The 82379-nt window shown below is 65.3% G+C and carries 76 protein-coding genes and 2 pseudogenes; 44 read left to right on the forward strand and 34 right to left on the reverse strand.

Translation table 11 applies throughout. The annotated features are described in order from the left end of the window. Positions 1 to 19: 19 nt before the first annotated feature. Both E8F12_RS15580 and E8F12_RS15585 read right to left on the reverse strand, forming a co-directional pair. Positions 20 to 847 carry a BON domain-containing protein gene (locus E8F12_RS15580; RefSeq protein ID WP_280326152.1) on the reverse strand — a complete coding sequence of 276 codons (828 nt, stop codon included), beginning with the start codon at positions 845 to 847 and terminating at the stop codon, positions 20 to 22. A 116-nt stretch (positions 848 to 963) separates the two neighbouring features. Then, positions 964 to 1176, reverse strand: coding sequence for a CsbD family protein (locus E8F12_RS15585; RefSeq protein WP_280326153.1), 213 nt, complete (start codon positions 1174 to 1176; stop codon positions 964 to 966). Positions 1177 to 1619: 443 nt separating this feature from the next. On the opposite strand from E8F12_RS15585, the gene E8F12_RS15590 reads away from it, so the two are divergent. Both E8F12_RS15590 and E8F12_RS15595 read left to right on the forward strand, forming a co-directional pair. Then, a complete protein-coding gene (locus tag E8F12_RS15590) occupies positions 1620 to 1874 on the forward strand; it encodes a hypothetical protein (RefSeq protein WP_280326154.1) in 255 nt (84 codons plus the stop codon). A gap of 125 nt (positions 1875 to 1999) precedes the next feature. Further along, positions 2000 to 2413 carry a PRC-barrel domain-containing protein gene (locus E8F12_RS15595; RefSeq protein WP_280326155.1) on the forward strand — a complete coding sequence of 138 codons (414 nt, stop codon included), beginning with the start codon at positions 2000 to 2002 and terminating at the stop codon, positions 2411 to 2413. A gap of 51 nt (positions 2414 to 2464) precedes the next feature. Here the strand turns inward: E8F12_RS15595 and E8F12_RS15600 are convergent, their stop codons facing one another. Next, entirely contained in the window at positions 2465 to 2611 is a 147-nt protein-coding gene (locus E8F12_RS15600; protein ID WP_280326156.1) for a lmo0937 family membrane protein, read from the reverse strand. Between the two features lie 275 nt (positions 2612 to 2886). On the opposite strand from E8F12_RS15600, the gene E8F12_RS15605 reads away from it, so the two are divergent. Next, positions 2887 to 3597 carry a Crp/Fnr family transcriptional regulator gene (locus E8F12_RS15605; RefSeq protein ID WP_280326157.1) on the forward strand — a complete coding sequence of 237 codons (711 nt, stop codon included), beginning with the start codon at positions 2887 to 2889 and terminating at the stop codon, positions 3595 to 3597. Between the two features lie 147 nt (positions 3598 to 3744). Here E8F12_RS15605 and E8F12_RS15610 read toward each other — a convergent pair whose 3' ends face one another. Next, the gene (locus E8F12_RS15610) at positions 3745 to 4590 is read right to left on the reverse strand and encodes a nitrilase family protein (RefSeq protein ID WP_280326158.1); all 846 of its coding nucleotides are present in this window, start codon (positions 4588 to 4590) and stop codon (positions 3745 to 3747) included. 25 nt (positions 4591 to 4615) lie between these two features. Continuing rightward, entirely contained in the window at positions 4616 to 6115 is a 1500-nt protein-coding gene (locus tag E8F12_RS15615) for a cytosine permease (RefSeq protein WP_280326159.1), read from the reverse strand. Positions 6116 to 6415: 300 nt separating this feature from the next. On the opposite strand from E8F12_RS15615, the gene E8F12_RS15620 reads away from it, so the two are divergent. Both E8F12_RS15620 and E8F12_RS15625 read left to right on the forward strand, forming a co-directional pair. Then, positions 6416 to 7318 (forward strand): LysR family transcriptional regulator, encoded by a 903-nt coding sequence (locus E8F12_RS15620; RefSeq protein WP_280326160.1) that lies wholly within the window; start codon positions 6416 to 6418, stop codon positions 7316 to 7318. A gap of 91 nt (positions 7319 to 7409) precedes the next feature. Then, on the forward strand, positions 7410 to 7892 hold the full coding sequence (locus E8F12_RS15625) for an HIT family protein (RefSeq protein ID WP_280326212.1): 483 nt from the start codon (positions 7410 to 7412) through the stop codon (positions 7890 to 7892). Between the two features lie 53 nt (positions 7893 to 7945). Here the strand turns inward: E8F12_RS15625 and E8F12_RS29935 are convergent. The 5 genes and pseudogenes from E8F12_RS29935 to E8F12_RS15645 all read right to left on the reverse strand — a co-directional run. Continuing rightward, positions 7946 to 8041 (reverse strand): annotated as a pseudogene (locus E8F12_RS29935) (EamA/RhaT family transporter); the annotation flags it as partial. Positions 8042 to 8241: 200 nt separating this feature from the next. Further along, positions 8242 to 9585 (reverse strand): TolC family outer membrane protein, encoded by a 1344-nt coding sequence (locus E8F12_RS15630; RefSeq protein ID WP_280326161.1) that lies wholly within the window; start codon positions 9583 to 9585, stop codon positions 8242 to 8244. 1 nt (position 9586) lies between these two features. Further along, positions 9587 to 10930: an HlyD family type I secretion periplasmic adaptor subunit gene (locus tag E8F12_RS15635; RefSeq protein ID WP_280326162.1), complete on the reverse strand. Its 1344-nt coding sequence runs from the start codon at positions 10928 to 10930 to the stop codon at positions 9587 to 9589. Positions 10931 to 10936: 6 nt separating this feature from the next. Further along, complete coding sequence (locus E8F12_RS15640; protein ID WP_280326163.1) at positions 10937 to 12673, reverse strand: type I secretion system permease/ATPase; 1737 nt, start codon at positions 12671 to 12673, stop codon at positions 10937 to 10939. Positions 12674 to 13103: 430 nt separating this feature from the next. Continuing rightward, positions 13104 to 13745, reverse strand: a complete 642-nt coding sequence (locus E8F12_RS15645) for a TetR family transcriptional regulator (RefSeq protein WP_280326164.1) — start codon at positions 13743 to 13745, stop codon at positions 13104 to 13106. 201 nt (positions 13746 to 13946) lie between these two features. Between E8F12_RS15645 and E8F12_RS15650 the strand changes: the two genes are divergently transcribed. The 5 genes and pseudogenes from E8F12_RS15650 to E8F12_RS15670 all read left to right on the forward strand — a co-directional run. Then, positions 13947 to 15089 (forward strand): efflux RND transporter periplasmic adaptor subunit, encoded by a 1143-nt coding sequence (locus E8F12_RS15650; protein ID WP_280326165.1) that lies wholly within the window; start codon positions 13947 to 13949, stop codon positions 15087 to 15089. Between the two features lie 14 nt (positions 15090 to 15103). Continuing rightward, positions 15104 to 18241, forward strand: a complete 3138-nt coding sequence (locus tag E8F12_RS15655; protein WP_280326166.1) for an efflux RND transporter permease subunit — start codon at positions 15104 to 15106, stop codon at positions 18239 to 18241. Continuing rightward, positions 18238 to 19671, forward strand: a complete 1434-nt coding sequence (adeC, locus tag E8F12_RS15660) for an AdeC/AdeK/OprM family multidrug efflux complex outer membrane factor (protein ID WP_280326167.1) — start codon at positions 18238 to 18240, stop codon at positions 19669 to 19671. The genes E8F12_RS15655 and adeC overlap by 4 nt, the downstream gene beginning before the upstream one ends. A 299-nt stretch (positions 19672 to 19970) precedes the next feature. Next, a complete protein-coding gene (locus tag E8F12_RS15665) occupies positions 19971 to 21008 on the forward strand; it encodes a metal-dependent hydrolase (protein ID WP_280326168.1) in 1038 nt (345 codons plus the stop codon). A 58-nt stretch (positions 21009 to 21066) separates the two neighbouring features. Then, a pseudogene (locus tag E8F12_RS15670) lies at positions 21067 to 21135 on the forward strand (methyl-accepting chemotaxis protein); the annotation flags it as partial. Between the two features lie 108 nt (positions 21136 to 21243). On the opposite strand, the gene E8F12_RS15675 reads toward E8F12_RS15670, so the two are convergent. Both E8F12_RS15675 and maiA read right to left on the reverse strand, forming a co-directional pair. Then, positions 21244 to 22653: an amino acid permease gene (locus E8F12_RS15675; protein WP_280326169.1), complete on the reverse strand. Its 1410-nt coding sequence runs from the start codon at positions 22651 to 22653 to the stop codon at positions 21244 to 21246. Positions 22654 to 22740: 87 nt separating this feature from the next. Then, on the reverse strand, positions 22741 to 23406 hold the full coding sequence (maiA, locus tag E8F12_RS15680) for a maleylacetoacetate isomerase (protein WP_280326170.1): 666 nt from the start codon (positions 23404 to 23406) through the stop codon (positions 22741 to 22743). Between the two features lie 295 nt (positions 23407 to 23701). Between maiA and E8F12_RS15685 the strand changes: the two genes are divergently transcribed. Together E8F12_RS15685 and E8F12_RS15690 are read left to right on the forward strand one after the other, a co-directional pair. Further along, complete coding sequence (locus E8F12_RS15685) at positions 23702 to 24799, forward strand: helix-turn-helix transcriptional regulator (protein WP_280326171.1); 1098 nt, start codon at positions 23702 to 23704, stop codon at positions 24797 to 24799. Positions 24800 to 24950: 151 nt separating this feature from the next. After that, complete coding sequence (locus E8F12_RS15690; RefSeq protein ID WP_280326172.1) at positions 24951 to 25847, forward strand: class I SAM-dependent methyltransferase; 897 nt, start codon at positions 24951 to 24953, stop codon at positions 25845 to 25847. A gap of 131 nt (positions 25848 to 25978) precedes the next feature. On the opposite strand, the gene E8F12_RS15695 is transcribed toward E8F12_RS15690, so the two are convergent. The 5 genes from E8F12_RS15695 to E8F12_RS15715 all read right to left on the reverse strand — a co-directional run bounded on the left by E8F12_RS15695 (position 25979) and on the right by E8F12_RS15715 (position 30293). Then, positions 25979 to 27760 (reverse strand): ABC transporter ATP-binding protein, encoded by a 1782-nt coding sequence (locus E8F12_RS15695; protein WP_280326173.1) that lies wholly within the window; start codon positions 27758 to 27760, stop codon positions 25979 to 25981. After that, positions 27753 to 28355, reverse strand: coding sequence for a DsbA family protein (locus tag E8F12_RS15700; RefSeq protein WP_280326213.1), 603 nt, complete (start codon positions 28353 to 28355; stop codon positions 27753 to 27755). Before E8F12_RS15700 ends, E8F12_RS15695 begins: the two co-directional genes overlap by 8 nt. Positions 28356 to 28393: 38 nt before the next feature. Next, entirely contained in the window at positions 28394 to 29329 is a 936-nt protein-coding gene (locus E8F12_RS15705; protein WP_280326174.1) for a rhodanese-related sulfurtransferase, read from the reverse strand. Positions 29330 to 29464: 135 nt separating this feature from the next. Beyond that, positions 29465 to 29770 carry a BolA family protein gene (locus E8F12_RS15710; RefSeq protein WP_280326175.1) on the reverse strand — a complete coding sequence of 102 codons (306 nt, stop codon included), beginning with the start codon at positions 29768 to 29770 and terminating at the stop codon, positions 29465 to 29467. A 13-nt stretch (positions 29771 to 29783) separates the two neighbouring features. Then, positions 29784 to 30293: a DUF2059 domain-containing protein gene (locus tag E8F12_RS15715; RefSeq protein ID WP_280326176.1), complete on the reverse strand. Its 510-nt coding sequence runs from the start codon at positions 30291 to 30293 to the stop codon at positions 29784 to 29786. A 290-nt stretch (positions 30294 to 30583) separates the two neighbouring features. Here E8F12_RS15715 and E8F12_RS15720 point away from each other — a divergent pair, with 290 nt between their 5' ends. The 3 genes from E8F12_RS15720 to E8F12_RS15730 all read left to right on the forward strand — a co-directional run bounded on the left by E8F12_RS15720 (position 30584) and on the right by E8F12_RS15730 (position 33674). Further along, positions 30584 to 31594 (forward strand): DUF2804 domain-containing protein, encoded by a 1011-nt coding sequence (locus tag E8F12_RS15720; RefSeq protein ID WP_280326177.1) that lies wholly within the window; start codon positions 30584 to 30586, stop codon positions 31592 to 31594. A gap of 72 nt (positions 31595 to 31666) precedes the next feature. Further along, positions 31667 to 33061, forward strand: coding sequence for a class II fumarate hydratase (locus E8F12_RS15725; protein WP_280326178.1), 1395 nt, complete (start codon positions 31667 to 31669; stop codon positions 33059 to 33061). Continuing rightward, on the forward strand, positions 33054 to 33674 hold the full coding sequence (locus E8F12_RS15730) for an NAD(P)H-dependent oxidoreductase (protein WP_280292409.1): 621 nt from the start codon (positions 33054 to 33056) through the stop codon (positions 33672 to 33674). The genes E8F12_RS15725 and E8F12_RS15730 overlap by 8 nt, the downstream gene beginning before the upstream one ends. A 413-nt stretch (positions 33675 to 34087) precedes the next feature. Here E8F12_RS15730 and E8F12_RS15735 read toward each other — a convergent pair whose 3' ends face one another. After that, on the reverse strand, positions 34088 to 35053 hold the full coding sequence (locus E8F12_RS15735) for a DMT family transporter (RefSeq protein ID WP_280326179.1): 966 nt from the start codon (positions 35051 to 35053) through the stop codon (positions 34088 to 34090). A gap of 208 nt (positions 35054 to 35261) precedes the next feature. Here E8F12_RS15735 and E8F12_RS15740 point away from each other — a divergent pair, with 208 nt between their 5' ends. Beyond that, positions 35262 to 35471 (forward strand): DUF6316 family protein, encoded by a 210-nt coding sequence (locus E8F12_RS15740; RefSeq protein WP_280292411.1) that lies wholly within the window; start codon positions 35262 to 35264, stop codon positions 35469 to 35471. A 177-nt stretch (positions 35472 to 35648) separates the two neighbouring features. On the opposite strand, the gene E8F12_RS15745 is transcribed toward E8F12_RS15740, so the two are convergent. Together E8F12_RS15745 and pap are read right to left on the reverse strand one after the other, a co-directional pair. Beyond that, positions 35649 to 36833 (reverse strand): thiolase family protein, encoded by a 1185-nt coding sequence (locus tag E8F12_RS15745; protein WP_280326180.1) that lies wholly within the window; start codon positions 36831 to 36833, stop codon positions 35649 to 35651. Between the two features lie 102 nt (positions 36834 to 36935). Next, complete coding sequence (gene pap / locus E8F12_RS15750; protein ID WP_280326181.1) at positions 36936 to 38423, reverse strand: polyphosphate:AMP phosphotransferase; 1488 nt, start codon at positions 38421 to 38423, stop codon at positions 36936 to 36938. 149 nt (positions 38424 to 38572) lie between these two features. On the opposite strand from pap, the gene mnmC reads away from it, so the two are divergent. The 7 genes from mnmC (at position 38573) to E8F12_RS15785 (ending at position 49383) form a co-directional block, all read left to right on the forward strand. Beyond that, positions 38573 to 40540: a bifunctional tRNA (5-methylaminomethyl-2-thiouridine)(34)-methyltransferase MnmD/FAD-dependent 5-carboxymethylaminomethyl-2-thiouridine(34) oxidoreductase MnmC gene (gene mnmC / locus E8F12_RS15755; RefSeq protein ID WP_280326182.1), complete on the forward strand. Its 1968-nt coding sequence runs from the start codon at positions 38573 to 38575 to the stop codon at positions 40538 to 40540. Positions 40541 to 40542: 2 nt separating this feature from the next. After that, entirely contained in the window at positions 40543 to 41292 is a 750-nt protein-coding gene (locus E8F12_RS15760) for a sulfite exporter TauE/SafE family protein (RefSeq protein ID WP_280326183.1), read from the forward strand. A gap of 124 nt (positions 41293 to 41416) precedes the next feature. Continuing rightward, positions 41417 to 43186, forward strand: coding sequence for an N-acetylglutaminylglutamine amidotransferase (locus E8F12_RS15765; protein ID WP_280326184.1), 1770 nt, complete (start codon positions 41417 to 41419; stop codon positions 43184 to 43186). A gap of 4 nt (positions 43187 to 43190) precedes the next feature. Then, positions 43191 to 44930, forward strand: a complete 1740-nt coding sequence (ngg, locus tag E8F12_RS15770; protein WP_280326185.1) for an N-acetylglutaminylglutamine synthetase — start codon at positions 43191 to 43193, stop codon at positions 44928 to 44930. Between the two features lie 139 nt (positions 44931 to 45069). Beyond that, positions 45070 to 46263, forward strand: a complete 1194-nt coding sequence (locus E8F12_RS15775) for an osmoprotectant NAGGN system M42 family peptidase (RefSeq protein ID WP_280326186.1) — start codon at positions 45070 to 45072, stop codon at positions 46261 to 46263. A 147-nt stretch (positions 46264 to 46410) separates the two neighbouring features. Further along, positions 46411 to 49104, forward strand: coding sequence for a hybrid sensor histidine kinase/response regulator (locus E8F12_RS15780; RefSeq protein ID WP_280326214.1), 2694 nt, complete (start codon positions 46411 to 46413; stop codon positions 49102 to 49104). A gap of 48 nt (positions 49105 to 49152) precedes the next feature. Beyond that, positions 49153 to 49383 carry a YheU family protein gene (locus E8F12_RS15785; RefSeq protein WP_280326187.1) on the forward strand — a complete coding sequence of 77 codons (231 nt, stop codon included), beginning with the start codon at positions 49153 to 49155 and terminating at the stop codon, positions 49381 to 49383. Positions 49384 to 49591: 208 nt separating this feature from the next. Here E8F12_RS15785 and E8F12_RS15790 read toward each other — a convergent pair whose 3' ends face one another. Continuing rightward, the gene (locus E8F12_RS15790; protein WP_280326188.1) at positions 49592 to 50992 is read right to left on the reverse strand and encodes a multiheme c-type cytochrome; all 1401 of its coding nucleotides are present in this window, start codon (positions 50990 to 50992) and stop codon (positions 49592 to 49594) included. Positions 50993 to 51944: 952 nt separating this feature from the next. On the opposite strand from E8F12_RS15790, the gene E8F12_RS15795 reads away from it, so the two are divergent. Further along, positions 51945 to 52241: a hypothetical protein gene (locus tag E8F12_RS15795; protein ID WP_280326189.1), complete on the forward strand. Its 297-nt coding sequence runs from the start codon at positions 51945 to 51947 to the stop codon at positions 52239 to 52241. Positions 52242 to 52407: 166 nt separating this feature from the next. Beyond that, the gene (locus E8F12_RS15800) at positions 52408 to 53577 is read left to right on the forward strand and encodes a carboxylate-amine ligase (protein ID WP_280326190.1); all 1170 of its coding nucleotides are present in this window, start codon (positions 52408 to 52410) and stop codon (positions 53575 to 53577) included. Here the strand turns inward: E8F12_RS15800 and cls are convergent. The 6 genes from cls to E8F12_RS15830 all read right to left on the reverse strand — a co-directional run bounded on the left by cls (position 53574) and on the right by E8F12_RS15830 (position 58617). Continuing rightward, positions 53574 to 54968 carry a cardiolipin synthase gene (gene cls / locus E8F12_RS15805; RefSeq protein ID WP_280326191.1) on the reverse strand — a complete coding sequence of 465 codons (1395 nt, stop codon included), beginning with the start codon at positions 54966 to 54968 and terminating at the stop codon, positions 53574 to 53576. The two genes, E8F12_RS15800 and cls, sit on opposite strands and share 4 nt — an antisense overlap. A 154-nt stretch (positions 54969 to 55122) precedes the next feature. After that, entirely contained in the window at positions 55123 to 55455 is a 333-nt protein-coding gene (locus E8F12_RS15810) for a YnfA family protein (RefSeq protein ID WP_280292423.1), read from the reverse strand. Between the two features lie 106 nt (positions 55456 to 55561). Then, positions 55562 to 55990 (reverse strand): hypothetical protein, encoded by a 429-nt coding sequence (locus E8F12_RS15815; RefSeq protein ID WP_280292424.1) that lies wholly within the window; start codon positions 55988 to 55990, stop codon positions 55562 to 55564. 75 nt (positions 55991 to 56065) lie between these two features. Continuing rightward, a complete protein-coding gene (locus E8F12_RS15820) occupies positions 56066 to 57220 on the reverse strand; it encodes an MFS transporter (RefSeq protein ID WP_280326192.1) in 1155 nt (384 codons plus the stop codon). A gap of 109 nt (positions 57221 to 57329) precedes the next feature. Then, positions 57330 to 58142 (reverse strand): SDR family oxidoreductase, encoded by an 813-nt coding sequence (locus E8F12_RS15825; protein WP_280326193.1) that lies wholly within the window; start codon positions 58140 to 58142, stop codon positions 57330 to 57332. Positions 58143 to 58248: 106 nt separating this feature from the next. After that, positions 58249 to 58617, reverse strand: a complete 369-nt coding sequence (locus tag E8F12_RS15830) for a DUF2784 domain-containing protein (RefSeq protein ID WP_280292427.1) — start codon at positions 58615 to 58617, stop codon at positions 58249 to 58251. Positions 58618 to 58753: 136 nt separating this feature from the next. Between E8F12_RS15830 and E8F12_RS15835 the strand changes: the two genes are divergently transcribed. After that, entirely contained in the window at positions 58754 to 58909 is a 156-nt protein-coding gene (locus E8F12_RS15835) for a DUF3309 family protein (protein WP_280292428.1), read from the forward strand. A gap of 163 nt (positions 58910 to 59072) precedes the next feature. On the opposite strand, the gene E8F12_RS15840 is transcribed toward E8F12_RS15835, so the two are convergent. Both E8F12_RS15840 and E8F12_RS15845 read right to left on the reverse strand, forming a co-directional pair. Beyond that, positions 59073 to 60731, reverse strand: coding sequence for a cation acetate symporter (locus E8F12_RS15840; protein ID WP_280326194.1), 1659 nt, complete (start codon positions 60729 to 60731; stop codon positions 59073 to 59075). Beyond that, positions 60731 to 61039 carry a DUF485 domain-containing protein gene (locus E8F12_RS15845; protein ID WP_280326195.1) on the reverse strand — a complete coding sequence of 103 codons (309 nt, stop codon included), beginning with the start codon at positions 61037 to 61039 and terminating at the stop codon, positions 60731 to 60733. The genes E8F12_RS15840 and E8F12_RS15845 overlap by 1 nt, the downstream gene beginning before the upstream one ends. Positions 61040 to 61264: 225 nt before the next feature. On the opposite strand from E8F12_RS15845, the gene E8F12_RS15850 reads away from it, so the two are divergent. Together E8F12_RS15850 and E8F12_RS15855 are read left to right on the forward strand one after the other, a co-directional pair. After that, positions 61265 to 61489, forward strand: a complete 225-nt coding sequence (locus tag E8F12_RS15850; protein ID WP_280292433.1) for a DUF2061 domain-containing protein — start codon at positions 61265 to 61267, stop codon at positions 61487 to 61489. Between the two features lie 114 nt (positions 61490 to 61603). After that, positions 61604 to 63154 (forward strand): glycosyl hydrolase family 17 protein, encoded by a 1551-nt coding sequence (locus tag E8F12_RS15855; protein WP_280326196.1) that lies wholly within the window; start codon positions 61604 to 61606, stop codon positions 63152 to 63154. 130 nt (positions 63155 to 63284) lie between these two features. Here the strand turns inward: E8F12_RS15855 and E8F12_RS15860 are convergent, their stop codons facing one another. Beyond that, the gene (locus E8F12_RS15860) at positions 63285 to 63671 is read right to left on the reverse strand and encodes a hypothetical protein (protein WP_280326197.1); all 387 of its coding nucleotides are present in this window, start codon (positions 63669 to 63671) and stop codon (positions 63285 to 63287) included. 259 nt (positions 63672 to 63930) lie between these two features. Between E8F12_RS15860 and E8F12_RS15865 the strand changes: the two genes are divergently transcribed. The 3 genes from E8F12_RS15865 to E8F12_RS15875 all read left to right on the forward strand — a co-directional run bounded on the left by E8F12_RS15865 (position 63931) and on the right by E8F12_RS15875 (position 67058). Beyond that, positions 63931 to 65226 (forward strand): alpha/beta fold hydrolase, encoded by a 1296-nt coding sequence (locus tag E8F12_RS15865; RefSeq protein WP_280326198.1) that lies wholly within the window; start codon positions 63931 to 63933, stop codon positions 65224 to 65226. Positions 65227 to 65245: 19 nt separating this feature from the next. Beyond that, positions 65246 to 65983 (forward strand): VacJ family lipoprotein, encoded by a 738-nt coding sequence (locus E8F12_RS15870; protein WP_280326215.1) that lies wholly within the window; start codon positions 65246 to 65248, stop codon positions 65981 to 65983. A gap of 229 nt (positions 65984 to 66212) precedes the next feature. Beyond that, positions 66213 to 67058 (forward strand): pirin family protein, encoded by an 846-nt coding sequence (locus tag E8F12_RS15875; RefSeq protein ID WP_280326199.1) that lies wholly within the window; start codon positions 66213 to 66215, stop codon positions 67056 to 67058. 7 nt (positions 67059 to 67065) lie between these two features. On the opposite strand, the gene E8F12_RS15880 is transcribed toward E8F12_RS15875, so the two are convergent. Further along, on the reverse strand, positions 67066 to 68268 hold the full coding sequence (locus E8F12_RS15880; protein ID WP_280326200.1) for a patatin-like phospholipase family protein: 1203 nt from the start codon (positions 68266 to 68268) through the stop codon (positions 67066 to 67068). A gap of 37 nt (positions 68269 to 68305) precedes the next feature. Beyond that, entirely contained in the window at positions 68306 to 69226 is a 921-nt protein-coding gene (locus E8F12_RS15885; RefSeq protein WP_280326201.1) for a lipid A biosynthesis lauroyl acyltransferase, read from the reverse strand. Between the two features lie 120 nt (positions 69227 to 69346). Between E8F12_RS15885 and minC the strand changes: the two genes are divergently transcribed. From minC to lpcA, 7 genes are all read left to right on the forward strand, one after another. Next, positions 69347 to 70090 (forward strand): septum site-determining protein MinC, encoded by a 744-nt coding sequence (minC, locus tag E8F12_RS15890; RefSeq protein WP_280326202.1) that lies wholly within the window; start codon positions 69347 to 69349, stop codon positions 70088 to 70090. A 99-nt stretch (positions 70091 to 70189) separates the two neighbouring features. After that, positions 70190 to 71005, forward strand: coding sequence for a septum site-determining protein MinD (gene minD / locus E8F12_RS15895; RefSeq protein ID WP_280292441.1), 816 nt, complete (start codon positions 70190 to 70192; stop codon positions 71003 to 71005). Beyond that, positions 71002 to 71256, forward strand: coding sequence for a cell division topological specificity factor MinE (gene minE, locus E8F12_RS15900; RefSeq protein ID WP_280292442.1), 255 nt, complete (start codon positions 71002 to 71004; stop codon positions 71254 to 71256). Before minD ends, minE begins: the two co-directional genes overlap by 4 nt. Before the next feature lie 58 nt (positions 71257 to 71314). Then, positions 71315 to 71950, forward strand: coding sequence for an RluA family pseudouridine synthase (locus E8F12_RS15905; RefSeq protein ID WP_280292443.1), 636 nt, complete (start codon positions 71315 to 71317; stop codon positions 71948 to 71950). Positions 71951 to 71994: 44 nt separating this feature from the next. Further along, positions 71995 to 72573, forward strand: a complete 579-nt coding sequence (locus E8F12_RS15910; protein WP_280326203.1) for a class I SAM-dependent methyltransferase — start codon at positions 71995 to 71997, stop codon at positions 72571 to 72573. Positions 72574 to 72754: 181 nt separating this feature from the next. Next, positions 72755 to 74044 (forward strand): M18 family aminopeptidase, encoded by a 1290-nt coding sequence (locus tag E8F12_RS15915; protein ID WP_280326204.1) that lies wholly within the window; start codon positions 72755 to 72757, stop codon positions 74042 to 74044. A 28-nt stretch (positions 74045 to 74072) separates the two neighbouring features. After that, positions 74073 to 74660, forward strand: a complete 588-nt coding sequence (lpcA, locus tag E8F12_RS15920) for a D-sedoheptulose 7-phosphate isomerase (protein ID WP_280326205.1) — start codon at positions 74073 to 74075, stop codon at positions 74658 to 74660. A gap of 140 nt (positions 74661 to 74800) precedes the next feature. Here the strand turns inward: lpcA and E8F12_RS15925 are convergent, their stop codons facing one another. Then, a complete protein-coding gene (locus tag E8F12_RS15925; RefSeq protein WP_280326206.1) occupies positions 74801 to 75517 on the reverse strand; it encodes a UTRA domain-containing protein in 717 nt (238 codons plus the stop codon). Positions 75518 to 75818: 301 nt separating this feature from the next. Here E8F12_RS15925 and E8F12_RS15930 point away from each other — a divergent pair, with 301 nt between their 5' ends. The 6 genes from E8F12_RS15930 to E8F12_RS15955 are packed head-to-tail and all read left to right on the forward strand — an operon-like array spanning position 75819 to position 80945. After that, positions 75819 to 76877, forward strand: a complete 1059-nt coding sequence (locus E8F12_RS15930) for an ABC transporter substrate-binding protein (RefSeq protein ID WP_280326207.1) — start codon at positions 75819 to 75821, stop codon at positions 76875 to 76877. Then, complete coding sequence (locus E8F12_RS15935) at positions 76877 to 77683, forward strand: alkaline phosphatase family protein (protein ID WP_280326216.1); 807 nt, start codon at positions 76877 to 76879, stop codon at positions 77681 to 77683. The genes E8F12_RS15930 and E8F12_RS15935 overlap by 1 nt, the downstream gene beginning before the upstream one ends. After that, positions 77680 to 78522, forward strand: coding sequence for an ABC transporter permease subunit (locus E8F12_RS15940; RefSeq protein WP_280326208.1), 843 nt, complete (start codon positions 77680 to 77682; stop codon positions 78520 to 78522). Before E8F12_RS15935 ends, E8F12_RS15940 begins: the two co-directional genes overlap by 4 nt. Then, positions 78509 to 79306, forward strand: coding sequence for an ABC transporter permease (locus E8F12_RS15945; protein WP_280326209.1), 798 nt, complete (start codon positions 78509 to 78511; stop codon positions 79304 to 79306). The genes E8F12_RS15940 and E8F12_RS15945 overlap by 14 nt, the downstream gene beginning before the upstream one ends. Continuing rightward, entirely contained in the window at positions 79303 to 80292 is a 990-nt protein-coding gene (locus E8F12_RS15950) for an ABC transporter ATP-binding protein (RefSeq protein WP_280326210.1), read from the forward strand. The genes E8F12_RS15945 and E8F12_RS15950 overlap by 4 nt, the downstream gene beginning before the upstream one ends. Further along, positions 80292 to 80945, forward strand: coding sequence for an HAD-IB family hydrolase (locus E8F12_RS15955; RefSeq protein ID WP_280326211.1), 654 nt, complete (start codon positions 80292 to 80294; stop codon positions 80943 to 80945). The genes E8F12_RS15950 and E8F12_RS15955 overlap by 1 nt, the downstream gene beginning before the upstream one ends. A gap of 171 nt (positions 80946 to 81116) precedes the next feature. Here the strand turns inward: E8F12_RS15955 and E8F12_RS15960 are convergent. Then, positions 81117 to 82379: OprD family porin (locus tag E8F12_RS15960; protein ID WP_280324171.1), on the reverse strand; the 1263-nt coding region annotated here is incomplete at its 5' end.

Below are 82379 nucleotides of genomic sequence, written 5' to 3' on the forward strand. Positions count from 1 at the left end.
GTGGCGGGGGCCCGCCGCATCAATAGCGGAGTTCCGTCGAGCGAACGCTCTTCACGCCTCGGACGTTCTGCGCAAGCTCGATCGCCAGGTCACGCTCGGCCCCACTGTCGACGAGGCCGCTCAGGGTAACGATGCCGCCGTTGGTGCTCACCGAGATATCGGAACCGCTGACGTTGCTCGAATACATCAAGATGGACTTCACCTTGGTCGTAATCCAGCTATCGGCGACGTCACCCTCAGCTTCCTTCTCAGTGCTCTTGGCGCTCTTGACCGGCGTCGGCTTCAAGGCGTCGACCACCAGCTGGTTGTCCACCGACACTACGCCAGTGGTGCTTGTAGCCAGGCGGCCGGCAAGGTCCTTGTCCGCCTGGCTATCGGAATTGCCAGTCAGTGTCACCTTGCCCGAGCGGGTCGCAACGTGGATCGTCATGCCATCGGTCTGTTTGCTCCACAAGAGCTTCGACTTGACCGCGGCGGTGGTCGTGGCGTCATCGACCATGACCCCATAGCTCTGGCCCGGACCCGACTTCGGCGGGACGTAGTCGGGCTTGACCACGATCTGGTTGTCCACTGACTTGATTCCGCTGACACCCAGGGCAATATCTTTGGCCAGGTCCTTGTTGACGCCTTCCGCGACGTTGCCGGTCAGGGTGGCCTTGCTGTTTCTTACCGACACCCGGAGATCATTGGCCCGCAGCTGCGGACTCAACGCAAAAGTCGTCCATATCTGGGTTTCCTGGCGGACATCGGTGAAGCTCTGAGACTCAGCGGAAGCCATGCCGCTCATGGTCCCCAGCACCATCGCAATGCTGACGACGAGGATCAGCTTGCGGGATTGCGTGTGCATCTGGTTTCACCATTCAGGAAAGGGATTGATCCGAACCGGGAACGCTTGCACGACTGGTCCGCTGGTTTGGGCCGCCTGACGCGCCGCGTGGCGGTTCGCCAGGGGTCTTGTCTGGCTCAGAACCTGCATTTCTCAAGGAAACGCTTGACCTGCTTTTCCGCCTCGTCACGGGTGATGCCGTAGCGTTCCTGCACCAGGCCGGATAGCCGCTGCTGATGCCCTTCGGAATTCAGCAACTCATTCTCGCCCAGCTTGCCCCAAGCGATCTTGGCGGTACCGACATGTTGGTTCCATTTGCCCTTGAGTTCGTCCGTGCTTGGCAGGCTCATGACTTTCTGGGCGCCTGGCTCATGAGGTCGTCGTCGCCCTCGGCAGCGCGCAGTGGCTCTTTCGCAGCGGGCTTGGCGGGAGCCCTGTCCGTATCCTTGGGCATAACTCTTTTGAGCTCTTCGCGAAATGGAGCCTTGGGATCAGCCGTGCGTTCGGGCTTGGTGAAGAAGGGTGACCTGGTGGTCTGGCCCGAATTCCGAGCTGTGTTGGCGGCAGGTGCCGCGCCGCTGTTCGGGATAGGTTTGCTGTGCTTGCTCATATTGACCTCTGAGGTCGGTGTGGGGCCTGCACTGTGGCAGTGAACACGCAATCCGTCGGTGCGTTGGCGCGCTTACCTGCCTATGAACGCTGTGCCACGCACCTGCGCCCGGTAACGCATCGCCGGCCCTGGGCTGCCACAGGGTGCGATAGCGTACATACCGGGGCACGCAGACGGCAGAGAATGAAACAAAAGGCAGAGCAGCACCGGCTGCAGCAGGCACAGACAATGAACGGGATGTACGACTCGAGCTTGTTCCAGCGCATCGATGCGCAGTGCCAACCGCTGCTGCGCTACCTGCACAAGCTCACGGGCATCCGCTATACGGCGGTTGCCGTGGCGGGTGGCACTTATGAACTCAGCCCGATCCATGGCGAGCGTGTACACGCCAGCCATGAACAGCTGGCCAATGCCGAGGTTTGGCAAAAGCTGGTCTGAGCAACGGGTATCTGGCTGAGCGACCAGCATCGGTTTGCCAACGCACAGACATGCCCACGGGTTGGCGACACGGTCATTCCTCCGCTCGCCGCGCCCCGCCAACCTTGCGGCCATTGGAGGTGACCATGAACCATCAGGAAAAGAAAGCCAGCAACGAAGACCATGAAGCCGGACCGACCACCAGAAGAGGGGCGGGACCTGAACTGATGGGAGCGGACACACTTATCGGGAATGATGTCTACAACCTCGAGGGAGATGACCTCGGGAACATCAAGGAAATCATGTTGGATATGCGCAGCGGCCGGATCATCTATGCGGTGTTGTCCTTCAAGCCTTTCCTAGGCCTGGGTGACAAGCTCTTTGCCGTGCCCTGGAGGGCATTGACGCTGGATACCGGGCACAAGCGTTTCACCCTCGACGTTGACAAGAATCGGTTGAAGGACGCCCCTGGATTCGACAACAGCCATTGGCCCGACATGGCTGACCAGCACTGGCAAAGCGAGATCAGCCGTTTTTACGGCAGCAAGGGTTGGGAGTGAAAGCCATGGGCCTTCGCGGAGAGGGCCTTGCTTGGCGCGGACTGCTACGGGTCAAAGACGCCGCCCCTGCCTCTGCCGGAACACGACCAGCGCGATCGCAAGGAACAGGAGAACGTGGATCAGTCCACCCATGTAAAAGGACGTGAGCACTCCCAGCGCCCACAGAACCAACAATCCGATCACGACAGTTTCGAACATTTCCGTTCTCCTGCTGCGGCACGGCAAAGGCCTGCCTGCTTGCAGGTTGCATCCACGGCAAGGGCCGGTCTGTACGGCAACGCACCCAAGGCAAACTATTCGCCAGCATCAATGAACGAGCACTGGCCACTTGCCTGCTGCGCCCGACCCGGCGGTGCCCTCGACTGCGATCAATCGGGCTTGCGTGCATTAGCGAACAGACCACGCCGCCACTGAGTGCAAGAGTGAAGCATGAGAAAACGCGGCACCCTTCTCATGCCACCCAGGATTCCCGTGTGCTGCAGGGCAAAGGGGCGACCACAGTGATCAACCATCTTCTCAATGGCATCCCGGGCAGAGAGCGCGACAGGCTCCTCAACCATTGCGAATCGGTAGAGCTGGTCTTCGGCAGCATTCTTTGCGAGGCAGACCAGCCGTACAGCCATGCCTACTTCCCGCTTACCGGCTTCATTTCCCTGGTGGCGAAACTGGATGCTCATCGGCCCCTGGAGATGGGACTGATCGGCCGCGAAGGCATGCTGGGCGTGACGCTCATGCTGGGCGTTCGCAAGGCGCCAACCCGCGCAGTGGTGCAAGGCGCCGGAAACGCCTTGCGGATTGCTGCCCCGCACCTTGGACGCGAGCTGTGCGAGTGCCCCACTCTGCAACGCCGTATGAATCGCTATCTCTTCGTATTGATGGCGCAACTGGCGCAAACGGCCGCCTGCACCCATTTTCACGAGATCCAGCCCCGACTGGCTCGCTGGTTGCTAATGACACACGACCGGGCGCAGGCCGACCATTTCCATCTCACCCATGAGCTTCTCGCTGACATGCTCGGCGTGCGTCGCAGCGGCATCACCGTCGCTGCGGGGGCGTTGCAGCAGAAACGCCTCATCCACTACACCCGCGGTGAGATCACCATCCTCGATCGTGCCGGACTCGAGGCAGCTGCCTGCGAATGCTACGGCGCGGTGACCGACTGCTACAGCAAAATGCTTGGCTGATGCCTCGACGCGCAGACTACGCCCAACCCTCAGGCTCGACTGCAGATGCTTTCCGGTTTTCACAGCGGGCCGCGGGCCGACCTTCCGTCGTCCCCGGGCCTGCGTTGGCGGATGCCAGGGCAAAGCCTTGCAGCCCTGCCCCAGCCGTTATTCCAGTAGCCCGCCCGTGCCATAGAGCTCGGGACGGCGATCCTTATGCAGGTTGTTGTGCTGGCTGATGCGTTTGTTGCGGGCTTCATTCAGGTTCAGCCTGGCCATCAGGAGCTGCTCGCCGCCCATATCGGCCGGCCCCGCCAGGGGGTAGCCATCGGGGTCGACGATCACCGAACCCTGCACCCAGTTCACCCCGCGCTCCAGCCCGTGCCGATCACAGGCGGCGATGAACATGCGGTTGACTGCAGCGTTGGCCTGGACCCTCACGACTTCGGCCGGACGCTCGAATGGCGGGCGCGGGCCGTCCGGCCAGTTCACCGGCGCGCAGAGCAGCTCGGCGCCGGCCAGCGCCGGCAGGCGCACCCACTCGGGGAACTCCAGGTCGTAGCAGACTATCACCGCGATCCGGCCGAAGGCCGTATCCACCACTGGCGGCGGCTCCGTGCCGGCGGTGAAGAGGGCGTTCTCGCCGTCCCAGAGGTGCACCTTGCGATAGATCGCGCGCAGGCCGTCGCGGTCCACCAGCGCCGCGCTGTTGGCGACACGCTGCTCATCGAGGCGCTCGCAGAAGCCGCCGACGACGACGATATCCAGCTCGCGGGCCAGCGCCTGCCACAGTCGCAAGGTCGGGCCATCCGTCGATTCGGACGACGCCAGCGCCTCGCCCAGGTCATGGAACAGATAGCCGCTCTGCACCAGCTCCGGCAGCACCACGACCCGGGCGCCCTGCAATGCCGCAGCGCGAACCGCCCGCTCGACCAGCCGACGGTTGTGGGCGAGGTCGCCGATCTTCGGCGCCAGCTGACAGCAGGCGACCTGGATATTTCTGCAAGCGTTCAACGGGCTTCACTCCCTGGCATTGCGTTCACTGTTGCGAACCCGTGTCATGCCGGGTCATGGCGAGGATGTCGCGCTCGGTGATGGCGTCGATGACGCGGCGTTCGCTGTCGAGATCGAGGGATCGGCTGAGGATGAAATAGGTCAGGCCGGACACCAGCAACCCCACCAGCCAGGCGATGTCCACGCCGCCCAGGAGGCGCGCCATGGGCCCGACGAACACTTCCTTGCCGGCCGCGGCATCGAAGATGAAGAAGAACGGAATCATGCAGATGAACCCCACCACGTAGGCCAGGATCCCGCGCACCTGCCAGGCGCCGTAGAGGCCCTTGGGCGTGAAGAAGTGGGGTATCGCATAGCGGCCCTTGCGGACGAAGAAGTAGTCCACCAGGTTCACTGCGGTCCAGGGCACCAGGAAGTACAGCATCAGCACCAGGAAGGTATTGAGGATGGAGATGCCATTGCCCCGGATCGACAGGACGCAAGCCAGCAGCACCAGGGTGATGGCGACGATCGCCAGGACGCGGGCGCGGGGTGTCGGCGAAATCTTGCGGAAGGAATCGACCCCGGTCAGCAGCGTCAGCATGGCGCTGTAGGTATTGAGGGCGATGACCGGAAGGAAGCCCGCCACCGACACCAGCACCAGGACATGACCGAGGCCCGGCATCAGGGAGGTGCCCACCCGATCCAGCGCCACCAGGGCATCGGACACCTGCAGCTGCTGCGCCAGCCAGGCGCCGAGGCCGATCATCCAGCCGCCCGACAGGGAAGCACCGATGAACACCGCCGCAATCAGTTTGGTTCGGCTGGTGTCCTTCGGCAGGTAGCGCGAATAGTCGGACACATAAGGGGCATAGGAGATGTTGTAGCTGGCGGCGATGGCGAACTGGGTGGCGAAAGCGACCCAACTGAAGCCGAGGCTGCTCTGCGGTGCGGTCTCCCCCTGCCCAGCGCCGAACATCAGGGCGATGGTCACCAGCGCATAGAGCGGCAAGGTCACCAGCAGGGCCCATTTGAACGCCTTGTGCATCAGATCGTGGCCGTAGATCGACAGCAGCGCCCCGACCGCGATCACGGCGCAGGCAACGGCCACCGGGTCCAACCCGAAGACACTCTCGAGGCCGCCGATGATCAGCGAGACGTTCACCACGTTGAAGCCAACGAACACGAACAGGGTCGCCATCAGCGCCAGCACCACGCCGCGATAGCCGAACTGGGCGCGGGACTGGATCATCTGCGGCAGGCCCATTTCCGGCCCCTGGGAACCGTGGAAGGCCATGAAGAGGGTGCCGAACATGATGCCCAGCGCGCCGGCCAGGGTGGTCCACAGGGCCGACAGCCCGAGGCTCGGCCCTACGAACCCGATGGAAATGGTGAAGAAGTGGAAGTTGCCGAGGAACCAGAACGGCCCCTGGCTACTGAGCCTGGCGTGCCGCTCGGACTCCGGGATGTAGTCGATCGAGTGGCCTTCGATGGCCAGGCCGCCACTGGTTTCAACGACGCTGGCGGGTGTGTTGGACCCTGACATGGGATGCTCCTGCGCTCCGAATCGAGCGTGATCTTGTTCTTGTGGTGGTGCCGCAGGCATGGCCCTTGGCAAACATCGATTCCATCCATGTATGGCGAGTGACGCTGCCTTTACCTCATGGCCAGCGCACCCGGACCCGACCTATCATCGCCAGCCAGAAACGGAGCGCCTTTGCGCGTCCCTGGGGCTCGCATGAATGCGGGTCAGGCTGCACTCTAGGGGGCGGCGCAGGGCCGTAAAATAGCGCGGGCCAACTGTTCACATAGAAAGTCATCTATGTAACGAGTTATCGGAGGCAGCATGCTGGGGAACGTATCCGAGCTGGATATCCGCTTGATCAGGGTCTTTCTCGCCGTCGTCGAGGCGGGAGGCGTCTCGGCCGCGCAGACGGCGCTCAACACCACACAGCCGACCATCAGTGCGCAACTTTCCTCGCTGGAGACCCGCCTGGGGTTTCGCCTCTGCCATCGCGGCCGTGCCGGCTTCGCCCTTACGCAGAAGGGCAGCCAGTTCCTCGATGCCGCGCGAAGGCTGCTGGCCGCCGCCGAGGGGTTCCGCCTCGAGGTCCAGCACATCAATCGCACCCTGTCAGGCACCCTCAACATCGGCCTGCTCGGCCAGATCGACCCCGTGGCCAACAAGAATATCGCCCTGGCCATCGCCCGCCTGCGCGCCCGCCACGAGGGGCTGTACTTCCAGTTCACCGAACTGTCGTCGTCCTTCCTCGAAGAAAAGATCATCAACGGCCACCTCGACCTCGCCATCGGCTACTTCTGGCGCCGGCTCGACACGCTCGACTACTTTTCGCTGTTCCGGGAAACGCAGATTGCCTATTGCGGCTCCTCGCACCCGCTGTTCGACCAGGCCGGGACGCTCAGCCGCGAGGACGTGGCCGAACACCAATGGGTCTGGCCCAGCCACCCTCTGCCGGAGATGCCGGCGCCCACCTCCATCGAGCGCCTGACCGCCCTCACTGACAGCATGGACGGCGCCGCCCTGCTGATCCTCTCCGGCCAGCATCTGGGCTTCCTGCCGCAGCACTATGCCGCCCGGCACGTGGACCTGGGGCAGTTGCACGCGCTCAACCCGGAGCAGCTGCGCTACGAGGTCTGCTTCCACGCGGCGGTGCGCCGTTCCACTCGCCAGAGCGATCTGGTGAGCGCGTTCCTGACTGAGTTGATGGATGTGTTCGGAGTGGGTTGAGCCCGAGAGCCGAAGTCCAGTGTCGACCAGGTGCGGCCGAGTGTTTTGCCCCTATTACCTTATTGCCCGCAAGCTCGAGGAGTCCTTGCCTTTGGAAATAGCCCCAGGCTTCATCGTCCATGAAACCGACCATTGGATAATCAACCATCACATGGCATCGGCATTGCCCGGATACCTGATGCTGGGCTCGAGGAAGAAGGTCAGCTCGCTTTCCGAGCTGCCTGGCGCGGCATTGGCGGAGTTGGGCGGCCTGCTCGCGCGAACGCAGCAGGTCGTGGAAACACAGCTGAGGCCCAAGTGGCTCTATATCAGTCGCTTCGGTCACGTGCCAGGACACCCCATCCACTTCCACGTCATCCCGATTTACGACTGGGTCGAAGCGTTGTTCTGGAAGGACGAGCGCTACAGGCAGCTGGAGAACTTCGCCACGCCGGACAATGCCGAGTCCCTTACGGATGGTGCCGAGTTGACGCTCTTCATCTGGCGGGAGTTCGGCGAGCGGCACGATCCACCGCCCATCCAGGGCCTATCGATCAGCCAGGCCATCGAGCGTTTGCGCGCTGCCTTTGAATAGGCTTGTGCAGGGTGTCTGCCACTCGATGATCACGACACCGCCCTGAACAGCTGTCAGGTCGGCTCAGGTAAAGACTGCGTTTTCTCCGGCGGTTTGACCGAACCGATGTACACCGCAAGGATGGTCAGCAGCGCGCCGCAAATCTGCAGCTACCGCTTGCGGGGCGAAGCGTTACGCCTTTGGAGGCGTCGCCTCCTGTGCCGATGAGCGACTGAGCGCGAAGCGATCAGGCTGGGGCGCCGGGCAGGGGGAGCGGGAAACGTACTGTTGCACGGAGCCAGGCGAGGACGCTCACACAAACTTGCCAATCCAGTGCAAATCCCGCCTGTTATCCGTGCATAACCAAACCTCACGGCTGCAACGGAATAGACGGCCCCAGGTAGTCGTTGGCCTGCTGGATATCGTCCTGGCCAAGCGCTCCCACCGAGGCCGACAGGCGCAACCGTGACAGCAGGTAACGCAGCTTGGCCTCCAGCAGGTCGCGGCGGGCGATGAAGGCCTGCTCCTCGGCATTGAGGATATCCAGGTTGGTGCTGGTGCCGGCCAGGAAGCCCTTGCGCGCCGAGTCCTGGGCTCGCTCGCTGGACACCACCGCCTTCTCCAGCGCGCGCACCCGCTGCTCGCCACTCTGTACCCCACGGAACTCGCGGGTAGTGCCAGACAGCACCTCCTCGCGGCTCGAGTTCAGCTGGTCATTGGCCAGCTCGCGGTTGGCCGCGGCCTGGCGCACCTGGGCGCTGGTCGCGCCGCCGGCGAAAATTGGCATGCGGAACTCGACCCCCACCGAGCCATAGCGGTTTGTCTGATTCTGGGTCGAGACCGAATCGCTTTCCAAATCGTTGTAGGCGGCGACGAAATCCAGGGTCGGCCAATGCCCGGCCTTGGCCCGCTTCACTTCCTCGTCGGCAACATCCAGGCTGCGGCTACGGGCGATGATGGCGGGGTTGTTGGCCCGCGCGTCGTTGATCCAGTCCTGCAGGGCCGGCGGCTCCAGAGGCGGTGTGGGGAATTCAGTGCGCAGAGTGGACATATCCTCCGGCAGCACGCCGAGCAGCTCCTGCAGCAGGCGACGCGCCACCAACAGGTTGTCCTCGGCCTCGATCAGCTCGGCCTGGGCGAGGTCGCGCCGGGCTGAAGCCTGGTCGATATCGATCACGGTGCCGTCGCCCAGTTGGAAACGCCGCTTGGCCGCCAGCACCTGTTCGTCCAGGGCCTTGAGCTTGACCTTGGCCAACTCGATGGTCTCCAGCGACAGCAGCACCGAGAAGTAGCGGGCAGCCAGACTCACCGCCGACTCCTGGGTCTTGGCGTCGAACACCGCATCACTGAGCAGCGTGCGCTGTTTGCCTTGGCGGTACTCGGCCATGCGCTGCTTGTTGAACAACGGCTGGCGCAATTCCACCACCGCGCCCTTGGAGTCGTACTCCAGATCGTTTTCCACGCTGCGACCGAGGACATTGTCCTGCTCGGTGGTGCCGTCCACACGCCTCCAGAACGCGGTGCTGTTGATGTTCGGCAGCAAGCCAGACTTGCCCAGTTCCTTGTACTCCTGGCCAGCCTGGCGCTCATGCACCGACGCCAGGTAGGTGGGGCCCTGGTTCTGATAGGTGTTCCAGGCTTCGTTGAGGTCCATTGCGGACACAGGCAGGGCTACGGCTCCGAGGAAACCGGCTACAGCCATCCGGGCTCTCATATCACTGCTCCTTGAATGCGCTTTCGACACGACCCATCAGAGGTTTCATCAGGTAGCTCATAAGGCTGCGTTCCCCGGTCTTGATGGTGACGGTGGCCGGCATGCCTGCGCGAATATTGTTCGGCCCGAGCAGCTTCATGCCTTCTTCAGTCACTTCTACCTGGGTCAAGTAATAGGGCTGTTTGCTGTCCTCGTCCACCAGGCGGTCGGCGGCGACTGTCATTACCCGGCCGGGGATGTTCGGCGTCTGGGCGTGGTTGAAGGCCGGGAAGGTGATGTCCACCGACAGTCCCGGCACCATCTTGTCGATAGCCTGCACCGGCACCTGGGCATCCACCTGCAGGGGCTCCTTGTCCGGCACCACGTCCATGATCCGCGCACCGGGCTGGATGACCCCTCCGACGGTGGCGATGTTCATGCCCAGGACGATGCCGTCGATCGGCGAACGGATGACGGTGTTCTCCACCTGGTAGTCGATGGAGCGCAGGCGTTCGGCCAGGGAGGTCGCTTCCTTCTGCACGTCGGTCAGCTGCGACTCCACCTCCTTCTGGAAGTCCTGCTCGCGCTGGAGGATGCGTAGCTTGAGCTCAGCGATCTGGTTGCGGGTACGGCCGATGTCAGCGATGTTCTGCGCCATGGAGCCGTTCAGCTCGGAGGCGTTGCGCTCCAGTTCGAGCATGCGGTTGCGCGGTATATAGCCTTCGGAGGCCAGGCTGCGCACCCCTTCCAGCTCCTGGCCCAGCAGGCTCGACTGGCTGGCGCGGGTCGCCTGGACCTGGCGCAGGCCCTTGAGCTGCTCTTCGGCGCCGTTGAGGTTTTCGTGCAGGATGCTGATCTCGCCCAACAGAGCCTTGCGCCGGGTGTGGAACAACCGCTGTTGCAGGGCGATGGCTTCCTGCAGGCGCGGGTCGCCGCCGAAGCGCTCCAGCAGAGCGGGAGTGAAGGTCACCGAATCGGCGCCATCGCGCTCGGCGGAAAGCCGGTCCTCCACCGTCTTGGCCACTATGTACTGGGAACTCAGGGCGCCCTGCTCGGCGATCGCCTGGGTCGGATCCAGCAGCACCAGCTCCTGTCCGGCGCGAACTTTATCGCCCTCGCGCACCAGGATGGCGTCCACCGTGCCGCCGGTGAGATGCTGGACCGTCTTGCGGGCGTTGGTGACGTTGACCGTGGCGTTGGCGACCACGCCGGCATCCAGCGGGGCGAACACCGCCCAGACCAGGAAACCGCCGAAGCCAGCCAGTACCAGCCAGATGCCCCAGCGCGCCGGGCGGATATCGTCCATGTCCACCTGGGCCGGTTGCTCAACCCGAACCAGTGCCTTGCTTTCGCTTGCCTGTTGCATGATCGGTTACTCCTTCGCCCGCATCGACGCCAGGTTGGGGGTGCCTACCGAAGGCATGACACTGGCCTGGCGCAGGGCCGCGAACACTTCGTCGCGGGGACCGAACGCCTGCATGCTGCCATCGCGCAGCAGCAGGACCTTGTCCACCGTGCTGAGCACGCTGGGCCGGTGGGATATCAGGATCAACGTCTTGCCGCGCTTCTTCAGGTCGATGATGGCCTCCACCAGTGCCGCCTCGCCCACGTCGTCGAGGTTGGCATTGGGCTCGTCGAGCACGATCATCGACGGGTCGCCATAGATGGCCCGGGCCAGGGCGACGCGCTGTTTCTGTCCACCGGAGAGTGGGCTGCCGTCCACGCCCAGCGGCGTGTCGTAGCCCTTCTCGAAACGCAGGATCATTTCGTGCACCCCGGCGCGCTTGGCGGCCAGTATCACTTCCTCACTGTCCAGTTCGCCGAAACGGGCGATATTGTCGGCGATGGTGCCTTCGAACAGCTCCACGTCCTGGGGCAGGTAGCCGATCCAGGGGCCGAGTTCCTCCTTGTTCCACTGGTAGATGTCGGCACCATCCAGGCGCACCTTGCCCGATTGCGCCGGCCAGACGCCCACCAGCAGCCGCGCCAGGGTTGACTTGCCGGCTGCCGAAGGGCCGATGATGCCGAGGGCTTCACCGGGCGACAGGCTGAAATTGACACCACGCAGGATGGTGACCACACCGCCAGGGGCGGCGGTCATGGCCTGCTCCACGGCGAGCATGCCTGCGGGTTTGGGCAGCGACATCGCATTGACCCGCGCCGGGAAGTCCTGCAGCAGTTTGGACAGGCGGTCCCAGGAACCTCGGGCGGAAAGCAACTGCTTCCACACCGCGATGGCCTGCTCGACCGGCGCCATGGCACGGCCGCTGAGGATCGAGCTGGCGATCATCATCCCGGCGGTGATATCGCCCTTGATCGCCAGCCAGGCGCCAGCGCCGAGAATCAGCGACTGCAGGGTGATTCGCACGAAACGGCTGGCACCATTTATGTACGCGGCGCGGTCCGAGGCCTGGGTCTGTTTTTCGAGGATGCGCTTGTGGCTGCCGTACCAGCGCTCGCGGATCGCCGGCAACATGCCCATGGCCTCGATCACTTCGGTATTGCGCAGGTTGTTGTTGGCAAAGGTGCCGGAGGACATGGCCGCCTGGTTGGCCTCCGACAGCGGGACACGGGTGACCACCTCGGTCAACAACGCGAGACCGAAGAGAATCGCAGAGCCGATCAGGGTGATGATGCCCAGCAGCGGGTGCACGAGGAAGATCACCAGCAGGTAGATCGGCGTCCAGGGGGCGTCGAAGAACGCAAACAGACCGTTGCCGGTGAGGAACTGGCGTACCTGGGACAGGTCCTGCAGTGCCTGGGCCGGATTACCGCCGGCACGGCGCAGGTTGCGTTCGAAGGACGCATTGAAGATCCGTTTGTTGAGGGTCATGTCCAGCCGGTTGCCGAGTCGGATCAGCACTGTGGAGCGCACCACCTCCACCAGGGCCATGAGGACATAGAGCCCGACCATCAGCACCGTGAGCATGATCAGGGTGGTGACGTTGCTGCTCGCCAGCACGCGGTCGTAGACCTGCAGCATATAAAGTGCAGGCGCCAGCATCAGTAGGTTGATGACCCCGCTGAATCCGCCGACCACAAAGAAGGTGTGCCGCAGTCGATTGAGAGCTTCAGACAACTCGGAACGGGGCTGCGAGAAATTCTTCATCTCGGCGCTCCACTGGCAGATGGTTGGATTGGGTCATGACGACCGTATTTTTATAGTTGGAACCCGCAGAGCGATTCGGCACCAGCCCCCGCGGCAGCCTAACAACAGGCTTAGTCAAAGCTACCGCCGGATGCCAGCGGGAACCCCCGACTAGCTGACGGCTGACGAATTAAGCGCGACCAACGCGATCACGGCGTTGCCGATAGTCACTCGCGTTTGCACGACAAAGCACGCCGCAGAGGCTCTGGAACGGCCTTCTACGGCCATTCGACGGTGCCGGGAGTTGCGCCACTCGCGCGAAGCCTCGACGAATTTGGCGCCGGATTCATGACGCAGGACCGCGCCAGGAGGGAGGAAAGGATGTGGACTGTGTTGCAACGAGGGAACCACCGCCGCCCGAAGGGGGAACGGCCGGCGGGTCCGTTCCCCCTCAGGCTACCCTGACCCGCAGGGCCGGGCTGAGGCGCAGCATGTCCATCACGCTGTTCACCAGGTCCTCGGCCTCTTCCGCCAGGGAGAAGCCGGCCGGCACCAGCAACCAATTGGTCTGCAGGCCTTCCATATAGGCATGCAGGCTGATGGCGGCGCGGCGGCAATCCAGGTCCGCCGGCAACTGGCCGCGGTTCACGGCGTTGCGCAGGGCCTTGGCGATGCGCAGATCGCAGTCGGCGCTCAAGTCCTGCATCTTCTGCCGCAGATCGCCGAGTTCCTCGGTGTACTCCACCTTGTGCCGCAGGATCTCGTGGATGCGCCGGCTTTGCGGGTCCAGCTCCACGCGCTTGAGCAGCCGCACCAGCAACTGGCGCATGCGCCCCAGGGGATCGGGCTCGTCTTCGCTCTCGCTGGCGCGGGCGAGCTCCTCGATAGGCATGCGGATGCGCTCCAGCATCGCCTGGAACAAATCGGTCTTGTTCTCGAAGTGCCAGTAGATGGCGCCCCGGCTCACCCCGGCAGCCGCCGCGATTTCCGCCAGGGAGGCGTGGGAAACCCCCTTCTCGTGGAACACCCGCTCGGTGGCATCGAGTATCTGCACGCGGGTTTCTTCGGCTTCCTCTTTGGTACGTCTGGCCATTCGCCACTGGAACCTATGTGGTTGCTATCAAAGGAAAAACCTTCCATCCGTTGAAACAAAATCTGACATGGGCGTAGGAAGATTCGTTTTACAAACATTCACGCATGTAAGTATATTCACACACCTTCGCAAGAATCCAGAACCTGCCCTGCGCCCGCCCTCCACCAAGGGCTGTACTCCAGAAAGATGAGGTCCCTTCAGATGCCCATGAAGCCAGCCTTTGCCGCCTTGGTTTCCGCCATCGCACTGGCCACGCTAAGTCTCACCGGCTGCCAGGAAGCCTCGGCTCCGCCACCCGCCCAGGCGCCCAAGGTCGGCGTCGTCACCCTCCAACCCCAGCCCTTCACCCTGACCACCGAGCTGCCCGGCCGTACCAGCGCCTACCGCATTGCCGAAGTGCGCCCGCAGGTGGATGGGATCATCCAGAAGCGCCTGTTCACCGAAGGCAGCGAGGTCAAGGCCGGGCAGCAGCTCTACCAGATCGACCCCTCGGTCTACACCGCCACCTACAAGAGCGCCCAGGCCAGCCTGGCTTCGGCCCAGTCCCTGGCGGCGCGCTACAAGGACCTGGTCAGCGACCAGGCGGTGAGCAAGCAGGCCTTCGAGGAATCCCAGGCCGCCCGCCTGCAGGCCGAAGCCGCGCTGGAGAAGGCGAAGATCGACGTGCGCTACACCAAGGTGCTGGCGCCCATCTCCGGCCGCGTCGGTCGCTCCGCGGTCACCGAAGGCGCCCTGGTGAGCAACGGCCAGGCCCTGGCCATGGCCACCATCCAGCAGCTGGACCCGATCTACGTCGACGTCACCCAGTCCACCAAGGACCTGCTGCGCCTGCGCCGGGAAATGGCCGAAGGCCAACTGGAGAAGGCCGGCGACAACGGCGCCAAGGTCTCCCTGGTGCTTGAAGACGGCAGCGAGTACCCACACCAGGGCAGCCTGGAGTTCTCCGAGGTTTCAGTGGACGAAGGCACCGGCTCGGTGACCCTGCGTGCGGTCTTCCCCAACCCGGAACACACCCTGTTGCCCGGCATGTTCGTCCACGCCCGCCTCGGCTCGGCAGTCAAGCAGCAGGCCATCCTCGCGCCGCAGCAAGGCGTGACCCGCGACCTCAAAGGCCAGGCCACCGCCCTGGTGGTGAATGCCGAGAACAAGGTGGAACTGCGCCACCTGAAGGCCGAGCGCGCTGTCGGCGACCGCTGGCTGGTCAACGAGGGCCTCGAGCCCGGCGACCGCCTGATCACCGAAGGCCTGCAGTTCGTACGTCCGGGCGTAGAGGTGAATGCCGGCCCGGCGACCAATGTGGCCGCCCAGAAGCCTGCGGGCGACGGCCTGGCCAAGAGCCACTGAGGAGCGCCTAGCAGATGTCGAAATTCTTCATCGATCGCCCCATCTTCGCCTGGGTGATCGCGCTGGTGATCATGCTTGCCGGCGGCCTGTCAATCCTCAAACTACCGATCAACCAGTACCCCAGCATCGCCGCGCCCGCGGTGGGCATCCAGGTCAGCTATCCGGGCGCCTCGGCGCAGACGGTGCAGGACACCGTGGTGCAGGTCATCGAGCAGCAGCTCAATGGCATCGACGGCCTGCGCTACATCTCCTCGGAGAGCAACTCCGACGGCAGCATGACCATCACCGCCACCTTCGAGCAGGGCACCAACCCTGACATCGCCCAGGTGCAGGTGCAGAACAAGCTCCAGCTGGCCACCCCGCTGCTGCCGCAGGAAGTGCAGCAGCAGGGCATCCGCGTGACCAAGGCAGTGAAGAACTTCCTGCTGGTCATCGGCGTCGTCTCCGAAGACGGCAGCATGGACAAGAACGACCTGGCCAACTACATCGTCTCCAACATCCAGGACTCGATCTCCCGGACCAAGGGTGTGGGCGACTTCCAGGTGTTCGGCGCCCAGTACGCCATGCGCATCTGGCTGGACCCAGCGCGGCTGAACAACTACCAGCTGACCCCGGTGGACGTGAAGACCGCCATCCAGGCGCAGAACGTGCAGATCTCCTCCGGCCAGCTCGGCGGCCTGCCCGCCTCTCCCGGTACCCAGCTGAACGCCACCATCATCGGCAAGACCCGCCTGCAGACCCCCGAGCAGTTCGGCGCGATCCTCCTCAAGGTCAATCGCGACGGCTCCCAGGTGCGACTGCGCGACGTCGCCAAGATCGAGCTGGGCGGCGAGAACTACAGCATCAGCGCCCAGTTCAACGGCAAGCCGGCTTCGGGCATGGCGATCAAGCTGGCCACCGGCGCCAACGCCCTGGATACCGCCAAGGCGATCCGCGCCACCATCGCCGAGCTGGAACCCTTCATGCCCGCCGGTATGAAGGTGGTCTTCCCCTACGACACCACCCCGGTGGTCTCCGCCTCTATCGAAGGGGTTATCCACACCCTGGGCGAAGCCATCGTCCTGGTGTTCCTGGTGATGTTCCTGTTCCTGCAGAACTTCCGCGCCACCATCATCCCCACCCTCGCCGTCCCCGTGGTACTGCTCGGCACCTTCGGCGTGCTGGCGATGTTCGGCTTCACCATCAACACCTTGACCATGTTCGCCATGGTCCTGGCCATCGGCCTCTTGGTGGACGACGCCATCGTGGTCGTGGAGAACGTCGAGCGGGTAATGGCCGAGGAAGGCCTCTCGCCCCTGGAAGCCACCCGCAAGTCCATGGGCCAGATCCAGGGCGCGCTGGTGGGCATCGCCCTGGTGCTCTCGGCGGTGTTCCTGCCGATGGCCTTCTTCGGCGGTTCCACCGGCGTGATCTACCGGCAGTTCTCCATCACCATTGTCGCGGCCATGTCGCTCTCGGTGCTGGTGGCGCTGATCTTCACCCCGGCCCTCTGCGCCACCCTGCTCAAGCCTATCGCCAAGGGCGGCCACCACGAGAAGCGCGGCTTCTTCGGCTGGTTCAACCGCACCTTCGAGCGCGGCGTGAACGGCTACGAACGCAGCGTGCGCAGCATTCTCAAGCGCAAGGCGCCCTACCTCGCCCTCTATCTGGTGATCATCGTCGCCATGGCCTGGCTGTTCACCCGCATCCCCACCGCCTTCCTCCCCGAGGAAGACCAGGGCGTGCTGTTCGCCCAGGTACAGACCCCGTCCGGCGCCAGCGCCGAGCGCACCCAGGTGGTGGTGGACCAGATGCGCGAATACCTGCTGGGGGAAGAGAAGGACACTGTGAAATCCGTGTTCACCGTGACCGGCTTCAACTTCGCCGGCCGCGGCCAGAGCTCTGGCATGGCCTTCATCATGCTCAAACCCTGGGAAGAGCGCACCGCCGAGGGCCAGAGCGTGTTCGACCTGGCCCAGCGCGCGCAGAAGCACTTCTTCAGCTTCCGCGATGCCATGGTCTTTGCCTTCGCCCCGCCCGCGGTGATGGAGCTGGGTAACGCCACCGGCTTCAACTTCTTCCTGCAGGATCGCGCCGGCATCGGTCACGAAGCACTGAACGCCGCCCGCGACCAGTTCCTTGAGCTGGCGGCGAAGAATCCGGTGCTCGCCCGCGTGCGCGCCAACGGCCTGCGCGACGAACCCCAGTACCAGCTGCTGATCGACGACGAGAAGGCCCGCGCCCATGGCCTGTCCCTCGCCGACATCAACAACACCGTGTCCATCGCCTGGGGCGCCAGCTACGTCAACGACTTCATCGACCGTGGCCGGGTGAAGAAGGTCTACCTGCAAGGCGAACCCGAAGCGCGGATGAACCCTGACGACCTGAACAAGTGGTACGTGCGCAACGACCAGGGCCAGATGGTGCCGTTCAGCGCCTTCGCCAGCGGCGAGTGGACCTACGGCGCGCCGAAGCTGGCCCGCTACAACGGCGTGCCGGCGGTGGAAGTCCTCGGCGAGGCCGCCCCCGGCCACAGCTCGGGTGAAGCCATGGCCGCGGTGGAGGAGATCGCCAAACAGCTGCCGGCCGGTGTCGGCTATTCCTGGACCGGCCTGTCCTACGAGGAGCGCCTGTCCGGCGCCCAGGCGCCTGCCCTCTACGCGCTGTCGCTGCTGGTGGTGTTCCTCTGCCTGGCGGCCCTGTACGAGAGCTGGTCGATCCCCTTCTCGGTGATGCTGGTGGTCCCGCTCGGGGTGATCGGCGCGCTGCTCTTCACCAGCATGCGCGGCTTGTCCAACGACGTGTTCTTCCAGGTCGGCCTGCTCACCACCATCGGCCTCTCGGCGAAGAACGCGATTCTCATCGTCGAGTTCGCCAAGGAGCTGCACGAGCAGGGCAAGAGTCTGTTCGATGCCGCCGTGGAAGCCTGCCGCATGCGCCTGCGCCCGATCATCATGACCTCGCTGGCGTTCATCCTCGGCGTGGTACCCCTGGCCATCTCCAATGGCGCCGGCTCCGGTAGCCAGCACGCCATCGGTACCGGCGTGATCGGCGGCATGCTCACCGCCACCGTGCTGGCCATCTTCTGGGTGCCGCTGTTCTACGTGCTGGTCTGCTCGCTGTTCAAGGACAAGGCGAGCAAGGCTGCGATCAAGAAGGAGGCCCTGCAGTGAGGCATTCCCTGTTGTCCCTGGCCATCGCCGCAGCCCTGCTCGGTGGCTGCTCCATGATCCCCGACTACCAGCGCCCTGAGGCGCCGGTAGAGACTGACTGGCCTCAGGGCGAGGCCTACATCCAGGGCGAGGCGCAGGTATCCAGCGCCGCCGCCGACCTCGACTGGCGCGAGTTCTTCCAGGACCCGGCGCTGCGCCAGCTGGTGCAGCTCGCCCTGGACAACAACCGCGACCTGCGCACCGCCGCACTCAATGTCGAGGCGTACCAGGCGCTCTATCGCATCCAGCGTTCCCAGCTGCTGCCGAGCATTTCCGCCGACGGTGGCGCCACCCGCCAGCGCACCCCGGGCATCATGAGCCAGAGCGGCCAGGCCGACACCAGCAGCACCTACAGCGCCACCCTCGGCACCAGCGCCTGGGAACTGGACCTGTTCGGCCGCCTGCGCAGCCTCAACCAGGATGCGTTGGAACAGTACTTCGCCACCGAACAGGCGCGCCGCAGCACCCAGATCAGCCTGGTGGCCTCGGTAGCCACCGCCTACCTCGACTGGCAGGCCGACCAGGCCCTGCTGCAGCTGACCCGGGACACCCTCAAGACCTACCAGGAAAGCTTCGCCCTTACCCAGCGCAGCTTCGACGTCGGCATCGCCGATGCCCTGGCCCTGAGCCAGGCGCGCACCGCCGTGGAAAGCGCCCAGGTCAGCCTGGCCCAGTACAGCCGCCTGGTGGCCCAGGACCGCAACGCGCTGGCCCAACTGGTCGGCACCCGCCTGCCGGCCGACCTGCCCAAAGGCTTGCTCCTGGACGACGACCTCCTGGCCGAAGTCCCGCCCGGCCTACCGTCCGACCTGCTGCAGCGACGCCCGGACGTGCTCCAGGCCGAACACCTGCTCAAGGCCGCCAACGCCAACATCGGCGCCGCGCGCGCCGCCTTCTTCCCCAGCGTCAGCCTGACCGCCAACGCCGGCAGCATGAGCAACGAGTTGTCCGGGCTGTTCGACGCGGGCTCCGGCAGCTGGCTGTTCCAGCCGAGCATCAGCCTGCCGATCTTCACCGCTGGCCGCCTGAAGGCGAACCTCGAGTACAGCGAGCTGCAGAAGGACATCCAGGTGGCCCAGTACGAGAAGGCCATCCAGGTCGCGTTCCAGGAAGTCGCCGACGGCCTCGCCGCCCGCACCACCTACCAGCAGCAACTCGGCGCCCAGCGTGCCCTGGTGGGCACTACGGAGGAGTATTACCGCCTCGCCGAGCGTCGTTACCGCACCGGCGTCGACAGCTACCTGACCCTGCTCGATGCCCAGCGCCAGCTGTTCAGCGCCCGCCAGCAACTGATCGGCGACCGCCTCAACCAGCTGGCCAGCGAGGTGAACCTCTACAAGGCCCTGGGCGGCGGCTGGAAGGAACAGGAGGCAAGCACCCCGAGCGCTTGACCCGCGACCTCCCCTATCCTCACGGACGAGGAATCCACGCGGCGCCCCTGCCCTTCATGGTGGGGGCGTTTTTTTGCGCAGCCCTGCACTGCACGCCAGCGCCTGGCGCACATGGCGCACCCTACACTCAGATTCACCCGGTCGGGTGCGCCGTGCGCACCGACCCGCTCGACGCTGGCGCCATTCGCGAATGAATTCGCAGGGCTGGCCGACTCGGACATCTCTGGTTCGAATTTCCCGGCTGCCAGCCGATGTCGGCGCAGCTAACCTGCCTCGCTGTTCAACCTCGAGGAACGGCAATGGACTCACTGACCCAGGCATTGCTCGGCGCCACCGTCCAGGGCGCGATGCTCGGCCGCTGGCAGGGCCGCAAGGCCCTTCTGTATGGCGCCGTGCTCGGCACCCTGCCGGACCTGGACGTGGTGATCCGCTATACGGACGCGGTGGCCGCCATGACCTACCACCGCGGTTTCAGCCATTCGATCTTCGTCCTCAGCGGCCTGGCCGCACTGCTGACCTGGCTGGTTCGGCGCTGGCGACCGAATTCGGACTACTCCACGCGAAGGCTGTTCCTCAGCCTCTGGCTGGTGCTGGCCACCCACCCCCTGCTGGATTGCTTCACCAGCTATGGCACCCAGCTGTTCTGGCCGCTGCTGACGCCCCCTATCACCTGGTCGAGCATCTTCATCATCGACCCGCTCTATACCCTGCCGTTGCTCGCCGCCGTCGCCGGCGCCCTGCTCTTCGGCCTGCGTGGCCGCCCGCCACGCTTGCCGCTGGCGGCCCTGGCGCTGTCCAGCCTGTACCTGGCCACGAGCCTGGGTGGCAAGTTCATGGCCGAGCAGCGGGTAGCAGAGGTGCTGGACCGTGAAGGCATCCGCCCGCAAGCGGTGTTCAGCACGCCAACGCCCTTCAACACCCTGCTCTGGCGCGTGATAGTGCTGGACGGCGAGGACTACCACGAGGCCCTGGTGAGCTGGTTCGACCGCGAGCCGCCGCAGCTCGAACGCATCCCCCGTGGCACCGACCTGGCGCGGCGCCTGCGCGACTCACCGCAGCATGTGCGGCTGGCCTGGTTCACCCACGGCGTCCTGCGCTACGACCAGATCGACCAGATGCTGGTGGTCACCGACCTGCGCCTGGGCATGACCGGCTTTCACCCCTTCCGCTTCATCCTCGCCGAGCGCCGGGACGGTCGCTGGCGCCCGGTCGGCGAGGCCCGCCGCTGGCCGACCAGCCGGGGCGACCTGACACGCCTGCGTGTGCTCTGGCAGCGCATCTGGCATCAGGACCAGCCGGTGCCACTCTCGACCTGGGCGGGCCGGCTGCGGCACTGACGCCCTCTGTTTTTCGTCACGCCCTTGAACTGCCCTTGCCGACAGGACTAGACCACCGCAGGGGATCAAGGGCATCGCCGAGCAGACCAACCTGCTGGCTCTCAACGCCGCCATCGAGGCCGCCCGCAGGCGACCCGGTAATCGCGTGCCGCTCCGGGTCAGGCAGCGGCCAGGCGGCGGCCCGCAAATGAAAAGGCCCGGCGCTGGGCCGGGCCTGGTTGGAGCGGGACGAGGATCAGCCGGCCGCGTAGGCCTGGCGCGCCTTGGCCGCGCTGGACAGCTTCAGGCGGTAGCAGCCCCACATCACCAGCAGCCAGACCGGGATGGCGTACACCGACACCTGGATGCCCGGGATCATCAGCATGATGCCGAGGATGAAGACCACGAAGCCCAGGCACAGGTAGTTGCCCATGGGGAACCAGAAGGCGCGGAAGCCGGTACGCACGCCGTCTTTTTCCATGCGCTGGCGGAACTTCAGGTGGGAGTAGCTGATCATCGCCCAGTTGATCACCAGGGCGGCCACCACCAGGGACATCAGCAGCTCCAGCGCATTATGCGGAACCACGTAGTTGACGATCACGGCGAGGAAGGTCACCACGGCCGACACCAGCAGCGAACGCACCGGCACGCCGCGCTTGTCCACCTTGGCCAGGGAACGCGGGGCGTCGCCCTGCTCGGCCAGGCCAAGCAGCATGCGGCCGTTGCAGTAGGTGCCGCTGTTGTAGACCGACAGCGCGGCGGTGAGCACCACGAAATTCAGCAGGTGGGCGGCGGTGTCGCTGCCGATCAGCGCGAAGATCTTCACGAAGGGGCTGCCGCTGTAAGGATCGCCCGCGCTGTTGATGGACGCCAGCAGCGCGTCCCAGGGGCTCAGCGAAAGCAGCACCACCAGGGCGCCGACATAGAAGATCAGGATGCGGTAGATGACCTGGTTGATCGCCTTGGGAATCACCTGCTTCGGCTTGTCGGCCTCCGCGGCGGTGAAGCCGAGCATTTCCAGGCCGCCGAAGGAGAACATGATGAAGGCCATGGCCATCACCAGCCCGCTGACGCCGTTGGGGAAGAAGCCGCCGTGCTCCCAGAGGTTGCTCACGGCGGCCTGCTCGCCACCGCTACCGCTGAACAGCATCCAGCAGCCGAGGACGATCATGCCGACGATGGCGACCACCTTGATCATGGCGAACCAGAACTCGGCTTCGCCGAACAGCTTCACGTTGGCCAGGTTGATGGCGTTGACCACCAGGAAGAACACCGCGGCCGTGGCCCAGGTCGGTACTTCGGGCCACCAGAAGTGGATGTACTTGCCCACGGCCGTCAGCTCGGACATGCCGACCAGGGTGTAGAGCACCCAGCAGTTCCAGCCGGACAGGAAGCCGGCGAAGCCGCCCCAGTACTTGTGGGCGAAATGGCTGAAAGAGCCGGCCACCGGTTCTTCGACGATCATCTCGCCAAGCTGGCGCATGATCAGGAAGGCGATGAAGCCGCAGATGGCGTAGCCGAGGATCATCGAGGGGCCGGCGGACTTGAGCACCCCGGCCGAGCCGAGGAAAAGTCCGGTACCGATGGCGCCGCCGAGGGCGATCAACTGGATATGGCGATTCTTCAGGCCGCGTTGAAGCTCGCCCGAGTGTTGCATGTCACTCATTGCGTCACCTTTTGTTGTTGTCGTGACGGGATTTCACCCGCCGGGCTTGTGGTCCGGCGGAAGTTCGCAAGGCGGATAGACCTTTGGTTACTGCGCGTCTGGCTGCACCTCCGGAGCGGCATTCCTGAACGCCTCGAGGGCTTCACAACGCGCAGCGATATCGAGGATGCGCGGATAGCCCGACAGGTCACAGTCGAAGCGTCGCGCGTTATAGAGCTGGGGAATCAGGCAGGCCTCCAGGTAGCCGGGCCGGCTGCCCAGGGAGAGCTTGCCACCAAAGGCCTCCAGGCCCTTTTCCACAGCCGTGAGGCCCAAGGCGATCCAGTGGCGGTACCAGGCGTCCTTGGCTTCGTCGGCCACGCCCAGTTCGGCCTTGAGGTACTGCAGCACCCGCAGGTTGTTCAGCGGGTGCACATCGCAGGCGATATGCATGGCCAGGGCCCGGACCTGGGCCCGCAGGGCCGGGTCGGCAGGCAGCAGAGCCGGCACGGGAAAGACTTCCTCGAGGTATTCGAGGATGGCCAGGGACTGGGCGATACGCACTTCACCGCCGGCATGGCCGGCGTCCACCAGGAGCGGCAGCAGGCCCTGGGGGTTGAGTTCGCGGTAAGCCGGCAGGTGCTGCTGGCCGCCGTCCTTGACCAGGTGGACCGGCTCCTGGCGGTAGGCCAGCCCCTTGAGGTTGAGGGCGATGCGGACCCGGTATGCAGCGCTGGAGCGCCAGTAGCCGTAGAGCGTGAGTTCGGTATTCATGGCATTGGGCCGATTTTTTGTTTGCGCCATCTCACTCTGGCAGCGCCAGACGAACAAGTCGCGGAATCGGCCCTTGCGGCGCGCCGGGCGGTCAATCCGGAAAGTAATCCTTACAGCCACCACTGGCCGGCGACACCGCCTGCCAGGCGCCTCGCCAACGTAAGGTTTTCTTGACAGGGCGTTCAGCCAGGCTGCCAGCCCAGCACGCGACAGGCCGACCAGCGGCAATTTCCAACGCGCCCTTGCCCGTGCGATATGAAGGCAACGCGCCATCAATCTCGCAAGGACGCCGCGCATGCCGCAAATGGACGAGCTCTACGACGACCTGGTCAACCTCTGCTACGAGTGCGTGCTGGACGAAGGTGCCTGGCGGCCGCTGCTGGAACACCTGGTCGCCAGCACCGGCCACCAGATGGGCGCCCTACTCTTCCTCGACCAGCGCGAACGGCGTCCACATGTCACCTCGGTGCACCTCTGCGACCCGGCGAGCGTGGAGGTCTACAACAGCCACTACCACCAGTACGACCCGGCCAAGGAGGTGCTGGTACCGCGCCCCGTGGGCAGCTGGTACCACGACCTGGAAGACCTCGGCCCGCGACGCATCCAGCGCGATCCCTATTACCAGGAATTCCACATCCCCTTCGGCATGAACAACATCTCCTGCATCAAGCTGCATGAGCAGGCGGATTCCGGCGTCTACCTGTCATTGCTGACAGCGGTGGGAGCACGCTCGCCAGAGATGCCGCAACGCGACCTGCTGACACGCCTCAGCCCCCACCTGTTGCGGGCGGCGAAAATGTCCAACCGCCTGCAGGCGCTGGAGCTGGAGCTGGCCAGGCGCGACCTGCTGCTGGATCGCCACCCCGCGCCGGTCTGGCTGCTGAATACCGAGGGGCGCGTGCTCTACTGCAACCGCCAGGCAGAGCAACGCCTGGTCCAGCCGCAATTCGCCTTGCAGGGTCGTCAGGGGCGGCTGCATGGCAAGGCGCTGGATGGCCGGCTGCAAGCCCTGATCCGCCAGGCTGCTGGCCACAAAGGCAAGCGCCGCGCCGGCTGGCTGCCCTTGGTCGACGAGCCGCCTAGCCAGCTTCTGGTGACCCCGGTGTCGGAAGTGGCAGCCATGACCGCCAGGCAACAGGGGCCGCTGGTGCTCCTGGCCCTGCTGGAGAACCAGCTGCAAAGCCAATTGCTGGCCGAGCTGTTCCAGCTCACTCCGGCGGAACGGCGCCTGGCGGAACTCCTGGCCCAGGGCCTGACGCCCGAGGCCTGTGCCCTGCGCCTGCGGGTTTCGATCAACACCATTCGCAGCCAGTTGCGTGCGTTATTCCGCAAGACCGAAACCGAACGCCAGTCAGAGCTGATCAATCTCTTTGCCCGCTTGCAGGGAATTTGAGCGCTATCTCCCCTGCACCGAAATTGCGTTTTCATCTAACTGAATGATGGCAGGCATATGGCCATCTACTAATGTTTTATGCGGAATGAATGTCCGCCTGCATCCCGCGTGACGGGTCGAGGAGCCCACACCTAGCCATTGGAGGTGGCCTGTGGAAGAGATCAGCGAACCGGAAGAGTTGCGGAAAAGCCTCGAGGAACAACAAGAACTCAGTCAGGAACTGGCGCGCATCAGGGCCGAGCGTGAGCGTTTCATGCTCGACAAGCCAACGCCCGTCAGGCAAGCGGAACCACCACCGAGCAATATCCTGCCTTTCCCCACACGAAAACTGCCCAGCCCTGGTCTGCGCTGCGGCAACCCCCTGCTGCTGGACTACCTGTACGGCGTGGAATCCGACGCCCTGCGCGACCTGCCCGAGGAGCGCATCCATCAGCTCTTCGATCTCGCCACCAGCGCGCAGGCGGCCCGTGCCCTGCGCTGCCGGCGCCGGATGCTCGCCCGCGCCCTGGATGAAACCTGCCAGCAGGCCGGCAAGGGCGCCCGCATGCTGTGCATCGCTGGCGGCCACTTTCGCGAGGCCGAGCTGGCCCGCGAACTGCGCAACGGGCGCTACGGCGAGATGCTGGTGTTCGACGATGATCGGGCACGCCTGGAAACGGTGCGCAGCAGTTACGCTGCGCTGGGTGTGACGACCCGCCAAGGCAGTCTGGAGCAGCTCCTGGCGGGCCAATACGATTTCAACGGCTACGACCTGGTGTATTCGGCCGGGGTGACCGAACTGCTGGACGACCGCCGCTGCGAACGCCTGGTCTACCAGCTATTCCAGGCCGTTTGCCCGGGCGGCCGACTGCTGCTCGCCAACTTCCGCCCCGGCATCGCCGCCATCGCCTTCCTCGAAGGGCTGCTGGACTGGCGCCCGCGCTACCGTCTCGACGCGCAGATGCTTGGCCTGCTGGACGGCGTCGACTACAACCAGATCGCCTCGGCGCGGGTGTTCCACGATATCGGCCAGCGCATCGTCTTCCTCGAAGCGGTGAAGTACGGCTGAGCGGACACGCCCCTTGCACCTTGCAGGAGCAAATTCATTCGCGAAGCAGGCCGCAGGCCTGCGCTGAAATCCCAACGGGGAACTGCGTGCCCCATCGCGAATGAATTCGCTCACAGTGCCTGGATCGAGCTTCAACCTTGCTGCAGGTGCCCATAGAGCTTGGCGTAGAGCCCCCCTTCAGCGATCAGCTGCTGGTGGTCGCCGTCTTCGGCGATATGCCCGCCATCGAAGACCAATACCCGGTCCGCCTGCTTAACCGCCGAAAGACGGTGGGCGATGATCAGCGTGGTGCGGCCATTGAGGAAGGTCCCCAGGGCCTGGTGCAGGGCGTATTCGGTGGCGGCGTCCAGGGCCGAGGTGGCTTCGTCGAGGATCACCACCTTGGGCTCGGCCAACACCATGCGGGCGATGGCCAGGCGTTGCCGCTGGCCGCCGGAAAGACGCACCCCGGAACGGCCGACCACGCTGTCCAGGCCGCTCGGCAGGCTGCGAATGGTGTCGGCCAGTTGGGCGATCTCCAGCGCGCGCCAGCAGGCGTCGTCACTGCGTTCGCGCCCCATGGTCAAGTTCGCGCGCACGCTGTCGTTGAACAGCGCCGGATGCTGCAGGACCACGGCGACGTTGTCGCGCACCTCGGCCAGGCCGATCTCCTCCAGCCGGCAACCGCCATAGCGGATACCGCCCGCCTGGGCACGGTAGAGCCCCAGCAGCAGCTGCACCAGGGTGCTCTTGCCACCGCCGCTGGCGCCGACTATGGCCACCTTCTCGCCGGGCGCGATGGACAGATTGAGGCCGTCCAGCACCGGCTCCTCGGCATAGGCGAAACGCAGGCCCTTGACCTCGATGCCGACGGTCTCGCGCCCCTTGAACGGGTCGACGCTGGGCTTGTACTGGGGTTCGTCGGCGCGCTCCAGCAATTCGTTGATCCGGCCCAGGGCGGCGCCGGCGGCATAGTAGGAATATTGCAGGCCCAGCAGCTGCTCCACCGGGCCGATCATGAACCAGAGGTAGCTGAACACCGCCAGCATCTGGCCAATGGAGAGGTCGGAGAAAAGCACCGTGAGCATGGCCGCGGCGCGAAAGAAGTCGATGCCGAACTGGAACAGCAGGCCGCTGGTGCGCCCCGCGGCGTCGCTCTTCCATTGGGACGCCACGGCGTAGTCGCGGACTTCCTGGGCACGCTGGCCGAGGCGGCCGAAGAAGAAGCCCTGGCGGTTGCTGGTACGCACTTCCTGGATGGCTTCCAGGGTTTCCGTCAGCGCCTGGGTGAAGCGGGACGTGCTGTCGTTCTCCAGCTTCTTCAGGTGCTTGATCCGCTTGCCCAGCTGCACCGTAGAGTAGATCACCAGCGGGTTGAACAGCAGGATCAGCAGGGCCAGCTGCCAGTGCATCCAGACCAGAATGGCCGCCGTGCCGGTGAGAGTGAGCACGGCCACCAGGAAGCGGCTCAGGGTCTCGCCGACGAACTTGTCGAGGGTGTCCAGGTCGGTCACCAGGTGGGCAGTGACGGTGCCGCCCCCCAGGCTTTCGTACTCGCCCAGGGAAATGCGCTTCAACCGCTCAATCAGACGGATGCGGATGCGATAGACGATGTCCTTGGCCAGCCGCGCGAACAGCCGCGCCTGCAGGACGTTGAACACCAGGGCCATACCACGCAGCACCAGGGTGGTCAGAAGCATCAGGCCGATATAGCCGACGGCTTTTTCCCAGGGCTGGGGCAGGAAGTGATCCATGAAGCGCAGCGCGGCGTCGCCCCGCTGCAACAGCACTTCGTCCACCAGCAGGGGCAGCAGCAGCGGGATGGGCACGCTGCAGAGCGTGGCCAGCACTGCGGCGAGGTTGGCCAGCCAGAGGGCCTTCTTGTGGCGCAAGGCCAGACGGCGGATTTCCGCCCAGCTCAAGCGATCAGGCATGGCAGCCCCGCTCCAGCCAGCGGCCCAGCAACGGCGCCAGCTCGTCCAGCGGCTGGTAGCCGTTGGTCAGCAACGCCAACTGACCGTCGCGCTCGGCCAGCAGGGTGGGGAAACCGGCGATACCCAGATCCTGTACCCAGGTGAAGTCGGCGGCGGTCGCCTCATGGGCGGCGGCGCCGTCGAAGGCATCGGCGAACTCGATGCGCGGAATGCCGGCCTGCTCCGCCAGCGCCACCAGGGTGGCGGCCTGGGTTACGTCACGCCCCTCGGCGTAGAAGGCGTGCTGGATCAGCCTGACCAGCGGCCAGGCCAGTTCCGGGGTGAGCCCGCGGGCCACCACCAGGGCGCGGCAGGCGGGCTCGGTGTCGTAGACGAACCCCTCGGGGAGCGCGCCGTCGAAGCGGAAAGGTTGCCCGGTGGCCTGGTTGACCGCCTGCCAATGCTCAAGAATGTAGCGCCTGGTGTGGCCGTCCAGCGCCGCGCCCTGCCCGGTGCGCAGACCGCCCGCCACCAGGCGCAGCGGCACACCGGCGGCCGCGGCTTGCGAGGCTAGGGCTTCGACTACCGGGGCGAAACCCCAGCACCAGGAACACAGGGGATCCATCACATAGAGCAGGCGGGCCTTGGACACACTCAATTCTCCATTGCTTGGCGCGGGTCGCGGCCGATCGGATGGGGCTGGTTGCGGGCCTTGGCCAGCTCGATCTGCTTCTGCCGCTCGCGGGCGCCGGCGCGGGTCTTCTCGCTCAGGCTGTCCCAGCAGTGCGGGCAACTGATGCCCGGCGCGTAGTGCTCCGACTGGCGCTCCTCCACCGAGATGGGGTTACGGCAGGCATGGCACTGGTCGAAGTCCCCTTCCGTCAGATCGTGGCGCACGGTCACGCGGTTGTCGAAGACGAAGCAGTCGCCACGCCAGAGGGTTTCTTCCTGGGGCACTTCCTCCAGGTACTTGAGGATGCCGCCCTTGAGGTGGAAAACCTCTTCGAAGCCCTGGCCGAGCATGTAGCTGGACGCCTTCTCGCAGCGGATGCCGCCGGTGCAGAACATCGCCACCTTCTTGTGCACGGCCGGGTCGTAGTGGGCCTCGATGTACTCGGGAAAATCGCGAAAGGACCTGGTCTTTGGATCGACAGCACCCTCAAAGGTGCCAATGGCCACTTCATAGTCGTTGCGGGTGTCGATCAGCAGGACTTCGGGGTCGCTGATCAGGGCGTTCCAGTCCTTCGGCTCGACATAGGTGCCGACCTGCTGGTTCGGGTCCACGCCCGGCACGCCGAGGGTGACGATCTCTTTCTTCAGCTTGACCTTGGTGCGGTAGAACGGCTGCTCGTCACAATAGGATTCCTTGTGATCGAGGTCGGCCAGGCGCGGGTCGACCTTGAGCCAGGCGAGCAGCGCGTCGATGCCGTCACGGGTGCCGGACACGGTGCCATTGATGCCTTCCTCGGCCAGCAGCAGGGTGCCTTTGACGCCGTTGTCCAGCAGGGTCTGGAGCAGGGGTTCGCGCAGCGCGACGTAGTCCTTCAGGGTGACGAACTTGTACAGCGCCGCAACAACGATCTGGGTCATGCGGGTACTTCCTCCAGTGGTCGCCCGCGTAAAGGGCGGACCGGGTGATAGAAACGACTGCGCCGGCTAGGCCGGCGCGGTGCGAAGTCTATCAAAAAGCCGCAGCCGACTGGCTGCGTGAAAAGGTCTCAGGGATCAATGGTCGTGCTTGCTGCCGCCCTTGCAAGTCGGCGAATCCGGCGCGGCGCCCTGCTCCGCCCATTCCTCGGGCGTGTAGGTGTGCAGGGCCAGGGCATGGAACTGCCCCATCAGCTCGCCGAGGCTGGCGTAGACCTTCTGGTGACGCTTGACGGCGTTCAGCCCGGCGAACACCGGGCTGACGATCACCGCCTTGTAGTGGGTTTCCAGGCCGCGGCTGTGCATATGGCTCTCGTCGAACACTTCGAGGTGCTGGGGCTCGAGGGCCGCCAGGGCGGTCAGGATGCGGTCTTGCATGGACATCGGATCACTCCGCTCAGGGCTTCTTCTTGTCCTGGGGCGCCAGCTCGCTAGTCATGTCGCTGAGCAGCTTGTTGACCTCGGGCACCGCGCCTTCCAGTCGGCTCTGGGTCAGCTGGGCGGACTGCTGGGTCAGGGCCGGCATCTTTTCCAGCACCTTCTTGCCCAAGGGGGATTCATAGAAGGCGATCAGTTCCTTGAGTTCGCTCTCGGAGAAGTTGCTGGTGTAGATCTTCACCAGTTCGGGTTTCAGCTTGTCCCAGCCGACGGCCTTGTCCAGGGCGGCGTTGGCCTTGGCCTGGTAGCTCTCCAGGGTGGCCTTCTTGGCAGCCGGCGCCTTGGTCTGCTCGAAGCGCTGCTCGAACATCTGCTGAACCTGGGCATAGACCGGAACGGTGAGCTTGTCGGCGCGGGCGAGCTTGAGGAAGCGCTCGGCATCGGCGGCGTGGCTGGCGGCATCGGCCAGGACCTGGCCACTGGCGCAAGCCAGCAGTACGGCAGTGCAGAGAACGCGAAGCTTGGTCATTGGGAATCCTTGTCTGGGCAGGGAACAGGGGGTTGCCCCGGGGTTGGTCATTCTGCGCTCAAGGCGATATCGGGCTCAAGCGGCGGCTTTTTTCGACAACACAGAGGCGAAAATGTGCGATAGCGCACTCCACGAAACAGTTGTCAAAACGCCATCACTTGCCCATGCTTCGACCCGCTGGGCATGCTGTGCCGGTTTGAGAATTTATCGTGCCCATCGGCGGAGTTTCCGATGAGGTTGTAGCCGGCTTCCCACAGCTACCGGGCTCCGCACACACATGGACGTGCTCGATGAATAGCCATATCTCCTCCCTGCCGCCTGGGGTTTCCGCGCTCTGCGACGCCCACGGCAAACTCTTGCCCGCAGCCGTCGGCTGGTCCAGCCGCCCCCGGTTGGACTATGCCATCCCCGGCCACTTCGGCCGGCGCAAGCGCTGGAACCACTGGTGCATCACCACCCCGCGCTGGATGCTCTCGCTGACCATCGCCGACCTCGACTACCTGGGCTACGGCGCCGCCTATTTCCTCGACCTCGACAGCGGCAGGGCCGTCGCCCACACCCAGCTGCGCGCCTTCGCCCGCGGCTGCCAACTGCCGAACAGCCCTCTGGAAAGCCACAGTTTCCAGCACCCGCGCCTGCAGATCCGGATGGATGCGCACCCCGGCCGCTTGAGCCTGCGGGTCGAGGCCCCGGACATCGGCGGCCAGCCGCTGCAGGCCGCCCTGGACGTGCTGCGCCCCGCCCACCTGGACTCAGTGAACCTGGTGGCCCCCCTCCCCGGGCGCTGCTTCCATGCCACCAGCCGCCAGCTCGGCCTGCCGATCAGCGGCAGCCTGCGATTGGGCGAGCGCCACTATGAATGCAGCTCAGGCCTGAGTTTCGCTTCCCTGGACTTCGGCCGCGGCGTCTGGCCCCTCCACAGCCACTGGACGCGGGCCGCCTTCGCCGCGCCAGGCGGCATCGCCGGCAACTTCGGCTCCGGCTGGACCGACTCCAGCGGGCTGACCGAGAACGCCCTCTGGTTCGGCGGCCGACTGGCCAAACTGGACCGTCCGGTGCGTATCGACCAGGAGCCGAATGCACCCCTGGCCCCCTGGCGTCTGACCACCGCCTGTCGCCGCGTGGAGCTGACCTTCACCCCGCGCCAGCTGCACCAGGCATGCCCGCGCCTGGGGCCGTTCTACGCCGACACGCGGCAGTGGTTCGGCCGTTTCGACGGCGTGCTGCGCAGTCCGGACGGCGAATGCGTACCGGTAACCAACGCCCTTGGCTGGCTGGGCGCGACCCATGCGCGCTGGTAATTGCCCGAACGGTTGAACCGAGTGCCGGGGATAGGGCCTAAACTGCGGAATCAATAGCCGGAGCCGATCCAAATGAGCCGCACAGAAACCGACAGCCTGGGACCCGTGGAGGTCGCCGAGGACGCTTACTGGGGAGCCCAGACGCAACGCTCGCTGGAAAACTTCGCGATAGGCAGCGAGCGCATGCCTTTGCCCGTGGTGCACGCCCTGGCCCTGATCAAGAAGGCCGCCGCGCGGGTCAACGGCCGCAATGGCGACCTGCCGCCTGACGTCGCCCGGCTGATCGAGCAGGCCGCCGACGAAGTACTGGCCGGCAAGCACGACAACCAGTTCCCCCTGGTGGTCTGGCAGACCGGCAGCGGCACCCAGACCAACATGAACGTCAACGAGGTGATCGCCGGCCGCGCCAACGAAGTGGCCACTGGCAACCGTGGCGGCAAGAGCCCGGTCCACCCCAACGACCATGTGAACTTCGCCCAGAGTTCGAACGACTGCTTCCCCACCGCGATGCACATCGCTATCGCCAAGGCGGTACAGCACGAACTGCTGCCGGCCATTGCCGAACTCTCCGGCGGCCTGGCCGAGCAGTCGGCTCGCCACGCCCATCTGGTGAAAACCGGCCGGACCCACATGATGGACGCCACACCCATCACCTTCGGCCAGGAGCTGTCCGCCTTCGTCGCCCAGCTGGATTACGCCGACAAGGCCTTGCGCAGCGCGCTGCCTATGGTCCTGCAGCTGGCCCAGGGCGGTACCGCGGTGGGCACCGGCCTCAACGCTCCGCACGATTTCGCCGAAGCCATGGCCGCCGAGCTGGCGGCGCTCTCCGGACTGAACTTCGTCTCGGCGCCGAACAAGTTTGCCGCACTGGCCGGCCACGAACCCCTGGTGAACCTCTCCGGCGCCCTCAAGACCCTGGCTGTGGCCCTGATGAAGATCGCCAATGACCTGCGCCTGCTGGGCTCCGGCCCACGTGGCGGCCTGGCCGAGGTGCGGCTGCCGGCGAACGAGCCGGGCAGCTCGATCATGCCCGGCAAGGTCAACCCCACCCAGTGCGAGGCCCTGTCGATGCTGGCCTGCCAGGTCATGGGCAACGACACCACGATCGGCTTCGCCGCCAGTCAGGGGCACCTGCAACTGAACGTGTTCAAGCCGGTCATCGTGCACAACCTGCTGCAGTCCATCCTCCTGCTCGGCGACGGCTGCCGCAACTTCCAGCAACATTGCGTGGCCGGCATGCAGCCGGATGCCGCGCGCATGGCCGAGCACCTGGAGCGCGGCCTGATGCTGGTCACCGCCCTCAACCCGCATATCGGCTACGACAAGGCCGCGCAGATCGCCAAGAAGGCCTACGCCGAAGGCACCACCCTGCGCGAGTCGGCCCTGGCCCTGGGTTACCTGACGGAGGAAGAGTTTGACGCCTGGGTCCGCCCGGAAACCATGCTGGAGGCCGGTCAAAATGGCTGACGGTGCGAAGCACGGCGCCACCCCGCTGGAAGGCGATGGCAAACGCATCCTGATGATTCTCGGCACCCCCAAGGGCGGCAGCCTGTGCCATGCCCTGAGCGATGCCTTCGCCCAGGGCGCGCGCAGCGAAGGCCACGTGGTCCGCCTGCTCAAGCTCGGCGAAATGCAGTTCGACCCGGTCCTGCGCGAAGGCTACGACCAGAGCCAGAACCTGGAGCCGGATCTACTCGAAGCCCAGCGGCAGATCCACTGGGCGGAGCACCTGGTGTTCATCTATCCGGTCTGGTGGGGCGGCCTGCCGGCGCTGCTCAAGGGTTTCTTCGACCGCGTGTTCCTGCCCGGCTTCGCCTTCCGCTATCGCGGCCAGTCCCAGGCCTGGGACAAGCTGCTGACCGGGCGCACCGCGGATCTGCTGGTGACCCTGGACACCCCGCCCTGGTACTTCCGCTGGATCTATGGCGCCCCGGCGCACCGCCAGATGGTGCGCACCATACTCGGCTTCTGCGGCATCAAGACCCGCCGCCTGACCGAGTTCTCGCCGGTGCGTCCGTCCTCCGAGGAACAGCGCCAGACCTGGCTGCGCAAGGCCGAAACTCTCGGCACCCGCTGCTAGTGCGCTTGTCCCGGTAAACGTTGGGCTTCGCGTAGCTCAGCCACAACCTACAGGCATCCAGCCACCCGCACAGCTCTTGTAGGTTGGGCAGAGCGAAGCGAAGCCCAACAGCGAACGCCCCGGCCGGTATCCGCTGCTGGTGCGCTTGTCCCGGCAAACGTTGGGCTTCGCGTAGCTCAGCCACAACCTACAGACATCCGGCCACCCGCATAGCGCTTGTAGGTTGGGCAGAGCGAAGCGAAGCCCAACAGCGAACGCCCCGGCCGGCACCCGCTGCTGGTGCGCTTGTCCCGGCAAACGTTGGGCTTCGCATAGCTCAGCCACAACCTACAGGCATCCAGCCACCCGCACAGCTCTTGTAGGTTGGGCAGAGCGAAGCGAAGCCCAACAGCGGAATCCCCGGCAAACGATGGTCATTCACCGCCTATCAACGCCGCCTCGCGCCGTGCCCGCCAATTGCGCATCAGCGACGGTGCCAGGGCGGTAAGGGCCGAACCCAGCACAACGAACACCGCACCGCCGTATGCGATCCAGTTGATCTCCTCCGGCTGCACATGGTCCGGCCAGATGCTGGCGCAAAAGGCCACGCTGGCGAAGGTCACCAATGGGGTGATGGCGAGGGTCGCGCTGACGCGCGAGGCTTCCCAGTGCGCCAGCGCCTCGGCGAAAGCGCCGTAGGCCACCAGGGTATTCAGGCAGCAGGCCAGCAGCAGCCAGCTCTGCAATTGGCTCAGTTCGAGCGCTTGCATGGGGTGGGCCCAGGGCGTCAGCAGCGCAGCACAGCCGAGGTAGATCACCATCATCACCTGGGCCGAGCTCCAGTGGCTCAGCAGCTGCTTCTGCGCCAGGCCGTAGAAGGTCCAGACGAAGGCCGACAGCAGGATGATCAGCACCCCCAGGGTGTACTGGCTCATGGAGGTGAGCAGCTCCTCCAGGCGCTGGTTGAAGAACAGGCCGAAGCCCAGAACCATCACCACGAGGCCGAAAGTCTGCCCGAGGCTGAAGCTTTCCTTGAAGATGAACAGGCTGCTCACCAGGAAGAGGATGGGCGCTACCTGGATCACCAGTTGGGTGGTACCGGGGCTGAGCATGTTCAGGCCCATCAGGTAGAACACATAGTTGCCGGTGAGTCCCCCCACCGCCAGCGCCAGCAGCCAGCCGCCGCGCGCACCCAGCGGGCGCAACGCCGGCAGCCGGCGGTTGGCGCCCAGGTAGAGGAACAGCAGCGAGCCGGCCACGACCAGTCGGTACCAGGTGACGGTCACCGGGTCCATGGTCTGCAGCACTTCTTTCAGCCAGATAGGCAACACCCCCCAGAGCACAGCCGTGACCAGGGCGAGGAACAGGCCGTAGAGCCAACGGCCGGAGGAGATATGCATGAGGTGCCTCTGCGGGGAAGACCAGGCGGCGGCGCGCCGGGCAAAGAACGCCATTCTAGGAGTGGGCGGGCCATGGGCACAGGAACAGTTTCGAGCCTGTCGGGCGCGCAACTGTACCTGTCGCCCCGACGGCCGCTTGTCGAGCCCCGGCGCAAGGCCGGCAGCGCTGATTAGACTCAAATAGCCAATGGGTAACGGAGGTGGTCCGATGTTCGGTCGACGCGCATCCGACATGGCGTCAGGCACCCACTATCGCAGTGAGCGTGTCAGCGCCGTGAACGGGCAATACTTCTTCTCCACCCGGGAGGGCACTCTGGAGGGGCCCTACTTCACCCGTGTGGATACGGAACGGGAAATCGCCTACTACATCCGTCGCATGAAACAGTACGAAGGCATACTCGCCTTACGGGGTCGATGAAGCGCCCACCCAAAAAAAGAAAGAACCCGCGCCAGGCGCGGGTTTTCTTTTATGGCTCACGCTTCGCTTTTCGTAGGGTGGATCACGCTTTATCGATCCACCAACAGAGGTGAGCTCAACCTCGATGGTGGAATTGAAAAGCGGTTTCCACCCGACAGGACCGGCACCGAGTGAAACTCAGCGATAGGCCTCGAACAGGCCGGTGGCGCCCATGCCGCCGCCCACGCACATGGTGACGATGCCGTAGCGCTTGCCCTGGCGCCGCAGTTCGCGCACCAGGTGGCCGACCTGGCGCGAGCCGGTCATGCCGAAGGGGTGGCCGATGGAGATGGAGCCGCCGTTGACGTTGTACTTCTCGTTGTCGATACCCAGGCGGTCGCGCGCATAGAGGCACTGGGAGGCGAAGGCCTCGTTCAGTTCCCAGAGGTCGATGTCGTCGACGGTCAGGCCCTTGGCCTTGAGCAGCCTGGGTACCGAGAACACCGGGCCGATGCCCATCTCGTCCGGCTCGCAGCCGGCTACGGCGAAGTCACGGAAGAATGCCTTGGGTTTCAGACCCAGCTCCAGCGCCTTGTCCAGGCTCATCAGCAGGGTCATGGAGGCGCCGTCGGACAGCTGCGAGGAGTTGCCGGCGGTGACCGAGCCGTCCTCGGAAAACACGGGCTTGAGGGACGCCAGGCCTTCCAGGGTGGTGTCGGCGCGGTTGCAGTCGTCGCGCTCGACCACGCCTTCCACGATGCGCTTCTCGCCGGTGGCCTTGTCTTCAACGAAGTACGTCACGCTCATCGGCACGATTTCGTCATCGAACAGGCCCTCGGCCTGGGCGCGGGCGGTGCGCTGCTGGCTCTGCAGGGCGTAGAGGTCCTGGGCTTCGCGGCTGACGCCATAGCGACGCGCGACGATCTCGGCGGTCTGGCCCATGGGGTAGTAGATGCCGGGGTGTTCGAGCTTGAGCCGCGGATTGACGAAGTTGTCCTGGTTGATGCTCTTCAGGGTCAGGGTGATGGACTCGACCCCGCCGGCCACCATCACGTCGCTGCAGCCGGAGGCGATCTGGTTGGCGGCGATGGCGATGGCCTGCAGGCCCGAGGAGCAGTAGCGGTTGAGGGTCATGCCGGCAACGCCGATGCCCAGCCCCGATAGAACCGCCACGTTGCGGCCGATATTGTGGCCTTGGGCGCCTTCGTTGGAGCCGGCGCCGACCACGCAGTCGTCCACCAGCGCCGGGTCCAGGTCATTGCGCGCCAGCAGCGCGTTCACGCAGTGAGCGGCCATGTCGTCCGGCCGGGTCATGTTGAACTTGCCACGGAAGGACTTGGCCAGGCCGGTCCGGACGCTGTCGACTATCACCACTTCACGCATGACGCACCTCGTTCTGGTTGGGATGGGAGCTGGAGCGAGCATAGTTCCGGCCCATACTCGCCCACCACGATCATTCATCCCGCGTATGCGCGCCCATCCTGTTCAGTCCGCCGCGAACGCCTTCTCCAGAGCTTCATTGATGGTGCGCAACACCTTGACCCGGGCGTAGCGCTTGTCGTTGGCCTCCACCAGGGTCCAGGGCGCGATCTCGGTGCTGGTGCGGTCCACCATGTCGTCCACGGCGTCCACGTAGAGGTCCCACTTGTCGCGATTGCGCCAGTCTTCTTCGGTGATCTTGTAGCGCTTGAAGGACACCTCCTCGCGCTCCTTGAAACGCTGCATCTGGGTGTCCTTGTCGATTGACAGCCAGAACTTCACCAGCACGATGCCGTAGTTGTGCAGTTGCTCCTCGAAGTCGTTGATCTCGCCATAGGCGCGCAGCCAGTCCGCCTGGGAGCAGAAGCCCTCTACCCGCTCCACCAGCACGCGGCCATACCAGGAGCGGTCGAAGATGGTGAACTGGCCGCGACCGGGCACGTGTCGCCAGAAACGCCAGAGGTAGGGCTGGGCGCGTTCCTCCTCGGTGGGCGCGGCGATTGGCACGGTGCGGTACTGGCGGGGGTCCAGCGCACCGGTGACACGGCGGATGGCTCCGCCCTTGCCGGCCGCGTCGTTGCCCTCGAATACCACCATCAGCGCGTGGCCGCGCATGCGCTTGTCGCGCATCAGGCCATTCAGGCGTGCCTGCTCGGTGGCGAGCTGCTCTTTGTAGTCGTCCTTGTCCAGCTTGCGACTGAGGTCGAGGCTGTCCAGCAGGCTGCGCCTGTCCAGGCTGGACATGAGCGGCGCCGCACGGGTGTGCGGCTTGCGGCCGGATTCCTGCGCGAGGGCGGTCTGCAGTCCTTCGAGGATGATGCGGCCGACACTCAGGTTGCGGTAATACTCGTCGGAACCTTCGATCACGTACCAGGGGGCGTAGTCGCGGCTGGTGCGGCGCAGCACGCGCTCGCCGAAGCGCACGAAGCGGTCGTAGACCTGGCTCTGCTTCCAGTCCAGCGGGTTGAGCTGCCAGCTGCGCTGGGGGTCCTTCTCCAGGGCCTTGAGGCGCTCCTTGAGCTGCTTCTTGGACAGGTGGAACCAGAATTTCAAAATCAGCGCGCCTTCATCGCAAAGCATGCGTTCGAAGTCTTCCGCATCGTTGATGGCCTGGTCCAGACGGGCGTCCTTGATATCGCCCTCGACCCGGGCCTGGAGCATCTGGCTGTACCAGTTGCCGAAGAAGATGCCGATCCGCCCCTTGGGCGGCAGCTTGCGCCAGAAACGCCACTGCGGCGGCCGCGCGAGTTCTTCGTCGGTGGGGCGCAGAAAGCTCTCGACGTTGATCAGGCGCGGGTCCATCCATTCGTTGAGCAGCTTGACGGTCTCGCCCTTGCCGGCGCCCTCGATGCCATTGATGAGGATAAGTACGGGAAAGTGCACCCGTTGCTGCAGCTCGAACTGCGCCTCCAGCAAGTCTTCGCGCAATTCCAGCACGGCCTTGTCATAGGTTTCCTTGTCGATTGAATGGCCGATTTCGGCGGATTCGAACATGCAGACCTCCTTGGCGTGATGGGGAAAAGGTAGCGGAAGGCCGAGAGGCTGTCTGCGACCACTGGTGGGAGTGAACTCATTCGCGATGCATCGGGCGGGCACCCTCCCCGATCGGCTACTATTCGCCCTTCGCAGTCACGGGAACCCCCATGTCCGATTTCCACCACGCCCAACTCGACTGGGACGAACAGGGCCAACCGCTTTCGCGGGAATTCGACGACGTCTATTTCTCCCCCGCCTCGGGCATCGATGAGACCCGGCATGTCTTCCTCAACGGCAACGACCTGGCCCGGCGCTTCGCCGAGCTGCCGGCGGGCGGGCGACTCACCATCGGCGAAACCGGCTTCGGCACCGGGCTGAACTTCCTCTGTGCCTGGCAGCTGTTCGAACGATGCGCGCCGACCGGGACGCGGCTGCATTACGTCAGTGTGGAAAAGTACCCCCTGGCCCGCGGTGACCTGCAGCGCGCCCTCGCCCTCTGGCCTGAACTGGCGCCCCTGGCGGCCCAACTGCTGGAGCAGTACGTCGCCGTGCACCCCGGCTTCCAGCGCATCAACCTGGCCGCCGGGCGCGTGGTGCTGACCCTGCTGGTGGGCGATGCCCTGGAGTGCCTGCCCGAGCTGGACGCGCGCATGGACGCCTGGTTCCTCGACGGTTTCGCCCCGGCGAAGAACCCGGACATGTGGAGCCCTGCCCTCTTCGCCCAGCTGGCGCGGCTCTCCGGCCCCGGCACCACGCTCGCCACCTTCACCGCCGCCGGCTTCGTACGCCGGGCGCTGAAAGAAGCCGGCTTCGCCATCAAACGCACCCCCGGCTTCGGCAAGAAGTGGGAAATGAGCCGTGGCCTGTTCCAGGGCCAGGCCAACGACGACAGCAAACCCTGGTACGCCCGCCCGCGCTTCGCACCTGAACGTCGCGAGGCCCTGGTGATAGGCGCCGGCCTCGCCGGCTGCGCCACGGCCGCCAGCCTCGCCGCGCGCGGCTGGCAGGTGACCCTGCTCGAGCGCCATGGCGAGCCCGCCCAGGAGGCCTCGGGCAATCCCCAGGGCGTGCTCTACCTCAAGCTCTCGGCCCACTGCACGCCGCTGTCGCGCCTGATTCTCAGCGGCTTCGGTCATACCCGCCGGTTGCTGCAGCGGCTGGAACAGGGCCGCGACTGGCAGGCCTGCGGCGTCTTGCAACTGGCCTTCGATGCCAAGGAAGCGCAGCGCCAGGCCAAACTGGCCGACGCCTTCCCTAACGACCTGTTGCACAGCCTGGACCAGGCCACGGCACAAGCCCTGGCCGGGGTCGCCCTGCCCGCTGGCGGCCTGTTCTACCCCGAGGCCGGCTGGGTCCACCCGCCGGCCCTGTGCCGGCTGCTGGCCGGGCATCCGAACATCCGCCTGCTGCCCCACAGCGAAGCCCTGGAACTACGCCGCGAGGACAACCTCTGGTGCGCCCGTGCCGGGGAGCGGCTGCTCGCCGCCGCCCCCGTGGCAGTGCTGGCCGGCGCCGCCGAGGTATTGCGCTTCCCCCAGGCAGCGGACCTGCAGCTGAAACGCATCCGCGGACAGATCAGCCGGCTGCCGGCCACCGCCGAAAGCGCGGATCTCGCCACCGTGGTTTGCGCCGAAGGCTATGTGGCGCCACCGCGGGATGGCGAACACACCCTCGGCGCCAGCTTCGACTTCCACAATACCGACCTGGCACCCACGGCCGCCGAACACGCCGGCAACCTCGAACTGCTGGAGGAGATCTCCCCGGACCTCTGCCGCCGGCTGCACGCCGCCGAGCTGGACCCGGCCCGCCTCGAAGGTCGCGCCGCCTTCCGCTGCACCACCCCGGACTACCTGCCCATAGTCGGCCCCCTGGCGGACAGCTCCGCCTTCGCCGAGGCCTACGCCGTGCTGGCCAAGGATGCGCGCCAGGTGCCCGAGGTGGCCGCGCCCTGGCTCGATGGCCTCTATGTGAACAGCGCCCACGGCTCCCGTGGGCTGATCACCGCTCCGCTGTCGGGCGAACTGCTGGCTGCCTGGCTGGACGACGAGCCCCTGCCCGTGCCGCGCGCCGTGGCCGAGGCCTGCCACCCCAACCGTTTTGCCCTGCGCCGCCTGATCCGCGGGCTGGGCGCCTGAGTATGGAGCCGCTCCTGCTGGAAGCCCTGGGGATAGGCGCCGTACTCGGCCTGCTGCTCGGTCTGACCGGCGCCGGCGGCTCCCTGGTCGCCCTGCCGCTGCTGCTCAGCCTGCACCTACCCCTGCGCGACGCCATTGGCGTTAGCCTCGGCGCTGTGGCGCTGTCCGCCGCCATTGGCGCCATTCCCCGCACCTTCCAAGGCCAGGTGGCCGGCCGCCCGGTGCTACTGCTCGCCTTGAGTGGGCTGCCAGGTAACGCGGTCGGCCAATGGCTGGGACGCTTCATTCCCGAGTTCGCGCTGATCCTCGGTTTCTGCCTGCTGGTGCTCTGGTCCGCCTGGCGCATGTGGCGCGGCGCCGGCCTGCCCCATGGCAAGTCCGGTCCGCTGCGCAGCGGGCCACTGGTCGCCATAGGTGCAGGCGTGGGGCTGCTGTCCGGGGTCATGGGCGTGGGTGGCGGCTTCCTCATAGTGCCGGCGCTGCTCTGGTTCACCCCGCTGTCGATGCTGGCCGCCACCGCCACCTCCATGGCGGTGATCGCCCTGGTCTCGGGCGGCGGCTTCTTCCTCTACCTTCTTGGCGCCCAGCCGCCCATGGCCCTGCTGGGCGGCCTGGCAGCCGGCGGCGCCGTCGGCGTGCTCTGCGGCAATCAGTTGGCCATGCGCCTGCGCGGCGCCACGCTGCAGCGACTCTTCGCCCTGATGCTGGTGGCAGTGAGCCTGTCCCTGGCGGCGCAGAAGCTGGTGGGCTGAAAGGTCCCTTTCCCGGCTACATATAATCAATCGATATAAAACTACCGGTAGCCCATGGGGGTCGGACCCCTAAGTGCCCTTTTTTCGGGCACCGACTCCCCAACGGCAACACCGGTAAGGACTTATGTGCGGCATATCTGGAGAACTACGTTTCGACAAGCAACCGGCCGACCTGGCCGCCCTCGATAGAATCACCCACCACTTAGCACCCCGCGGCCCAGACGCCTGGGGCCTGCACAGCCAGGGACCGATCGCCCTGGGCCATCGACGGCTGAAGATCATGGACCTCGCCGAAGCCTCCGGGCAGCCCATGCTGGACCCCGAACTGGGACTGGCCATGGTGTTCAACGGCGCCATCTACAACTACCCCGAACTGCGCAAGGAGCTGCTGGCCCTGGGTTACCGTTTCCATTCCGACGGTGACACCGAGGTGCTGCTCAAGGCCTGGCACGCCTGGGGCAAGGACATGCTGCCCAGGCTCAACGGCATGTTCGCCCTGGCCATCTGGGAGCGCGACAGCCAGCGCCTGTTCCTCGCCCGCGACCGCCTCGGCATCAAGCCGCTCTACCTGTCGCGGGGCGACAAACGCCTGCGCTTCGCCTCCAGCCTGCCGGCCTTGCTCCAGGGTGGCGACCTGGATACCTCGCTGGACCCGCAGGCCCTCAACTTCTACCTCAACTTCCACTCCGTGGTGCCGGCGCCGCGCACCTTGGTCAAGGGCGTGGAGAAGCTGCCGCCGGCCGGCTGGCTGCAGATCGACGCCGACGGCAACTGCAGCCAAGGCACCTGGTGGCAACTGGAATACGGCCCCCGCGAAGAGGAACAGATACTCGGCCTGGAAGACTGGCGCGATCAGCTGCTGACCAGCCTGCGCGACGCCGTGTCGATCCGCCAACGCGCCGCCCGCGAAGTCGGTGTGCTGCTCTCCGGTGGCGTGGACTCCAGCCTGCTGGTCGGCCTGCTGGCGGAAACCGGGGTGGAGCAATTGGCCACCTTCTCCATCGGCTTCCAGGATGCCGGCGGCGAGCGCGGCGACGAGTTCGAGTACTCCGACCTGATCGCCCGCCACTACGGCACCCGCCATCAGCAGCTGCGCATCAACGAGCACGAAGTGCTGGAGCACTTGCCCGAGGCCTTCGCCGCCATGAGCGAACCCATGGTCAGCCACGACTGTATCGCCTTCTACCTGCTCGCCCGCGAGGTGTCCAAGCACTGCAAGGTGGTGCAGAGCGGCCAGGGCGCCGACGAACTGTTCGGCGGCTACCACTGGTACCCGCCGCTGGCCGACACCAGCGACCCGTTCAACAGCTATCGTGCGGCCTTCTTCGACCGCAGCCACACCGAGTACCAGGCCACCGTGCAACCGGCCTGGCTCTGCGGCGACCTGGCCGGCGACTTCGTCCGCCAGCACTTCGAGCACCCCGGCGCCCTCGACCCGGTGGACAAGGCCCTGCGCCTGGACAGCACGGTGATGCTGGTGGACGACCCGGTCAAGCGAGTGGACAACATGACCATGGCCTGGGGTCTGGAGGCGCGGGTGCCGTTCCTCGACTACCGGGTCGCCGAGCTGTCGGCGCGCATCCCTTCCCGCTTCAAGCTCGGCGACGGCGGCAAGGAGGTGCTCAAGGCCGCGGCGCGCAAGGTCATTCCCCATGAGGTGATCGACCGTCCCAAGGGCTACTTCCCGGTCCCCGGCCTCAAGCACCTGCAAGGCCGCACCCGCGACTGGGTGAGCGAACTGCTACTGGACCCGAGCCAGGATCGCGGCCTGTTCCAGCCGGCCATGCTTGAGCGCTTGCTGGCCAGCCCGGCCGAAGACATCACGCCGCTGCGGGGCTCCAAGCTCTGGCAGATGGCCGCCCTCAACCTCTGGCTCAACCAACAGGGACTCTGAACCGATGAAAGCCCATACCCTGCACAGCCAGCGGCTGCTGCGTGGCCAGGCGCCCTCCTACCAGCGCCTGCAGGCGCAACTGGCCGAAGGTCACCAGGAGCCGCACGAGACGCCGCAGATACTCCACTGCGGCTGGGGCCGCCTGCTCCTCGGCCACACCTTCCCCGATCCGGCGAGCCTGGCCCGCGAGTTGCTCGACGAGCAGCCCGGTGAGCGCGACATCGCCCTGTACGTCGCCGCGCCCCAGCAGGTGCTGGCCCAGGCACCGCAGCAACTGTTCCTCGATCCTTCCGACACCCTGCGCCTCTGGTTCCCCGACTATCGCCCGGCGCGCCGCGGCTTCCGCGGCTTCAGCATCCGCCGGGCGCAGAGCGATGCCGACTGGTTGGCGGTCAACCAGCTCTACCGCTGCCGCGGCATGCTGCCGGTGGACCAAGAGGCCATCACTCCCCTGCACCTCGGCGGACCGGTCTATTGGCTGGCCGAGGATGAGCGTGATGGCCAGGTGATAGGCGCCGTCATGGGCCTCAACCACCGCAAGGCCTTCCATGATCCCGAAGGCGGCTCCAGCCTCTGGTGCCTGGCGGTAGACCCGCAATGCAGCCGCCCCGGCGTGGGTGAAGCCCTGGTGCGACACCTGGTGGAACACTTCATGAGCCGCGGGCTGAACTACCTCGACCTCTCGGTGCTGCACGACAACCGCCAGGCCAAGGCGCTCTACGCCAAGCTGGGTTTCCGCGACCTGGCCACCTTCGCGGTGAAGCGCAAGAACAGCATCAACCAGACCCTGTTCATCGGCCCCGGTCCCGAAGCAGAGCTCAATCCCTACGCCCGCATCATCGTCGACGAGGCCCTGCGCCGCGGTATCGAGGTGCAGGTGGACGACGCCGAGGGCGGCCTCTTCAGCCTCAGCCAGGGTGGCCGGCGCATCCGCTGCCGGGAGTCCCTCAGCGACCTCACCAGCGCGGTGACAATGACCCTCTGCCAGGACAAGCGCCTGACCCATCGCGCCCTGGCCCGGGTCGGCATCCGCCAACCAACCCAGTGCCTGGCCGGCAGCGACGCGGAGAACGCCGCCTTCCTCGCCGAACACGGCAGCCTGGTAGCCAAGCCGGTGAACGGCGAGCAGGGCCAGGGCGTTGCCGTGGACCTGCGCAGCCTCGACGAAGTGAAGACCGCCATCGCCAACGCCGAGCACTTCGACAGCCAGGTGCTGCTGGAAAGCTACCACCAGGGCCTCGACCTGCGGGTGGTGGTGATCAACTACGAGGTAGTGGCCGCCGCCATCCGCCGCCCCGCCGAAGTGGTGGGCGACGGCCAGCACACCTTGCTCCAGTTGATCGAGCGCCAGAGCCGCAGGCGCCAGGCCGCCACCCAGGGCGAGAGCCGCATCCCCCTGGACGGCGAGACCGAACGCACCCTGCGTGCCGCGGGCCATGGCTACGACGACGTGCTGTCCGCCGGCACTCGCCTGGCCGTGCGCCGCACCGCCAACCTGCACACCGGTGGCACCTTGGAAGACGTCACTGCGACTCTGCACCCGGCCCTGGCCGAGGCGTCCATCCTCGCCGCCCGCACCCTGGAAATCCCGGTGGTGGGCCTGGACCTGCTGGTGCCGGCCGCCGACCAGCCGGACTACGTGCTGATCGAGGCCAACGAACGGGTCGGCCTGGCCAACCACCAGCCGCAACCGACGGCGGAACGCTTCATCGACCTGTTGTTCCCGTTGACGCGAATGCCCTGATCCCCTGATGGGTATCGCGGGGCTCGCGGAGCGATACCCATCACTCCGAGCAACCGATGGGTATCGCATTGCTCGCGGAAAACCGCCCGCCCCATCCGACGGAAAGGGCTCCACCCCATGGCCCCGCCAAGGAGACGCAATGAGCAAGAGACTTCCCGAACCCGACCTCGCCTACCTGCAGCGGGTGTTGCTGGAAATGCTCGCCATCCCCAGCCCCACCGGATTCACCGACACCATAGTGCGCTATGTTGCCGAGCGGCTGGACGAGATCGGCATCCCCTACGAACTGACCCGCCGCGGCACCATCCGCGCCACCGTCAAGGGCCGCCAGAACAGCCCGGACCGCGCGGTGTCCGCGCACCTGGACACCATTGGCGCCCTGGTCCGCGAGATCAAGGACAACGGCCGCCTGGCCCTGGCGCCGGTGGGCTGCTGGTCCAGCCGCTTCGCCGAAGGCAGCCGCGTCAGCCTGTTCTGCGAAAGCCGCGTGCTGCGCGGCAGCGTGCTGCCCCTGCTGGCCTCGGGACACGCCTTCAACACCCAGGTGGACAGCCTGCCGATCAGCTGGGATCACGTCGAACTTCGCCTGGACGCCTACAGCACCACCCGCGCCGACTGCGACAGCCTGGGCGTGGCCATAGGCGATTTCGTCGCCTTCGATCCGCTGCCGGAGTTCACCGAGAGCGGCCATATCAGTGCCCGCCACCTGGACGACAAGGCCGGCGTGGCGGCCCTGCTCACCGCCCTCAAGGGCATAGCCGAGGCGCGCCTGGTGCCGCCCATCGACTGCCACCCGCTGTTCACCATCACCGAGGAAATCGGCTCCGGCTCCGCCGCGGCGCTGCCCTGGGACGTCAGCGAGTTCGTCGGCATCGACATCGCCCCGGTCGCCTCCGGCCAGAACTCCAGCGAACATGCGGTAAGCGTGGCCCTGCAGGATTCCGGCGGTCCCTACGACTTCCACCTCTCGCGACACCTGCTGCGGCTGGGCGAGGAACACTCCATCCCGCTGCGCCGCGACCTGTTCTGCTACTACCACAGCGACGCCCAGTCGGCGGTCACCGCCGGACACGATATCCGCACCGCCCTGCTGGCCTTCGGCTGTGACGCCACCCACGGCTACGAGCGTACCCATATCGACAGCCTGGAAGCCCTCACCCGCCTGCTCGGCGCCTACCTGATGAGCCCGCCGGTATTCGCCACCGATGCGGTCACCAGCCAGCAATCCCTGGAGCCGTTCAGTCACCAGCTGGAACATGACGCACAGATGGAGAGCGAGACGCGGGTCCCGACGGTGGAAAGTCTTGTAGGAAAGGGCGAAGGCAACGCTTGATGGGCGCCGCACGGAAGGGCAAAGTGCCACGTAGGGACGCAATAACAACACCGGTGGTCGCCCATGCTTCGCCTTTCGGGCTGTGTGAAACCTGCAGCACTCGGTCTGGCCTTTCTCCTGTTCTGGCTCTGCAAGCCAGCCCTGGCGATGACAGCCGTGCCACTCGACCAGGACCAGCTCAGGCTCCCCCTCGGACCCTGGGTGCACTATCTGGAGGACCCTAGGGGCGAGCTGAGCCTGGAACAGGTGCGCAAGCTGCCCGACCCCGCCTTCCGACAGGTACAGGGTGAACAGGCAAACCTCGGCAAGAACCGCTCGGTCTGGTGGTTCAAGGTGGTCCTGGACAATCGCCGGCCTAAGGCCTTGAGCGGCTACCTCGAAACCAACTACCCGCTGCTGGACAACATCCGCCTCTACTACCTCACGCCCGATGGCCGGGTGCAGGCCCAGGAGTCCGGCGACCACTTCGCCTTCTCCCAGCGTCCGGTGCAAGTGCGCAACTTCTGGTTCCCCCTGGGTGTCGAGCCCGGCCAGAGCACGCTGATCCTCCGTGTAGAAAGTACCAGCACGCTCTTCGTGCCCCTGGTGTTCAGCACCTTCGTTGCCAGCGCCGCCGCCCAGGAGAACCTCATGGGGTTCAACGGGGCCTTCTATGGCGTGCTCTTCGCCATGTTCTTCTACAACCTGTTCCTCTACCTCTCGCTGCGCGAGCCGGCCTACCTCTGGTACCTGGCCTACAACCTCAACGTTGGCCTGCTCGCCGCCTGCTTCGACGGCATGCTGTTCAAGCTGCTGCCCGAGCACATGGTCCTGCAGTCGGTGGCCATCTACATCTTCATGTACCTGCACTGCCTGACCGCGCTGCAGTTCAGCCGCCACTTCCTCCAAACCAGCCTGCACTTCCCGCGCCTGGACCGGGTGCTGCGCGGACTGATGGTCGCCACCCTGGTAGGGCTCCTGTCCTTCCCGCTGATCGGCCTGCAGGCCTGGAACATCCTGGCCAGCCTGACGGTATCGGGCATCTCCGCCTTCCTCCTGCTTACCGGCGTCTACGTCTGGCGCAAGGGCCTGCGCTACGGCTCCTACTACACCCTGGCCTGGGGCGTGCTGCTGTTCGCCTTCATCCAGATCACCACCGGCTCCCTGGGCGTCGAAGTGCTGGGGCTGTTCGGCGCCACGGTAGTGAAGATCGGCGTCACCATCGAGCTGATCACCCTCTCCATCGGCCTCGCCGACCGCATCAACACGCTCAAGGAAGAAGGCTACCGCTCGCGCCAGGCGGCCGAGCGGGCGAACGTCGAAAGCCAGGCCAAGAGCCGCTTCCTGGCCACGATGAGCCACGAGATCCGCACCCCGCTCAACGGCGTGCTGGGCATGCTGCAACTGCTCAAGGAAACCCCGCTAGACCGCAGCCAGCGCTTCTATGTCGACACCATCTCGAGTTCCGGCACGGCACTGATGGCGGTGATCAACGACATTCTCGATTTCGCCCGCATCGAGTCCGGCAAGCTGGAGCTGGAACATATCGAGTTCGACCTGGAAGACCTGGTCTCGGAAACCCTCGGCCTCTTCACCGCCCAAGCCATGGACAAGCGCCTCGGCCTGCATCTCAGCCTGGATGCCGGAGTACCCCGGCGCGTCCTGGGCGACCCGACGCGCCTCAAGCAGGTGCTGATGAACCTGCTCGGCAACGCCCTCAAGTTCACCGCCGAAGGCCATGTCGCCCTCAACCTCTGCATACGCCTCGACGCCGCCGGCAAACCTCGCCTGGTGTTCAACGTCAGCGACAGCGGCATCGGCATCCGCGCCGAATCCCTGGCCCAGCTGTTCGACTCCTTCGCCCAGGGCGACTCCAGCACCACTCGCCGCTACGGCGGCAGCGGGCTCGGCCTGGCCATCAGCAAGGAACTGGTGGAAATGATGGCCGGCCGCATCGAGGTGCAGAGCACCCCCAGCCAAGGCACCCGCTTCAGCTTCGACATCCCCCTGCATTCGGGCGAGTTCAGCACCGACGACCTGACCCGGCTGCTCGACGGCCGCACCGCCCTGCTCGCCAGCCAGGACGCCCTCGGACTGGACGCCCTGAGCCGCCTGCTCGGCCGCTGGGGCATGCGCTGCGAACGCTGCCAGGACCCGGCCCGGTTGATCGACCAGTTGGAGGATTTCGCCGTACCGCCCTTGCTGGTGGTGCTGGCGCCCTGGCCCGGCGACGCGGAGCGCTGGCTGGAGACCCTGCGGCCTCACCTGGAGCACGGCCAGCGGGTGATGCTAATCTGCCCGCCGGAACACTGCCAGCACCTGCCGCCGGGTGCCGGCCTGCGCCTGCGCGCCCTGGCCCAGCCGCTGACCCTGGCGCACCTGCGCGAGACCCTGCAGGCGCTCTACCGCGAACGCCGCCTGGAAGAGCGTACGCAGATCCAGGAAGAGCGCCGCCGGGTCAGCGCCACGCCCTGCATCCTGGTCGCCGAGGACAATCCGGTGAACCAGATGGTGGTCCAGGGCTTCCTCAAGAAGCGCGGCTACCTGGTCCGCACTGTGGCCAACGGCGTCGCCGCAGTGGACGAGTACGAGCGCGACCCGGAAGGCATCCAGCTGATCCTGATGGACTGCGAGATGCCGGAGATGGACGGCTTCGAAGCCACCCGGCAGATCCGCCGGATCGAGCGCAACCGCAACTGGCCGGCGGTGCCCATAGTCGCCCTCACCGCCCACATCCTCGACGAGCACCGCCAAGCCGGGGCCGCCGCCGGCATGGACGACTTCCTCGGCAAGCCCCTGGACAGCGCACTGCTGTTCAGCACCCTGGAACGTTTCATCCTGCGCCAGAACGTGGATGGATGACGCCGCACCGCGGCGGGGTTAGCATTCCGCCGCCGCTGGAGACACCTGATGCTCATCCCCTTTGACCTGCTCGAAGCCGACACCCTGACCCGCCTGATCGAGGACTTCGTCACCCGCGAAGGCACCGACAATGGCGACGACACCCCACTGGAAACCCGCGTCGAACGCGTTCGCAATGCGCTGAAGAAGGGCGAGGCGGTGATCGTCTACGACCCGGACAGCGAGCAGTGCCAACTTATGCGCAAGCTCGACGTGCCCAGAGAATGGCTGGAGGAGTGAGCGTAGGAGCGAGCTTGCTCGCGAAACATCGCGCTCGGGCTGTTCGCGAGCAAGCTCGCTCCTACAAGGGCCGTCCGAGCGCGGTGGTTACTCGCGAAAGGCAGCGCAGCTGCCCCTGAAGACCCGAATGGCGAACCTGCGGTTCGCTCAGCAATTGAAATCGCCCCCACAGGAACCATGCCCTGGCCCGCCGCCTGGTGCTGAATGTTCAACGCGCCGCCGCCTGCGCCGGCTTGCCGAGGGAAACCCTGTGGGTCACCAGCGCCATCCGGGTGATTTCCACCTTCATCTTGTCCTTGCCCAGCAGGTAATCCACCAGCCGCTGCGAGAATGGCCAGTAGTTCAACTCGGCGGTCAGGGTGACGGGCCCCACGGCATCCGCCGGCACCTGGAAGGAGAACTCGCGGACGTCGTATCCCTTGGGCAGGATGCGGTTGTCCGAGAGGATCTGGGTGGCATTCCATACCGCGATATCCAGCTCCTGGCCGTCCTTGTCGCCCAGGTGGACCTTGAAATTGCGGGTATCAGGCTCGGTTGCGCCCTCCTTGACCGCCCCCAACCGATAGAACTCCCGGCCCGAGCCATCCACGGCATGGAAGTCGATCCAGACCTCGCGGCCCTCGGGGAAACCGGTGGGCAGCTTGTGCCCGGCGCCGACATTGGCGACCTTCACGCGGATCGATACTTCCTGGCCGGGTACCAGGACGTCGGCCATCGGCTCGAACTCGATCGTCGCCGCCCGGGCCAGGGATTCCCGCGCACGCTGGGCCGCCTCCTTCTGTCCCAGGTATTCCAGTACCGCCGCATTGGCGCCGGTGAACCAGTGGGAGGCCACATCGGCGCGCTCAGGCCCCATGACCGCCGCCTTGCCGGCGAATCCCGGCATGTGGCAGCTCTGGCAGGTCTCACCATTGAAACTGTATGGGCTCTCCAGCCACTCATCGTAGGTGCGCTCGACGGCCACGGTGCTGAACGGGTGGGTCACGTTGTGACAGGTGGCGCAGAAGTCCGAGCGAGTGTGCAGGCTTGAGTAGACGGTGTCGTGGTAGGGCGACACCGCGTCACGGCGCGGGCCGAACTTGGTCGGCTTGCCATTGGCCCGCGGGCTCAACACATAGGCGCCGTTGTCCAGGCCGGTTCGTGCGCTGATGTTGTGGCAGGTTTCGCAATCCACGCCGGGCATGGGGTTGTTCCGGGCGGTGAACTCCACCGACGCACGATTGACCGTGGAATTGATCTGCCCCGTGGTCAGGCCGATGGGCGTGTGGCAACCCGTACAGAAGTTGTCGACCTTGCCTTCGGTCGCCTCGCTTGCTTTGCGCAGCAGCGCCCGATAGATGGGCTCATCCCAGGATTGGGACATCATCGAGGTGCGCCACTGCTGGTAGATCTCCGTATGGCAGGCACCGCAGACCTGGGCATCGTCGAAATCCTTGGTACTCAACAGGACGTTGTTCGGCGTATTGGCCCGATGGGGGAAGAAGGGCAGCCCGTTCTTTTGCTCCATCAGCCGGGAGCGCGCCGGTTCCAGCCATTTGTCATTGATCTGGGGGGCTTCGGCGACCACCGATTGACTGACCAGCAGGATGACCAGGACGAAGCTGAACATCCTGAAGATCCCGGTGCCTGGATTCGCGGGGGTCGACGGATCAGATGACTTCCTTACCAAGCCGACCATGTCGTTCCCTCGCCGAAATCGAACAGCAGCAGGATGCAAGCACGAAGCAGCAGATTAACGGCAATATCCGCCACATTCGGCGCTTTACCCGAACTTGAGACTGTATCCCCCGCTCACGGGGTGTTAGTCAGTAGTAGAAGGGGGCCGTGCCATCGTCAAATTTCAGGCGAAGAATCAATCAACAGATTCAGGCTCTATATCCATTTGAATTTACTTGGTTTATTTGCAGAAGATGGAGAAGAGAAAAGGCGATGAAATGGCGATAATTCCGCACCAGCGACATCTCGGCCATATAAAGCGGCGGGAACAAAAAGGCCGCCATAACGGCGGCCAGACAAAGCACAGAGCACCAATAGACTCTGGAGTCAGAGTGTAGAAGCTTTGCTACGAATTGATGACAGAACTGCCATAAACCAGGTGCATTTCGTCGGTAATTTCGGCAATTTGCATGGCAACCGCTCTAACTCGCACATTCCGCTCCGGAATCGCTTTCCATTCGGTGCATCGCCCCACTCGCTGGCACCTCCCACCGCAGAAATTTCGTACAGCGCGGCAACCTTGAGTGCCTACAAACAGCCTCGCTAAAGTCCCTGCCGTCGCGGCACTGACCGCGACCGGGTGTCGCAACCCGGACCTCACGCAGGACATGGTATGCCCTGTGGCTTCTTTGCCCTCCATGGCAGGCCGTGCAGGGAAGGCTTCGGCCTTGCCGGGTTTTCCTCGCGTGACCGGTTTGCGACCCCTGCACGGCCCGCCACCCTACCGTCCCGGACGGCAGGCGGCGGCTCCTCTACCACGTGAGGAAGCAAGGATATGCACTCCCCATTCCGTTCCGGAAAACCCAGGGTCACGGTGGCGTCACTCCGCAGCGCGGAGGCCCGTCATGACTGAATTCAGGCCCGTCCCCGCGCCTTCCCAGCCTTACAACGACGTCCTGTTCATCAACGCGGGGGCGCCTTCGTCCCACCTGTTCGAAGCCGCCAGCCAGCGCATGGCCGCCCTCGGCGACCTGCTGCAGATGCTGGAGAATGGCACCCGCTTCACCTTCATGCCCCAGGAGACCGCCCGCCTGGCCTCGGCGCTCGGACTACTGCTTGCCGATGCCCGTGCACTGCACGAGGCGGCCTTCCAGCGTACCCAGGAGGAAGAGCGCCAGAAGCCGAAGGAGGTGAAGCCATGAATCCGAAGTCGGGCTCCGCCACCGGGGAGGCCAGCCGCGCACCACCGACCGCCCGTCAGGTCGCCCGTCTTCAGTAAAGCGTCGCTCTGACCGCACGGCGCCTGGCCCGAACCATTGCACCTGGGGTCCAGCCTAATCCTCAGGACCTAACCAGGGATCTGCCGCCATGATCAGACAGCGGCGCCAGCCTGCATCCCGCATCCCCCCGCCAGCACTCAGCTTCGGCATCGAGCAGGAGTTCTTCATCGCCGATCTGCGCAGCCGCAACATCGTTCGCCGACGCCCACGGCGCTTCTTCCAGGCCTGCCAGCAAGCCTTTGGCGAGCAGATCACCACCGAGCTGCTGCAGAGCCAGGTGGAACTGGTCACCCCGATATTCGACAACCTCGCCAGCGCCCGCGACTGCCTGCTGGAAACCCGCGCCAGCCTGGGCGCCATAGCCGAGGACTTCGGCCTCGGCATACTCGCCAGCGGCACCCACCCCCTGGCGCTCTGGCGCGAACAGGAAGCCACCCGTGAACCGCACTACGAGCAGTTGTTCGGTAACTTCCAGATAGTCGCCCAGCGTAACCTGCTCTGCGGCCTGCACATCCATGTCGGCGTGCCGGACGGCGTGGACCGCATCAGGGTCATGAACCGGGTAATGCCCTGGCTCCCGCTGCTATTGGCTCTCAGCAGTTCCTCCCCCTTCTGGGAGCGCAAGCGCACCGGCCTGATGAGCTACCGCCAGGCGGCCTACGACGAGTGGCCCCGAACCGGCATCCCGGACCATTTCAGTAGCGAGCGAGCCTATCGCCGCTATGTCGAACTGCTGGTGCACACGGGCTCAGTGACCAGCGACAGCGATATCTGGTGGGCCATCCGCCCCTCGGTGCGCTTTCCCACCCTGGAGCTGCGCATCACGGACGCCTGCCCGGTAGTGGAGGACGTCCTCTGCATCGCCGCCCTGTTCCGCGCCATGGTCCACCAGGCCGTCACCTCCACCTCCGGCATCGATCGTCACAACGAGATGACCCGGCTGGTGATCGACGAGAACCGCTGGCGGGCCAAGCGCTTCGGCACCGAGGCCACCTTTCTCGACCCGGACAGCAGGCGCAATGTCGCCATCGCCCAATGGCTGGAGATGGCCGGAGCCCGCTTCGGCGAGGCCCTCGATGCCTACGACGACGGCGCGGCCATGGCGCGGGCCCGCAGCATCCTCGACCAGGGCAACAGCGCAGCCCTGCAGCTGCGCCGCTACAACGCCGCACGGCGGATCGGACTGGCGCGCCGGCAAGCGCTGGTATTGGTAGTGGACGAGCTGATGGAGGTCTCGCGCCGCGGCGGTTACGCCTAGAGCCAGTACTCCCAGAAGCGCCCGATCTTTTCGCTGGCGCGGGCGCGGACGGGACGCTCCCGCCACCGCTCCAGGGTGATCTCCTCCGAGTTCTTCAGGTCCTCGAAGAAGGCGTTGCGCATTCGCGCGCCAAAGTCGGTGCCGAGCACCACCACATTGACCTCCTGGTTATGCAGAAAACTGCGCCAGTCGAGGTTGGTCGAGCCCACGGTGGACCAGACGCCATCTATCACGCCCGCCTTCACATGGAGCAACGCGTCACGGCGCTCGTAGAGCCTGATCCCGGCCTCCAGCATTTCGCGGTAGTAGGCCCGCCCGGCGTGGAACACCAGCCAGGAGTCGGTGCTGCTGGGAATCACCAGGCGCACGTCGACTCCGCGAACCACGGCATCCTTGAGGGCGTCCAGCAGCTGCGGGTCGGGCACGAAGTAGGCGCTGGTCAGCCAGATTTCGCTCTGGGCGCTGTGCAGCGCGGAGATCAGGGTGGCGTATATCTGGCTGTAAGGTTCCTCCGGCGAACTGCCGATGGCGCGCACCACGTCGTTACCCTTGCGTTCCAGCGGCGGGAAGTAGTGCCGCGCGACCAAGATCCCGCCCTTCTGCCTGTCCCAGGTGCTGATGAATAGCTTCTGCAGTTCGGCCACCACTGGTCCCTCGATGCGCAGGTCAGTGTCGCGCCAGGGCAGCTCGTCGCTCGGCGGTTCCTGAGCTCCCGAGCCCAACGAGCCTCCGGAGTAGACCCCGCTGATGTTCACCCCACCGAGGATGGCGATGCGGCCGTCGACTATCAGCAGCTTGCGGTGGTCGCGCTGGTTGACGTCCCAGCCGGCCTTGGCGGTCATGGGGTTTACCGGGTTGAACTCCACCAGTTTGATCCCCGACTCGCGCAGCCGGGCGAAGAACGCCTTCGGCGTTCTCAGGGTGCCAACGCCGTCGTAGATCAGGTTGACCTGCACGCCGCTGCGCTGCTTGGCGATCAACGCATCGGCGAAGCGCTGCCCAACTTCGTCGGCTTCGAGAATGTAGGTCTCCATGTTGATGTGGTCGCGCGCGGCATCTATGGCCTCGAACATCGCGTCATAGGTCTGCGGGCCATCCTGCAGCAGATCGACCTTGTTGCCGGCCGTGAGCGGGCTGCCGACCAGGGACTCTTCGATCGCCAGGTGCAGGTCGAAGATATTGGTTTCCATGCCAGAAGCCCTGAGCCGGTCGAGGATGGCCTTGCTGCGCTCCTTCGACAGCGGGCCGTGGGTGCCTTCCACCTGCACCGGGGTGGTCGGCGAGTGGACCATGTCGGGGTTGATATGGGGCAGTGACGTACAGGCCAGGAGGAGCGATGCATAGAGCGCCACCAGGACACGCGCCACGGTCCCTGATGACGGCAGGTTCATCCAGCATCCTCCAATGGAGGGAGGGTCGATGCCCGGAAAGTCCCTCAGCAGCCTTGAAGGCTGCCTTTCGGGTTGCCATGTCTGATTCGACAGTGTGCCGGCGGGAAAGGTTGAGGGAATTTTCCGGGCAGGGAAGCCTGGGCCCGCCCCTTTCTCAGGACGGAGAGAAGCGCGGCCCCAGCAGGATGACAGTGGCGCCCAGCACGCAGAGGGCGGCCCCCAGCCAGTCGCTGGCCAGGGGCCGGGTACGCTCCACCAGGCCGAGCCAGAGCAGCGAGGCGACTATGTAGATACCGCCGTAGGCCGCATAGGCGCGGCCGGCGTAGGCAGCCTCCACGCGGGTCAACAGCAGGGCGAAGAGGGTCAGGCTGAGCAGCCCGGGAGCGATCCACCAGGCGCTCTTGCCCATCCGCAGCCAGAGCCAGAAGGCGTAACAGCCGGCGATTTCGAAGAGCGCGGCAAGGAAGAACCAGAGGTAGTTGAGCATGGGGTAGTTTGCCCTTGGATACCGGGTGGGCTGGGGTTCCCGCCCCCGGCCCCTCTCCCAGGGGAGAGGGGAGATAAGCGGCCCTTCGCCCGCATTTAGAACGTGGCTAGCCGTGCACGCCGCCTTCGCGTTCCCAGGCGCAGCGAACCCGCAGGTTGTCTTCCTGGGGGCTGTGCAGGCCCTGTTCGCTTTCCCAGCGGAAGGTATGGATGCCGTTGAGCTCGGTCTCCAGGTGGACCACGGCGCTGCTCCAGTAGAGTTGCCTGAGCAGGGCCTCGAACGCCTTGACCCAGAGACTCCACTCGTACTCCACGGCCGGGTAGCTGGCGCCGAAGTGGATCACCTGGGTACGGAACAGGCCCTCGCCGGGCTGCTCGCAACAGGAAAACATCTCGCGACCGAGGAAGGGCCAGGCCTCACCGCTGGGCAGGCTGTCCAGCACGCGGCGGTTGGCATCGCGGCGCAGGCGATGTTCCTGATCGTCGAGCGACGGCCAGTCGCGGATGCAGCCATAGACGATGGATTCGGACTCCACGCGGGCACTCCAGTAAAACAGTGGCAGCCTTCTAACACAGGACTGCCACGGGAGAAAGGAAATGCGTCGAAGTCCTCAGCGGCGGCCACGGCCCAGCAGCCAAGCCAGCAGGGACATGACCAGCGCCAGGCCACTGATGACCATGAAGGGCGCCTGGTAGCTGCCCGCCAGGTCGCGGCCGAGGCCGGCAAGGATCGGCGCGAGGCTGGCCAGGCCGTAACCGGCGAACAGCATCATGGCGGTCCAGCGGCTCACCGCCAGTGGGGTATGCACCTCATACAGCGGCAGCACCATAGACAGGGCGAAGGAGCCGCTCAATCCCAGCCCCAGCAAGGCGGCCCAGACCTCCGGCAGCAGGGTCGGCTGGAAGCAGATCATCCCCAGGCAGACTGAGCTGATGAGGCCGCAGACCAGCAGCAGCTGGTAACGGTTATCGAAGCGCTGCGCCAGCCAGGGCAGCACGAACGCGCTGGGCAGGCCCACCAGCATGAACAGGCTGAACAGGCTGTTGCTGCGCAGCAGACTGAGACCGGCCTCGTGGTAACGGGCCACCAGCCAGGTGGTGAGGGCGTAGAAGAGACCGGCCTGCAGGGCGAAGAAGGCAGTGATCAGCCAGGCCCGCGGTTCGCCCCAGGGCACGCCGCCCTGCGCCGCTTCGCCGGCGGACTCGGCGCGGTTGGGCAGGCGCAACCAGAGGAACACGGCGAGCAACGCGGGAATGGTCCAGAACGCCAGGCCGAAGTGCCACTGGTCCCCCAGCAGGCGGGTCACGGGAATCGTCAGCACGGCCCCAGCCGCGCCGCCTATGGTCATGCTCAGGGAGTACCAGGCGACCACCCGGCCCACCTGATCATGGAAATGGCGCTTGATGAAGCCGGAAAGCAGCGGCCCGGCCACCGCTATGCCGGCGCCCATGGCCACCGCGCTGCCGATCAGCACGGCGCTGGCGTGGCTGGCCAGGCGCGCCAACAGGGCCACGCCGATCAGCACCAGGCAGGCGGTGATCACCCGCTCCAGGCCGAAGCGCACAGCCAGGCACGGCGCCAAGGGTGCCAGCAGGCCCATGCAGAGCACCGGCAAGGCGGTGGTGAGGCTGATCAGGCTGCGGCTGAGGGAGAGTTCGGAGGCGATGCGCTCGATCAGCGGCGCGAGGGAAGTGATGCCGGGCCGCAGGTTGATGGCGGCAAGCACCAGCGCCAGCATCAGCAGCGCACGGGAAAGGGGTTTCACTGTGGGTCCATCCGGGTTGGCGATCAGGCCGGGGGAGAAACCCTACTCCCCCGGTCCACCGCCGGGCAACCCCGGAGGACGCGGAAGCTGACCGATCGGACAGTGGCGATCAGGCGTGGCTGCGGTTCTTGGCACGCATCCTGGCCGACATGCTGGCCATCTCGTCGTAGAGCGCGTCCGGGTTCTTCTGCTTCAGCGCCCAGGCCATCCGGCCCTGCTCGTGGGGGAGGATCATGAAGGTGCCGGCGGCCACTTCCTGGAAGATGTACTCGGCGATGTCGGTCGCGCTGATGGGCGAGCTTTCCAGCAGTTTGCCCACCTGCTGCTTCATGGCCGGGGTCGGGCCGCGGAAGGAGTCCAGCAGGTTGGTCTGGAAAAAGGACGGGCAGACCACGTGAACGCCCACGCCCTCCTCCTTCAGCTCGATCAGCAGGCTTTCGGACAGGGCCACCACGCCGGCCTTGGCCACGTTGTAGTTGCTCATGGCCGGGCCCTGCATCAGTGCCGCCATGGAGGCGACGTTGACGATCCTGCCCTTGCTCCGCTGCAGCAGCGGCAGGAAGGCCTTGCAGCCCTTGACCACGCCCATCAGGTTGATCGCGATCTGCCAGTCCCAGTCTTCCAGCGACAGCTCCTCGAAGAAACCACCCGAGGCGACGCCGGCGTTGTTGACGATGATGTCGATGCCGCCCAGCTTCTCTTCGCAGGCCTGGGCCAGCGCGGTGAGCTGGCTGTAGTCGCGGACGTCGCAGCGTTGGGTGAAACCGTCGCCGCCGGCCTCGCGGACCAGCCTGAGGGTTTCCGCCAGGCCCGGCTCGTTGACGTCGGACAGGGCCAGCCTCCAGCCTTCGCGCGCCCAGCGCAGGGCGATTTCGCGGCCGAGACCGGAACCGGCGCCGGTAATCATGATTCGGTTCTGCATGGTGAGGTGCCTTTCTGCTGTGTGCGGTAGATGAGCCGCAGTGTAGCGAAGGCCATAGTGGCTCAACCCTTGAATCACGGCGCTGAATGATGGGGGTGAAACACCGCTAGCGGCGCCGCAGCAGGCGGTTCAGCAGCAACCCATAGGGCACCAGGTTGAGCAGCAGCACCAGGGTCCCGAGCCAGAGCTGGATCCCCGGCGTGAGGCCCGCCGGATAGATCAGCGGCACCAGGTAATGCTCGATGAAGCCGCCACTGTAGCCCTGCTCCCCCGCCGCCAGGCGCAGACGGTTCTCCAGGGGGGTGAGGGGGCAGATGAGGTGGAGGAATTCCGCCGTGGCGCCCCAGACCACCGCCGGCAGATGCAGCAGGGCCAGACGTGGCCACTGCAGCACCAGCAGGCCACCCACGACCACGAAGAGGATGAAGGCCAGGTGCAGGAGCAGCACGGCATCTGCGGCGATTCTGTAGGTCATGCTGCGGCGTCCATACAGTCTTTTTCCTTGAACCAACGGAAATAGCGATCAGTCGGTTACTACAGGCACAGTCAATTTGCCATCAGTCCATAAAGGCTGTGCCCTGGTGTTCCGACCTACCGAGGAGTCACCGCCTATGATCACCATTCTGCTGCTCATCATCCTGATCCTGCTGCTGATCGGCGGTCTGCCGGTCTTCCCGCATTCGCGCAACTGGGGCTACGGTCCTTCGAGCATGGTCGGGGTCCTTCTGGTCATAGTGGTGGTCCTCCTGTTGTTCGGCATGATCTAGCCACGCAATCCCGTAGGTTGGTGCTGAGCCTGCGAAGCCCAACGTTCCCCCGCACCGAGCCTTGATCGCTGGGCTTCGCGGAGCTCTGCCCAACATACGCCCCCTCCGAAAAGAAAAGGGCAGCCCGAAGGCTGCCCCAAGTCATGCAAGTGGAAGGGTCGGATCAGTGGGCCACGGCACCGCTGGCGCCCAGGCCGGTCTGCGAACGGACGAACTGCGGGTAGAAGCGTGCGCGTTCCTCGTCCGCTGCGGTCGACTTGTCGGTGATGGAGAAGAACCAGATACCGACGAAGGCAACCAGGATCGAGAAGAGCGCCGGGTACTCGTAGGGGTAGATGGCGCTTTCGTGGCCGAGGATCTGCACCCAGATGGTCGGGCCGAGGATCATCAGGCCCACCGCGGTGACCAAGCCCATCCAGCCGCCGATCATCGCGCCGCGGGTGGTCAGCTTTTTCCAGTACATGGAGAGGATCAGTACCGGGAAGTTGCAGCTGGCGGCGATGGAGAAGGCCAGGCCGACCATGAAGGCGATGTTCTGCTTCTCGAAGAGGATGCCGAGGCCGATGGCGACGACGCCCAGGATCACGGTGGTGATCTTCGATACGCGCAGTTCGTCCTTCTCGCTCGCCTTGCCCTTCTTGACCACGGAAGCGTAGAGGTCGTGGGACACGGCAGAGGCACCGGCCAGGGTCAGGCCGGCAACCACCGCGAGGATGGTGGCGAAGGCCACGGCCGAAATGAAGCCGAGGAACAGGCTGCCGCCCACGGCATTGGCCAGGTGCACCGCCGCCATGTTGTTGCCGCCCAGCAGCGCGCCGGCGGCGTCCTTGAAGGCCGGATTTGTGCTGACCAGCAGGATCGCGCCGAAGCCGATGATGAAGGTCAGGATGTAGAAGTAACCGATGAAGCCAGTGGCGTAGAACACCGACTTGCGGGCTTCCTTGGCGTCGCTGACGGTGAAGAAGCGCATCAGGATATGCGGCAGGCCAGCGGTACCGAACATCAGGGCCAGGCCGAGGGAAATGGCGGAAATCGGGTCTTTCACCAGGCCGCCGGGGCTCATGATGGCCTCGCCTTTCGGGTGGACCTTGATGGCTTCGCTGAACAGGGTGGCGAAGTCGAAGTTGACGTGCTTGAGCACCATCAGCGCCATGAAGGAAGCACCGGAGAGCAGCAGCACAGCCTTGATGATCTGTACCCAGGTGGTGGCCAGCATGCCGCCGAAGAGCACGTAGAGCACCATCAGGATGCCCACCAGCACCACGGCGATGTGGTAGTTGAGGCCGAACAGCAACTCGATCAGCTTGCCGGCGCCGACCATTTGCGCGATCAGGTAGAAGGCCACCACCACCAGCGAGCCGCTGGCGGACAGGGTACGGATTTCCTTCTGCTTGAGGCGGTAGGAGGCGACGTCGGCGAAGGTGTACTTGCCGAGGTTGCGCAGGCGTTCAGCGATCAGGAAGAGGATCACCGGCCAGCCCACCAGGAAGCCGATGGAGTAGATCAGGCCATCGTAGCCAGAGGTGAACACCAGCGCGGAAATACCCAGGAAGGACGCCGCGGACATGTAGTCGCCGGCGATCGCCAGACCGTTCTGGAAACCGGTGATGCTGCCGCCCGCGGTGTAGAAGTCGGCGGCCGACTTGCTGCGCTTGGACGCCCAGTAGGTGATGTAGAGGGTGGCGCCGACAAAGGCGACGAACATGACGATGGCCGAGGTGTTCAGCGGCTGGCGCTGGACATCACCCTCGATGGCACCGGCAGCCCAGAGTGCGGGGGCCACGGCCATCAGGCCGAGCACGGCAAGGATGCGCGCGATCATTACTGGACCTCCTTGAGGATTTCGTGGTTCAGGCGGTCGAACTCGCCGTTGGCGCGGCGAACGTAGATGCCTGTCAGCACGAAGGCCGAAAGGATCAGGCCAACACCGATCGGGATACCCCAGGTGATGGGAGACTCAGGGTTGATGCGGGCGCCGAGCACTTGCGGCTCGAAAGCGATCAGGAGAATGAAGGCCAGATAGAGGCCGAGCATGATGGCAGAGAGTATCCAGGCGAAGCGTTCGCGTTTGGATACCAGTTCCTGAAAGCGCGGATTCTCCTGAATCCGCTTGTAGGTGCTGTCGTTCATTGTTGTTGTCCTCCACAGCGCGGGTTGCTGGTGAAGCCAACAATAGAACGGTCGTACAAGCACAACAGACGACCTTAGTCGTAGCTTGGGACCATTCTCGACCAAGGTCGTACCCATTCGATACAGCGAAACTATCAACTCCATGTTCGATGAGCATTTCCATGTATCGAGGCCAAGTCATAGCCTGTGCACATCCAATAATCATTCTCATTATCGAGGTGCACCATGCTCAAGACCGTGACCTTCACCCTCATGCACTTCTGCATCGCCTTCGCCGTGGCCTACGCCCTGACCGGCAGCGTGGCGGTCGGCGGCCTGGTGGCGGCGGTCGAGCCGCTGTGCAACTCGGTCGGTTTCTACTTCCACGAGAAGATCTGGAAACGCTTTGAAAAGGGCGATGAGCCGCGCCAGGAAATCCCCCGGCATGCCTGGCTGCATCATCACGCCTGATGCGGTCCCAGGCCGGAAATCCGCTGTGCGGATTTTCCTGCCTGGGCCGTAGGAGCGAAGGGCGCGAATCCGCTAAGATGCGCGGCTTTGCCCCCAACGCAAGCACCCTTAGACATGAGTCAGAACGCCCGTTTCCCTGCACTCCCCTATCTGTTCTCCAGCCTGATCGCCCTGCTGGCCCTGGCGGGCCTCTGGTATGGCCTGGGCAAGCCGGTGATCCTGCCGGACGCCGCCACCCCCAGCCACAAGCTGCAGTGCGCGTCCTACAGCCCCTTCGACAAGGACCAGTCGCCCTTCGACCAGCCCTTCGTGCTGCGCCCCGAGCGCATGGACGCGGACCTGGCCCTGCTGGCGACCCGGTTCCACTGCGTGCGCACCTATTCCATGGTCGGCCTGGAAGCCATCCCGGAACTGGCGCGCAAGCACGGCCTCAAGCTGATGCTAGGCGCCTGGGTGAACAGCAACCCGGTGGACACTGCCAAGGAAATCGATGCCCTGATCAAGGCCGCCAATGCCAACCCGGACGTGGTGCAGTCGGTGATAGTCGGTAACGAGACCCTGCTGCGCAAGGAAGTCACGGGCGCCCAGTTGGCCAAGCTGATCGAGCAGGTCAAGGCCCAGGTACAACAGCCGGTGACCTATGCGGATGTCTGGGAATTCTGGCTGCAGCACCCGGAAGTGGCGCCGGCAGTGGACTTCCTGACCATCCACCTGCTGCCTTACTGGGAGGACGATCCAGCCGGCATCGACCAGGCCCTGCGCCATGTCGGCGAAATCCGCCAGGTGTTCGGCAATCGCTTCGCGCCCAAGGACATCTTCATCGGCGAGACCGGCTGGCCCAGCGAAGGCCGCCAGCGTGAGACCGCGGTGCCGAGCCGGGTCAACGAGGCCAGGTTCATCCGCGGCTTCGTCGCCATGGCCGAGGAGAACGGCTGGGGCTACAACCTGATCGAAGCCTTCGACCAGCCCTGGAAGCGTGAGAGCGAAGGCGCCGTTGGCGGCTATTGGGGCCTGTTCGACGCTGACCGCCAGGAGAAGGGCGTACTGGCCGGCCCGGTGACCAATCTGCCCAATTGGCCCATGTGGCTGGGCGTTTCCGGGCTGATCTTCTTCGCCACCCTGATGCTGGCCGGCCGTCCGTCCTCCACCCGCGCCGCCCTGCTGCTACCGCTGCTGGCCGCGGTCGGCGCCGCCTGCATCGGTCTCTGGGGCGAACTGGCGCGGGTCACCAGCCGCTTCGTCGGCGAATGGCTCTGGGCAGCCTTCCTGGTCGGTCTCAACCTGATAGTACTGGCCCACGGTGCACTGGCCCTGTCCGCTCGCGGCGGCTTGCGCAGCCGCCTGTTCGACAGGCTGGAAAGCCGTGGTGGCTGGTGGCTGGCAGCCTCCGGCTTCGCTGGCGCGGTGCTGATGCTGGCCCTGGTATTCGACGCCCGCTACCGCAGCTTCCCCAGCGCCGCTCTGCTGCTGCCGGCACTGATCTACCTGTGCCGCCCCGTGGCCGCTCCGCGCCGCGAGATCGCGCTGATGGCGGTACTCATCGGCGCGGGTATCGCCCCGCAGCTCTACGAAGAAACCCTGGGCAACGTCCAGGCCATCGGCTGGGCCGCGGTGAGCGCCTTGCTGCTGGCGGCGCTGTGGCGCAGCCTGCGGGTCAGGAATTGAGGACTGACGATCGGGTGGATCGCACCTGGCTCACCGCTGGACTTGTAGGTGCGAGCACCACGCGCGGCGACAAACGCCACAAACGAAAAAGGACGCTCAAAGCGTCCTTTTTTCATCCGCCCGAAAGTCTTCAGGCATTCACCGCCAAGGTTTCCGGTCGCGACCGGCGTACCAGGCGCAGGCCGGCGATGACGCAGGCGAACACGGCGAGGCTGGCGGTGTAGAGCACCAGGGCCGGCAAGGCGAACAGCAGCGCCAGCAAGGCCAGGCTCCAGCCGATGCGGCCGGGCACGAAAAAGCCGACAAGGGCGGCGCCCAGGCCGATCCAGGCGATGAGACGGAAATGGATCAGCAGGCCGAGGCCAGCGCGCGCCTGGCACTCCCAGCGTTGCGCCTCCTCGACGCAGAGGCCGACCCACTGGCCATCCTCCATCAGGGCGAAACGGACCCCGTAGCTGGCCGCCAGCCAGAGCGGCAGCAAGATCAGCAGCAGGATGAGGGACGAACGGCCGGACATGGTTCTCTCCAAAAGTGGAAGTGGCGCCAAGGATAATCCCCCGACCGCCTTATGCAAGGGCCTTGCGTCCATCCGGCCAGCATTGGACTGATGTACGGGCCGCACTTAGGGGACTTGCAGTTGTCATAGGCTCGGTATTCACTCATGACGTTCTCTTATAAGGAACGTAGCCCCCGTGCCTGACTCGGCATAGCGGGGGAGTGGATGGAGCCCGCCGCATCGGCCAGGCCTCCGCAGAAACTGAACAGGGACCCTTCCTATGCTTCGCCATCGCCTCGCCGCCCTGCTGGGTAGCCTGATCCTCTGCGCCCAGGCCCAGGCCGCAGACCTGGATGCGGAGAGCTACGGCTTTCCGATTGCCAACCCCTTCGAGGCGACCATCGCCACCACGCCGCCCGACCTGCGCAGCAAGGTGCCGGCGGACGAGGATATCGACCAGTCCGACTACGACCTCAAGCTGCGCCCGGAACGGGAAAACGACCTGCCGGACAACTTCTGGTCGGTGAAGAAGCTGCGCTACCGCCTGGCCAGGCAGGACCAGCCTGCCCCGCTGGTCTTCGTGATCGCCGGCACCGGCGGTCATTACGCCAGCACACACGCCGAGAGCCTCAAGCGACTCTTCTATGGCGCCGGCTATCACGTGGTGCAACTGTCCTCGCCGACCAGCTACGACTTCATGGCCGCCGCTTCGCGCCACGCAACACCTGGCCTTTCCGCCGAGGACGCGGATGACCTCTACCGCGTCATGCAGGCAGTGCGCGCGCAGCACCCCGGCCTGCCGATTACCGATTTCTACCTCACCGGCTACAGCCTCGGCGCCCTGGACGCGGCTTTCGTCAGCCACCTCGACGAGACCCGCCGCAGCTTCAACTTCAAGCGCGTGCTACTGCTCAACCCGCCGGTGAACCTCTACACCTCGGTGACCAACCTCGACCGCCTGGTGCAGACCCGGGTAAGGGGCGTGGACGACACCACGACCTTCTACCAGGTGGTGCTCGGCAAGCTCACCCGCTACTTCCAGCAGAAGGGCTACATCGACCTGAACGACGCACTGCTGTTCGACTTCCAGCAGTCCAAACAGCGGCTGTCCAACGAGCAGATGGCGATGCTGATCGGCACCGCCTTCCGCTTCTCCTCCTCGGATATCGCCTTCACCTCGGACCTGATCAACCGCCGCGGCCTGATCACCCCGGTGACGTACCCCATTAGAGAAGGCACCAGCCTGACGCCCTTCTACAAGCGTGCCCTGCAGTGCGATTTCGAGTGCTACATCACCGAGCAACTGATCCCCTATTGGCGTGCCCGCTTCGACGGCGGCAGCATTACCCAGCTGATCAACCAGGTCAGCCTCTACGCCCTGGAGGACTACCTGAAAAACACCAGCAAGATCGCCGTCATGCACAACGCCGACGACCTCATCCTCGGCCCCGGAGACCTCGGTTTCCTGCGCCGCGCCCTGGGCGAGCGGCTCATCGTTTATCCCCATGGCGGTCACTGCGGCAACCTCAACTACCGCGTCAACGGCGACGCCATGCTGGAGTTCTTCCGTGGCTAAGAAAGCACTCTTCCTCGCGCTGCTAGTGACCAGCGGCCTGGTCCAGGCCCAGGAACCCGACCAGGACGGTTTCACCCAACCGCTGAAGGACCTGAAGTACAACCCGGGCCTGGACCAGCGCGAATTCGAACGCTCGACCCTGGACGCACTGAACGTCTACGACCCCTACGAATCCTGGAACCGGCGGGTCTACCACTTCAACTACCGCTTCGACGAGTGGGTGTTCCTGCCGGTGGTGCGCGGCTATCGGTACGTCACGCCGCGCTTTCTGCGCAGTGGGGTGAGCAACTTCTTCAGCAACCTGGGCGATGTGCCCAACCTGCTCAACAGCCTGCTGCAGCTCAAGGGCCAGCGTTCCGTGGAGATCTCCGGGCGCCTGCTGCTCAACACCACCATTGGCGTGGCCGGCCTCTGGGACCCGGCCAGCCGCATGGGCCTGCCCAAGCAGAGCGAGGACTTTGGCCAGACCCTGGGCTACTACGGCGTCGGCAACGGCCCCTACCTGATGCTGCCGATCCTCGGCCCCTCCAACGTGCGGGATACCGGCGGCCTGGTGGTGGATTACGTGGCGGACTACCAGGTCAACTTCCTCAACGTTCCGGAAGTTAGCAGCAATCACCCGGAGATCACCGTCCTGCGCATGGTGGACAAGCGCCATACCACCGGTTTCCGCTACGGCCAGCTCAACACCCCCTTCGAGTACGAGAAGCTGCGCTACGTCTATACCCAGTCGCGCAAGTTGCAGATCGCCGAGTAGCCCTGCCCTCATCAGCATGTAGGGGCGAATTCATTCGCCAAGCAGGCCGAAGGGCTGCCCGGGAAGAGACAGGGGCAGCTGCGCTGCCCTTGGCGAATGAATTCACCCCTACAATTCAGCGCCAGCACAAACAATCCAATCAATCGATATAAATCACATAAAAACACGCACCATTGATTCAATTACCAGGCGTAGCATCGCGCTCATCCCAACTCCTGTGGAGGTCCCGATGAGCCATCGCCAGATTCTCGAACAACGCCCCGGCCAGCCCGCGTCCGACGGAGCCGGAGTCAACCTGACCCGTGTCTTCGCCGAGCAGGGCGTGCCGCGCTTCGACCCCTTCCTGATGCTCGACGAGTTCGGCTCGGCCAATCCGGACGATTATGTCGCGGGCTTCCCGGCGCACCCCCACCGCGGCTTCGAGACCATCACTTACATGATCGAAGGGCGCATGCGCCATGAGGATCACCTCGGCAACAGCGGCCTGCTGCAGAACGGCGGCGTGCAGTGGATGACCGCCGCGCGCGGCATAGTCCACAGCGAGATGCCGGAACAGGAGGAAGGCGTGATGCGCGGCTTCCAGATCTGGCTCAACCTGCCGGCCAAGGACAAGATGGGCGACCCCGGCTACCGCGACTTCGACCCGGCGGAGATTCCCCGCGCGGTCACCGCCCGGGGCGTGGAAGCGCTGGTGATCGCCGGCCGCTTCGACGACGGCCAGTTGGCCCGCGACGGCGCCGTGCAGCGCCCGCATACCGAGCCGCATATCTTCGACCTGCAGCTGCCCGCCGGCAGCCAGGTGGCGCCGCGCCTGGCCGATGGCCTGCGGGCGATGCTCTACGTCTACGAAGGCGAGCTGCAGGTGAATGGCAGCGCCATCGGCAAGGGCCGGCTGGTACGGCTGTCCGAGCAGGGCGCGCTGGAGCTGGCCAGCGCGGGTGGCGCCAAGGTCCTGCTGCTGGCCGGACGCCCGCTGGGCGAGCCGATAGTCCAGTACGGCCCCTTCGTGATGAACAGCCGCGAGGAAATCGAGCAGGCGCTGCGGGACTACCGCGACGGCCGCTTCGGCGTCTAGTCGCTCGCTAGAGGGCAGGAATGGTCTGGGGATGCACGGGCGCCGTCTCCAGGCCGAGGAAGGCCTGCAGCTCGCCGCGCTTGGCCATGGCGTCCTGGTAGCCCAGCTCGATCAGCTCGCTGCAATAGCCCGGTTCGAACAACAGGTAGCTGAGCACCCCCGCCCCGCTCGCCCGGGTCGCGCCCGGTCCGCGCAGGAAGGTGCGGATGGCGCGGGGCATCTCGCGTCTATGGCGCGCCGCGATCTCATCCAGGGGCCGGCTCGGCGAAATCACCAGCACCTCCACCTGTTCCGAACTGAGGTTGTGCGGCCGTGACTCGGGCGGGATGCCCCGGCTCATACGGTTGATCCGCTCCAGCAACTCGATATCGCTTTCCAGGTTGTCGATGAAGGTGCTGTTCAGCAGGTGTCCGCCGATCTGCGCCAAGGTCGGCGGCCGACCGGCATGGGGCCTGGCCTCCTCCGGATTCGGATTCATGCCGAGCGGGTTGCCGCTCACCCCCACCACCAGCACCCGGCTGGCTCCCAGGTGCAGCGCCGGGCTGATGGGCGCCGTCTGGCGCACCGCACCGTCACCGAAGTATTCACGCCCCAGGCGTACCGCCGGGAACAGCAGGGGAATCGCCGCGCTGGCCATCAGGTGCTCTACGCCCAGGCGGGTCGGCACGCCGACACGGCGGTGGCGATACCAGGGGTCGATGGCGGCGCGCCCCTGGTAGAAGGTCACCGCCTGGCCGGAGTCGTAACCAAAGGCGGTCACCGCCACGGCGCGGAGCTGGCGAGTACGCACGGCCGCGGAGATACCGGAGAAATCCAGCTCACGCTTCAGCAGCTCGCGCAGGGGCGAATTGTCCAGCAGCGCCGCCGGGATATCTCGGCCGAGACCCAGCAGGCTGTGGCCGAAGAAACGCGAACTCTGGTGCAACACACCGGACCAGTCGCTGCGGTAGATCTGCCCGCAGTGGAAGCCCTGCCACACGCTGTTCAGGCGGCGGATGGCCTGGCTGAAGTGCAATGCGCCGCAGGCCAGGCCGACGGCGTTGACCGCACCGGCGGACGTGCCCACGATCACCGGAAAAGGGTTGCAGGCGGCGTCCGGCAGCAGGTCGGCGATGGCGCCCAGCACGCCTACCTGGTAGGCCGCCCGCGAACCACCACCGGAGAGGATCAGCCCGGTCACGGGCTTCTTGGCGGTGTCGCTTGCATCCATGGACTGCTCTCCGGGCGATCTATTCCGAGTATAGGGTTCAGTAGACCTTGGGCGCGCCTTCCGGGCGGGTCTTGAAGCGCCGGTGGGCCCAGAGGTACTGCTCGGGGCACTGGCGCACCGAGCTTTCCACCCACTGGTTGATGCGCAGGCAGTCGGCCTCCTCGCTCTCGCCGGGGAAGTCGGTCAACGGCGGGTGGACCACCAGCCGGTAGCCGGAGCCATCCTCCAGGCGGCGCTGGGTGAAGGGCAGCACCTGGGCACGGCCGAGACGGGCGAACTTGGTGGTAGCGGTGACTGTCGCGGCCTCGATGCCGAACAGCGGCGCGAACAGGCTTTGCTTCCGGCCATAGTCCTGGTCCGGCGCGTACCAGATGGCGCGGCCGGCGCGCAGCACCTTGAGCATGGCGCGCACGTCCTCGCGCTCGATGGCGGTGGCGTCCAGGTTGTGGCGCTCGCGGCCACGGCGCTGGATGAAATCGAACAGCGGATTCTTGTGCTCGCGGTACATGCCGTCGATCGTGTGCTCCTGGCCGAGCAGCGCGGCGCCTATCTCCAGGGTGGTGAAGTGCAGGGCCATGAGGATCACCCCCTGCCCTTGCGCCTGGGCGTTCTGCAGGTGCTCCAGCCCCTCTATGTGGGACAGGCGGGCCAGGCGCTCCTTGGGCCACCACCAGCTCATGGCCATCTCGAAGAAGGCGATACCGGTAGAGGCGAAGTTCTCCCGCAGCAACCGCTCGCGTTCGGCCCGGGACAATTCCGGAAAGCACAGCTCAAGGTTGCGCCGGGCGATCTTCCGCCGCGAACCGGCGACCCGAAGCATCAGCGCCCCCAGTACACGCCCAAGGCCGAGTTGCACCCGATAGGGCAGCAAGGTGATCAGCCAGAGCAGGCCCAGGCCCAGCCACAGCGCCCAGAAGCGCGGGTGGAAGAACATTGGGCGAAATTGAGGTCTATCCATCTCTGAATCCGCTTGAGCGAGAAAACCGCGCATTCTACTCGAAATGCGCCAACCCCTCCGGCTTGCTAGCGCCGGGCGATCTCGCTATAAGTCCTCGCCATTCACGATTGCAGGCAGACCATGAGCCAAGCTGACCTTCTCGACCAAGACCCCGTGTTCCAGCTCAAGGGCAGCATGCTCGCCATCACCGTGATGGAACTGGCGCACTACGACCTCGAACGCCTCGACCGGCAGCTGGACGAAAAAGTCGCCCAGGCGCCAAACTTTTTCCAGAACACACCGTTGGTCATGGCGCTGGACAAACTGCCGGACGGCGATCCCGGTCTCGACCTCCCCGCCCTGCTGGACATCTGCCGCCGCCATGGCCTGCGCACGCTGGCCATCCGCGCCAACCGCGCGGAGCACATAGCCGCCGCCGACGCCCTGGACATCCCCGTGCTGCCGCCCTCCGGCGCCCGCGAACGGCCGATCGACCCGGTGGAACCGGCGAAGAAGCCCGTCGAAAAGCCGGTGGAACCGCCGGAACCCAAGGTGCAACCGACCAAAGTCATCACCACCCCGGTGCGCGGCGGCCAACAGGTCTATGCTCCTGGCGGCGACCTGGTGGTGCTGGCCGCAGTCAGCCCCGGCGCGGAACTTCTCGCCGACGGCAATATCCATGTGTACGGTCCCATGCGCGGCCGTGCCCTGGCCGGCATCAAGGGCGACACCAAGGCGCGGATATTCTGCCGCCAACTGGCCGCCGAGCTGGTCTCGGTGGCCGGGCAATACAAGGTTGCCGACGATCTGCGGCGCGACCCGCTCTGGGGTCAGCAGGTACAAGTCAGCCTGTCGGGTGATGTGTTGAACATCACCCGTCTTTAACGGATACTGCCGCGAAATTTCAGGGAACTGAAAGGGAAGACGGACGGCTCGGATGAGCTGATAACTTCCCGATTTTCTTATCATTTGGGGTGAATCACCTTGGCCAAGATCCTCGTTGTTACGTCCGGCAAGGGTGGAGTGGGCAAAACCACCACCAGCGCCGCCCTCGGTACCGGTCTCGCACTGCGCGGTCACAAGACCGTCATCGTCGACTTCGACGTCGGCCTGCGTAACCTGGACCTGATCATGGGTTGCGAGCGCCGTGTGGTGTATGACTTCGTCAACGTCATCAATGGCGAAGCGTCCCTCACCCAGGCCCTGATCAAGGACAAGCGCCTTGAAAACCTCTACGTGCTGGCCGCCAGCCAGACCCGCGACAAGGACGCCCTGACCCTCGAAGGCGTCGGCAAGGTCATCGCCGAGCTCTCCCAGAACTTCGAATACGTGGTCTGCGACTCGCCGGCCGGTATCGAGAAGGGCGCCCACCTGGCCATGTACTACGCCGATGAAGCGATAGTCGTGACCAACCCGGAAGTTTCCTCCGTGCGTGACTCGGACCGCATGCTCGGCCTGCTGGCCAGCAAGTCGCGCCGCGCCGAAAAGGGCGAGGATCCGATCAAGGAACGCCTGCTGCTGACCCGCTACAACCCGGAGCGCGTGACCAAGGGCGAAATGCTCGGGGTCGAAGACGTCGAGGAAATCCTCGCCATCAACCTGCTCGGTGTCATTCCGGAATCCCAGGCGGTGCTCAAGGCCTCCAACCAGGGCATTCCGGTCATCCTCGACGACCAGAGCGACGCCGGCCAGGCGTACAGCGATGCCGTCGATCGTCTGCTCGGCAAGGAACTGCCCCACCGCTTCCTCGACGTGCAGAAGAAAGGACTCTTACAACGCCTGTTCGGAGGCCGTGAATGAACATTTTCGACTTCTTTCGCGAGCGGAAGAAGCAGAACAGCGCTTCGATCGCTAAGGAACGACTCCAGATCATCGTCGCCCACGAACGTGGTCAACGCAGCCAGCCGGACTACCTGCCGGCCCTGCAGAAGGAACTGGTGGACGTGATTCGCAAGTATGTCGACATCGACCAGGAGCAGGTCCAGGTCTTGCTGGAGGATCAGGGCAACTGCTCGATCCTCGAGTTGAACATTACCCTGCCCGATCGTTGATCGACGCAGTTGTGCAATGACGGCGGCCTTGGCCGCCGTCGGCGTTTCCGGAACCCCAATGCCGCTTTCCCAGATCGAATTCATTCATCAGGACGACGCCCTGCTGGTGGTCAACAAGCCCACCCTGTTGTTGTCCGTGCCCGGCCGCGCCGAGGACAACAAGGACTGCCTCATCACCCGCCTGCAGGAGAACGGTTACCCGGAGGCGCGCATCGTCCACCGGCTGGACTGGGAAACCTCCGGTCTGATCGTCCTGGCTCGCGACGCCGACAGTCACCGCGAACTGTCCCGCCAGTTCCACGACCGCGAGACCGAGAAGGCCTACACCGCCCTCTGCTGGGGCGAGCCGGAACTGGACAGCGGCCGCATCGAACTGCCGCTGCGCTACGACCCGCCGACCAAGCCGCGCCATGTGGTGGACTTCGAGCAGGGCCGCCATGCCCTGACGTTCTGGCGCGTGATCGAGCGTTGCGGCCACTACAGCCGGGTCGAGCTGACCCCCATCACCGGCCGCTCGCACCAGCTCCGCGTGCACATGCTGTCCATCGGCCATCCGCTGCTGGGCGACCGCCTGTACGCCAACCCAGAGGCCCTGGCTGCCCACGACCGCCTCTGCCTGCATGCGAGTCTGCTCTGCCTGAGCCATCCTCAGACGGGCGAGCGCCTGCGATTCGAGTGCCCGGCGCCGTTCTGACCTAGGCTCAAGGAAAAGCCGCTTAGTGTCATTTCGGGGAAATCATGAGCTTTACCGATTTCTATAACGCCACCGAGGGGCAACCCGCCCGCTTCACCCTGCTCACCGCCCTGGAGCTCTGGGACGGACCGCCCGGCCATGCGCTGGACCTGGGCTGCGGCGCGGGCCGCGACACCCTCGAACTGCTCCGGCGCGGCTGGCGGGTGCTGGCCGTGGATGCCGAACCCGAAGCCCTGGCCCGCCTCGAGGCCCAGCTCGACGAGGAGAAGCGCCTGCGGCTGCAAAGCCGCTGCTGCCGCTTCGAATCCATACCCCTGCCGCCGGCCAACCTGGTCAACTCCAGCTTTGCCCTGCCGCTCTGCCCACCCGCGGCCTTTCCCGGCCTGTGGCAGGCCATCTGCACCTCGCTGCCCGCTGGCGGCCTGTTCGCCGGCCACCTGCTCGGCGAACGGGACGACTGGGCCGACAACGGCATCACCATCCTGCGCCGCGCGCAACTGGAGGAACTGCTGTCCGGCTGGGAGGTGCTGATGCTGGAGGAGAAGGAAGAAGATGGCGTCACCGCCAAAGGCCGCAACAAGCACTGGCACCTGTTCTCCGTAGTGGCGCGGCGCATGGGCTAACCCCCATGTAGGAGCGAGCCTGCTCGCGAAGGATGGTGCGCGGCGTTCGCGAGCAAGCTCGCTCCTACGGCGGCTCCGGCCCCGACTATCGGCCCAGCAGCGAAAATTCACCGCCGCTCGCCCTCCTACTCCCCAAGCCCGATGGGATAAACTCCCGGCCACTGCTGTCCGGAGTCCCCCAATGCGCGAAGAGTTGAACCAGGGCCTGATCGATTTTCTCAAGGCCTCGCCCACCCCCTTCCACGCCACCCGCAGCCTGGCCAAGCGCCTGGAGGCTGCCGGTTATGTGCGCCTCGATGAACGCGAGGCCTGGCGAATCGAAAGCGGCGGGCGTTACTACGTCACCCGCAATGACTCCTCCATAGTCGCCATCAAGCTGGGCAAGCGCCCGGTACTGGAAGGCGGCCTGCGCCTGGTCGGCGCCCACACCGACAGCCCCTGCCTGCGCGTCAAGCCGAATCCCGAGCTACACAAGCAGGGTTTCTGGCAACTGGGCGTGGAAGTCTACGGCGGCGCCCTGCTGGCGCCCTGGTTCGACCGCGACCTGTCCCTGGCCGGCCGCGTCACCTACCGCGCCGCAGGCATGGTGGAAAGCCAGCTGGTGGACTTCCAGGCGCCCATCGCCGTGATCCCCAACCTGGCCATCCACCTCAACCGCGAAGCCAACCAGGGCTGGGCCATCAACGCCCAGACCGAGCTGCCACCCATCCTGGCGCAGCTGGCCGCCGGCGAGGCCCGCGACTTCCGCGACCTGCTGGCCGAGCAACTGACCCTTGAACACGGCGTGGTCGCCGATGCGGTGCTGGACTACGAACTGAGCTTCTACGACACGCAGAGCGCCGCAGTGATCGGCCTGGGCGGCGACTTCATCGCCGGTGCGCGCCTGGACAACCTGCTGTCCTGCTACGCCGGCCTGCAAGCGCTGCTGGCCGCCGAGGCCGACGAGAGCTGCGTGCTGGTCTGCACCGACCACGAAGAAGTGGGCTCCTGCTCCGCCTGTGGCGCCGACGGCCCGATGCTGGAGCAGATCCTGCGCCGCGTGCTGCCCGAAGGCGACGCCTTCGCCCGCGTCATCCAGCGCTCGCTGCTGGTTTCTGCCGACAACGCCCATGGCGTGCACCCCAACTACGCCGACAAGCACGACGGCAACCACGGCCCGAAACTCAACGCAGGCCCGGTGATCAAGGTCAACAGCAACCAGCGCTACGCCACCAGCAGCGAAACCGCCGGTTTCTTCCGGCACCTCTGCCTGGAAAACGAAGTACCGGTGCAAAGCTTCGTGACCCGCAGCGACATGGGTTGCGGCTCCACCATCGGCCCCATCACCGCGAGCCAGCTGGGGGTGCGCACCGTGGATATCGGCCTGCCCACCTTCGCCATGCACTCCATCCGGGAACTGGCCGGCAGCCACGACCTGGCGCATCTGGTGAAGGTGCTGGCCGCCTTCTACTCCAGCCACGACCTGCCCTGACCCACTCAACCCGAACAGGTAAGCCCGCATGCTCAGCCACATCCGCAACAGCCTGGAGGAAGCCAGGACCGCCCTGGACAACTTCATCGCCAACGAGCAAGCGCTGAAAAGCATCGAGCATGCGGCGCAACTCCTGGTCGAGAGCTTCGAGAACAAGGGCAAGGCCTTTTCCTGCGGCAACGGCGGCTCCATGTGCGACGCCATGCACTTCGCCGAGGAGCTGACCGGCCGCTACCGCAAGAATCGCCCCGGCGTCGCCGCCATCTCCATCAGCGATGCCAGCCATATCAGCTGCGTCGCCAATGACTTCGGCTACGACCATATTTTCTCCCGTTACATCGAATCCCATGGCCGTCCAGGGGACGTGCTGCTTGCCTTCAGCACCAGCGGCAAGAGCCCCAACGTGATCAAGGCCGCCGAAGCCGCCCGCGCCCTCGGCGTGAAAGTGGTGGCCCTCACCGGCAAGCCGGGTTCTGCCCTGGAAGCCCTGGCCGACGTGTGCATCTGCGCTCCCGGCGGCGACTTCGCCGACCGCGTGCAGGAGCTGCACATCAAGGTCGTGCATATCCTCATCGAGTTGGTCGAGCGCAAGCTGGCGCCGGAGAACTACGCCTGACGGCATGCCGTCGTAGGTTGGGCTGAGCGCAGCGAAGCCCAACATCCCGCTCCCTCCAGCTTCGTTGGGCTTCGCGTAGCTCAGCCACAACCTACGAGAATCCCCGCCCCGCTCCCAAAGGAAGAGGGGAGCAAAGCGACCTACTCCGGCACCTCCACGCTCACATGGATCGCATCGTGCCGCCAGAACTCCAGGTCGCAATCGATCAACCGGCCGTGCTGGTCGCGGTTGATACGGGTAACGCGCAGCGCCGGGCTGCCCGCTGAGACCTTCAGCGGCGCCGCCGCCTCCGGGTGCAACGCGGTGGGCACCATGTCGAAGCGCACCCGGCCATAGCGGATGCCGTACTCGCTGGCATAGAGCTCAGTGAGCGAACGGGTCAGGTCGAAGTCGATGATGCCGGGGAAGTACGCCGGGTTCAGGTAGTGCTCCACATAGAGCACCAGGCGCCCGTCCACGCGACGGGCACGGCGGATCTGGTAGACGCTGGACAGCGCCGGCAGCTCCAGCAGTTCGCAGATTTCCACGTTCGCCGGAATCAGCCTCGCCCCCAGCACCTCGGTGGCGGGCACCCTGCCCTGCTCGGCGACCATGGCATGGAAGTGACTGCGCACCAGCGGGTTGTAGGCGAGCCTCGGCGGCGAGACGAACCAGCCCCGGCGCTCCTCGCGGTAGATCAGCCCCTGGGCCTCCAGCTGCCCCAGCGCCTCGCGCAGGGTGATGCGGGTGGTTGCGAACAGTTCGCTCAGCTTGCGCTCGGCCGGTAACTTGCTGCCGTGGGGCAGCAGGCCGTGCGCGATCTGCTCCTGCAAGGCATTGCAGATGGCGGTCAGGGTGCGGGGCGCCTCGTCGCGCATCGAAAGACTCCAATCTGGAATAGACCAGCACCACCTGGGTGCGTCATGGCCGGGTTTGCCGGCCATCCTAGGCAGCCTAGATGACTGTGGGATGACAGTCAGGCACGCCTGCATGCGCCATGCCATCGCCAATAGCGACAGCCTCCCGAATCAGCCACTTAGCCATGGTCTACGCTTTTCAGGCGTCTGCCGCTGCCGGACCTGGTGGGGACCCTGAAATCAAACCGTCATCCAAGGCTTTTAGATTTGGCCTGGGTCTTGCTGATCTAGACCAACCTCCAAACCTGCTAAGGAGCTTCACATGAAACGCCTGTTGCTGGCTTCACTGATGGGAACGGCCATCGCCCTGGGAACCCAGGCCATGGCAAGCGACGCAGATCTGAAGAGTCTCGAACAAGCCGCCCGCAAGGAGGGCGCGGTGAACAGCGTGGGCATGCCCGACAGCTGGGCCAACTGGAAGGACACTTGGGTCGACCTCGGGAAACTGTACGGCCTCAAGCATGTCGACACCGACATGAGCTCGGCCCAGGAAATCGCCAAGTTCGCCGCCGAGAAGGACAACGCCACCGCCGACATCGGCGACGTCGGCGCGGCCTTCGGCCCCATCGCCGTGCAGCAGGGCGTAACCCAGCCCTACAAGCCCAGCACCTGGTCGCAGATCCCCGATTGGGCCAAGGATGCGGACGGCCACTGGATGCTGGCCTATACCGGCTCCATCGCCTTCATCGTCAACAAGCAGTTGGTGAAGGAAGCGCCCAAGTCCTGGGCCGACCTGAAGACCGGCAAGTACAAGGTTTCCATCGGTGACGTCAGCGCCGCCGCCCAGGCGGTCAACGGCGTGCTGGCGGCGGCCATTGCCAACGGCGGCAACGAGAAGAACATCCAGCCGGGTCTGGACTTCTTCGCCGAGATCGCCAAACAGGGACGCCTATCGTTGTCCAACCCGACCATCCAGACCCTGGAGAAGGGCGAAGTGGAAGTGGGTATCGTCTGGGACTTCAACGGCCTCTCCTATCGCGATCAGATCGACCCCAGCCGTTTCGACGTGCTGATTCCCTCCGACGGCTCGGTGATCTCCGGCTATACCACCATCATCAACAAGTACGCGAAGAACCCCAACGCCGCCAAGCTGGCCCGCGAGTACATCCTCAGCGACGCCGGCCAGATCAACCTGGCCAAGGGCAACGCCCGGCCGATCCGCGCCGAGCACCTGACCCTGCCGGCCGAGGTCAAGGCCAAGCTGCTGCCCAATGAGCAGTACGCCAAGGTCCAGCCGATCAAGGACGCCAAGGCCTGGGAGGAAACCTCGAAAGCCCTGCCACAGCAGTGGCAAGAACACGTGATCATCGAGATGGAATGATGAAGCGCCAAGTCATCCTCGTTCTGCTGGATGGCCTGAACTACGAGGTAGCCCGGCTTGCGCTGGGCCACCTGCAGGCCTACTGCGGGGCCGGCCGGGCCGCCCTGTACAAGCTCGAATGCGAGCTGCCGGCGCTGTCCCGCCCGCTCTACGAATGCATACTCACCGGCGTGCCGCCGATCGAGAGCGGCATCGTCCACAACGATGTCTCGCGCCTCTCCAAGGAGCGCAGCATCTTTCACTACGCCAGCACCGCCGGGCTCAAGACCGCAGCGGCCGCCTATCACTGGGTCAGCGAGCTCTACAACCGCTCGCCCTTCGACGCCGCCCGCGACCGCCACACCAACGCGCCGGAGCTGCCGATCCAGCACGGCCACTTCTACTACGCCGACCACTACCCGGATTCCCACCTCTTCGCCGACGCCGAGAGCCTGCGCGTGCGCCACAGCCCGGATTTGCTCCTGGTGCATCCGATGAACATCGACGACGCCGGCCACAAGCACGGCCTGAATTCGCCCCAGTACCGCAACAGCGCACGGAGCGCCGACATTCTCCTGGCCGAGTACCTGCAGCGCTGGCTGGACGCCGGCTACCAGGTGCTGGTGACCGCCGACCACGGCATGAATGAAGACCGCTCCCACAACGGCCTGCTGGCCGAGGAGCGCGAGGTGCCGCTGTTCGTATTGGGGGATGCCTTCAGTCTGGATTGCAGCGCGCAACCCAAGCAGACCGAACTCTGCGGCACCGTCTGCGAGCTGCTCGGGGTGCCTCACGACAAGACGTTCTGCCGGGAGCTGCTGAAGTGAATTCCGCCAATCGGGGCAAGTGGCTGGCGCTGCTCTGCTTGCTGCCCTTCGCCCTGTTCTTCATCGCCTTCCAGATCGCCCCGCTGGCCTGGGTGGCGATCCACAGCCTGAATACGCCGGATGGCTGGGGCCTGGGCAATTTCGCCAAGGCGTTCAGTTCGAAGTTCTACCTGCAGGCCATGAAGCACAGCCTGCAGATCGCCTTCTGGTCGAGCCTGTTCGGCATCGTCATCGCGGTGCTCGGCAGCTACTCGCTGCGCCAGGTGGATTCGAAGCTGCGCGACTTCGTCATGGCCTTTTCCAACATGACCAGCAACTTCGCCGGCGTGCCCCTGGCCTTCGCCTTCATCATCCTGCTCGGCTTCAACGGCACCCTGACCATCCTGCTCAAGCAGTCCGGCCTGATCGAGGATTTCAACCTTTACTCCAAGACCGGGCTGATCGTGCTCTACACCTATTTCCAGATTCCCCTCGGGGTGCTGCTGCTCTACCCGGCCTTCGACGCCCTGCGCGAGGACTGGCGCGAGTCCGCCGAGCTGCTCGGCGCCGGCACCTGGCAATACTGGCGACACATCGGCCTGCCGGTGCTGACCCCGGCCCTGCTGGGCACCTTCGTCATCCTGCTGGCCAACGCCCTGGGCGCCTACGCCACCGTCTACGCCCTGACCACCGGCAACTTCAACGTACTGACCATTCGCGTGGCCGCCATGGTCGCCGGCGACATCGCCCTCAACCCCAACCTGGCCAGCGCCCTGGCGATGATCCTGGTGGGCCTGATGGCATTGATCACGGTGGTGCATCAGTGGCTGTTGAAGAGGAGCTACCATGTCGCGCGCTGAAGCCAAGGCCGGCGGCCTCTACCACCGCATGGTGGTCTGGCTGCTGTTCCTGATCCTGCTGCTGCCGTTGGCCGGCACCCTGCTCTACTCGCTGTCAACCAGCTGGTCGGCGACCATCCTGCCGGACGGCCTGACCTTCAAGTGGTACCTGGCGCTGTGGAGCGATACACGCTTCCTCACCGCCTTCGGCCAGTCGCTGCTGGTGTGCTTCGGTGCCCTGGTGCTGTCGGTGGTGCTGATCCTGCCGCTGCTGTTCGTGGTGAACTACCACTTCCCGAAACTCGACGGCCTGATGAACATCCTCATCCTGCTGCCCTTCGCGGTGCCGCCGGTGGTGTCCTCGGTGGGGCTGCTGCAGATCTATGGCTCAGGGCCGCTGGCCATGGTGGGCACGCCCTGGATCCTGATCGGCTGCTTCTTCACCATCGCCCTGCCCTTCATGTACCGCGCCATCACCAACAACCTGCAGGCGATCAACCTGCGCGACCTGATGGACGCCGCCCAGCTGCTCGGCGCCAGCAGCTGGAAAGCGGCCTTCATGGTGGTCTTGCCCAACCTGCGCAAGGGGCTGATGGTGTCGCTGTTCCTGTCGTTCTCCTTCCTCTTCGGCGAGTTCGTCTTCGCCAACCTGCTGGTGGGCACCCGCTACGAGACCCTGCAGGTCTACCTGAACAACATGCGCAACAGCAGCGGCCACTTCAACAGCGCCCTGGTGATCTCCTACTTCTTCTTCGTATTGCTGTTCACCTGGGCAGCCAACCGTCTGAACAAGGACAAGGCATGAGTTTCCTCTCCATCCGCGGCCTGCACAAAAGCTATGGCCAGACCGCCATCTTCAGCGACATCCACTGCGAGATCGGCAAGGGCGAATTCGTCACCCTGCTCGGCCCCTCCGGCTGCGGCAAGTCCACCCTACTGCGCTGCATCGCCGGCCTGACCGAGGTCAATGGCGGGCAGATCCTGCTGGATGGCCAGGACCTGGTGCCGCTGTCACCGCAGAAACGCGGCATCGGCATGGTGTTCCAGAGCTACGCGCTGTTCCCCAACATGACGGTGCAGCAGAACGTCGCCTTCGGCCTGCGTATGCAGAAGGTTTCGGCCGATGACAGCCGCCGCCGGGTCAAGGACGTCCTGGCCATGGTGGAACTGCAGGACTTCGCCGGGCGCTACCCGCACCAGCTCTCCGGCGGCCAGTGCCAGCGCGTGGCCCTGGCCCGCTCGCTGGTCACCCGCCCGCGCCTGCTGCTGCTCGACGAGCCGCTGTCAGCGCTGGACGCGCGCATCCGCAAGCACCTGCGCGAGCAGATCCGCCACATCCAGCAGGAGCTGGGCCTGACCACCATCTTCGTCACCCACGACCAGGAGGAAGCCCTGACCCTGTCCGACCGCATCTTCCTAATGAACGCCGGGCGCATCGTCCAGAGCGGCGACGCGGAAACCCTCTACACGGCCCCTGTGGACGCCTTTGCCGCCGGCTTCATCGGCAACTACAACCTGCTCGACGCCGAGAGCGCCAGCCGCCTGCTGGAACGCCCGGTGAACGGCCGCATCGCCATCCGCCCGGAGGCCATTGCCTTGAGCCATGACGGCGGCATCGAGGCCGAGGTGCGCAGCCACAGCCTGCTGGGCAACGTGGTGCGCTACCGGGTCGAGGCCCGCGGCGTCGAACTGGTGGTGGACGTCCTCAACCGCTCCGCCGAAGATCTGCACCGCAAAGGCCAACGCATTGGCCTGCGCATAGATGATCATGCAATCCGGGAGGTGGCCTGATGGCCCTGGCAATCTTCGACCTTGACGACACCCTGATAGACGGCGACTGCGCCAGCCTGTGGAGCACACACATGGCCGTGCTGGGTTGGGTCGATGGGGAGTCCTTCATCAGCAAGGACCACGAACTCATGGCGCTCTACGCCGAAGGCAAGCTGGCGATGGAGGACTACATGGCCTTCAGCCTGTCGCCGCTGGTGGGGCGCACCGCCGAGGAAGTGGACTTCGTCGTCGGGCCCTTCGTCGAGGACGTCATCGAACCCCTGATCCACTCCGATGCCATGCGCTGCCTGGCGCAACACCGCGCCGCCGGCGACCGCATCCTGATCATCTCCGCCTCGGCGCACTTCCTGGTCAGCGCCATCGCCGAGCGCCTGGGCGTGGAGGAAGTGTTGGCCATCGACCTGGACGAACAGCACGATTGCTACAGCGGCCGCACCCGCGGTGTGCTCACCTACCGCGAAGGCAAGGTTACCCGGCTGAATGCCTGGCTGCAGGAGCAGAACGAAAGCCTCGAGGGCGCCTACTTCTACTCCGATTCACGCAACGACCTGCCCCTGCTGTCGCAAGTGGCCAACCCCCATGTGGTCAACCCCGACCCGGCGCTGCGCGCCCATGCCGAAGAATCCGGCTGGCCGATCCTCGGCTGGCGCTGAGGCCCGCAAGCGTAGGTTGTGGCTGAGCCATGCGAAGCCCAACAGGGGAGGCACCCGTGAATCGTTGGGCTTCGCTGCGCTCAGCCCAACCTACAAGAGCCATCGGCCCTGGCACTTCCCTGTAGGGGCGAATTCATTCGCCAAGCCGGCCGCAGGCCTGCCCAAAGGCCCTTACAACAAGGTCAGGGTGTAGCTCAGGATCAGCCGGTTCTCGTCCTGGTCGCGCGCCACGTCGCTGCGCAGCGCCGCGTTGCGCCAGGAGACGCCCAGGCCCTTCAGCGGGCCGCCCTGCAGCACGTAGTCGAGGCGCAAATCGCGCTCCCACTCGCCCTGGTCATCGCCCTGGGTCTCGATGTTCGTCCCCTTGAGGTAGGTCGCCTGGGCCTTCAGCCCCGGCACGCCGAGCTTGGCGAAGTCGAAGCCGTACTCGGCCACCCAGGTGCGCTCGCCGGCGCTGAGGAACTTGCCGATCTGGCGGTCGGTGATCAGGTAGGCGGTGGCGCCGTCGCCCTGGTTGAGGAAGGGGAAGGCGCTGTCGCCGGAGAGCTGCTGGTAGCCCAGGCTCGCCGCGTGGCCGGCCAGGCTGTAGGTGAACAGGGCGCTCCAGGTGCGGTTGTCGACTTCACCGCGGTGCGGGTCGTTGGCCGCCCAGTTGCCGCTGCTGACGAAGCCTTCGCGACGCCCGGCGGCGCTGGCGTTCTGGCCATCCGAATCGCTGTAGAAGTAGCGCAGGTCGGACTTCAACGCGCCCACCGGCAGCGCCCAGGTGTGGGTCAGGCCGAAGAAGTGCTGCTGGTAGAAGTCTTCCAGGTTGCCGTAGTAGTACTGCGCGAGCAGGGCGTCGCTGACCTTGTAGTCGCCGCCGGCGAAGTAGAAGGTGTTGACGAACTGGCCGCTGCGGGCGTTGTTCGCACCGGCGATGGACAGGCCGCGGGCGTCGCTGGAGTTGCGTCCCTTGGCGTGTTCCAGCTGGCCGCCGACCAGGGTCAGCCCGGCGATCTCGTTGGAGGTGACCTGCCCGCCCTCGAAGGTCTGCGGCAGCAGGCGGCCGTCGTTGTAGGTCACCACCGGCAGCTTCGGCAGCAGGGTGCCGAGGCGCGCTTCGGTCTTGGAGAAGCGCAGCTTGCCGGTCACCCCGAGGCTGCCGAAGTCGTCCTTGGCGCGGCCGTCGTTGTCGGTGGGGAACACGGTGCCGCCGTAGTTGGCACTGGTCGGGTTGAAGTGGCGGCCCTTGCCGGAATCCAGCTTGACGCCGAGCAGGCCGAGGGCGTCGACGCCAACGCCGACCGTGCCCGCGGTGAAGCCGGAGGCGTAGTTGAACAGGAAGCCCTGGCCCCACTCCTCCTGCTTGGAGGGCGCGGCGGTGCCTTCGCGGTTGTCCGAGTTGATGTAGAAGTTGCGCAGGGTCAGGCTGGCCTTGCTGTCTTCGAGGAA

The organism is Pseudomonas sp. BN102 (genome assembly GCF_029871245.1).
In the GTDB taxonomy this organism is placed as follows: Bacteria; Pseudomonadota; Gammaproteobacteria; order Pseudomonadales; family Pseudomonadaceae; genus Metapseudomonas.

Bases quoted from the DNA above. Each gene is read 5' to 3' on its own strand.
- E8F12_RS15950 (WP_280326210.1), top strand. From the start codon at position 79,303: ATGAGTTTCCTCTCCATCCGCGGCCTGCACAAAAGCTATGGCCAGACC.
- E8F12_RS15910 (WP_280326203.1), top strand. From the start codon at position 71,995: ATGAGCTTTACCGATTTCTATAACGCCACCGAGGGGCAACCCGCCCGC.
- E8F12_RS15780 (WP_280326214.1), top strand. From the start codon at position 46,411: ATGACAGCCGTGCCACTCGACCAGGACCAGCTCAGGCTCCCCCTCGGA.
- E8F12_RS15810 (WP_280292423.1), bottom strand. From the start codon at position 55,455: ATGCTCAACTACCTCTGGTTCTTCCTTGCCGCGCTCTTCGAAATCGCC.
- E8F12_RS15800 (WP_280326190.1), top strand. From the start codon at position 52,408: ATGATCAGACAGCGGCGCCAGCCTGCATCCCGCATCCCCCCGCCAGCA.
- E8F12_RS15905 (WP_280292443.1), top strand. From the start codon at position 71,315: ATGCCGCTTTCCCAGATCGAATTCATTCATCAGGACGACGCCCTGCTG.
- E8F12_RS15590 (WP_280326154.1), top strand. From the start codon at position 1,620: ATGAAACAAAAGGCAGAGCAGCACCGGCTGCAGCAGGCACAGACAATG.
- E8F12_RS15955 (WP_280326211.1), top strand. From the start codon at position 80,292: ATGGCCCTGGCAATCTTCGACCTTGACGACACCCTGATAGACGGCGAC.
- minC (WP_280326202.1), top strand. From the start codon at position 69,347: ATGAGCCAAGCTGACCTTCTCGACCAAGACCCCGTGTTCCAGCTCAAG.
- E8F12_RS15735 (WP_280326179.1), bottom strand. From the start codon at position 35,053: ATGCATATCTCCTCCGGCCGTTGGCTCTACGGCCTGTTCCTCGCCCTG.
- ngg (WP_280326185.1), top strand. From the start codon at position 43,191: ATGAAAGCCCATACCCTGCACAGCCAGCGGCTGCTGCGTGGCCAGGCG.
- E8F12_RS15795 (WP_280326189.1), top strand. From the start codon at position 51,945: ATGACTGAATTCAGGCCCGTCCCCGCGCCTTCCCAGCCTTACAACGAC.
- E8F12_RS15630 (WP_280326161.1), bottom strand. From the start codon at position 9,585: ATGAGAGCCCGGATGGCTGTAGCCGGTTTCCTCGGAGCCGTAGCCCTG.
- E8F12_RS15830 (WP_280292427.1), bottom strand. From the start codon at position 58,617: ATGACCTACAGAATCGCCGCAGATGCCGTGCTGCTCCTGCACCTGGCC.
- E8F12_RS15765 (WP_280326184.1), top strand. From the start codon at position 41,417: ATGTGCGGCATATCTGGAGAACTACGTTTCGACAAGCAACCGGCCGAC.
- E8F12_RS15665 (WP_280326168.1), top strand. From the start codon at position 19,971: ATGGACTCACTGACCCAGGCATTGCTCGGCGCCACCGTCCAGGGCGCG.
- E8F12_RS15775 (WP_280326186.1), top strand. From the start codon at position 45,070: ATGAGCAAGAGACTTCCCGAACCCGACCTCGCCTACCTGCAGCGGGTG.
- E8F12_RS15640 (WP_280326163.1), bottom strand. From the start codon at position 12,673: ATGAAGAATTTCTCGCAGCCCCGTTCCGAGTTGTCTGAAGCTCTCAAT.
- E8F12_RS15715 (WP_280326176.1), bottom strand. From the start codon at position 30,293: ATGACCAAGCTTCGCGTTCTCTGCACTGCCGTACTGCTGGCTTGCGCC.
- E8F12_RS15635 (WP_280326162.1), bottom strand. From the start codon at position 10,930: ATGCAACAGGCAAGCGAAAGCAAGGCACTGGTTCGGGTTGAGCAACCG.
- E8F12_RS15620 (WP_280326160.1), top strand. From the start codon at position 6,416: ATGCTGGGGAACGTATCCGAGCTGGATATCCGCTTGATCAGGGTCTTT.
- mnmC (WP_280326182.1), top strand. From the start codon at position 38,573: ATGTCCGATTTCCACCACGCCCAACTCGACTGGGACGAACAGGGCCAA.
- E8F12_RS15785 (WP_280326187.1), top strand. From the start codon at position 49,153: ATGCTCATCCCCTTTGACCTGCTCGAAGCCGACACCCTGACCCGCCTG.
- E8F12_RS15840 (WP_280326194.1), bottom strand. From the start codon at position 60,731: ATGATCGCGCGCATCCTTGCCGTGCTCGGCCTGATGGCCGTGGCCCCC.
- E8F12_RS15740 (WP_280292411.1), top strand. From the start codon at position 35,262: ATGTTCGGTCGACGCGCATCCGACATGGCGTCAGGCACCCACTATCGC.
- E8F12_RS15935 (WP_280326216.1), top strand. From the start codon at position 76,877: ATGAAGCGCCAAGTCATCCTCGTTCTGCTGGATGGCCTGAACTACGAG.
- maiA (WP_280326170.1), bottom strand. From the start codon at position 23,406: ATGAATACCGAACTCACGCTCTACGGCTACTGGCGCTCCAGCGCTGCA.
- cls (WP_280326191.1), bottom strand. From the start codon at position 54,968: ATGAACCTGCCGTCATCAGGGACCGTGGCGCGTGTCCTGGTGGCGCTC.
- E8F12_RS15945 (WP_280326209.1), top strand. From the start codon at position 78,509: ATGTCGCGCGCTGAAGCCAAGGCCGGCGGCCTCTACCACCGCATGGTG.
- E8F12_RS15915 (WP_280326204.1), top strand. From the start codon at position 72,755: ATGCGCGAAGAGTTGAACCAGGGCCTGATCGATTTTCTCAAGGCCTCG.
- pap (WP_280326181.1), bottom strand. From the start codon at position 38,423: ATGTTCGAATCCGCCGAAATCGGCCATTCAATCGACAAGGAAACCTAT.
- E8F12_RS15730 (WP_280292409.1), top strand. From the start codon at position 33,054: ATGGCTGACGGTGCGAAGCACGGCGCCACCCCGCTGGAAGGCGATGGC.
- E8F12_RS15600 (WP_280326156.1), bottom strand. From the start codon at position 2,611: ATGTTCGAAACTGTCGTGATCGGATTGTTGGTTCTGTGGGCGCTGGGA.
- E8F12_RS15845 (WP_280326195.1), bottom strand. From the start codon at position 61,039: ATGAACGACAGCACCTACAAGCGGATTCAGGAGAATCCGCGCTTTCAG.
- E8F12_RS15650 (WP_280326165.1), top strand. From the start codon at position 13,947: ATGCCCATGAAGCCAGCCTTTGCCGCCTTGGTTTCCGCCATCGCACTG.
- E8F12_RS15710 (WP_280326175.1), bottom strand. From the start codon at position 29,770: ATGTCCATGCAAGACCGCATCCTGACCGCCCTGGCGGCCCTCGAGCCC.
- lpcA (WP_280326205.1), top strand. From the start codon at position 74,073: ATGCTCAGCCACATCCGCAACAGCCTGGAGGAAGCCAGGACCGCCCTG.
- E8F12_RS15835 (WP_280292428.1), top strand. From the start codon at position 58,754: ATGATCACCATTCTGCTGCTCATCATCCTGATCCTGCTGCTGATCGGC.
- E8F12_RS15720 (WP_280326177.1), top strand. From the start codon at position 30,584: ATGAATAGCCATATCTCCTCCCTGCCGCCTGGGGTTTCCGCGCTCTGC.
- E8F12_RS15850 (WP_280292433.1), top strand. From the start codon at position 61,265: ATGCTCAAGACCGTGACCTTCACCCTCATGCACTTCTGCATCGCCTTC.
- E8F12_RS15825 (WP_280326193.1), bottom strand. From the start codon at position 58,142: ATGCAGAACCGAATCATGATTACCGGCGCCGGTTCCGGTCTCGGCCGC.
- E8F12_RS15725 (WP_280326178.1), top strand. From the start codon at position 31,667: ATGAGCCGCACAGAAACCGACAGCCTGGGACCCGTGGAGGTCGCCGAG.
- E8F12_RS15745 (WP_280326180.1), bottom strand. From the start codon at position 36,833: ATGCGTGAAGTGGTGATAGTCGACAGCGTCCGGACCGGCCTGGCCAAG.
- E8F12_RS15855 (WP_280326196.1), top strand. From the start codon at position 61,604: ATGAGTCAGAACGCCCGTTTCCCTGCACTCCCCTATCTGTTCTCCAGC.
- minE (WP_280292442.1), top strand. From the start codon at position 71,002: ATGAACATTTTCGACTTCTTTCGCGAGCGGAAGAAGCAGAACAGCGCT.
- E8F12_RS15880 (WP_280326200.1), bottom strand. From the start codon at position 68,268: ATGGATGCAAGCGACACCGCCAAGAAGCCCGTGACCGGGCTGATCCTC.
- E8F12_RS15790 (WP_280326188.1), bottom strand. From the start codon at position 50,992: ATGTTCAGCTTCGTCCTGGTCATCCTGCTGGTCAGTCAATCGGTGGTC.
- E8F12_RS15925 (WP_280326206.1), bottom strand. From the start codon at position 75,517: ATGCGCGACGAGGCGCCCCGCACCCTGACCGCCATCTGCAATGCCTTG.
- E8F12_RS15930 (WP_280326207.1), top strand. From the start codon at position 75,819: ATGAAACGCCTGTTGCTGGCTTCACTGATGGGAACGGCCATCGCCCTG.
- E8F12_RS15615 (WP_280326159.1), bottom strand. From the start codon at position 6,115: ATGTCAGGGTCCAACACACCCGCCAGCGTCGTTGAAACCAGTGGCGGC.
- E8F12_RS15760 (WP_280326183.1), top strand. From the start codon at position 40,543: ATGGAGCCGCTCCTGCTGGAAGCCCTGGGGATAGGCGCCGTACTCGGC.
- E8F12_RS15675 (WP_280326169.1), bottom strand. From the start codon at position 22,653: ATGAGTGACATGCAACACTCGGGCGAGCTTCAACGCGGCCTGAAGAAT.
- E8F12_RS15705 (WP_280326174.1), bottom strand. From the start codon at position 29,329: ATGACCCAGATCGTTGTTGCGGCGCTGTACAAGTTCGTCACCCTGAAG.
- E8F12_RS15595 (WP_280326155.1), top strand. From the start codon at position 2,000: ATGAACCATCAGGAAAAGAAAGCCAGCAACGAAGACCATGAAGCCGGA.
- E8F12_RS15655 (WP_280326166.1), top strand. From the start codon at position 15,104: ATGTCGAAATTCTTCATCGATCGCCCCATCTTCGCCTGGGTGATCGCG.
- E8F12_RS15645 (WP_280326164.1), bottom strand. From the start codon at position 13,745: ATGGCCAGACGTACCAAAGAGGAAGCCGAAGAAACCCGCGTGCAGATA.
- E8F12_RS15580 (WP_280326152.1), bottom strand. From the start codon at position 847: ATGCACACGCAATCCCGCAAGCTGATCCTCGTCGTCAGCATTGCGATG.
- E8F12_RS15875 (WP_280326199.1), top strand. From the start codon at position 66,213: ATGAGCCATCGCCAGATTCTCGAACAACGCCCCGGCCAGCCCGCGTCC.
- E8F12_RS15860 (WP_280326197.1), bottom strand. From the start codon at position 63,671: ATGTCCGGCCGTTCGTCCCTCATCCTGCTGCTGATCTTGCTGCCGCTC.
- E8F12_RS15585 (WP_280326153.1), bottom strand. From the start codon at position 1,176: ATGAGCCTGCCAAGCACGGACGAACTCAAGGGCAAATGGAACCAACAT.
- E8F12_RS15865 (WP_280326198.1), top strand. From the start codon at position 63,931: ATGCTTCGCCATCGCCTCGCCGCCCTGCTGGGTAGCCTGATCCTCTGC.
- E8F12_RS15685 (WP_280326171.1), top strand. From the start codon at position 23,702: ATGCCGCAAATGGACGAGCTCTACGACGACCTGGTCAACCTCTGCTAC.
- E8F12_RS15885 (WP_280326201.1), bottom strand. From the start codon at position 69,226: ATGGATAGACCTCAATTTCGCCCAATGTTCTTCCACCCGCGCTTCTGG.
- E8F12_RS15695 (WP_280326173.1), bottom strand. From the start codon at position 27,760: ATGCCTGATCGCTTGAGCTGGGCGGAAATCCGCCGTCTGGCCTTGCGC.